At 72.4% G+C, this 95,553-nt stretch carries 51 protein-coding genes and 1 tRNA gene (1 of these 52 only partly in view); 29 read left to right on the top strand and 23 right to left on the bottom strand.

Annotated elements, in window-relative coordinates; translation table 11 throughout:
• Window positions 1-182 precede the first annotated feature (182 nt).
• The 3 genes from ACFUNE_RS25170 to ACFUNE_RS25160 are packed head-to-tail and all read left to right on the top strand — an operon-like array spanning window position 183 to window position 3,126.
• On the top strand, window positions 183-950 hold the full coding sequence (locus ACFUNE_RS25170; RefSeq protein ID WP_383572284.1) for a (Fe-S)-binding protein: 768 nt from the start codon (window positions 183-185) through the stop codon (window positions 948-950).
• Window positions 947-2,491 carry a lactate utilization protein B gene (locus ACFUNE_RS25165; RefSeq protein ID WP_383572281.1) on the top strand — a complete coding sequence of 515 codons (1,545 nt, stop codon included), beginning with the start codon at window positions 947-949 and terminating at the stop codon, window positions 2,489-2,491. Before ACFUNE_RS25170 ends, ACFUNE_RS25165 begins: the two co-directional genes overlap by 4 nt.
• The gene (locus tag ACFUNE_RS25160; RefSeq protein ID WP_383572278.1) at window positions 2,488-3,126 is read left to right on the top strand and encodes a lactate utilization protein C; all 639 of its coding nucleotides are present in this window, start codon (window positions 2,488-2,490) and stop codon (window positions 3,124-3,126) included. Before ACFUNE_RS25165 ends, ACFUNE_RS25160 begins: the two co-directional genes overlap by 4 nt.
• Window positions 3,127-3,147: 21 nt before the next feature.
• Here ACFUNE_RS25160 and ACFUNE_RS25155 read toward each other — a convergent pair whose 3' ends face one another.
• Entirely contained in the window at window positions 3,148-4,065 is a 918-nt protein-coding gene (locus ACFUNE_RS25155; protein ID WP_383572275.1) for a LysR family transcriptional regulator, read from the bottom strand.
• A gap of 118 nt (window positions 4,066-4,183) precedes the next feature.
• On the opposite strand from ACFUNE_RS25155, the gene ACFUNE_RS25150 reads away from it, so the two are divergent.
• Window positions 4,184-4,534, top strand: a complete 351-nt coding sequence (locus ACFUNE_RS25150; RefSeq protein ID WP_383572272.1) for a DoxX family protein — start codon at window positions 4,184-4,186, stop codon at window positions 4,532-4,534.
• Between the two features lie 141 nt (window positions 4,535-4,675).
• Here the strand turns inward: ACFUNE_RS25150 and ACFUNE_RS25145 are convergent, their stop codons facing one another.
• The 7 genes from ACFUNE_RS25145 to ACFUNE_RS25115 all read right to left on the bottom strand — a co-directional run bounded on the left by ACFUNE_RS25145 (window position 4,676) and on the right by ACFUNE_RS25115 (window position 13,231).
• The gene (locus tag ACFUNE_RS25145) at window positions 4,676-5,341 is read right to left on the bottom strand and encodes a hypothetical protein (protein ID WP_383572302.1); all 666 of its coding nucleotides are present in this window, start codon (window positions 5,339-5,341) and stop codon (window positions 4,676-4,678) included.
• A 425-nt stretch (window positions 5,342-5,766) separates the two neighbouring features.
• Window positions 5,767-7,659: a DUF2264 domain-containing protein gene (locus ACFUNE_RS25140; RefSeq protein ID WP_383572269.1), complete on the bottom strand. Its 1,893-nt coding sequence runs from the start codon at window positions 7,657-7,659 to the stop codon at window positions 5,767-5,769.
• Window positions 7,656-8,684, bottom strand: coding sequence for a hydroxyacid dehydrogenase (locus ACFUNE_RS25135; RefSeq protein WP_383572266.1), 1,029 nt, complete (start codon window positions 8,682-8,684; stop codon window positions 7,656-7,658). Before ACFUNE_RS25135 ends, ACFUNE_RS25140 begins: the two co-directional genes overlap by 4 nt.
• Window positions 8,685-8,721: 37 nt before the next feature.
• Window positions 8,722-9,597, bottom strand: a complete 876-nt coding sequence (locus ACFUNE_RS25130) for a carbohydrate ABC transporter permease (RefSeq protein WP_383572263.1) — start codon at window positions 9,595-9,597, stop codon at window positions 8,722-8,724.
• Complete coding sequence (locus ACFUNE_RS25125; RefSeq protein ID WP_383572260.1) at window positions 9,594-10,595, bottom strand: carbohydrate ABC transporter permease; 1,002 nt, start codon at window positions 10,593-10,595, stop codon at window positions 9,594-9,596. Before ACFUNE_RS25125 ends, ACFUNE_RS25130 begins: the two co-directional genes overlap by 4 nt.
• A gap of 48 nt (window positions 10,596-10,643) precedes the next feature.
• The gene (locus ACFUNE_RS25120) at window positions 10,644-12,011 is read right to left on the bottom strand and encodes an ABC transporter substrate-binding protein (protein ID WP_383572257.1); all 1,368 of its coding nucleotides are present in this window, start codon (window positions 12,009-12,011) and stop codon (window positions 10,644-10,646) included.
• A gap of 101 nt (window positions 12,012-12,112) precedes the next feature.
• Window positions 12,113-13,231, bottom strand: a complete 1,119-nt coding sequence (locus ACFUNE_RS25115) for a substrate-binding domain-containing protein (RefSeq protein WP_383572254.1) — start codon at window positions 13,229-13,231, stop codon at window positions 12,113-12,115.
• Between the two features lie 146 nt (window positions 13,232-13,377).
• On the opposite strand from ACFUNE_RS25115, the gene ACFUNE_RS25110 reads away from it, so the two are divergent.
• Window positions 13,378-14,145 (top strand): sulfite exporter TauE/SafE family protein, encoded by a 768-nt coding sequence (locus tag ACFUNE_RS25110; protein WP_383572251.1) that lies wholly within the window; start codon window positions 13,378-13,380, stop codon window positions 14,143-14,145.
• 21 nt (window positions 14,146-14,166) lie between these two features.
• On the opposite strand, the gene ACFUNE_RS25105 is transcribed toward ACFUNE_RS25110, so the two are convergent.
• Window positions 14,167-15,696: an amino acid permease gene (locus ACFUNE_RS25105; RefSeq protein WP_383572248.1), complete on the bottom strand. Its 1,530-nt coding sequence runs from the start codon at window positions 15,694-15,696 to the stop codon at window positions 14,167-14,169.
• A gap of 100 nt (window positions 15,697-15,796) precedes the next feature.
• Window positions 15,797-16,804, bottom strand: coding sequence for a hypothetical protein (locus ACFUNE_RS25100; protein ID WP_383572245.1), 1,008 nt, complete (start codon window positions 16,802-16,804; stop codon window positions 15,797-15,799).
• 373 nt (window positions 16,805-17,177) lie between these two features.
• On the opposite strand from ACFUNE_RS25100, the gene ACFUNE_RS25095 reads away from it, so the two are divergent.
• From ACFUNE_RS25095 to ACFUNE_RS25085, 3 genes are read left to right on the top strand one after another with little or no spacing between them, the layout of a single operon-like run.
• Window positions 17,178-18,611: an FGGY family carbohydrate kinase gene (locus ACFUNE_RS25095; RefSeq protein WP_383572242.1), complete on the top strand. Its 1,434-nt coding sequence runs from the start codon at window positions 17,178-17,180 to the stop codon at window positions 18,609-18,611.
• Window positions 18,608-20,035 carry an FAD-dependent oxidoreductase gene (locus ACFUNE_RS25090; RefSeq protein ID WP_383572239.1) on the top strand — a complete coding sequence of 476 codons (1,428 nt, stop codon included), beginning with the start codon at window positions 18,608-18,610 and terminating at the stop codon, window positions 20,033-20,035. The genes ACFUNE_RS25095 and ACFUNE_RS25090 overlap by 4 nt, the downstream gene beginning before the upstream one ends.
• The gene (locus ACFUNE_RS25085; RefSeq protein WP_383572236.1) at window positions 20,032-21,333 is read left to right on the top strand and encodes an NAD(P)/FAD-dependent oxidoreductase; all 1,302 of its coding nucleotides are present in this window, start codon (window positions 20,032-20,034) and stop codon (window positions 21,331-21,333) included. Before ACFUNE_RS25090 ends, ACFUNE_RS25085 begins: the two co-directional genes overlap by 4 nt.
• A gap of 18 nt (window positions 21,334-21,351) precedes the next feature.
• On the opposite strand, the gene ACFUNE_RS25080 is transcribed toward ACFUNE_RS25085, so the two are convergent.
• From ACFUNE_RS25080 to ACFUNE_RS25070, 3 genes are all read right to left on the bottom strand, one after another.
• Complete coding sequence (locus ACFUNE_RS25080; protein ID WP_383572233.1) at window positions 21,352-21,765, bottom strand: hypothetical protein; 414 nt, start codon at window positions 21,763-21,765, stop codon at window positions 21,352-21,354.
• Between the two features lie 62 nt (window positions 21,766-21,827).
• Window positions 21,828-22,250, bottom strand: a complete 423-nt coding sequence (locus ACFUNE_RS25075) for a DUF350 domain-containing protein (protein ID WP_307123754.1) — start codon at window positions 22,248-22,250, stop codon at window positions 21,828-21,830.
• A gap of 106 nt (window positions 22,251-22,356) precedes the next feature.
• Entirely contained in the window at window positions 22,357-22,911 is a 555-nt protein-coding gene (locus ACFUNE_RS25070; RefSeq protein WP_383572228.1) for a DUF309 domain-containing protein, read from the bottom strand.
• A gap of 107 nt (window positions 22,912-23,018) precedes the next feature.
• On the opposite strand from ACFUNE_RS25070, the gene ACFUNE_RS25065 reads away from it, so the two are divergent.
• The 6 genes from ACFUNE_RS25065 to ACFUNE_RS25040 all read left to right on the top strand — a co-directional run bounded on the left by ACFUNE_RS25065 (window position 23,019) and on the right by ACFUNE_RS25040 (window position 33,078).
• Window positions 23,019-25,676 carry an ATP-binding protein gene (locus ACFUNE_RS25065; RefSeq protein ID WP_383572225.1) on the top strand — a complete coding sequence of 886 codons (2,658 nt, stop codon included), beginning with the start codon at window positions 23,019-23,021 and terminating at the stop codon, window positions 25,674-25,676.
• A gap of 50 nt (window positions 25,677-25,726) precedes the next feature.
• Window positions 25,727-25,800 (top strand) — tRNA-Pro (locus ACFUNE_RS25060).
• A 489-nt stretch (window positions 25,801-26,289) separates the two neighbouring features.
• The gene (locus tag ACFUNE_RS25055; protein ID WP_383572222.1) at window positions 26,290-27,108 is read left to right on the top strand and encodes a type VII secretion system-associated protein; all 819 of its coding nucleotides are present in this window, start codon (window positions 26,290-26,292) and stop codon (window positions 27,106-27,108) included.
• On the top strand, window positions 27,105-28,364 hold the full coding sequence (locus ACFUNE_RS25050; RefSeq protein WP_383572219.1) for a ricin-type beta-trefoil lectin domain protein: 1,260 nt from the start codon (window positions 27,105-27,107) through the stop codon (window positions 28,362-28,364). Before ACFUNE_RS25055 ends, ACFUNE_RS25050 begins: the two co-directional genes overlap by 4 nt.
• A 146-nt stretch (window positions 28,365-28,510) precedes the next feature.
• On the top strand, window positions 28,511-31,828 hold the full coding sequence (locus tag ACFUNE_RS25045; protein ID WP_383572216.1) for a right-handed parallel beta-helix repeat-containing protein: 3,318 nt from the start codon (window positions 28,511-28,513) through the stop codon (window positions 31,826-31,828).
• Window positions 31,825-33,078, top strand: coding sequence for a S8 family serine peptidase (locus tag ACFUNE_RS25040; RefSeq protein ID WP_383572213.1), 1,254 nt, complete (start codon window positions 31,825-31,827; stop codon window positions 33,076-33,078). The genes ACFUNE_RS25045 and ACFUNE_RS25040 overlap by 4 nt, the downstream gene beginning before the upstream one ends.
• 71 nt (window positions 33,079-33,149) lie before the next feature.
• On the opposite strand, the gene eccCa is transcribed toward ACFUNE_RS25040, so the two are convergent.
• Window positions 33,150-37,190, bottom strand: coding sequence for a type VII secretion protein EccCa (eccCa, locus tag ACFUNE_RS25035; RefSeq protein ID WP_383572210.1), 4,041 nt, complete (start codon window positions 37,188-37,190; stop codon window positions 33,150-33,152).
• Window positions 37,191-37,597: 407 nt separating this feature from the next.
• Here eccCa and eccD point away from each other — a divergent pair, with 407 nt between their 5' ends.
• The 10 genes from eccD to ACFUNE_RS24985 all read left to right on the top strand — a co-directional run bounded on the left by eccD (window position 37,598) and on the right by ACFUNE_RS24985 (window position 74,180).
• Complete coding sequence (eccD, locus tag ACFUNE_RS25030) at window positions 37,598-39,004, top strand: type VII secretion integral membrane protein EccD (protein WP_383572207.1); 1,407 nt, start codon at window positions 37,598-37,600, stop codon at window positions 39,002-39,004.
• A gap of 48 nt (window positions 39,005-39,052) precedes the next feature.
• The gene (gene eccB / locus ACFUNE_RS25025) at window positions 39,053-40,654 is read left to right on the top strand and encodes a type VII secretion protein EccB (RefSeq protein ID WP_383572204.1); all 1,602 of its coding nucleotides are present in this window, start codon (window positions 39,053-39,055) and stop codon (window positions 40,652-40,654) included.
• Window positions 40,655-41,079: 425 nt separating this feature from the next.
• The gene (locus ACFUNE_RS25020; protein WP_382495878.1) at window positions 41,080-41,415 is read left to right on the top strand and encodes a hypothetical protein; all 336 of its coding nucleotides are present in this window, start codon (window positions 41,080-41,082) and stop codon (window positions 41,413-41,415) included.
• An 88-nt stretch (window positions 41,416-41,503) separates the two neighbouring features.
• Window positions 41,504-41,812 (top strand): WXG100 family type VII secretion target, encoded by a 309-nt coding sequence (locus ACFUNE_RS25015; protein WP_329236071.1) that lies wholly within the window; start codon window positions 41,504-41,506, stop codon window positions 41,810-41,812.
• 158 nt (window positions 41,813-41,970) lie between these two features.
• Window positions 41,971-42,435 carry a type VII secretion system-associated protein gene (locus tag ACFUNE_RS25010; RefSeq protein ID WP_329236073.1) on the top strand — a complete coding sequence of 155 codons (465 nt, stop codon included), beginning with the start codon at window positions 41,971-41,973 and terminating at the stop codon, window positions 42,433-42,435.
• Window positions 42,436-42,565: 130 nt separating this feature from the next.
• On the top strand, window positions 42,566-45,997 hold the full coding sequence (locus ACFUNE_RS25005; protein WP_383572199.1) for an AAWKG family protein: 3,432 nt from the start codon (window positions 42,566-42,568) through the stop codon (window positions 45,995-45,997).
• A gap of 184 nt (window positions 45,998-46,181) precedes the next feature.
• The gene (locus ACFUNE_RS25000; protein ID WP_383572196.1) at window positions 46,182-46,634 is read left to right on the top strand and encodes a YbaB/EbfC family nucleoid-associated protein; all 453 of its coding nucleotides are present in this window, start codon (window positions 46,182-46,184) and stop codon (window positions 46,632-46,634) included.
• Window positions 46,635-46,636: 2 nt separating this feature from the next.
• The gene (locus ACFUNE_RS24995) at window positions 46,637-47,008 is read left to right on the top strand and encodes a hypothetical protein (protein ID WP_383572193.1); all 372 of its coding nucleotides are present in this window, start codon (window positions 46,637-46,639) and stop codon (window positions 47,006-47,008) included.
• A gap of 81 nt (window positions 47,009-47,089) precedes the next feature.
• Complete coding sequence (locus ACFUNE_RS24990; protein ID WP_383572190.1) at window positions 47,090-73,594, top strand: lonely Cys domain-containing protein; 26,505 nt, start codon at window positions 47,090-47,092, stop codon at window positions 73,592-73,594.
• Window positions 73,587-74,180 carry a type VII secretion system-associated protein gene (locus ACFUNE_RS24985; RefSeq protein ID WP_383572187.1) on the top strand — a complete coding sequence of 198 codons (594 nt, stop codon included), beginning with the start codon at window positions 73,587-73,589 and terminating at the stop codon, window positions 74,178-74,180. The genes ACFUNE_RS24990 and ACFUNE_RS24985 overlap by 8 nt, the downstream gene beginning before the upstream one ends.
• Before the next feature lie 93 nt (window positions 74,181-74,273).
• On the opposite strand, the gene ACFUNE_RS24980 is transcribed toward ACFUNE_RS24985, so the two are convergent.
• The 5 genes from ACFUNE_RS24980 to ACFUNE_RS24960 form a co-directional block, all read right to left on the bottom strand.
• On the bottom strand, window positions 74,274-75,944 hold the full coding sequence (locus ACFUNE_RS24980; protein WP_383572184.1) for a penicillin-binding transpeptidase domain-containing protein: 1,671 nt from the start codon (window positions 75,942-75,944) through the stop codon (window positions 74,274-74,276).
• Between the two features lie 223 nt (window positions 75,945-76,167).
• A complete protein-coding gene (gene cs1, locus ACFUNE_RS24975) occupies window positions 76,168-77,142 on the bottom strand; it encodes a clavaminate synthase Cs1 (protein ID WP_383572181.1) in 975 nt (324 codons plus the stop codon).
• Window positions 77,139-78,089 carry an agmatinase gene (gene speB, locus ACFUNE_RS24970; RefSeq protein WP_383572178.1) on the bottom strand — a complete coding sequence of 317 codons (951 nt, stop codon included), beginning with the start codon at window positions 78,087-78,089 and terminating at the stop codon, window positions 77,139-77,141. The genes cs1 and speB overlap by 4 nt, the downstream gene beginning before the upstream one ends.
• Before the next feature lie 57 nt (window positions 78,090-78,146).
• Complete coding sequence (locus tag ACFUNE_RS24965; protein WP_383572299.1) at window positions 78,147-79,679, bottom strand: asparagine synthase-related protein; 1,533 nt, start codon at window positions 79,677-79,679, stop codon at window positions 78,147-78,149.
• Complete coding sequence (locus tag ACFUNE_RS24960; RefSeq protein ID WP_383572175.1) at window positions 79,679-81,394, bottom strand: thiamine pyrophosphate-binding protein; 1,716 nt, start codon at window positions 81,392-81,394, stop codon at window positions 79,679-79,681. Before ACFUNE_RS24960 ends, ACFUNE_RS24965 begins: the two co-directional genes overlap by 1 nt.
• Before the next feature lie 213 nt (window positions 81,395-81,607).
• Here ACFUNE_RS24960 and argJ point away from each other — a divergent pair, with 213 nt between their 5' ends.
• From argJ to ACFUNE_RS24945, 3 genes are all read left to right on the top strand, one after another.
• Window positions 81,608-82,786, top strand: a complete 1,179-nt coding sequence (argJ, locus tag ACFUNE_RS24955) for a bifunctional glutamate N-acetyltransferase/amino-acid acetyltransferase ArgJ (RefSeq protein WP_383572172.1) — start codon at window positions 81,608-81,610, stop codon at window positions 82,784-82,786.
• A 99-nt stretch (window positions 82,787-82,885) separates the two neighbouring features.
• A complete protein-coding gene (locus ACFUNE_RS24950) occupies window positions 82,886-83,896 on the top strand; it encodes an MBL fold metallo-hydrolase (RefSeq protein ID WP_383572169.1) in 1,011 nt (336 codons plus the stop codon).
• A gap of 911 nt (window positions 83,897-84,807) precedes the next feature.
• Window positions 84,808-85,386, top strand: a complete 579-nt coding sequence (locus ACFUNE_RS24945; protein ID WP_383572166.1) for a BTAD domain-containing putative transcriptional regulator — start codon at window positions 84,808-84,810, stop codon at window positions 85,384-85,386.
• Window positions 85,387-85,450: 64 nt separating this feature from the next.
• Here ACFUNE_RS24945 and ACFUNE_RS24940 read toward each other — a convergent pair whose 3' ends face one another.
• Together ACFUNE_RS24940 and ACFUNE_RS24935 are read right to left on the bottom strand one after the other, a co-directional pair.
• Entirely contained in the window at window positions 85,451-85,744 is a 294-nt protein-coding gene (locus ACFUNE_RS24940) for a transporter (RefSeq protein WP_383572163.1), read from the bottom strand.
• Window positions 85,745-85,807: 63 nt separating this feature from the next.
• The gene (locus ACFUNE_RS24935) at window positions 85,808-89,794 is read right to left on the bottom strand and encodes a NocE (RefSeq protein ID WP_383572160.1); all 3,987 of its coding nucleotides are present in this window, start codon (window positions 89,792-89,794) and stop codon (window positions 85,808-85,810) included.
• 311 nt (window positions 89,795-90,105) lie between these two features.
• Here ACFUNE_RS24935 and ACFUNE_RS24930 point away from each other — a divergent pair, with 311 nt between their 5' ends.
• Window positions 90,106-91,767 carry an ABC transporter substrate-binding protein gene (locus tag ACFUNE_RS24930; RefSeq protein ID WP_383572157.1) on the top strand — a complete coding sequence of 554 codons (1,662 nt, stop codon included), beginning with the start codon at window positions 90,106-90,108 and terminating at the stop codon, window positions 91,765-91,767.
• A 66-nt stretch (window positions 91,768-91,833) separates the two neighbouring features.
• Here ACFUNE_RS24930 and ACFUNE_RS24925 read toward each other — a convergent pair whose 3' ends face one another.
• The gene (locus ACFUNE_RS24925) at window positions 91,834-93,306 is read right to left on the bottom strand and encodes a LysR family transcriptional regulator (protein WP_383572154.1); all 1,473 of its coding nucleotides are present in this window, start codon (window positions 93,304-93,306) and stop codon (window positions 91,834-91,836) included.
• A gap of 179 nt (window positions 93,307-93,485) precedes the next feature.
• Window positions 93,486-94,229, bottom strand: a complete 744-nt coding sequence (locus tag ACFUNE_RS24920; RefSeq protein WP_383572151.1) for an SDR family oxidoreductase — start codon at window positions 94,227-94,229, stop codon at window positions 93,486-93,488.
• Between the two features lie 244 nt (window positions 94,230-94,473).
• On the opposite strand from ACFUNE_RS24920, the gene ACFUNE_RS24915 reads away from it, so the two are divergent.
• Window positions 94,474-95,553, top strand: the 5' portion of a protein-coding gene (locus ACFUNE_RS24915) for a cytochrome P450 (RefSeq protein WP_383572147.1). Its footprint extends 153 nt past the window's final position; only the first 1,080 of its 1,233 coding nucleotides appear in the window; it begins with the start codon at window positions 94,474-94,476; the stop codon falls past the right edge of the window.

Genomic DNA, 95,553 nt, shown 5'->3' with positions numbered 1-95,553 from the left:
TGTTGTGGCCTCTTCTGGGGCGGGCGTATGGGGGGGCGGGCCGGTGCGCCGGGGGGGGGGTCGGGCGGCGCCCCACCCGCCCCCGCTCCCGTTCCGTTCTCCCTCCCCGGGGCGTGCCCACACGCTTCCCCATACGGACCGAGGCTAGTATGGTCAGACCATAAATCGACCGAGGAGGCCCCATGCGCATCGGACTCTTCGCCACCTGCCTGGGAGACACACTCTTCCCGGAGGCGGTGAAATCCACCGCGGTGCTGCTCGCCCGCCTGGGTCATGACGTGGTCTTCCCGCCGGGCCAGACCTGCTGCGGCCAGATGCACGTCAACACCGGCTACCAGCGCGAGCCCGTCCCGCTGGTGCGCAACTTCGCCGACCAGTTCGGGGACTCCTCGATCGACGCCGTCGTCATGCCCTCCGGATCGTGCGCCGGCTCGGTCCGCCACCAGCACGAGATCGTCGCCGAGCGGTACGGGGACGCCGCGCTGCGCGCCGGGGTCGCCACCGTCAAGGCCAAGACGTACGAGCTCTCCGAGCTCCTCGTCGACGTACTCGGTGTCACCGACGTCGGCGCCCACTTCCCGCACCGTGTCACCTATCACCCCACCTGCCACTCCCTGCGCATGCTCCGGGTGGGCGACAAGCCGCTGAAGCTCCTGCGCGCGGTCGGGGAGATCGACCTGGTCGAGCTCCCCGAAGCCGACTCCTGCTGCGGCTTCGGCGGAACCTTCGCCGTCAAGAACTCCGATACCTCCACCGCCATGCTCCAGGACAAGATGCGCAACATCGCCGAGACGAAGGCCGACGTGTGCTCCGCCGGGGACTCCTCCTGTCTGATGCACATCGGCGGCGGGCTCTCCCGCATCAGGTCCGGAACGCGCACCCTGCACCTGGCCCAGATCCTCGGATCCACCCGCACCGCGCCGTACGCCCCGATGGAGGCCGCCCGATGAGCACGTTCCTCGGCATGCCCGCCGCCCCGCCCCGCTCCCCGTACGGAACGGGAAACCTGCGCGGCGACCGGAAGTTCCCCGAGGCGGCCCACGACGAACTCCGCAACGAGCAGCTGCGCCGCAACCTCGGCAGGGCCACCCGCACCATCCGGGCCAAACGCCTGCACGTCACCGGTGAACTCCCCGACTGGGAGCAGCTGCGCGACGCCGGATCGGCGATCAAGACCGACACCATGAACCGGCTTCCCGAACTCCTGGAACAGCTGGAGCGGAAGGTCACCGAGCGCGGAGGAACGGTCCACTGGGCGCGTGACGGCGTCGAGGCCAACGAGATCGTCACCCGGCTGGTCCGGGCGACCGGCAGCCGCGACGTCATCAAGGTCAAGTCGATGGCCACCCAGGAGATCGGGCTCAACGAGCACCTGGAAGCGGCCGGCATCACCCCGTACGAGACCGACCTGGCCGAGCTCATCGTGCAGCTCGCCGACGACAAGCCCTCACACATCCTGGTGCCCGCGATCCACCGCAACCGCGACGAGATCCGGCAGATCTTCCTCGACGAGATCCCCGGCGTCGACCCGGACCTCGACAACGTGCCCGCGCACCTCGCCGCAGCGGCCCGTGCCTATCTGCGCGAGAAGTTCATGACGACCAGGGTGGCCGTCTCCGGCGCCAACTTCGGCATCGCCGAGACCGGCACCCTCGCCGTGGTCGAGTCGGAGGGCAACGGCCGGATGTGCCTGACCCTGCCCGACACCCTCATCACCGTGATGGGCATCGAGAAGGTCCTGCCGCGCTACCAGGACCTGGAGGTCTTCCTCCAGCTCCTGCCCCGCTCCTCGACCGGCGAACGGATGAACCCGTACACCTCGATGTGGACGGGGGTGACCCCGGGCGACGGGCCGCAGGACTTCCACCTCGTCCTCCTCGACAACGGACGCACCGCCGCACTCGCCGACACGATCGGCCGCGAGGCCCTCAACTGCATCCGCTGCTCGGCCTGTCTCAACGTCTGTCCCGTGTACGAGCGGGCCGGCGGCCATGCCTACGGATCGACGTACCCCGGTCCGATCGGCGCGGTGCTCACTCCGCAGCTCGCCGGGATGCACGCGGCGAAGGACGACCCCAACAGCTCGCTGCCGTACGCCTCCAGCCTCTGCGGCGCCTGTTTCGACGCCTGCCCCGTGAAGATCGACATCCCCTCGATGCTCGTGGAGCTGCGGCACCAGCACACCGAACAGTCCGGCACCACGGCGGAGAAGCTCGCGATGAAGGCGGCGGCCGGAGTGATGAAGAGGCCCAAGCTCTTCACCGCGGCGCAGAAGGCCGCCGCTCTCGGCCGGGTCGCCGGCGGCCGGGACGGGACGATCTCGCACCTGCCGGCCCCGCTCAGCGGCTGGAGCGACAGCCGCGACACCGCCGCACCGCCCAAGCAGTCCTTCCGCGCCTGGCTCGCGTCGGCCGAGGGCGCTGCGACGATGAGGGCCGCCGCCGACGAGGGCGCCCGGCGCACGGCCGAAGCCCCTGAGGAGGACCGGTGACCACCCCCACCGCACGCGAAACGGTCCTCGGGCGGATCAGGGACGCCCTGGCCCTCGCGCCCACCCCCGACACCGTGGTCCCCCGCGCCTACCGCACTGACCGCTCGCTGCCGGACGGCGACCGCCTCGCGCTCCTGACCGGCCGGCTCGTCGACTACAAGGCGCAGGTCCGTCCCTGCACCGGCGACCGGACGGCCGAGGTGATCGGCGAGATCCTGCGCGAACGCGGCGCCCGGCGGATCGGCGTCCCCGACGGCCTGGACGAGCAGTGGCTCAGCGCCTACGCCGGCGAGGTCCAGCGGGACTCGGCGGACATCCCCGCGCCGAGCCTGGACGCCCTGGACGGCGTGGTGACCGCGTCGGCCGTCAGCTGCGCGGAGACCGGCACGATCTTCCTGGACGGCTCGCCGGGCCAGGGCCGGCGAGCCCTGTCCCTCGTGCCCGACCTGCACGTCTGCGTCGTCGACCTGTCCTCGGTGGTGGCCGGCGTCCCGGAGGCGGTGGCGCGGCTGGTGCCGGAGAGGCCGACGACCCTGATCAGCGGCCCGTCGGCCACATCGGACATCGAACTGGAGCGGGTGGAGGGCGTCCACGGCCCGCGCGATCTCGTGGTGGTGATCCGTACCGACGCCTGACGTGAGGGCCTGGGGCCCGGATCAGGTGGCGGCTGCCTCCTCCGGCCGGGGCCTGCCGCTGTCCAGGCAGCAGCGGACGAAGTCCTGGACGACGGGATCGAGGTCACCGGAGGAGGCCCAGGCGACGCAGACCTGACTGGGGCTCACGCCTTCGACCGGGCGGTAGACGATGCCGGGGCGGGCGTAGAAGCGGGCGGCGGATGCGGGGGCGAGGGCCACGCCGTAGCCGTTGGCGATGGCACTGAGCCAGTCGTCGGGGCGGGTGGTGACGGCGCCGATGCGGACCGGGTGGCCGTCACGCTCGTCGGTGGCCAGCCAGTACTCCCGCCACCGGCCCGATTCGCTGGGAGCGGCCACGAAGGGCTCGTCCCACACAGCCCGGAAGGGGATCACCTCGTACGCAGCGAGGGGGTGCCCCGCGGGAAGAGCGATCCAGCGGGGCTCGGTGAAGAGCACCGCCGTCCGCAGGGCGTCCTGGCCCGGAAAGGGCAGTCGCAGGAGAGCGACGTCGACGTCGCCGTCGGCGAGCCCGCCGCTCGGGTTCGACCAGGCGGCCTGCTTCATGTCCACCTGCCGGCCCGGTCGGCGCCGGGTGAACTCCGCGACGATGCGCGGGGTCGCCTCGTTCGCCGCACTCGCCATGAAGCCGACTCGCAGCACGCGGGCCGCGCGGCGGGCCGTGCTCCTGGTCTCGCGCAGGACGCGGTCCCAGTCGGCGAGCAGGGCGGGGGCGCGTTCTCCCAGGGCCCGGCCCGCTTCGGTGAGGTCCATGCCGGAGCGCGACCGTGTGAACAGCCGTACTCCCAGCTGGGTCTCCAGTTGTCTGATCTGTTTGGTGAGTGCCGGTTGGGACACGAACAACCGCTCCGCGGCGCGGGTCAGGGTCCCCTCCTCGGCCACAGCGACGAAGTAGCGCAGCAGCCGGGTGTCCACATCCATGCCCGCAGGTTATAGGCACAGGTATTGGAGATCGCCCCGGCACGGCGGGAGGCTTGTCGCGGTGAGCACACGTGACTCGCCGGCCTCACGGCACCGACCCGACCCAAGGGAGCGGCACATGTTCACCGCGTACGTGACCGTCACCGGTATCACGATCCTGGCCAACGGCGCGATCGCGGTCGCGGACTTCCTGCGGGCCGGATTCGTCGTCACCAACTCCACCGAGGTGGGACTTCCGCAGACGTGGCTCCCGTGGCTCGCCGTCCTGAAGGCAGCAGGAGCAGCCGGTCTGCTCCTCGGCCTCCTGGGCTTCCCGGGCGTGGGCATCGCCGCCGCGACAGGGCTGTTGATGTTCTTCGCCGGTGCGGTCGCCGCACACGTCCGGGCCCGCGTGTACCACAACATCGCGTTTCCATGCGGCTACCTGGGTCTGGCCGCGGCCTCTCTGATTCTGGCCGTCGCGCGGTAGACGTGGGGGTGCGGACGTGAGCCCGGGGCGGGGCCGGCCGGGGTCATGGGTACGGGCAGATGCCGGCAACGGGGTTCCGGATGTGGGGACGACCGCGCACCCCGGCGCCCGCTCCTGCGGGCACCGGGGACCGAAAGGACGTCAGGCGTCCAGACCGTAGAGGGTGAACTCCTCCCAGGAGCCGGTGATCTCGGCCGAGCGGGCACGCAGCACGTACTGCAGGGACCCGGTGTAGCCGTTCTCCATGGCGACGAAGAGCCCGTTCAGCGTGGACTGGAGCGCGAAACGGTCCAGACTCTCGTTGTAGTACAGGAAGAACCGCTCCCAGCCGCCCACGCTCGTCGAGCGGGCGCGCAGGATGTTCTGTGCGTTGCCGGTGTAGTTCTTCTCGACCGCCACATAGCGGTCGTTCGCCAGGGACTTCAGCGAGACCGTCTCGGAGGCCTCGTCGAATTCGAAGGAGAATCCCTCCCAGCCGCCGCCCACCTGGGCGGAGCGGGCCCGCAGGGCGCCGGTGTTCGGGGCCGCGTAATTGGCCTCCGTGGCGACGAACTTCTCGTTACGGGCCGACTGCAGGGCCAGGAGTTCCGGCTCGGCAGCCGCGACGGAGGCGCTGCGGCCGACGGCGGGCGGTGCCTGGAGGGTGTCCGCCGAATCGGCGATGTGCTGCAGTCCGGCGCCGTCCACGGCGACCCAGCCGCTGGGTACCGAGGCCGCAGCATCGGCCTGCGGCGCGGCTCCGGCCGTCGGTGAGGCCAGTGCGGAGGCCGCCAGGAGGGCGCTCAGGGACAGGAATACGGACGTGATTCGTCGCACGGGTCTTCCTCACTTGTCGTCAAGAGAATTCCGGGCTGCGAGAAGGACTCGTGAAGGAGTTCCCGGTCGCCGCGCCGGGCGATCCGTCGAATGAACGGCATGGCCGGGACGGGTGTTCACCCGTCGACCTGTTCCACCGCACGGCGAAGCCGCCCCCCCCCGAACCCCCCACACCCCCGAAAGCCGCGTTCGACGCCTCCCCAGGCGTTTCGGCAGCTGCCGCGCCACTCGGCGAAGCGGCCTCAGCGTAACTGTGCGACGTGTTGTTCGGAAATGAATTCGGGAGGCTTCTGTGAAGTTCCTGGAAGGCTCTTTCTGAATTACCTGTTCCGTGGTCGGTCATTAAGGTGGAAGAAACTCCTGGTTTCCCTGACGTACGCACGGCGACGTGTGCGAAGTGCGCCCTCGCCCCCGGATCACAGGCTGTGCGCGACCTCCAGCGGTGCGAAGGCGACGCGGGTCGTCGAGCCGTCGTCGGCCCAGCGCACCGACACGGTCTCCCCGTCGACGTCCACCCCGCTCACCGCCGCGGCGAGAGGAGCGGCGTCCGGCTCGGCGGTGAGCGAGGCCAGGGCCACCAGCACGTCGGTGCCCTCCACGTCCGCGGCCAGCCGTGGCAGCACCGCCCAACGGGTGAACGCCGTGCCCTGCGGGGCCCTCACGTCCTCCGGGCCCTCCCAGCCGTGCACCCCGTGCAGGGCGGATCGCACCGCACCCCCGGGGTCCGTGGCCCAGCCCGTCTGCTCGGCCGTCGTCCCCGCCGGGGCCCCCAGGATCCGGTGCACCCGCAGTTCGTACCTTCCCCGGACGACCGTCACGCTCTCCACTCGCAGGCCCGGCCAGGTGGGCGGCCCGTCGGGGAAGACCGGGACGTGCCAGGACGCCGCCCAGCCCCAGCCCTCGCCGTGGCCCGCACCCATAGGGTGGATACGGACCCGGCTGCTGCGGGAGCCCCCGACCCGGAGCGCCAGATGGTTGTCCGCCGTGTTCGCGGACGCCGTGGGGCCGGTGGCCGTCGAGTACGCGAGGCGTGCGTAGAGCGGGTCCGACACGCTCGCCGTCTCGCCCTCGTGCGGCCTGACGTGGTCGCTGCCGTGGTTGTGCAGCCGCACGATGCCGTCCGCCCGTGTCGACTGCACCAGCAGTCCCGGCGACGGCAGTGACAGCACCCGGTCCGGGCCCTCGCTGGGGGCGGGTTCCTCTTCCGCCGTCCACAGCGGGTGCTCCGCCGGGGCCAGCAGGGCGACGAAGGCCTTCGACGCCCAGTAAGGCGACGAGGGGCCGGAGTACACCTGGAGCGTCGCGTCGTGCGGACCGTGCCACCCCAGGCTCAGCAGACCGTCGTCCGCCACCGCGCCCCTGTCCAGGAAGTACCGCAGCGACCCGCTGATCAGCCGACGTGACACGCCCGGCGCCAGGGGGGTGTGACCGGACACCGCGCCCATGCCGACCGCCGCGCCCGCCGCGAAGCGGTACGTGAGGGAGCGCCCGAAGTGCAGCGGAGCGCCGTCCGCGCCGAACATCAGCGAGAAGCCCTCCAGATGCTCGCTCAGCCGCGCCCCGTAGTGCGCGGACGGCTCCGCGTCGCCGGACAGGTACGCGTCCAGGACGGGATACAGGTGCAGCGCCCAGCCGTTGTAGTGGTCGAAGGCCCGCCCGTCCCCGTCGGCGTACCAGCCCTCGCCCCGGTACCAGGCCTCCAGCAGGTCGAGCGCCCGCTGCCGAGCCCGCGCCGTCTCCACGTCGCCCCGGCCCACCGACTCCAGGAATCCGGCGACGGAGAAGGGGAAGAGGTACCAGTTGTTGGGCGCGGGGGTGTGCCGCAGCGCCCCGCGCAGCCATTCCTCGGCCCGGTCCTGAGCGGCCGCGTCCAGCCGGTCCCACAGCCAGGGGCGGGTCAGCCGCAGTCCGATCGCCACCGACGCCGACTCCACCATCGGCTGGCCGAACACGGTGTGGTCCAGGATGAGCGGCCAGGACTCGGCATCGTCACGTCCGGCCGTCCGTGTCCCGGCGGTGAGTCCGTCGGCGTACCGCTCCAGCCAGTTGTGCGGGTCCTTGCCCTCCGCGCCGGCGACCCGGAACGCCGCGGTGAGGAACGTACGGGCATAGCCCTCCAGCCCGTCGGAACGGACACCGGAGCGGGAGGGACGGCCGGGCAGGTCGAGGAGGGCCCGGCCGGGCGTCGCCCACTTCCAGGCGGCGTCCAGCAGGCCGTCCGCCGCGGCTTCCCAGTGCGCCCGGGTGTAGCCGGTGTACGGGCTCGTCGCGCGGTCTTCGGAGGGGAGCCGGAAGGGAGTGGAGCTCATGCGAGGAATGCCAGCCTTTCGCGTCGTACGGGATGGGCGAAGCCTTCGCCCGCGGCCCAGCGGGCGACCTCACCGACCGCCAGGTCGGCCAGCCGCCGGAGTTCGTTGCCCTGGGAACCCGCGAGATGGGGGGTGATGGTCGCGTTCTCGCAGTCCCACAGCGGATGGCCGGCCGGCAGCGGGTCGGGGTCGGTGACGTCGAGGACCGCTCGGATCCGGTCCCTCCGCAGGACATCGGTGAGGGCGTCCTGGTCGACGACCGCACCCCGGGAGGTGTTGATCAGGACGGCGTCGGGCCTCATCGCTTCGAGGAGTCCTCGGCTGACCAGCCCGGTGGTCGCGGGAAGCAGCGGTGTGTGGACGCTGACCACGTCGCTCTCCGCGAAGAGCACGGCCGGCGTGACGAGGTGGACGCCGAGCCCGGCGGCCTCCTCCTCCGTGACGTACGGGTCGTGGAGCAGCACCCGCAGGTCGTAGGGGCGGAGCAGCTCGATCACCCGCCGGCCGATCAGCGAGGCGGACAGGACGCCCACCGTGCGGCGGTAGTTGCCCAGGCCGGGCGGTGTGGCGAGCCAGGCGTCGCGCATGCGGGTGGCCCGGAAGTCCCTGGCCCGCTCCAGGACCCGTTTGCCGGACAGCAGGATCATCGCGAGGGTGTACTCCGCGACCGGGAGGGCGTTGGCCGCCGCTGCCGACGACACCTCGATGCCCCTGTCCCAGCAGGCGTCGGTGACGTGACCGCGCACGGTTCCCGCGGTGTGCACGACGGCCCGCAGCGCGGGCGCGGCGGCCAGCACGCCCGCGTGGATCGGGGGGCAGCCCCAGCCGGTGACCAGGATCTCGGTGTCCGCGAGTGCGGTACGGGCGGCCCCGGTCGAGAAGTCGTCGATCGCGGGCAGCGGTGCGAGGGTGCACACCTCGGCCAGCGCCGCCAGGGAGTCCGGGGAGAGCACCGCGGCTGCGGCGTCCGCTCCCATGGCGAGTGCGGCACGGGGCCGGCGGTGGGCGGGGGGAGTGCTGAGCATGGTTCTCCTGTGCGGTGGTCCGGGCGGGACGGCAGGGCTACTTGACGGCGCCCGCCGTCAGCCCGGACCGCCAGAAACGCTGGAGCAGGGCGAAGGCGAGGATCAGGGGCACCACCGCGAGCAGCGAGCCCATGATCACGGCGGGGTAGTACTCGGGCGACACGGACGCGGAGCTGTTCCACGTGTAGAGGCCGAGGCTGACCGGATACAGGTCCTGGTCGGACAGCATCACCATGGGCAGGAAGAAGTTGTTCCAGATGGCGGTGAGCTGGAAGAGGAAGACGGTGACCAGCCCCGGGCCCAGCATCCGCAGTGCCACCCGGAAGTAGGCGGCCAGCTCGCCGGCGCCGTCCATCCGTGCGGCCTCCAGCACCTCGTCGGGTACGTATCCCTGGCTGAAGATCCTGCCGAGATAGACCCCGAACGGGTTGAACAGGACGGGGATGAAGACGGCCCAGAAGGTGTTCACGAGACCGGCGCCGGAGGCCATCAGGTAGAGCGGCAGGGCGAGCACCGTCTGCGGCACCATGACGGCGGCCAGCACCAGTCCGAACAGCTTCTCCTTGTGCGCGAAGCGGTACTTGTCGAAGGCGTAGCCGCAGGCGATGCTGATCAGGGCACCGAGGGCCGCGCCCAGCACCGCGTACAAGAGGCTGTTGCCGTACCAGCGGCCGAACAGTCCGCCGTCCATCGCGAACAGGTCCTTCATGTTCTGGACGAAGGAGAAGTCGCTCAGCGAAAGGATGTTGCTGCTGAACAGGGCGTCCCTGTTCTTGGTGGAGGCGAGCACCAGCCACAGCACCGGCAGCAGGGTGTACATCACCGACACGAGCACCACGAGATTGACGACGGAGCGCCCGAGGAGCCGGGGCCGCAGGGGTGCGGCGGTGCGGGATGCGGTCGACGCGCTCATCGGGCGCCCTCCTCGGCGGCGGCGGTGCGGTTGGTCCAGCGGGTGACGCCGTAGGAGAGGGCGATCGTGCACAGCAGCAGGACGACCGAGGCCGCCGCCGCGAGGCCGTAGTTGTTGCGGGTGAACGCGGCGTCGTAGATGTACATGCTGGGCGAGAAACGCGAGTTGATCATCGGCGTCGACTGGCTGAGCAGCATCGGCTCGGTGAAGAGCTGGAGCGCGAAGATGAGGGTGAACATCGCGACCATCACGATCGACGACCGCACCAGGGGGGTCTTGACCTGGAGGGCCGTGCGGACGGGGCCCGCGCCGTCGACGACCGACGCCTCGATCACCTCGCGGGGGACCGCCTGGAGGGCGGCGTAGAACACGATCATGTTGTAGCCGAGGTTGCTCCACAGCGCGATGTTCACGATGGACGGGAGCACCGTGTGCACCCCGAGGAAGTCGACGGTGATGTCGGCCCGGCCCAGCAGGTCGATCACCGGACTGATGCCGGGGGTGTACAGGTACAGCCAGATCAGGGCCGCGATGATGCCCGGCACGGCGTGCGGCAGGAACAGGGCCAGCTGGACGGTGCCCCGCAGCCGGACCACTCCGGAGTCCAGCAGCAGCGCCAGCACGAGGGCGCCGATCACCATCAGCGGGATGTAGACCAGGCAGTACAGGGCGACGACGCCTAGGCCGGCGAGGAAGGTCGGGTCCGCCAGCACGGCGGTGTAGTTGCGGATCCCGGCGAAGACCGTGCGCTCCGGGCCGAAGCCGAGTCCGGGCTGGTCGTCGCTGAAGAAGCTCAGGTAGACGGCGGTGGCGACCGGGATCAGGAAGACGGTCACCAGAAGGACGAAGAACGGTGTCATCAGGACGCCGCAGGAACCGAGTTCACGCCGGCGGGCGGACCTGCGGCCCGTGGGCGCGGTCGGGTTGGCGGCCGGGACCGTCGGTGACGGCCGAGCCGGGGCGTCCGCGGCCACGGACACGGGGGTGGCGCTGGTCATGGGTGTCACCTGCCTCTCTGCTGCTGGGAAGGGGATGCGGATCGCCGGTCAGGTGGAGCGCTGGGTGGTGGAGAGGCCCAGCGCCTCCAGGTCCGGCATGGTGCCCTCCTGCGCCGCGCGGACCGCTCCGAGGACGGAGCCCTGGCCCCCGCTCGCCCGCGCCAGCCCGTCCTTCATGATCCGTCCCGTGGCCGTCATCCGGGGGCCCCAGACCCAGCCGGGCCGGATCTTCCGGGCCTCCTGCTCGAAGAGCGTGTAGATGTCCTGGCTGCTGTAGTAGGCGCGGTCGAAGGCCTTGCGGCCCACCTCGACCAGCCCGGGCGCGGCCGGGTACTGGCTGCTCGCGCCGCTGGAGAGCCGGGCGCGCAGGGCGTCCGGGTGCGAGACCTGCCACTCGATGAACTCCATGGCGGCCTCGGGGTCCGCGCAGTCCTTGGTGATCGCGAAGGTCGATCCGCCATGGGTCCCGACACCGGGGTCGGCCGGGTCCCACTGGGGCATGGGGGCGACCTTCCACAGGCCCTTCTGGGCGGGACGGGCCTTCATCTGGGCTCCGGCGTCCCATGCGCCGCTGAGCCGGCTGAGCACCAGGCCCTCGGCGATCTGGACATCGCTCTGCCTGCTCTCCACGGCGTTCATGAACACCTGTTCCCGGTCGATGAGCCGCTGCCAGTAGGCGGTCACCCGCCGGGTGGGCGCGTCGGCCAGCGAGAGGTTCCAGGCGCCGCCCGAGGTGTCGAACCACCGGGCCCCCGCCTGCCACGCGAACGCGGCGAGCTGGGTGTCACCGTCCGTCGGGAAGAGCGCCAACCGGCGCTCACCGCCCTCGCGGCGCACGGTCCTCGCCGCCTCCTCGAACTCCTCCCAGGTGCGCGGGACGCTCAGCCCGTACTTCTCGAAGAGGTCGACGCGGTAGTGCAGCACCATCGGCTCTATGTCGAGCGGGACGCTGAACACCCGCTTCTCGAAGGTGGTCAGCCCCAGGGCCTGCGGCAGCAGCTCGGCGCGGAGCCCCTCGCCGACCAGGTCCGTGATGTCACGGCACACCCCGTCGATGGCGAAGCCCGGGACCTGGGGGTACTCGATGGTGGCGATGTCCGGGGCGTTGCCCGCCCGGGCGGCGTTGCTGAGCTTGGCGTAGCCGCCCTGGGCCCCTCCGGGGACCTGCTGGAAATCGACCTCGATGGTGTCGTGACCGCGGTTGAACGCGTCCACGACCTCCTGGCTGCCCCGCAGGGCCGACCAGAAGGTGATACGTGTCTTCCTGCCGGTCCTGCTGCTGACGGTCCTGCCGGTACTGCTCGTGCTGCCCGATCGTGTGTCTCCGCCCCCGCCCCCGCAGGCGCTGAGCGCGCCTGTCAGAGGCAGTGCGGCGATCGTGGCGAGCACGGATCGACGGCTCTGTCGACCAGGCATGTGCGCCTCCCGCGGCTCCTGATTCGAGACACGGGAATACTGATCGGCTGGTCGATCGTGGTCAATAGATCGATCAAAAGAAGCGTGAAGTGTTCAATCGATCAGTCGGCCGGACGGAGCAACGCCCGCGTCGACCCGCGCACTTCGAGACGGGGCAGCAGCTCCGTCCTGCGCACCGGACCGGTGGTGCCCGTCGGCCGGCCCAGCCGGTACAGGAGGAGCTCGGCCGCCGCCCGTCCGATCTCGGCCCGCGGCGGGGCGACCGCGGTGAGGGAGGTGCTGGCCAGGGCCGCGACGACATCGTCGTACGCCACCACCGAGCAGTCCCGCGGTACTCCGATCCCGTTCTCCGTCAGCCGCTGGACCAGCATCAGGGCGTCCTCGTCGCCATGCAGGACGGCGCCGGTGACGCCTCGCTCCCGCAGGTGCGCCGTGAGATCCGGCGCCTCCTCCAGCGTGCCGGGCTCCCCGGGGCCCGCGTTCGGGGAGCTGAGCACCACCGACCACTCCTCCACCTCGGGCCGGGCGGCGGCGATCTCTGCGAACGCCGCCCGTATGGAGCGTGCCGTGGGGCTGTCGTTCCTGGCCGCCAGGACGAGCCGGCGGTGGCCCAGCGAGATCAGGTGGTCCACCGCCAGGTGGATCCCGTACCAGTGGTCGGAGCACACCGTGTCCATGGCGTGCAGCACGCTGCCGGGCCTTGGCCGCCGCTCCATCATGACCGTCGGCACCCCCACCTCGGCCAGCCAGCCGTAGTCCGCCTCCTCACCGGCCGCGCTGCGCCACCGCGGGGCGATCAGCAGACCGTGCACACCGGCGGCCAGGGCCCGTTCCACCTGCGGCCGTTCCGCCCCGGCCATCTGCGGAGCGATGTGCAGGGTGATCCGGGCCCCCGCCTCCTCCAGGGCGGTCCTGGCGCCGTGCAGGGTCTCGTAGAGGTACGAGTGGCGCTCCGGGACGACGAGGCCGACGGCGGCGCCCTCCCCGACGGGCTCGTCGCCGCGCGCGGCGGGCACCGTCGTCGGCCCGGTGTCACCCATCGGCCGGACCACGCCGTGCCCGCGCCGCAGCATCCCCGTCCTGGCGAGCTCCTCCACGTCCCGCCTGAGCGTGACCATCGAGACCTCGAGCTCGGAGGCGAGCGCACTCACCTTGACGGCGCCCCGCGCGTGCACCACCGCGAGAATGCGCGTGCGCCTCGCGTCAACCGGCTCCCGCATGCTGGCCCCCTTGCCTACCGCTGTGCGATGTTCGTTTGAACGCTTACGTGAGCGATCGCAGCATAGCGAGGGACCCGCACCCGGGAAGGTCACAGGATGGAACGATGATCCGCCGAGAGGAAGATGTGTCTACCATCTGAGCCGGAATGGATACCCTCACGCTCTGGCAACTGGCCGCGCTCGCGGCGGCGTCCACCCTCGTCGGCTTCTCCAAGACGGCGGTCAGTGGTGCCAATACGATCAGCCTCGCGGTCTTCGCTGCCGTCCTCCCGGCCCGCGAATCCACCGGGGTGCTGCTCCCGATCCTGATCGCGGGCGACATCCTCGCCGTGCTGGTCTACCGCCGTCACGCCCACTGGCCGACCCTGCTGCGGCTGTTCCCCGCCGTGGCCGTCGGGGTGGTGGCGGGCACCGTCTTCATGCTGTGGGCGGACGACGGCGCCGTGCGCACCTCGATCGGCGCGATCCTGCTCCTCATGGCGGGAGTCACCCTCTGGCGCCGGCGTGCGCGGCCCGAGCCGGACCCCGAGGCGGAGGACGAGGACGGCCCCTCGCGCGGCGGGCGGTTCAAGGCCCGCTCGTACGGGGTGCTCGGCGGGTTCACCACCATGGTCGCCAACGCGGGCGGCCCCGTGATGTCGCTCTATCTGCTGTCGGCGGGCTTCCGCAAGCTGGGCTTCCTCGGGACGTCGGCGTGGTTCTTCCTGATCGTCAACACCTCCAAGGTCCCGTTCAGCGTGGGGCTCGGCCTGATCGACGCGCGGTCGCTGCTGCTGGACGCGGCCCTGGTGCTCTTCGTCATCCCGGGCGCCTACCTCGGCCGTGCCTGCGTCGGCCGGATCAACCAGAAGCTCTTCGACCGGATCGTGATCGGAGCCACCGTCCTGGGCGGCCTCCAGCTGCTGCTGCGCTGAAGACCGCCCGGGAAGGAACGGTCAGACGATGCCCTCGGCGATCTCCGCCTGCTCACGGGCGTTCCCGTACGCGGCCGGAGTGCTGTACGAACGGCGCGCGACGAACCACCACACCGTGGCCAGGACCAGGACGACGACCAGGGCGATCGACGCGTAGTTCATCGAGTCGATGGTCACCGGCGAGGACTGGGGGAGCAGGAAGATCACGGTCACGATCGCGACCCACACCACGGCGATCCAGCCGATCGGCTTCGACCAGCGGCCCAGGTGCCAGGGTCCGCGCTCGAAGCGGTCCCCGGCACGCAGCTTGAGGTAGATCGGGATGGCGTAGGCGGGCGTGATCCCGATGACGTTGATTGCCGTGACCGCCCCGTACGCCGTGGCCGAGTACAGCGACGGCACCGCCAGCAGGGCGGCGACCACGACCGACAGCCACACGGCGGGCACCGGCGTCTGGGTGCGCGCGCTCACCCTGCGCCACAGGGCGGAGCCCGGCAGCGCGTTGTCACGGCTGAAGGCGAAGACCATCCGGCTCGCGGCCGCGACCTCGGCGTTGCCGCAGAAGAGCTGGGCCGCGATGACGATCAGCAGCATGGCGGTGGCGCCCCCCGTGCCCAGCGCGTCGATCAGGATCTGCGCCGGCGGCACCCCGGTGGCGCTGTTCTGGGTGCCCGCGTAGTCCTGGATGGCGAACGTCAGCCCGGCCAGCAGGACGAATCCGGCGACCCAGGAGACCCAGATCGCCCGGACGATGCCCTTGGCCGCCGTCACCGACGCGTTGGACGTCTCCTCGGACAGGTGGGCGGAGGCGTCGTAGCCGCAGAAGGTGTACTGCGCCAGCAGCAGACCGATCGCCGCCACGTAGATCGGATTCTCCCAGCCCGTGTCGTTGACGAACTCGGTGAAGACGAACGACGGCGACTGGTGGTTGGAGGGCACGATCGCCAGCACCGTCACGATCACGGCGACACCGGCCAGATGCCACCAGACGCTGATCGAGTTGAGCACGCTGACCAGGCGCACGCCGAAGAGGTTCAGCACGGCGTGCAGGAGCAGGATGCAGAGGAAGATCAGCATCGTGGAGCCGGGAGTGGGATCGAACCCCCACTGCAGGTTGAGCAGGGCGCCGGTGAACAGCGCGGCGCCGTAGTCGATGCCGGCGATGGCGCCGAGCAGGCCGAGCAGGTTCAGCCAGCCGGTGTACCAGCCCCACTTGCGGCCGCCGAGCCGGTCGGCCATGTAGTAGAGCGCACCCGACGTCGGATACGCGCTGGTGACCTCGGCCAGGGCCATGCCCACGCAGAGCACGAACAGGCCGACACCGGCCCAGCCCCAGAGCATCACGGCCGGTCCGCCGGTCGACATGCCGAAGCCGTACAGGGTCATGCAGCCGGAGAGGATCGAGATGACGGAGAAGCTGATCGCGAAGTTGCCGAAGCCGCCCATACGGCGGGCCAGCACCGGCTGGTAGCCGAGTTCGCGCAGCCGCTGCTCCTCGTCCTTCCGGGGTGTGGGCTCCGTGCCCGACTGGGCCGAGGTGGATATGGACATGTGGATGACCTCCGGGTGGGGGGATGGGGACGGGAACGTACGGGGGGAACCGGCCGGCCGGGCGCGTGCCTCCCTCCAGGGAGGCGGGCGCGCCGGTCGGTCAGCCGTGCGGTTCCCTGCCGGGCTCGTGCTCGGAGGCAAGGCAGCGGCTCCGGGCCCGCAGGAACACGTCCTCGGCCCCGGCCGGATCCTGCGGGGTCCGCGTGCGGTGGGCCCACGGGACCGAGGTGTAGTACGGGCCCATGGCGCGGAACACCGGTGCGGCGTCGGTGAACCGGAGCGAGCCCCACAGCGCGTGGGCCAGATGGTTGAGATCGAGCAGGGACCGGTCGGCCGGGTCGGCGGCGGCGAACCAGACGGACAGGGCCCGCCGTGCGTCGCGTTCGCCGTCCTCGGTGACCCAGTGCAGGTCCAGCGCGTGCTCGTTGCCGCGCTCCCGGCGGTAGCGCTCCACACGCACGTACAGCGGCAGCACATGGAGGGCGGAGCCCTGCGGGGCGGAGGAGGCCGCCCACTGGACGAAGTTGACCGCCTCGGAGAGCGTGCCGCTCGCCTGCCTCGCGTACACGAACTGCAGCATCCGGTGGTAGGCCTCGCGATTGAACGGATCGCGCTTGTCCGCCTCCGCGAGCAGCCCCCACGGACCGGGGAACAGCATCGGGCCCGGCGGCAGCAGCCGGTGCTCCTCCAGGCGCTGTCCTTCGTCGAGCTGAGACAGCGCGAGCAGACACACCCACGGCACCGGGTCCTGGGGCGAGGCGTGCGCTGCCGAACGGCACCCCTCCCACGCCTCCTGCCACAGCTCCTGGGCGCCCGGCCGCTTCTCCCGGTGCGCACGGACGGCCCGTTCCACGGTCACCCTCGCGTGCATCACCGCCGCCGCGACACTCCGCGGCTCCTCCGCGAGCCAGGCGTGCACCGTGTCCGAGCCCGCGGCCACGGCCGCGAGGACCTGGGTCCGCTGGGTCCAGGACGCCCAGTCCGGTGTGCTCTCCAGCAGGCTCCGCATGGCGAGCCAACGGCCGGTGCGCAGGTCCTGTAACGCCACGCGCAGTGCGTGGTCGTGTCCCGCGGGGTGGTAGACCGGTCGGAAGTCACCGGCGGCCATGGATACGCCCCGCCCCTGAGAACGCGGTGGGGGAGGGGCGGTGAGCCGGGCGCGGCGGCACGGCGCGGGTTCGTCTCGTCATGAATCCTCAAGGAACGTGGGGGGTTGGGCAGTGCGGTCGTGAACGTCCGGTGGTCATCGTCCGGTTGCCCACTGGGCGGAGAGTGTAGAGCGCCCCGCGCCGTCCGTCGGGGGACTCCGTGGATCTTACTCAAGTGACGCCGCCCGGCCGGACGTTGATTGCCGTGCATGACTCCGGACGGGATGATCTGGAGAGGCTTGACGCACGACGTGGTCTGCACGACTGTGGGCGGAGGGACCAGATGATCACGATTCCGCCCGACCCGGGCGGCCCGTACGGCTGGAGCGTCGATTGACAGGACCGGTACTCGCCATCGACCAGGGGACGTCCGGAACGAAGGCGCTGGTGATCTGCCCCGAGAGGGGGGTGATCGGTTCCGGTTCGGCGCCCGTGCGCCCGCGCCACGGCGCCGGGGGCCTCGTGGAGGCCGATCCCGCCGAGCTGATCGGGTCGGTCCTCGACGCCGGCCGTCGAGCGGTGGCCGACGCCGCCGAACCCGTGGCGGCCGTGGGCCTGGCCAACCAGGGCGAGACGGTGCTGGCCTGGGATCCCGCGACCGGCCGGCCCCTGACGGACGCCGTCGTCTGGCAGGACCGGCGTGCGGCCGGACTCTGCGGTGAACTCGCCCCGCACGGCGAGGAGCTGAAGCGTCTGACCGGGCTGCCGCTCGACCCGTACTTCGCCGCGCCCAAGATGGCGTGGATACGCCGCGAGCTGACCCGGGAAGGGGTCGTGACCACCAGCGACTCCTGGCTGGTCCACCAGCTGACCGGGGCGTTCGTCACCGACGCCGCCACCGCCGGCCGCACCCAGCTGCTCAGCCTCCACGACGTCGCCTGGTCGCCCGCGGCCCTGGAGATCTTCGGCCTGTCGGACGAGCGGCTGCCCGCCGTCGTCGACTGCGCCGGGCCCGTCGGCACCACCACGGCGTTCGGCGGGGAGATCCCCCTGACCGGCCTCCTCGTCGACCAGCAGGCCGCCCTGCTGGCACAGAACGCCCTGGAGCCCGGCCAGGCCAAGTGCACGTACGGCACCGGGGCGTTCCTCCTCGCCCAGACCGGCAGTCTGCCCAGCACCGGCTCCTCCGGGCTGGTCAGCTGTATCGCCTGGCGCCTCGGCGGGCGGACGGACTACTGCCTCGACGGCCAGGTCTACACGGCGGCCTCGGCCGTGCGCTGGCTCACCGACCTCGGGGTGATCACCGGGGCCGCGGACCTCGACCCCGTGGGCGCCTCGGTCCCGGACACGGGCGGGGTCACCTTCGTCCCCGCGCTCGCCGGGCTCGCCGCCCCCTGGTGGCGCAGCGACCTGCGGGGCTCCGTGACCGGCCTCGGTCTCGACACCACCGCGGGACACCTGGTCCGGGCCCTCTGCGAGGGCATCGCCGCGCAGGTCGTTGCCCTGGCCGACGCGGTCGCGGCCGACCTGGGCGCACCGCTGACCACACTGCGGGTGGACGGCGGCCTCACCCGCTCCTCCCTGCTCATGCAGACCCAGGCCGACCTGCTGCAACGGCCGGTCGAGGTCTCGGCGCTGCCCGACGCGACGGCGCTCGGCGCCGGTGTGGTGGCCCGGCTCGGCCTCGACCCGCACCTCCCACCGGGCCGCGCGGTACCCGACTGGCGGCCGTCCGCCGTGTACGAGCCCCGGATCGGCCCGGAGGCGGCGTCCGAGCGCCTCGCGGGCTTCCGGGCGGCGGTCGGCAGCCTGCTGGAGCGCTCGTGACCGTCACCCTCACCACCGCAGGTCCCCTGTCCCCGGACGTGGAAGAGGACGAGGGGAACACGTACGACGTCGCGGTCATCGGCGCGGGGGTCGTGGGCGCGGCCATCGCCCGGGAACTGGCCCGGCACCGGCTGCGCACCGCTCTGATCGACGCCGCCGACGACATCGGCAACGGCACATCGAAGGCCAACACCGCGATCCTGCACACCGGCTTCGACGCCGTGCCCGGTTCACTGGAGGCCCGCCTCGTACGCGAGGGGCAGGAGCTCCTCGCGGCCTACGCGGCTGAGACCGGCATCCCGCTGGAACGGGTCGGAGCGCTGCTCGTGGCGTGGGACGAGGACCAGCTCGCCGCGCTGCCCGGGCTGCGGGCCAAGGCCGAGCGCAACGGCTACCACGCGTCCCGGATCATCGGCGCCGACGAGCTGCGGCGCCGCGAACCGCATCTGGGACCCGGTGCGCTCGGCGCGCTCGAAATCCCCGACGAGAGCGTCATCTGCCCCTGGACCACCCCGCTCGCCTTCGCCACCCAGGCCGTCAGGGCGGGTGTCCACCTGCACCTGAACTGCCGGGTGCGGCACGTCCGGAGCGATGCCGAGGGCCACGAACTGTCCACCACGCGCGGCCCGCTGCGCACCCGCTACCTGGTGAACGCCGCCGGGCTGTACGCCGACGAGATCGACCGGCTCCTCGGCCACGACGTGTTCACGGTGACGCCTCGCCGCGGGCAGCTCATCGTCTTCGACAAGCTGGCCCGCGACCTCGTCGGCCACATCCTCCTGCCGGTCCCCGGCCCGGCCGGCAAGGGCGTCCTCGTCGCCCCGACCGTGTTCGGCAACGTCCTCCTCGGCCCCACCGCCGAGGAGGTCGACGACAGGACCGCCACCGGCTCCACCGCCAAGGGCCTCGACCTCCTGCGCGAGAAGGGCCGCCGGATCGTACCCGCGCTGCTCGACGAGGAGGTCACCGCCGTCTACGCGGGCCTGCGCGCCGCCACCGGGCAGGAGGACTACCGCATCCAGGAGTACCCGGGCCTGCGCTACGTCGCCGTGGGCGGGATCCGCTCCACCGGCCTGACCGCGTCCATGGCGATCGCCCGGCACGTCATGGAACTCCTCGAGGAGACCGGCCTGGAGCCCGGCGAGCCGCGCGCGCTGCCGCCCCTGACGATGCCGAACCTCGGTGAGGCCCACCCCCGTCCGTACCGCAATGCCGATCTGATCGCCGGAGATCCGGCGTACGGCACGCTGGTCTGCCACTGCGAACAGGTCACCCTCGGAGAGATCCGGGACGCGCTGTCCGCGACGATCCCGCCGCACTCCCTGGACGGCCTGCGGCGCCGCACCCGGGCCCGGGGAGGCCGGTGCCAGGGCTTCTACTGCGGCGCCGCCGTCCGCGCCCTGTTCGAGGAGGCACGACCGTGAGCGGGAGCGAACGCGAGGTCGACGTCCTGATCGTCGGCGCGGGCCCGGCGGGTCTCGCGGCCGGAGCGGAGCTCGCGGCGGCCGGCGCGGGCCGCGTGGAGATCCTGGAACGAGAGCAGGAGGCGGGCGGCGTCCCGCGCCACTGCCACCACGGCGGCTTCGGCGGCCGCCTCGACCGGTCGGCGTACGCCTGGGCCGTGGCGACCGGATACGCGTCCACCGGGGTCGGGGCGAGCGGATACGCGTCCACCGGGGTCGGGACGAGCGGACCCGGCTACGCCCGGCGGAGCGTGGCCGCTGCCGTGGACGCGGGCGCGGACCTGCGCACCGGGGTCACCGTCACGGGCTGGGCGGGGCCCCGTTCCGTCGAAACCACCGGCCCCCACGGGCTGGAACGGATCACTGCCCGTGCCGTCGTCCTCGCCACCGGTGCCCGGGAACGGCCGCGCAGCGCCCGGCTGATCCCCGGCACCCGGCCGCCCGGCGTCTACACCACAGGAGAGCTCCAGCAGGCCGTCCACCTGTACGGGCAGCGGATCGGCACCACGGCCGTCGTCGTCGGCGGCGAGCCCGTCACCGACGCCGCCGTCGCCACCCTGCGCGCGGCCGGGGTCCACGTCGCCGCCGTGGTCACCGACCGGCCGTCCCTCCCGCTCCGGCTGTGGAGCCGACGGGTCCCGCTGCTCACCGGCGCGACCGTCACCGGGCTCACCGGCAGGGCCCGGCTGACGGGGGTGGGACTGCGCCACGACGACGGGCGTACCACCACGCTGCGCTGCGACACCGTCGTCCTGACCGGCGACTTCGTCCCCGACCACGAACTGGCCAGGCGCGGCGGTCTCCGCCTCGACCCCGGCACCCTGGGTCCCGCGTACGACTCCGCGTTCCGTACGTCGCGACCGGGCGTCTTCGCGGCCGGGAACCTGCTGCACGCCGTCGAACGGGCGGGGTTCGCGGCGCAGGAGGGCCGAGCCGTGGCGGTGCCCGTGCTGCACCACCTGGCCGGCACCGAGGACCCCGCCGGAGGCGGACGACCCCTGGTCGTCGACGCACCCCTGCGGTGGATCGCCCCCAACGTGACGGGGCCGGACGGCGCGCGCCCGCAGGGGGACCGGTTCGTGCTGCGCACCGCGCGGCGGCTGCCCCACCCCCTGCTGGTCGTCTCGCAGAACGGGCGCGAGCTCCACCGGCAGCGGCTCCTGTCGACCGCCGTCCCCGGCAGGCCGTTCGGTCTCGCCGCCGACTGGCTCGTCCGGGTCGACCCGGACGGCGCACCCGTAAGGATCACCGCCCGGTGATCCGCGGCGCGGCACCGTTCAGGGGATGAGCAGCCAGTCCGCGCCGACGGCGGCCACCAGCCCCGCACCCAGCAGCCAGCTGCCGAGCCGGGTCCGGCCGTTCCTGCTGAGCTCGATCACCACACCGCAGAGGATGAGCGCGAGCCCGTACACCCCGACGACCAGCACCGATGAGCGGCTCGCTATCCGCAGAGCCAGGACGACGGCCATCGCCGCCATGCCCACCGAGGAGAGGACGATCCGCAGCCGCCGCGCCTGACGAGGCGTGAGTCTCCGCTGCTGCGCGGCGGGCCCGGGTATCGCGGCGGTCTGCTCGCCCTGCTCCGCGTCCCGCTCGCGGGCCAGCTCCTGTTCGTGGTGCTGGTCCTCGTGCCGGTCCTGTTCCTCGTGCCGGTCCTGGTGCTGGTCCTGGTCCTGGTCAGAAGTGCTCATGACGCCGGATCGTAATGGCTGCGCACCGCGCTGTTCGCCGGACCTCCGGATCGTCCGGGGGATCAGGCGATCGACGCGGAGACGATGGCGGCCACCGCTAGGTTGCAGGACGCCGTCACCCACACGGCCGGGTGCGGCTCGCGCTCCACCAGCGTGGCCCCCAGCTTGCCGGGCGTGACCAGGTCCACCACGAGGAACGCCACCGCCATCATGACGAGGCCGAGCAGCCCGAACGCGGCCGTCGAGGCGAGTCCCTTGCCGAAGTCCTCGTACGTCGTCCAGATCGACGTGAACACGATGCCGCCGATGCCCAGCAGCGCGGAGCTCAGGAGCAGCGCGGCGTTGCGGTTGCGCTCCTCCCATATCTGACGGCCGAGCTTGCCCGGTGTCAGGGCGTCGATCAGAAATATGCCGAGAACGAGCAGTACGACGCCGAGGGCCCCGTACGCGGTGGCACGGCCGAGGCCGTTGATGATGTCGGTCATCGGGGGCGTCCGTCTCCTGAGCGAGTGATCGAGGAATGAAGCAGGAACGTGACAGGCGCGATCGACACGCCGTCAGGAAGGAGCAAAACCTATCGCATGCAGGGGTTCACGCTCCGTCCTGGTCCGCTCGCCGCAGCTTCGGAGCCTCCGTGGCCGCGTCCACGTCCGGAGCGCCCCCGGTTGCTCCGGACGTGTCCCCCGCACCGTCCTCCCCGTCCTTGGGCCCGGCAGGGTCCACCCGGTCCGCCAGCTCCCGGGCCCAGCCGATGAGCCCGTCCACGCCGATTCCGTGGGGCCCGGACGCCCCGTACCCCTCGACAGCGGTGGCGCCCCGCCTCAACAGCCGTGCTCCGCCCGCCGCGTTGCCCCGGGCGGCATGGGTCAGCCCCACCGCTATCTGCGCGAGGCCCCTCCACAACTCGCGTTCCACGTCGGGCCCCGACTTCCAGGCGTCCTCGAACACCTCGTGGGCGTGGAACGGCATGCCCGCGTCCAGCAGCCGCTGGGCCTCCCGCACCGTCTCGCCGGGGGAGCGGACCACTCCCTCGGGCTGCCTCTCCACCCCCGGAGTCCCGTACGGCAGGGGGCGCCCCAGCCCGTCCCGGGGGCGCGCGTTGCGCGCCCGCCCTTCCTCGTCGCGGTCCCTGCGAGATGCGTCCACCCCACGATTGTGCCTCGCACCTGCGGAGAACCACGTGAACCCTGTCCTTGAGCACCCGCGCGCGGCTAGGCTCGGAGCCCTCCGCAACCACCCTGGGAAGGGGAGGCATGAAGCCGTCCCGGCCGTTGTACGAGCGCGAACCGGAACTCGCCGCCGCCGCAGAGGCGGTGGACGCCCTGTGCGGCGGGCAGGCAGCCGGAGGGCTGCTGGTCTTCAGCGGGGAAGCCGGCATCGGGAAGACCGCGCTGCTCGGTGAGATCCAGGCGATGGCCGCCGACCGTTGCACCGTGTGGTCCGCACGCGGCGGGGAGACGGTCACCTCGGTGCCGTTCCACGTCGTACGCCAGCTGCTCCAGCCCGCGTTGGACCGGTTCCCCGCCGACGAGATCCGCGCCCTGTTCGGCGACTGGTTCGAGATCGCCGCACCGGCTCTGGGCCTCGCCGATCCCAGCGGTCCGCAGCCCGATCCGCAAGGTGTCAGGGACGGTCTCGACCACGTCGTGTCCCGGCTCGCCTCGCGGCTCAGCCACCGGCCCCTCCTCCTCATAGTGGACGACGCGCACTGGGCGGACGGCGAGTCCCTCGCCTGGCTCTCCGGCTTCACCGCGCGACTGTCCGAACTACGCGTGCTGGTCGTCCAGGCTCACCGCCCCCAGGAGCTCGCCGACCGTGACGCGGACTGGGCCGTCGCCCGTACCGGGGAGACCAGTTCCGCCGCGGCCCACCCGGCGCTGATCCGGGTGGCGTTGCGCGCGCTCACCCCCGAGGCCACGGCCGACCTGGTGCGCGCCGGGCTGGGCGACCACGCGGACGACCCGTTCTGCCGCGAGGTCTGGGCGGTGACGGGAGGCAACCCGTACGAGGCGGTAGAGCTCGTCGCCAAGGCACAGGACCGCGAACTGGCACCCGTCGAGGAATCCGCCGGGCTCCTCCGCGAGCTCGGCGCCTCGGCCCGGGGCAGCGGACTCGTCGCCCGCCTCGAACGGCTGGGAACCAACGCCAACCGCTTCGCCTGGGCGGCCGCCGTGCTCGGCACGGAGATCTCCCAGGAGCTCGCCGCGACACTCGCCGGAATGAGCTCGGCGGAGGCCGCCGACTGCACGGCACGCCTGCGGGACGCCCGTATCGTCAGCGGCTTCGACCCGCTGGAATTCGTCCACCCGCTCATCGCCACCGCCGTCTACCGCTCCATCCCGCCGGCCACCCGCACCGCCATGCACGGGCGGGCGGCCTGGGCCATCACCCAGGCGGGGCTCGGGGCCGCCGCCGCCTCCCGCCACCTGCTCGAAGTCCACCCGGACGACGACCAGGAGCTGGTCACCCAGCTCCGCGAGGCGGCACGGCAGCACCTCGCGGTCGGCGCCCCGGAAGCGGCCCGGCGCTGTCTCGAACGCGCCCTGGACGAACCGCCGCGCCCCGACGACCGCGCGGCCCTGCTGTACGAACTGGGCTGCGCCACGCTGCTCTTCTCGCCGGCCACGACGGTGCAGCACCTGCGCGCCGCGCTCGATACACCCGGCCTCGACGAGACGCTCCGGATCGACGCCACCTTCCGCCTCGCCTCCGCCCTGTCCCACAACAACCAGCTCAAGGACGCGGCGCTCTCACTGGCCGCGGAGGCCTCCCGGACCGCTCCCGGCCCCGGCCTGATGCGGCTCCAGGCCGCGCACTTCCTGTGGGAGGGCATGCAGGCCGCCGAGGACGACGGCCCCGGACGGTCGGCCCGGCTCGCCCGTAACGCCGACCACCTCAAGGGCCGCGACAACGCCGAGCGCGCCCTGCTCACCCTTCGGGCCTTCGACGCCATGCTCCGTGGGGAGAACGCCCAAGTCGTCGTGGACTTCTGCGAACGCGCACTCGTCGACGGCCGGCCGGCCCGCGGGCTCGGCTGGACCGACACCGAATGGGGCTTCGAACTCCCCACGATGGTCGGCATCACCTACGCCTTCACCGACCGGACGGACCGCGCCGAGGAACTCTTCAGCGAGGCCGTGCGCGCCTTCGAGATCTCCGGGTGGAGCGGCGCGCACCTCGCGTTCGCACACACCCTCCTCGGCCTCGTGCACCGCAGGCGCGGCCGTCTCGCCGAGGCCGAGGGCTTCCTGCGCGAAGGCCTCCGCCTCGCCGACCGGGCCGGACGCGGACTGCCCGTCCACTGGGACGCCGCCTGCCTTCTCGTCGACACGCTGCTCGCCCGAGGCCGGACGGCCGAGGCCCGGCTGGTCGCCGACCGGTACGACTTCGGCCCGCCGTACCCCACCGCGATGGTCCTGCCGGACGCCCCGTGCGTACGCGGACGCCTGCTGCTGGCCGAAGGCCGTACGGAGGAGGCCGTGGCCGAGCTGGAAGCGGCGGGCGCGGCGCTGGAGCCACGGGGCCGGTTCAACGGAGTCTGGGCTCCCTGGGCGGGCGACCTGGCCCGCGCCCTGGCGGACACCGACCCGGTCCGGGCCGCCCAGCTCGCCACCCGTGCCCGCGTCCACGCGGAACGCTTCGGCACGGACACGGCGATCGGTGAGGCGCTGCGCTGTGTGGCCCTCTTCGCGCCCGAAGAGGAGGCGAAGCAGCTGCTCGCCGAGTCCGTACGTCACCTCGAGGCGTCCTCGTCCGCCTACGAGCACGCGCTGGCCCGCTTCGAGTACGGCATCGCGATCCACTCCGAGCGGGAGGTCGCCCGGGCCCAGAAGATCGCCACGGCCTGCGGCGCGGAAGGACTCGCGGCCCGCGCCCAGCAGGTACGCGCGTCGATCCGGCCCTCGGAGTGAGGTAATGTTTGTCCTGCGCGGCCACCCGGGAACACCGGGGGGAATCGCATCGGGACGTGGCGCAGCTTGGTAGCGCACTTGACTGGGGGTCAAGGGGTCGCAGGTTCAAATCCTGTCGTCCCGACTGGAGACAGTCGCAGCTCATGGCCGGTTTCGGAGAAATCCGAAGCCGGCTTTCGGGCGTTCCCCGATCCCCGGGACCCGTTGGGATCAGCTTCTCGCCCGATGTCACCGGGAGCACGAGGAGCAACCGCGGCGGAGTGCTGAGCCCGCCGCCGTGACGCCGCGCGCGTCAGGGCGGGGCGGCACCGGGCGGCGGTCGGTGACCCGTGACCGGCGGGGTCCCGCGCAGGTGGCATCCGGGTCGCGGAGGCGCTCGCGGTGGAGGGGGTCACGCCCTGAATGTCCCTCGTCGCTTTGTCCGGCCGCGTCTCACTGCTCCCGGATGGTTCCCCGTCCAGGCAGCAAACGGGCACGTGCGCACCCGATACGGGCCTTTGGCGGACGCACACGGGTGGGGCTTGTGTGACATCCTGTTGACTCAGTTCGATCAGTGTCGGCGCGTGTTCGAACCGTTCGGCACCCAAGATTTCGTACGGACCCAAGAGTTCAGGTGGAGATGCGGCCCGGAGAGCGGCGAGAAGGCGGGCAGGGAGCTCTGCCCGCCGTACCGGACGCCGTCGATTCTGGTGCTGACCAGCAGTCAGTCGCCGTCGAGGCGAACGAGGTTGCCGACCCGCCCGAGATACCCGAGGCCGTGAGGGCAGCGGCCCGTCAGGCGCCGGGCCACTGGGTCGGGGTGGTGGATCCGGAGTGGGCCGAGGAGCGGACACCGCCGGAGTGGGCGGTGCTGGGCGAGTGGCAGTCGGACGACGAGGGGGGCGTGGGGGAGTACCGCGCCAACCCCGGCTACCGCCCTTCGGCGCGGATGCTCGGCTGGCCGGAGCCCACCGACCCGGTGGACGCCGCCGCCCAGCGAGCCGCCACCGGCTACGGCTCGGTGGACGCGGCGCTCGACGCGCTCGCGGTGGCGGACGTCACCGTGGTGCGCGGGCCCGACGGCGGGCCGCTCATGGCCGCCGGGCGGAACGGGGCACCTGTGGTGCTGGTGTTCACCTCGCCGGCACACGAGTTCATGTCCGCGGCACTTCACCATGACACGCTGCAGGCCGCGGAACTGGCCCGTTCACTCAGCGGTCCCGGCACCCTGCTGATGGTCAACGCCGCTGCCGCGGCACCCTTGCTCGTCCCGGCGGACAGCCTGTTCGGCCCCGGCCGTGGGACGGACGACGAGAAGACCGCTGCCGAGGACATGCCCGCAACCCTTTCCGGCGCCGTGCTCCGCACCGGTGCTCCGGCCCCGGACCCCTCCGCGGACCGGGCCGACAGCCCATCCGAACCCTGGCCCCACACCACAGGGAGAACCCCGTGACGCGTTCGGCTCAGCAACCCCCCGTTTCCCCGCGGGCTCGCGCGGAGTCCGGTTCCGAGAGCGAGGAGGCGGCCGCGGCCGCCCTCGCCGAGTCCGCACCGGAGGCGAAGCCCGCCCCGTCCGAGCCCGGGGCCACGTCCGAGCCCGGGGCCGGGACCAAGCACGAGCCCGAGCCCGGGACCAAGCCCGGGGCGGCACGGGCGGAGACCGCGGCAGCGGCCGGTACGGCGGTGGGGAAGCCGCAGTCCGGTGCACCCGCCGGCGAGGCCGCTGAGGAGCCGGGGACGGGCGCGACCACCGAGCCGGAGACCGGGTCCGAGACCGGCTCCTCCTCCGGCGCGCGGTCCGAGACCGACCCCGACCACGACTCCGGTGCCACCGCCGTCGCCGAGAGCCGGCTGCCCGCGCTCGTGCGCACCATGACCGCGACCGCGATCGGCCGCCCGCAGGAGACCGGGCCGGTCGGACGGCCGGGCAAGGCCGTGCTGGCAGGTGCCGCGATAGCGGGCGTGCTGCTCGTGTCGGTGCCCTTCCTGGTCCTCGCGACGGACGACGACAAGGACCCCGACAAGCCCGCGGCGGCGGCCGGAACGGTACTCACCGGCAGCGGACAGGAGACACCGGGCGAGTTCGCCGTGACCCCGACCGAGTCCGATGCCCCGGGTGATGCCACGAAGGGGCCCGCGACGTCCGAGAAGCCCCCGAAGGCGGCGCGGCATGCACCCGAGCCGGCTCGGGCGCCGGAGAAGGCCGGGGAAGCACAGAAGAAGGACGAGGCCGAGAAGCCGGCCGCCCCGAAGAAGCAGAGCACCGGGAGCAAGTCCGGCAGCGCCAGGAGCAAGCCGGCTGCCGCAGCTCCGGCCGTCACCCTGAGTGCCCCCGTCTCCTTCCGCAGCCATCTCTCGGGGCGCTGCATCGACGTACCGGGCCACGACTTCAGCGACGGCAAGGCGCTGCACATGTGGGACTGCAACAACGCCGCGGCCCAGAAATGGCAGTTCGCGTCCGACGGCACCATCCGCATCCAGGGCCTGTGCCTGGACGTGGCCAACGCCAACTTCAGTGACGGCACCGTCATCCAGATCGCCCGGTGCAGCGGCAACATCGCCCAGAAGTTCGCTCTGAACGGCGCCCACGACCTGGTCAACACCGCCGTCGGCATGTGTGTCGACATCGCGGGCGCCAACCGGGAGAACCGGGCAGCCCTGCAACTGCTGAAATGCTCGGGCAACCCCGCCCAGAAGTGGAGTACCTGACCACTGCCCTCGACACCGGGAGCACCGCTCCCGGAACCCGCGTGTCCCGGGGCGAGGCATGATGGCACCGTCGGCTCCCCGACACGCGTCCCCGGCGAACAGGGGGACGCCAGCTGAAGACGTCGCCGTAGCAAGGAGGTTGGTGCGTGTCGCGCCAGGTACTGTCGGTCGGCCCCGATAGCCGGGACCGCTACCGGACGATCGGTGAGGCACTTGCTGCTGCCCGTACCGGTGCGCTCATCAGCGTCCGGCCCGGGACGTACGCGGAGAACCTCGTGATCCACACCAGGGTCACCCTCACCGCGGCCGAGGGACGGGGCACCGTCGAGATCCGGCCCCGGTCGGGCAGCGTGGTCACGCTGCGCGCCGACGCCGTGATGCTCTCCGAGCTGACCCTGCGCGGCGGCGACGCCGAGCTGCCCGCCGTGGACGTACGGCGAGGTCAGGCCGCACTCGACGGCTGCGAGGTCGTCGGCGCCGCCTGGACGGCGATGCTGGCCGGCGGGACGGGCTCCCTCGCGCTGCGCGACTGCCGGGTGAGCAACCCGCAGGGCGCCGGCATCGTGGTGACGTCGAACGCGCCCACCACCGTGGAGTCCTGCACGTTCGAGCACCTGGGCACCAGTGGTCTCGTACTCGCCGAGCAGGGCGAGGCACGCGTCCGTGACTGCACGGTGCGCGGCGCCCGCGGAAACGGACTGCTCGCCAACGGCGAGTCCCGCGGGAGCGTCGAGGACTGCGACATCTCCTCCACCGACAAGCCCTCCATCGCGCTGGAGGAGAACTGCGCCGTCACGGTGGCCCGCACCGTGGTGCACGACACCAGCACCGGTGTGTACCTGAGCAGCTCCGGCCGTACGACGCTGGAGGACGTCCGTGTCACCGGCGCCTCCGGGAACGGGATCACGCTGGCCGCAGGCACCGACCCGGTGCTCCGCCGCTGCCGTGTCTCGCGCACCCGAGGCCACGGCGTGGTGGTCACCGACCGGGCGCGCGGCACGTTCGAGGACTGCTGGGTGGACGGTGCGCAGGGCGCGGCGGTGCGGGTCGCGGGCGCCGCGTCCCCGGCGCTGACCGGTCTGACGGTCCGCGACTGCGACGGGGCGGGGCTGCTCCTCGAGGAGGACTCCGCGCCGGAGCTGGACCGGCTCGAGGTGATCGGCGGTTCCCCCGCGGTCGCGGTGCTCAGCGGCGCCAACCCGCTGCTGCGCCGGGCCCGGCTGGTGGAGCCCTCGGGCGACGGCATCGCGGCCGGCAGGGAGGCCCGGGGCCGTGCCGAGGACTGCGAGATCGTCCGGCCGAAGGGCGCGGGTGTCCGCGTGGCCTCCGGCAGTACCTTCTACCTGGCGGGCGGCGGAGTCTCGGACACTGCGACCAGCGGCCTCGTCGTGGAGGACGGGGGCAACGTCACCGTCCGCGACTTCCGTGTCGAGATGTCCGGCGAGGAGGGCGTGGTGGTCGCCGCGGGCGGCGAGCTGACCGCCAACCGCACCGCTGTGCACGCCTCCAAGGGGCACGGCTTCCTGCTCCGTGAGGGCGCGCTCGCCTCGCTGAGCGGCTGCGAGGCCACCGGATGCGCCCAGGACGGATTCCGGGTGGAGTCCACCGCACCGGTCTCGCTCGTCAACTGCCTCGCCCGGGAGAACGAGGGCGGCGGCCTGGTGCAGACCGCGCCCGGCGAGCGGCTGGCAGTGGACGCCCTGAACAGCGTGGGCAACGGCAAGCGGGACGCCTGGGGCACCGGCAGCGCCGAGAACACCGACCCGGCGGGCTCCGGTGCCGCGGACGCACCTCCGCCGGACCGCGCGGACGGCCCGCTCGGCGCCCTCAACGCGCTGATCGGCCTGGAGAACGTCAAGCAGCAGGTGGGCACCCTGGTCAACCTGACCCAGCTCGCCCAGCGCCGCGAACAACTCGGCATGTCCGCACCGCCGATGAGCAGACACCTGATCTTCGCCGGGCCGCCCGGCACCGGCAAGACCACCGTCGCCCGCCTCTACGGGGCGATCCTGGCCGAGCTGGGTTCGCTGCGCAGCGGGCACCTGGTGGAGGTGTCACGGGCCGACCTGGTCGCACAGATCGTCGGAGGCACCGCGATCAAGACCACCGAGACCTTCCAACGGGCACTCGGAGGCGTGCTGTTCATCGACGAGGCGTACACGCTCACCGCGGACAGCGGCAGCGGCGGCGCCGACTTCGGCCGCGAGGCGGTGGACACCCTGCTGAAGCTGATGGAGGACCACCGCGACGACGTGGTGGTGGTCGCGGCCGGCTACTCCCGTCAGATGGACTCCTTCCTCGGCTCCAACCCGGGCCTGGCCTCCCGTTTCTCACGGACCGTCGAGTTCGAGAACTACTCGGTGCCCGACCTGGTCGCGATCATGGAGAGCATGTGCGCCCAGCACCAGTACGAGCTGGGTGAGGGCACCGCGGCCGCGCTCGCCACGCACTTCGCCGCGATGCCGAGGGACGAGGGCTTCGGCAACGGCCGTGCCGCACGTGGGGTGTTCGAGGAGATGGTCGACCGGCAGGCGGTCCGGCTGTCGACACAGGCCCAGGTCGGCGAGCGCGATCTGCGCCTGCTGCTGCCGGAGGACGTCTCCGTCACCGCCGCCGCGAAGGCCGGTGAGTCCGCCGCACCGGACGACGACCCCCTGACCCGCCTCGGCGACATGATCGGCCTGGCCGAGGTGAAGCGCGAGGTCGCGGACCTCGTCAACCTCATCACCACGGCCCGCCACCGGGCCGCGGCCGGACTGCCGGTCCCCTCGCTCAGCAACCACCTCGTCTTCACGGGCCCGCCCGGTACCGGCAAGACCACCGTCGCGCGCCTCTACGGAGAGGTCCTGACCCAGCTGGGGATACTCGACCGGGGCCAGCTGGTCGAGGCTGCCCGCGCCGACCTGGTCGGCCGCTACATCGGCCACACCGCCCAGCTCACCCGCGAGGTCTTCGAACGGGCCCGTGGCGGTGTGCTGTTCATCGACGAGGCCTACACCCTGACCCCGCGCGGCGGCGGCGCCGACTTCGGCCAGGAGGCGGTGGACACCCTGCTGAAGCTGATGGAGGACCACCGTGACGAGGTGGTCGTCATCGTCGCCGGCTACACCGACGAGATGGAACGCTTCCTCTCCTCCAACCCGGGGCTGGCGTCCCGCTTCCCGCGCCGGATCGCCTTCGCCGACTACTCCTCCGAGGAGCTGGTCACCATCGTGCGCGCCCAGGCTTCGGCGATGGGGTACGAGTGCGGCCCCGGCACCGGACCGCTGCTCAAGGAGTACTTCGACTCGCTGCCCAGGGACCGTTCCTTCGGCAACGCCCGGCTGGCCCGCCAGGTGGTCGAGTCCATGGTCACCCGCCAGGCGGGACGGCTCAGTTCGCTGGCCGCGCCGACTCTGGACGACCTGCGCATCCTCCGGCCGGAGGACGTCCCGGCCGCCGCGCCGAAGGTGGCTCCCCGGTGAGGACACCCGCCCGCGGGACCGCCCGCCTGCTGTCGGGCGCCGGCCTCGCCGCCGCCCTGCTGCTGCCCGCCGCCGTACCGGCCCTGGCGGCGCCCCCCGCACGCGTACCCACGGCGGACGGGGAGAAGGGCCAGGAACTGCCCGCCATGCCCTCCGCGCTCGATCCGAAGGCCGACCTGGCAGCCTGCACGCCGGCCTCCCAGGAGGAGGCGGAGAAGCAGGACTGGTCGCGCCAGCGCCTCGACCTGGACCGGCTGCACGGGCACAGCACCGGTGAGGGGACGACCGTCGCGCTGATCGACACCGGTGTGTCCCCCGACGCCGCCGGGCTCAAGGGCCGCGTCACGGCCGAGGGCACCGCAGGTGACGACTGCGTCGGGCACGGCACGTTCCTGGCCGGGCTGATCGCCGGGAACGGCGGCGGCAACCCGCGTCTGGCCGGCGTCGCCCCGAACGCGAGGATCCTCGCCCTGCGCGGCACCGACGAGCGCGGTCAGGCGAGCCCTCCGCTGGTGGCGGAGGCGGTGAGGGAGGCGACCGAGGCCCGGGCCGACGTGATCGCCGTCGCTGTGGCACTGCCCCGCCGCGACGCGGCACTCACCCGCGCGGTGGCCGAGGCCCGCCGGGCGGGGGTGGTGGTCGTGGCGGCGGCGACCCCGGACCCGCCCCGGAGCGGTAGCGACGAGGTCCCGTCCCGCACCTACTGGCCGGCGGGTGAACCCGGCGTCCTCTCGGTCGCCGACATGCTCCCCGCCGGTGTCCGCCCCGACGGCTCCCCGCCCACCGACGGCGTCGACCTGGTCGCCCCCGGCGCAGGGGTGGTCTCCGGCGGTCCGCGCGGAGACGGCCACTACCTCGGCGCCGGCGCCTCGGTGGCCACCGCCTACGCCGCCGGAGCAGTCGCCGTGGTCCGTGCCGCCTATCCCGGCGAGGCGCCCGACGACGTCGTCCGACGGCTGACCGCCACCGCCTACCCCGCCGACATCCCCCAGCTGGACCCTTATGCCGCCGTCACCACGGTGCTCGGTGCTCCCGGTCCGCCTCCCGGTGCCGAGCAGGCCGCGAAGCCCGTGACCGTCCGCGACACGGCCACCGCCGACCGCGCCACCAGCCGTGCCACCCTTCTCGTCCTCCTCGGCTCCTCCGCCGTCCTCGCCGTCCTGTGGGCAGGATTCGCCGTCACCCGGGCCCGTGCCCGGGGCTGGCGCCCGGCGGCAGCGGGCGGCACGCGAACGGAACGGGCCGGCTGACCCGCCGGGTACCGAACGACACGACGCCCTCCCGGGCTCTTCCGGGAGGGCGTCGTCGGCTTCCGTCGGTCCTACTGCCCCTGGTTCTCCTCGACCAGCGCCGTCTGCATCAGGCGCGGCTTGCGGCGGGCGATGTGCAGGGCCCGGCCGGGGGGAAGGTTGAGCGGCTTCGCGTTGCCGAAGAGACGGCCTTCCGTGGGCGGGCAGGAGAGCAGGACAGCGGGGTTGTTCGCCTCGTCGAGGCGGCGGAGGAGCCCGTCGCTGAGCCCCCGGCCGGCTCCCATCGCGCTACGGGCGACGACCAGGTGCAGACCCATCTCGAAGCCGAGGGTAAGACTCTCGAAGAGCGGCTCGAGGGGGCTCTGGAAGGAGTTCCCGGAGACCATGTCGTAGTCGTCGATCAGGATGAACAGACGGGGCCCGGTCCACCAGTCGCACCGGCGCATGCGGGCGGGAGCGATGTCCGCACCGGGCACCCGGGTCTTCAGTGCGCGCGCCGCACCGTCGATGGTGTCCTTGAGGTTGTCCAGGGAGATCACGTGCCCGATGCGGTACTCCTCCGGGATGGCGTCCACCAGGGTCCGGCGGTAGTCCACCGCGATGATCTTCGCCTCGTTCGGGGCGTAGCGGGCGGTGATGCCCTTGGTGACGAGGCGCAGCAGGTTGGTCTTGCCGCTCTCCGTGTCGCCGACCGCGATCAGGTGCGGCGTACGGCTGAAGTCGTGCCAGACCGGCTCCAGGGACTCCTGGTCGATGCCGAGCGGGAGACGCATGCCGCCGCCCTCGGTGGCCTCGGGCGCGGGCAGTTCGGCGACCGGGAGGCGGTGCGGCAGCATCCGTACCTGCGGGGCGGGAGCGCCGGACCAGTGCCGGGAGACCTCGGCCACCAGGTGGGCGACGCCCTCACCGAGGTCGTCGAGGGAGCCACTGCCGTCCAGACGGGGCAGACCGGCGAGGAAGTGCATCTTGGTGTCGGCGGTGATGCCCCGGCCGCCGGTGCGCGGGACGGAGCGGGCTTTGCGGGTGTCGATCTCGGAGTCCATCGGGTCGCCCATCCGCAGTTCGAGGCGGGTGGCGGCCTGGTCGCGGACCTGGGCGGAGAGCTCCACCCAGCGGGTGGTGGTGATGAGGAGGTGGATGCCGTAGTTGAGGCCGCGTGCGGCGAGCTCGTTGAACTTCGGGATCAGGTCGTCGTAGTCCTGGCGGACCGTCGACCAGCCGTCGACCACCATGAACACGTCGCCGAAGGGTTCGTCGGGGAACTCCCCGGCGGCCCGCCGACGGCGGTAGGACTGCATGGAGTCGAGGGTGTGGTCCACGAAGAACTGCTCGCGCCGGGCGAGCAGCGTCATCACCTCGGCGACGGCCCGGTGTACCCGCTCCGGGTTGAGCCGCGCGGCGACGCCGCCGACGTGCGGGAGCGCGGCGAGCTGGGAGAGGCCGCCTCCGCCGAAGTCCAGGCAGTAGAACTGGATCTCGGCGGGGGTGTGGGTGAGGGCGAGGGCGGTGATCAGGGTGCGGGTGAGGGTGGACTTCCCGCTCTGCGAACCACCCGCGACGGCGATGTGTCCGCCGGCACCGGAGAGGTCCACGACCAGCGGGTCGCGACGCTGCTCGAACGGCTTGTCCACGAGGCCGACCGGGACCCGGAGCCTGCCGGTGCCGGACCAGCCGGCGGCGCTGAGGCCGCGCTCGGGGTCGGGGGCGATGCCGGGCAGCAGGGCGTCCAGCGGGGAGGGCTCGTCGAGCGGCGGCAGCCACACCTGGTGCGCGGCGAGACCGGAGTCGCGCAGCCGGTCGAGAGCCACGTCGAGGAGGGCCTCCTCGTCACCGCTCTCCTCGGTCTCCGGCTCCGGTTCGGCCGCTGGTTCCACGACCCGCGGCACCACCCAGCCGCTCGTCCACGGCACCACCTGACTGGCCACCCGGGCCTGCACCACCGCGCCCGTACGGCGCCGGTACGTCCCTGAGGAGTAGGCGGCACGGAACCGGGTCAGGGCCTCCACCCCGGACTTCAGGTAGCCGCTGCCGGGCTGGGCCGGCAGCTCGTAGGCGTCCGGTACGCCCAGTACGCCGCGGCTCTCCATGGCGGAGAAGGTGCGCAGGCCGATGCGGTACGAGAGATGACTCTCCAGCTGGTGCATGCGGCCCTCGTCCAGGCGCTGCGAGGCGAGCAGCAGGTGCACCCCGAGGGAACGGCCCAGGCGGCCGATCATCACGAACAGATCCATGAACTCCCGGTGTGCCGAAAGCAGTTCACTGAACTCGTCGACCACCACGAACAGGCTGGGCAGCGGGGCGAGGTCCGCCCCGGCGGCACGGGCCCGCTCGTACTCCAGCGCGGAGGTGTAGTTGCCGGCGGAGCGCAGCAGCTCCTGGCGGCGGATCAGCTCGCCGTGCAGGGCGTCCTGCATGCGCTCCACCAGGGCGACCTCGTTCGCCAGGTTGGTGATGACGGCGGAGGTGTGCGGGAGTTCCTCCAGACCGAGGAAGGTGGCACCGCCCTTGAAGTCGACCAGGATGAAGTTGAGGGTCTCGGAGGAGTTCGTCAGGGCGAGACCGAGGACGAGGGTGCGCAGCAGTTCGCTCTTGCCGGAGCCGGTGGCGCCGATGAGCATGCCGTGCGGGCCCATGCCGCCCTGCGCGGACTCCTTGATGTCGAGTTCGACCGGGCGGCCGTCCACACCGACCGCGATCGGCACCCGCAGGCGTGCGGAGCCGGTGTTCCGGGCGAAGAGGGTCTTCGGGTCGTGACGGTGCAGGTCGGGGATACCGAGCAGCGTGGTCAGCTCGACGTCCGAGTCCAGCGGCTGGGCGATGTCGGTGCCCAGACTCATCCGCCGGGACGTCAGCAGCCTGGCCAGGGACTCCGCGCCGAGCGGTCCCAGCCGGTCCGGCCGGCCGAGCGGCACGGAGCGCTCCTTGCGGCTGCGGTCCGTGCGCACCAGGCTCACCTGGTCGGCGCCTGCGGTCAGCCGCAGGGTGTTGCGGCCGGGGCGCCAGCGCAGCGCCCCGGAGACGTCGAGGGCCAGGGCGTTGCGGTAGCCGTGTCCCTCCCAGCGGTGCCCTTCGGGAACGGTGACGCCGTCCAGGACCACGACCGTGTAGGGCTCGTCCCGGCCTGGCCGGGCGTCCGGGTCGAAGTCCGGGCGCTCGGCGAACTCGGCGCCGAGCAGGTCGTCCAGCTCGGTGATGTCGGCGGTGATCCGGCGCACCTGGCCGGCGCCGTCCTCCTCGTGCGGGTCCAGCACGTGCGGAAGCCACTTGGCCCACTCCCAGTCGGGCCGGCGCTCGTCGCTGACGCAGATGGCGAGCCACAGCTCCTCCGGTGCGTGGAACACCGCGAGTTGCCCGAGCACGGCGCGGACCAGGGCCCGTACCGCGTCGGGGCCTTCGTTCCCCTCGGGGGACGGGGCGCCCGGCCCGGCCGATCCGCCGTCCGGAGCCTCCTCGGGCCGCAGCAGGATCCGGGCCGAGGAACGCAGATAGAGTCCGAGAGGCTGCTCGGGGATGGTCGAGTAGGCGCGGATGAAGCGGCGCAGGGCGTGCGCGCAGAGGGGTTCGAGGTCCTCCACCGGGCGGGTGGACACCGGCTCCAGGGTGAGGGCGAGCTGCTGTTCACCGACCGCGAGACGGACCTCACCGAAGTCCTCGTCGGCCGGGCGGCGTTCCCAGAGGCGGGACGTGCGTGCCAGCGAGCGGAGCGAGCGGGGCTCGGGGTGGCGCCAGGCGAGTGCCCGCTGCTGCTCCGCGATGGTGGTCCTGACCCGCTTGCGGGTCTGTGCCAGATAGCGGAGGTAGTCGCGGCGTTCGCCCTTCAGGCGTTGCTTGCGCTCGCTGGAGCGGCGCATCAGCTGCCCCAGCAGCATCGCACCGGCGGAGAGCGCCATCACTCCCATCGCCAGATACATGAAGACGCCGTTGCCGCCACCGGGCCGCAGGAACATCAGCATCATGGACACCGACATCAGCGCCATCGGCAAATAGGTCCATATCGCCGAGGTGTCCGGCACGGTCTCGGCGAGGACCGGGGGCTCCTGGAGCGTCAATTGCCCTTCGGGCATCTCCGGTCCGCGACGGCGGGCCGGACGGCGGAACAGCACCACACTCAAGGAACAGAACCTCCGGTTTCACGGCTTTCCGGCCCGTACCGAATACCGGTGCGCCCGGTAGTGGGAAAGACCGCACCGCGCTGATTCTCCGGGCACCGCGTGCAGCGGTGAACGCCGGGTGAATGTTTCGGGCGGACAGCAGGGGAGGAGCAACTCCCTCGATGGCCAATTGCATACCGGATAGTGAGTCCGGTCCGCAATACGACCCGGTGGTCGTAGGCAGTAGTCTGCATTCACGGAACACGAACTGTCCACGCGGGGACGGTCGTCGCGATGCGCGCCGCCGCAATTCCCCCGCCGGGCAGGCGTTCCCGGCCGTGCGGGCCTTCCGTACTGTTCGCACGTCCCCCTCTCCCGGAGAGGGGTGCCTCCTGTCAAAGTCCCCACCGAAGCAGAGAGTTCAGCTGATGACCGACAGTGCGGTGGCCGAGTCGTGCCGCCTGACCGTACGTGCGCCGAGCGTCACCGTTGATCTGGCCGTGCCCGCCGACGTCCCGGTCGCCGACCTGCTGCCCACACTGCTGCGTTACGTCGGGGAGGAGGCCGAGGAGGCCGGACTGGACCACGCCGGCTGGGTGCTCCAGCGGCTCGGCGACGCCCCGCTCGACGAGGAGACGACCCTGGCCGGAGCCGGGCTGTCCGACGGGGCCGTGCTCCATCTGCGCCCGCACACCGAGGCGCTGCCCGAGGCGCGGCTCGACGACCTGGTGGACGGGATAGCCGACACCGCGGGCCGGCGGCTGCACACCTGGCACGCCGGAGCGGCCCGCGGCCTCCTGGTGGGCACCGCCGTGGCGACCGTGGCGGCCGCCCTGGTCCTGGTGTTCTGGCCGGGAGCGACCGGCTCCGCCTCCACCGAGGCGGCCTGCACGGCAGTCGCGGGGCTGCTCCTGCTCGCGGGAGCGGGCTCCGCCAGCCGGGCGGTCGGCGACCGCCTCTCCGCGACCGCGCTCGGCCTGCTGGTCGCCCCGTGCCTGGCGCTCGCCGGATGGGTGCTGCCCGGCGGCGACGTGACAGGACCGGACGCGACGCAGGTCGTCGGCGCGCGGCTGCTCGCCGCGGGCGCCGCGGGCGCGGGCGGCGCGGTCATCGCGCTCGCCGCGACCGCCGTAGGCGCCCCGGCCCTGCTGGCCACCGCGGTCGTCTCGGTGGCCACCGCCGTGGCGGGCGCCCTGATGGGATACTCCGGGCTGGGCGCACCGGCCGCGGTCGCGCTGGTGTCGGCGGTCGTCGCGCTGGCCGCCGGGACGGTCGCACCGTTCGCCTTCAAGCTGGCCGGGATGCGGATGCCCGCACTGCCGTCCTCGGCCGGTCAGCTCCAGGAGGGCATCGACCCCTACGCCGGTGACGAGGTCGCCGAACGCACCGAACTGGCCGGACGCTGGGTCGCCGCGCTCTTCGCCGCCACCGGCGTCATCGTCGCGGCCGCCCTGACCGTCCTCGCCGAACACCCGAACCTGCCCGAGGTGCTGACCGCGCTCACACTGAGCCTGCTCCTCCTCCTGCACGCCCGGGGCCTGGTGCACATCGGGCAGCGGCTGACCCTGGCGGTGCCCGGGATCTGGGGGCTGCTGCTCCTCGCCCGCGCCTGGGCGGTGGACAGCGGCAGCGACGGCCGCCTCGTGGTCTTCGCGGTACTGCTCGCCGCGGCCGCCGGGCTCGTGACCGCCTCCTGGACCGTGCCCGGCCGCCGGGTACTGCCGTACTGGGGCCGGGCGGCCGAACTGGCCCACACCCTCTTCGCCGTCGCACTGCTGCCGCTCAGCCTGTGGGTCGTGGGCCTGTTCGGCTGGTTGCGCGGACTGTTCGGCTGATGACGCCCGCACACCGGGGCACGGGAAACGAGTTGGTGAGGAGAGGCAGTGCAGTCCAAGCGCGACCAGGTACAGGCCCACACGTTCATGATGGGCAGGCTCAGCTCGGGCCTGCTGACAGCTGACCCGGATGCCGCGGAGAGCCCTCTCGGGCGCACCACCCGCGGTGTCGTCTTCGGCGTACTGGTGACCGTGCTGATCGGCGCGGGCGCCACGGTCTTCGGGCTGCTGCGTCCGGGAGGCAACGACGGCTGGCAGGACGGTGAGCACCTGGTCGTCAACCGTGACACCGGCGCCCGCTACCTGTGGACCGGCACCGACGGCGTTCTGCACCCGGTGCGCAACTACGCCTCGGCCAGGCTGATCGGCGGCTCCGACCTGGAGACCGCGGACGTCGCCACCGCCTCACTGCGGGACGTACCCGTGGGAGCACCGGCCGGCATACCCGGCGCACCGGACGCCGTGCCCGGGCCCGGTGAGCTCGACGGCGGCGCCTGGCACATGTGCGTCACCGGCCCGGACGGGGCACTTCCCAGCACCTCCGGAGCGGTGGCGGACACCGGGGTCGACAAGCCGGGCGTCACCACCGTGGTCGCAGGGGCACCCCTGGACTCCCAGGACATCGGCGGTGACCGCGGGGTGCTCGTCCGCGGACCCGGTGACACCGAGTACCTGGTGTGGCGGGGCAGCAGGCTGCCGCTGGACCGGGCCTCGGATGCCCGTAACGCCCTCGGCTACGGCTCGGAGCAGCCGATGCCGGTCTCGGCGGCCTTCCTGGACGCACTGGCCCCCGGACCCGCCCTCAAGCCCCCGGCCGTCCCCGGGCGCGGTGAGGAAGGCCCGGTCCTCGGCGGCGAGCCCAGCCGGATCGGCCAGGTGTTCATCGTCCGGGTGCCCGGCGGCGGCAGCACCTACCACCTGCTGCAGAAGGACGGGCTGGTGCCGCTGACCCGCCTCGGGGCCGCCCTGGTGCTGGGTGACCCGGCCACCCAGAAGGACGCGTACCAGGGGCGGTCGCCCGAGGCGCGCGACGTCGGCGCCGACGCGCTGCGCACACACCGGGCGAAGGACACGGCCACCGCGGGAACAGCGGAACTGCCGGACACGCCACCTGCTCCGCAGCCCGCGCCGCGCGGCACCGCCCTCTGCGCGCAGGTGGACGGCGACCACGGCGGAACCCGGATCAGGTCCGTGCTGGTCCCGCTGGCCCGGCTCGCACCGGTCGTGGTGTCGGAGGGCACCACCCAGCCGATGAGCCCGGCCTGCGTCCGGACCGACGCCACAGTGGTGCGCCCGGGACGCGGCGCCCTGGTCCGGGCCCTCAACGCGAGCGGAGCCGCGCACGCGGGAACGACCTACCTGGTGGCGGAGAACGGTGTGAAGTACCGGGTCCCGGCCAAGGACGCGCTGGCCGCCCTCGGTTACGCCGAGGGGGACATCGGATCGGTCCCGGCGCCCCTGCTCGCCGCTCTTCCGACCGGTGCGGACCTCGACCCGGCCGCGGCCTCGGGCGCAGCCGTGCCCCGGGTCACGGCTCCACGGTGCGGTACCGAGGCTCCGCAGGGGACCACCGAGGAGGACAGGACGGACACGGGGAACGCTTCCGGCACAGCCGACTCCACGCCCGGATCCATGCAAAAACGCGTATAGGCCGCCGAAGACGGAAAACCGCCGTACGTAATTCTCCGCACGGACGGAGCTCATTTCCCGGCAGTCGAACGCCAGGGGAAACCTCAAATAAAGCTCAGATATCCGGTGTTCGCGCCCGTGGAATCCCGCGGGCGCGCGCACTTCACCGGAAACGGGCTGCCCGGATGACCGTTCGCAGGCTTTGGCTGCCCGTTTCCCGGCCGTTTCGCGTTGCCGGGTGCTGTGCTGCCGCCGAGTGGTCCTCCCTTCCCGGCGGATGGTTCATCCCACGGAAACATTGGGGCAACTCTGGTGCCGTGCAGGGATTCTGGTGAGCTGACCTATGCTCAAATCTTCCCCACACGCGTTGCGCGGAACGCCGGGTTCTCTTTAGCCTCTGCGTGGCAACGGTGCAACAAGACTGGCCTGTAGGAAGGGAGCGCGACATGGCGGACACTGGCGCAAGGAAAGCGGACTATGCCAAGGGCTTGGGAGGTGTCTCCTCCCTGGAATCGGCCCGGAGCGCAGTCGAGAAGATCCAGAACAACGTCGCCGAGATCGCCGCGCGTTCGGGTGTCGGCGGCGACGAGGGCCAGGCCCTGCTGAAGCTCTTCCGCAGCTGGAACGGCGAGGCGCAGAAGGTCGTCGTCCAGATCAGCAAGATGGTCGACGCGCTCCAGGAGAACGTGACGTCGGCCGACCGTCTCGCGAAGGAGAACCAGGACCTGACCGAGGTGCTCAACAGCAAGACCAGCCAGGGCGTCTTCGAAGCGCTGCGCTGACCCACCCCCGCGGAACCGGCCCCTGCGGGAAGGCCGGAACCGGTGAGCGGCCCGGGCCCCGGCGCCCGGCCATCCGAGAGGAGATGTCATGGCTGACGGCATCATCGACGTGCAGTACTCCACGGTCCGCAACGCGATCGAGGAGCTGAAGGGCCAGACCCAGCAGATCATCACGACCCTCAACAACCTGGAGGACGAGCTGAGGCCGCTCGTGACCTCCTGGGAGGGTGACGACCAGCAGATGTACCGCGGGGTACAGGCGGAGTGGGACCAGGCCACCAAGAACATGGCGCTGCTCCTCGGCGACAGCGGCGAGCTGGTGCAGAGCATCCACGACAACCACTCCCGTGACGAGCGCAAGAGCGCCGACAACTGGGGCAGTGTGCGGGCCCGTTAGGCCCCGGCCGGGGCCCGCCCTCCGCATGGACGGGGAGGGCGGGCCCCGGCGCCCCTGCGGCCTCCCGGCATGCCCGCCGGCCGCGCCGCCGTCCGCACCGGGAGCCGGCCCGGTCGCCCTGTGATCCCGTCCGGCACCGAACCCCAGGAGGACGTCCCATGGCCGGTGAGAAGGCCGACGTCAAGCATTTCGACCTCAAGCAGATGGAGAGCTTCCGCGACAACGAGGTGCAGCCGGTGTACACCGCCGCGAAGAAGCACCGGGAGGACGGGGACGGTGAACACATCCGGCCGCTCGGACATCTCGTCGACGGGCACACCACGCCGGACAACCTCGCCCAGGACAAACAGCTTCTGCGCATCGGCAAGATGGTCACCGAGCCCTTGGTGTCGGGACCGAAGCTGATCGCCGGTGTCCGCACGGCGGCCGAGGCGATCGACAAGCTGCTGGGTGACCAGATGGACCTCTTCAAGGAGCTCAAGGAAGCGCTCACCGACACGATCGAAGAGGCCAACAAGACCAAGGACAAGAACCTCGACGCGATCGACGCGCAGACACTGCTGCAGACGTTCGAGGAGGTCGACACGCTCACCAGCGGTTCGTCGGGTGAGGAAACCACCTAGGCCGACGCGTCCCCACCCGTGAGCGCCCCTGCGGCCCGGGGTTCCACCCGCGTGACGGACGCCCGTCCCCGCAGCCGCACGAAGAGGCTGTGCGCCGACCTGTAGGACACCTGACCAGAAAGAGTTCCCGGTGGCTGATCGGTACGATCCCAACTCTCAGGAGAACGTCGACAAGTTCGACGGCGCCGCTGATCCATCGAGCGACACCTGGGCCACTCTGGTCTCCCACATCACCGGCTACCCGGTGCCCGACCGCAGCACCGTCTTCGACACGCTCCGGTCCGACCACGGCGGCAAGCTCTTCCGCATGGACATCAAGGAGCGCAGCCTCGGCCTGCTCGTCAAGGATTCCGGCTTCCTGACGAACAAGGGCGAGGACTACGACATCTGGTTCTTCGACAGCGGCAAGAAGCGGTCGATCATGCAGGCGCGCATCGTCTTCGAGGGGCGCGTGAAAGCCGGGGAGGAGATCATCTTCGCCGGGCCCGGCTCCGACAACGTCCATGACGCCCAGGTCCGTGAAGGCAACGAGTTCACGGACTACAACAAGGACAAGATGAGCACCGTCGCGCTCGCCCGGTACATGAACGGGCCACGGGCGGCGCTCCTCGAACTGCTGCGGGGCAGCACCCAGGACGCCCGGTTCAGCAACCTGGGCGTACCCGGCGCCGACGTGGTCGACCTCAAGTCCTTCGGCACCACGGGGGAGTCCTTCGACTTCGCGGCGAAGTTCTTCAGGGACCACGCGGTCGTGCTGAAGGACTGGGAGGACCGTTTCAGCCGCGAGGACGCGAGCTGGAAGGGCGAAGCCGCGGAGGTCTTCCGCAGCCTGCTGAAGAAGATCCGTGAGAACTACGACAGTTACGTCGAGACCTTCGACTCCAAGGTCGGCACAGGTGACGAGACCGGTACCGGTGGCACCGTGTACTCGCGTGCGCTCTCGCTCGGGCGCACCTACCTCGAGAACGCGGCGAACAAGCTGTTGGAGGCATGGCTGGACTGGGCCAACTCCTCCTACTACGACCCGCACCAGGTGCTGCGCTACGTCCTGGACGAACTGGCCCAGTGGGTGGACGCGAACAACGTCGCCAAGACGGACATCACGTCGTACACCAACCGCTACACCACGACCGTCAGCCACAGCCCGCAGGGCGGCTTCTCGCAGGTGCACCCCGAGTACGGCGACCTGACCGACATCGCCAACTGGGCCAAGGTCGGTGACAAGGCGGTCAAGCTCTGGAGCCAGGGGGTCGACGAGTACCTGGGCAAGCCGGCCGCCACGGTCCAGTCGGCCCTGAACAACCACTTCCTCGAACTGGGCGAGGACTTCTCCGACAACGTGCCCGAACCGAAGTCGACCGGCACGGCCTCGGACGAGTACGAGAAGAAGAAGCTGGAGGAGGAGAAGGAGGAGGTCAAGAAGCAGAACGAGGAGAACAAGAAGTACCAGGACGATCTGCGTGAGGAGCAGGAGCGGCAGCGGGAGGAGGACAAGAAGTACGCGGACGATCTGCGTGAGGAGCAGGAGCGGCAGCGGGAGGAGGACAAGAAGTACGCGGACGAGCTGCGTGAGGAACAGAACCGGCAGCGCGACGAGGACAAGAAGTACCAGGACGATCTGCGCGAGGAACAGCGCCAGGAGCAGGAGGAGGCCAAACACCTTCAGGACGACCTGCGGAACGAGCAGAACCAGCAGCGCGACGAGGACAAGAAGTACGCGGAGGAACTGCGCGAGGAGCAGCGGCGCGAGCAGGAAGAGGCCAAGCGTGAGGCCGAGGAACAGCAGAAGGCCGTCACGGAGAGCCTCGGCGGGCTCAACGACCCCGACGCGGTCACCACACAGGATCTCGGGGACCTGGACAGCCTGCTGAACACGAACATCCCGTCCACCGAGAGCCCCGGGAACCTGGACATCGGGGGCGGCGGGGACAACCAGCAGGGCCCAGCCCCTGCCACGGTCGCGCAGAGCCTGGGGAACCTCGGTCCGCTCAACAACGGTGGCCCCGGCGGGACCAACAAGGCCGTCAACGACGCAAACCAGGCCGTCACCCAGGACCTCGGCAGTCTCGGCGGCCTCAACGGCGGCTCCGGCGGCTCCCTGGACACCCCCACCGGCGGCAGCACCCAGCTGGACGGGGGCAAGCTGACCTCGGACTTCCCGGACGGCAGCACCAGCACCTTCGACCCGGACAGCGGTCTGGTCACCACCACGCACCCCGACGGCAGCATCACCACCCGGGACCTGAGCGACGGCATGAAGGTGACCAACCCCGACGGGTCCGTCACCTCCCTCGGCGACGACGGCAAGCTGACCACCACCTTCCCCGACGGCACCACCCAGGTCGTCGACCCCACCACGGGCCAGGCCGTCACCACCGACCCCGACGGCGCCACCACGACCCAGAACCTCGGCAGCCTCGGCGATCTCAACGGGCAGAACAGCCTCGGCGGTCCGGGGGACCTCGGCGACATCAACGCGGACCTTCCCACCCAGTCGATCGGCGACCTCGGTGACCTCGGAAATCTCAACGGCGGTCTGTCCGGACTGGAGACGCCGACCGGCGGGCACACCGCACTGACGAACGGCGACTTCGCCACGACGTTCGCGGACGGAAGCAAGGGCGTCTTCGACCCGGACACCGGGTCGTTCTCCATGACCGGCCCGGACGGCTCCGCCGTGACCACCGACCTCACCCACGGGGCGTCGGTGACCAACCCGGACGGCTCCATCACCGCACTGGACAACGGCCAGCTGACCACCACCTTCCCTGACGGCAGCAAGCAGGTCATCGACCCGGACACCGGCATCGCCACCACCACCGACCCGCAGGGCAGGACCGAGACGGTCGATCTGCACGACCTCAACCAGTCCGGCCGTAACGGAGGTTCGGGCGTTCTCGACGGCCTCGGTGATCTCGGCAGCCTGAACGGATCGGGTGGACTCGGCGACCTGGGGAGCCTGAACGGATCGGGCGGGGCGGGCGGCCTCGGAGGCCTCGACACGGTCGGCGGCGGTGACGGCGCGACCAGCGAGGTGCCGTTCTCCGACCTGGGCGTCGGTGGGGGACAGGCGAGTGCCGGAGCCCTCGGCGGCGGCCTCTCCGGATCGGGCTCCCTCTTCCCGGACGGCCTCGGCGCGGTGGCCCCTCTCTCGGACGGTTCCGCGACCGGCGCGGGCAGCCCACTCGCAGGCGCCGCCCAGGCCGGCACACCGGGAGCACCGGGCACGCCCGGCAGCCCCGGCATGCCGATGGGCGGCGGTATGGGCGGTATGGGCGGGGGCGGTGAGAAGGGCAACGGCGAGCGCGTGCGCGCCGTCCTCGTCGACGCGGCGGAAGAGAGCGAGCGCCGGAACCGCCGTCGGCGCAGCCCGTGGAACCGCCAGGAGGACAGCGACACCTTCCTGGCACCGGCCCGCCGGGTGACGACCACCGGCGGCGACACACCCGAGGAGGAGGGGGAGCCCCGCCAGCGGTCGACGAGCTCCGCCGACTACCTGGAGGAGGACGAGGACGTGTGGGGCACCGAGGAGGGCGGCACGCCGGCCGTCATCGGCCGGTGACCGGCGCCGGTGTCCGGCGTCCCGCGGCGGGCGGCGCATCCCGGTGGGACGCGTCCCACCCACCCCCGGCTTCCCGCGCCCGACATCCACCAGGCAAGATCAACACAGCAGTTGACGCACCGTACAGGGCCCTACGCGCCGACCGGGCGTACGGAGAGACCTACAGAGAAGGAGGGGAGCGGGCGTGACGGAACCGCTGGAGAAGCGCCTGGAGAAGGCGATGGCCGAACTGCAGTCGGCCCAGGAGGCAGTGGCGCGCACCGAGCGCGAACTGCGCACGGCGTCGTTCTCGTCGCTCTCCTCCGACCGTGCGGTCCGCGCCACCGCCGGCCCCCAGGGTGAGCTGACGGGGATCGAGTTCCTGGAGAACAAGTACCGCGACATGTCCCCGCAGGAGCTGGCCGCCAGCGTCCTGGAGGCGGCGAGCGCGGCGCGCCTGAAGATGAACCGGCATGTCATGAAGGCGATGGCCCCGTTCGCCGAACCCAGCAGCAACGTGCCGGAGCTGAAGGGCTTCGAGCTGGACTGGGAGCGCATCTTCGGCCCCGAGGTGCTGCGCGAGGACGAGGACACGGCGCGCGGAGGCCGGGCCGCCCCCGCCTGGCGGGACGCACTCGGCGAAGAGGGAGGGGACTGACGATGGGCGAACGGTACTACGTCGATCCGCAGCGCATCGAGGCGCTGGCCGGGCAGCTGGAGGAGATCGGCGCCCTCACCAGGAGCATGACCGAGGAATTCCTGGACGACCTGGCGCCCACGGTGAACTGGCCCGGGTCGGAAGGCGAGTTCGCGGAGAAGGCCAAGCCGCAGGAGCAGAAGGAGCGGCAGACCACCAAGGACACCATGCTGTCCATCCGCGACGCGCTGGTGGGCATCACCGACGCCACGGTGAGCCAGGTCCGGATGATGAAGGACACCCGCGACCACAACATCGAGCAGGTCGAGAAGGGCGCAAGCCGCATCGACGCCGACGGACTCGGCAGCGGCTCGGGCGGGCATGGCCGCCGCTGAACCCCGCACCGAAGGCCGCTCCCGCACCACGCCGGGAGCGGCCGCTCCGTCCTGCCCGAGCGGTCTCAGGGGCGGACCTCGATGAGCATCCACGTATCACCTGAGATCAACACGATGATCTTCATCCTCACCGGGGAGAAGCTCATCGACGCCGACGAGGACCTGGCCTTCGACAGCCGTGTGCCCTACTCCGGTCTGGGCCGCAAGCTGGAGCGGCTGTCCTCGCTGATCGACAAGTCGATCCACGACATCGGCGAGTCGATGCCGGACGACCTCTCCAAGTCGTACGCGAACGCGATGGGCATGCTCGTCGACGACGGCGGGAAGAACTACCTGAAGGACTTCGCCGACCAGCTCGACAAGATCGCCGAAGGCCGGCGCAAGACCTCCATGGACATCATGGAGTCGAAGTGGCAGGTCATCGCCGAGATCATCCGGCTGCTCATCGAGATCGCCATCTACCTGGCGATGTCCTTCTTCACCGGTGGCGCGTCGGCCAGCCAGATCATGATGGCCAAGCTGCGCAGCCGTTTCTTCATCCTCACCACGATGAGCCACCTGCTCCAGCGGCTGCACCTGGCGCCCTCGTTGACCGAGGCGTTCGCCGAGGCGTTCACCACCTTCGCGGTGCGGCTGGCGATGATGAACTTCGCCCCGGACGGCCGTCGTCCCGACGGCTTCGACTGGAACGACATCCTCAAGGCCGCGGCGTTCGGCGCGGCGGCGGGCGGCCTCACCAGCATCTTCGACAGCTTCGCGAAGAACATCGTCAACAGCTACGACAAGAACTTCCTGAAGAACGGTCCGGACCTCGACTTCAAGAGCCCGCCCAACCCGAAGAACAACCCGGACGTCGACTTCAAGGGCAACGGCCCGAACCCCAAACCGGACCCCACGCCCGGCCCCACACCGACCCCCAAGCCGGACCCCGCACCGAACCCGAGCCCCGGTCGCCCCGATCCGACCCCGTACGGGAACGGCCCGGGACCCTCGGGCAAGCCGCCGGTCACCTTCCGGAACGATCCGCTCTCCTTCCGGAACAACCTCGGCCTGTGGCGGAACAACCAGATCCAGCGCAACAACGCGGACCGGCCGGGTGCGCTGGCAGGGCACTACGGGCTGAAGGGGACGGCCGACTTCCTCGCCGCCGGCGCGGGTGAGGCGCTCGCGGAGATCCTGATCAAGGGCGCCTTCGACGGCGACTGGTCGACAAGCTGGTCCACGTTCGTCGGCGCGGGCGTCAGCAGTCAGGTGGAGAGCACGCTCAGCGACACCGCCGTGAACAGCGGTGCCGAACTGCGCCACGCCATCGACAAACTCGGCAACCGACCGCCCACCGTCTCCGGTGGAGCCACTGGTACCGGTACCGACGGTTCCTCGCGTTCCGGGGCGGACTCCGACCGTACCGACAGTTCCTCGGACAGCGACACCATGGGCGGCGGGCCGACGCCCACCTCGCCCCCGCCCGCCGTCCAGCAGACGACCGGACAGGGAGAGGTCGCCGGTAGTCAGCCGCAGTCGCCCCCGCCCTACGTCCCCGAGAACCCGCCGCCGTACACGACCCCGGACCCGCCGTCGTACACCCCCGGCCCGCTGCCCGTGACCGCCGCCGAGAACGCGCTGTGGCAGCAGGTCCACAGTGGCTCCGCCGAGGTCCGTCAGCAGGCGTTGAACGACCTCGCTGCTCTGCGCGGCACCCCGGTGCCGGGCGGTACCGAGATCGGCGTCCGTGACGGCCTGCACGGCAGCTTGTCGCAGCTGCCCGAGGTGCGGGTGGTGCCCGGCGGGAACAGCTCCGCCGTGCAGATCGACGCCGACGGAGTCCGCCGTGCCCTCGGTGGCTTCGACGCCCCGGTCACGGTGGATCCCCCGCTCGCCGCCGTCCCCGGGACCCAGGGGAACGGCCCCGCCCCGGTCACGGTGGATGCTGCCGGAGGCCGCGTTGCGGCCGACCCGCAGGGTGCCGCCGCCGGTACGTCCCCGGAGGACGGCGGTGTGGACGTGCCGGGCAACCCGGCCGCGACGGGCGAGGGAAACCCGGGAGTCACCTCGCCCGACAGTGCGGCCGTGACGTCCCCCGAGAACCCGGCTGCGACGCCGGAGAACCCGGCTGCGACGCCGGAGAACCCGGCTGCGACGACGGAGAACCCGGCGGCGACGCCAGGGGACTCCAATGCGACGCCGGGGGACTCCGCTGCGACGCCGGGGGGCTCGGCTGCGCCGTCCCCGGAGCACGTGGAGGGCATCCTCCCGAGCGCTTCCCACGAGTCGGCCGTGCAGAACGACCCCACGTCCGCGCCGGCGGGCCAAGAGGCCGGCACTCCCGTTCCCACGGGCGGCCCCGCAGTTTCCACCCCGGCCGGGACGGGCAGTGGGGCCCGGCCGGGCGGCGTCCCCACCGGGTCGGCGACCCCCTCCGCCACGCCGCCGCAGGGCACCCGCACTCCGGACGGGGCCGTCCCGGCAGACGGCTCCGGACCATCCCCGGACGGTTCCGCGCCAGCCGAGCCCTCCCCGGGGGCCGCGGCCTCTCCGGATGCCGTGGGCGCTTCGGATGCTGCCGACCCGACGGCGAGCCTGGGCACATCGGATGCCGTACCCGGCGTCACCCCTCCGGCTGGCGGTGCCACCGCTCCCCCTGCCGCCGCCGACACCGCGCCCCCGCAGGTCAGCACCATCGGTTCGTCCCCCGGAACCGGCGAGGCGCGCGACGTCAGCGGCACAGCCGATGTGAAGGCCGGGCCCGCCCCCGCCCCCGCCCCCGCCGGAGGCCCCGAGTCCTCCCAGGCCGCTCCGCTGACGATCGTGGTGTCGGAGGTGCCGCCGCCGGGGGAGGGATCGCCCGAGGCGGTCGCGCTGCTGGACGGTGCCGGCACCGACCGGGCCGTCGTGCTCGGACCCGTCGCGCCGGACGGCGCGGGGCGCCCGGTGCGGGCGGCGGCCGAGCTGACTCGTGAGGGCCCCGGCGCACCTGTCCGGGTCCGCCCCCTCTCCGGCCCGGTTCCCGCAGCGAACGCCGACGGCGCCACGGACACCGAGTTTCCTGGCGCGGACGTGCTGATGCCACTCGCCGACGCCCTCGGACCGATGACCCGTCCCACCACCGAGAGCGGCGTGACGACCCGGAGCGCACCGGGAGTCAGCAGGCCGGTGGTGTCGTCGGCGACCCTGTCGGAGAAGCCGAGCCCCGTGCGGAGCACGGCGACGGGCCCGGACCTCCTGACGCCCACCGCACCCGCCCCGGCCAAACTCGCCACTCTCTCCCGTCCCTGGGCCGAGACGGCCACGGACGTGCACCTGGAGTCGGGTAGGAGCGACGGCGACCGGGGCCGGGGGCAGGGCGGACCAAGTACAGGCGTCGGACGCGGACCCGGCGGCGACGTCACCCCTCCGCCACCTCCGCCCACCACGCCGGACACGCGCCCCGCAGCGCCTCCGGTGGTGCCTCCGCCAGGTCTGATCGTCGTACGCCCCGCCGACGGCGGTAACGGTTCGTCACGTCCCACGGAAACCGCCGCCACCACGCTGGACGGCCACACGGTGCCCCTCGCTCAGCTGCGGCGCCTGGTCCCGGAGGGCGCAGTGAAGCCCCGACCCGGCGTCGCCGTACAGACGCTGACGATCTCCCAGAGCCCGGCGGAAGACGGCACGGCCCGCGCCGAGGGGCGCCGGGCGATCCTCGGCGCGGACACCTTCCGAGGCGTACGCACCACGTCGCAGGCCCCGGCCGGCGGCGCGGACACCGGAGACGTCCCGGCAGCCCCCCGTACGGTGTTCACCGGTCCGCCTGCCCCGCTCCCGGGCTCGGGCACCGAGCTCGGCGCCGACTACTTCGTTCAACACGCCACGCCACGGACCGTCACGCTCGGGACCGAGGACGCGGCACGGCCCACCGTGAAGATCAGCGGTGTGCAGTTCGGCGAGGTGCTCAATTCCTGGTCGCAGGACGGCCCCCGGGACCGGCCGCTGGTCCTGTTCTCCTGCGAGACCGGACAGCAGCCGGAGGTGGCCGGGCTGCCGGTGGCCCAGCACGTGGCGAACCGGACCGGGCGCCGGGTCTACGCCCCGACCACCGAGGTCGGCACGGCCAAGGACAGCGAGGGCAACGTCCGCGCGGTGCTCACCGAGGGCGCGGACGGTCCGGGGCGCTGGCGGGTCTTCACCCCGGAGCCCAGCGGTACCGATCTGGACGCCCTGGCACGCGACATCGGCCTTCACTCGGGCCCGGGACCGGCCGACGCCTTCGCCCTGACCCGTACCCTCCAGCAGGTCCGCACCCTGCGTGAAGCCCTCGGCCCGGACGCCGAGCAGCGCCCGGAGAACCGGGAGCTGCTCGCAGGGCTCGCCTTCGTGGACGGCCTGCGCTGGCGCAGCCCGGACACCGCGGCCCGCTACGGCGACGGCCGCATGACCCCGGACCTGCTGCGCCGGATGGTGACCGACCACCAGGGCTCCACCGGCCCCGGCCCCGGCGGCCCCACCACGGGCGATCCGGCGGCGGGCCCGACTGCCGAGCAGTACGGCGAATTCCTGCGTGCCGCGGCCGATCTGCGTACCACCGCCGGACCCGACACCACGCTCGACGCCCTGCTGCCCCCGCCGCCCCCCACGCTGCCGCCGACCACCCTGGTCTCGCCGGAGGACGTACGCGGTCTGGCCTACGCGCCCACCGCACGGGTCACCTGGTCCCTCTCCGACAGCCCGCTGCCGCTGTCCGAGCTGGCCATGAGCCCCGAGGACACCGCCGAACTCGCGCGCCGCAGACCCGATCTGACGTCGGCGCAGAGCCGTCCGGGAAGCCGGGCGGAGAGTGCCGCCGAGGACGTGACCCTCCTCAGCAGGGCCGCACCCGGCACCGCGGACACCGTGCACGCGGACGGATCGGCCTTCCGGCGGCTGGACACCCCCGGCGGCGGGGACTGCCTCTTCCGGTCACTGCTCGACAGCGCGCGCGCCCAGGACATACCGCCGGCGTGGGCCGCGCGGAACGTGGCCGGCCTGCGCCGCCTGCTGAGCGACCGGATCACCGGGTCCGAACTGGGCGACGCCGTGGCCCTGGCGATCCCGGACCCGGTGTTCGCCGTCGTGGACGACCTGCGGATGCGTGCCGTCGCCGGGGTCCAGGACCCGGCCGAGCTGGAACGGATCACCCGGCACTGGAACCGGACGGCCCACGACATCCTCACCGACGGGGATCCCACCGCGTGGCAGCGCGTCCTCCGGGACAGCGACTACCCGCACCTCGCCGACGTGGCGCCCACTCCGGCCGACGCGTGGCGACTCGGCACCAAGGGGCTCGTAGCCTCGGCGGCCGGGCTTCCCGGGCTGTGGGCCTCGCCCTTCGCCGACCTGCTCCCGGAATCGCTGGCGCACACCCTCGACCTCGACCTGCGGCTCGTCCAGCCCGATCCGCAGGCGCCGGGGAGCACCTTCGTCAACACTCTCAACCCGGGAGGCCAGGGCGGTTCCCTGCACCTCTCCTACAACGGCCGGGACCACTTCGACGCGCTGGTGCCGGCCTCGGCCCCGCTCACACCCGTACCCGAACCGGACATCACCCCGGACCCGAAGCCCACCCCGGACCCGGGCAGCTCGACCGACACCCCGGACCCGAAGCCCATCCCGGACCCGGGCAGCTCGACCGACGCCGAGGCTCCCGACAGGGGCGACCGGGTACCGCTGGAGACGCAGCTCGAACGGCACCGCCCGGCACGCCTGCTGACCGGCGAGGACGCCCGGCCGCCCGGCCCGGTGCCGGCCACCGTCACCTTCGAGGACGGCAGTCGGCTGCCCACGGTCCTGATCAGCCCCGACTCCGACCCCGGCGACAGCACTCCGGGGGGCAGGACGGACAGCACCACGCCGAGCCGCCCGACCGGACTGTTCACCGGCCTGGGCAGGACCACCCTGCGCTCGCCCGAGCAGGTGGCGGAGGAGATCCTGGGCAAGCTGCCGGCGAAACTGCGCGCCCAGTTCGACGAGGCGGAGCTGCTGCGGCTGCTGACCGATCAGCCCGGTGCCTTCACAGCCCCGCGCGGCGCGCGCTTCGTGGGCCGGGAGAAGTCCGGGGTCGGCCACGAGATGACGGTCGAGGCCATTCCGTACCACCGCTGGGAACGCTTCTCCAACGTGGACGGCGCCACCGTCCGGCTGGACACCATGCGACGCGGTCAGGCAGGTACGGGCGGCGGGCGGAGCGTCGGCTTCGGGCGGCGGATCGCGGGCGGGATCAGCATGGGGCCGCCCCTCAACTGGCTGCTCAAGCTGGGCTTCTCGCTGGGCTGGACCCGCAGGACCGACTACGCGCAGGGCACCCAGGCGTACAACCAGTCCGAGTGGCGCAACTGGGAGGGCTCTCACCTGCACCTGGACGACGTCCACTACCGGGTACGGGTGGACCGCGTCACCGAGGCACCCGCGGCCCCCGGGCCGGACACCCGGTCCGACGGCCCCACGGGACGGAGCGGCCCGCCTCCGCAGAAACCGAACTGGCGGCGCACCCAGGTGCACACCGCCGGGTTCGCGATGCGTGACGGGCTCAGCTGGCGGATCCCGGACGACCTCACCGTGCCCTCCAAGGGGCCTCGGCGGGCACCGGAGACGCTCACCTTCCCGGACGGGGCCGAGCCGCGGATGGCCGACACCACCGGGCTGCACCTGGTGGACCCGCCGGAGGACGTGGCCCTCGCCATCTCCGGCGCCCGTCCGGGGAGTTCGGCACACCGCACCCTGGTCTCGTACGTCCGGCCGGGGCGCCTCCTCGCGTTGTTCGGGCGGTTCTCGGGGCCGGTCACCGGCCCCGAGCTGACCAGGGGCAGCGGACAGCGCCCGCTGGGTCACCTGATCGTGGAGCGGTCGGTGCCGCACCGGGCCACCCTCGTCGCCGAGTCGGTCAAGACGGAGCTGCGCGATCTCACCCAGACCACGTACCAGAACGAGCGCGGCCACGTCCGTGACACCCGGCTGGGCTTCCAGGTCACCGCCGGGCCCAACTACACGCTCACCGGCGCGGACACCGACGTACGACTCCAAGGCGGCCCGCTGGTCCGTGTGGACCTCTCCACCGGGCGCGGCCACTATCTCGGTGCCGACGCCGCACGGAAGACCACCGGCCGTGTCCGCAACCACCCGGTCGCGCTCTACCGGGTGGAGCGCACGCTGATGGTGCGCAAGCCGGGCGAGCTCCCGTCGGCGGCCCGCCCGGTCCGGGTGGTCAGCCTGGACTGGATCTCCACCCAGGACGCACGCCGCCTGGCGGGCTGGGACAGCCGCACTCCCGGACGTACGGGCCCCGACCCGGACGTCGAGCCGCCGGTGCCCTGGTACCTCACCCGGGAGGACCCGGTCCACCTGAGCGGCCAGGTACGCGCCGAGGGTTTCCGCCCCGGCCGGCCCCAGCCGCAGGTGCAGCCCCTCGAGCAGGCTCCGCCCCGGGTCCAGCCGCAGCAGTCGCAGACCGTGCAGCCCGCTTCCCGGGCCCAGCCCGCTCCCCAGGACCCCATGCGGGCCTTCGCCGACACCGTCCTCGACACGCTGCACCGTTCCTACCCGTCGCTGTTCGTCCCGCCGCTCGTGCTGCGGCATCCGCGGCTGGCCAGGCTCTGGTACGGCGACGGGCGCATGCGGACCGCACTGCACAACGACCGTCAAGTCCGGGAGGCGCTCAGCCGGCCCAGCCTGGCGCAGAGCCTCGACGACCTGACCACCACCGGAGTGCCGGTCACCCTCACCGAGGACGGCAAGGTGCGCCGCGGCCACCACACGCTCATCCTCAGGGCGCGCCTCACCGACCGGCGGTTCGAGACCACCATGAGTGAGCGTTCCCTGCGGAACGCGGTGATCGGTACCGAGGTCTCCGGCCAGGGCCAGCAGGCCGCCATCACCCTCTCCGGCGGTGTGGAGCTGGGCATCTCACCCCGCGACCACGACAAGGTGCCCGAGGTCGGACTGCCCCGCCAGGCCGGCAGTGTGGCGGTCGGGGCCCGGCACGCCCGGACGGACACGAAAGCCACCAGGAACACGGTCGCGGTCACCCACGACCACCTGACGTTCCAGACCGGCGCCGACCTCTACAGCTACCAGGTGGAGCTGGGGGCCACCTTCGAGGGCCACCGCCGCCCGCGCGGCTGGGCACGGCTCGCGTCGGTGGGCCTGCTGGGCGCCGGTGTCTTCGTCAGCAAGGTCGAGGAACGGCCGCTGTTCACCCGGGGGAACGAGACGGTGGGCCGCGTGGAGCTGGCCGTGCCGGCCGCGCACGGCTCCGAGCACCACGCCCCCGCGGACCCGCCACCGGCCGGGCCTCCGCCGGCGCCCACGGTCGCACCCCAGCAGCTCTCCTCCACCGAGGCCGATCAACTCCTGGACGGCACCCGACCGTTGCCGAGGGCGGACTCGGCCGACCGGCGGCTCACCGAGAAGCTGCTGAGCGCCCCGCACGTGGTGCTCAGCACCGAGGGCGGCCCGCAGCGGCAGCAGCTCACGCAGGACACCGCCGACCGCGCGACGGGCGCCTCCTGGCATGTCGGCGCGCCCGGCGCCCCGGTGCGCTCCGCGCTGCGCCGGACGATGGCGAACCTCAGCATCGCCGGACAACTCGGCCAGTACCTCGGCCCGTTCGGTTCACGGATCGCCGGTCTCAACGGTGCGGGTCCCTTCCGTACGCACTATCTCAAGGCGGCGATCCGCGGCGAACTGAGCAACTTCCGGGTCAGGAGCGACCCCAAGCCGGCCAGCCTCGAAGCCACCGTCGGCAACGAACACCGCGTCAACGGCAGCGCGAGCACCGTCTCGCGCACCACCCTCGGCCTCCAGGGCGCCGACACTCCGTTGCAGCAGGCCCCCGGGCAGCCGGCGGTCGTCGGCTCCTACTCGACCGCCCTGCAGTACGCCTGGGGCAAGGGCCGCAGTGCGGCGCAGACCCTCACCCGGGGGCGCAACACCACGCTCACCTACGCCGGGCGGATGTACCTGGTGGTCGCCGACACCGCCGAGACCATCGCGGTACGGGACCGCTGGACGGCCGCGACGGGCGCGGTGGGAACCCGCTCCGGGGCCCGCATCAGCTCCCTGGCCGGACGGCTCTCCGAGAACCTCGGCAACAGCCTCGCCCCGCGCCGCGCCGCCGCCGCGCTCCAGCGCATACGCGACGCGGTGATGTTCCACCTCCCGATGCAGGACGTCATCGAGGCCGGGCTCGCCCCCGACGGCCTGGCCACCACCACCCCGCACAACCTGGGCGGCGGATACCGGGTACCGCCCTACCTGCGCGGCCGCCGCTTCCCCACCCACCCCAGCGGTCAGCTCGACGCCGGCGCCGCCGCGCAGCAGCTGATGGGCCGGCTGGAGAAGGCCGGGGTGCCCTCCCACGACCGGGAGCAGGTCCTCCAGCGGCTCTCCCCGGACTTCCTCGCCGCCCATCTGCACGAGCTGACGACGGACGGGATGACTCTCCCGGTCCGCTACCGGGCCTGGACCAGCCCGTTCCACCTGCCGGTCGGCGGCAGCCCCGGGCAGATGACGTTCAAGCTGACGCCGGTCACCACCACCGTGGACAGGCTGCGCACCGGCTACGAGCTGGAGGACTACCGAACCACCGCCCGCGACACCGTCGGCGGCACCTCCCAGGACCGCGGCGCCGACGTGACGCTCAGCGCGGGCGAGCGTGCGGCGGACAACGGCATCCTCGTGGCCAACCCGTCGCTCCAGGGCACCGCCGCCAAGCAGCGGTCGAGCGCTCTGACCCGGACCTCCGGCACGACCGCGATGCCGAACATCGCCACCACCCAGGCCCACGCCGAGATCGTCACCAGCTACACCCTGACGGTCACCATGACGGACGCGGTCGGTGATCCGCTCGCCCCCGGCGTCTCCGCCGTACCCGTCGGCAGCCTCCACGAGGTGCTCCCGGCGAGTCTGCTCACCCCGGACGGCGAAGGCGCCGACGGTGCGCTCACCGAGCAGGACGTACCGGAACCCGCACGCGCGGTGCGGATACTGACCGCCGACCAGGCGCGCCCGGAAGGCATCGCCGCCTGGCGCACCTCCGGCGGCGACCCCACCGGCAGCGCCGATCCGGACGTGCTGCCCTTCGACGACGTCGTCGGCTCCGGCATCCTCGCCGTGGACATCCGGGGCGCCGTCAACGTGCAGAACGCGCTGACCCTGGCCACCGCACGCGCCGACGGCCTCGGCGACACCGACCTCGGGACACGGCACACGGGCACGGTCCTCGACGGACGGGTGCGCATGGCCCACCACACCCCGCTCACCGGCCTCGGCACGGCCCCCGGGCAGGCGCAGCAGGAGGCCACCGCGCAGGTCGGCCTGACCTCGGGCTTCCGGGAGGCGCTCGGCGCGACCGGCACACCGCTGCCCACCCAGGCCTCCACCCACCTGTTCGGCCAGTCCCACACCGCCGACTCGCGCCTCTACGCGAGGATGCACCGGAGCGGGGCCCGGCTGCTCGCCGTGGAGAACAAGCCGCGCATGGAGGCCATGCAGCGGGCGAAGACCTCCGACGCGCTGGACGCCGGCATCACCGACAACGTCGAGGGCGCGGTGGGCACCGCACCCCTGGCCGGCAACAGCAACGCGGGCGTCACCAACCCCGGTGCCACGGTCCCGATCGGCGGTACGAACGACGGCACCACGCTCAAGGGCACCGCGGACACCACCCTCGGCACCCACATCAAGGTCGTCACCGACCGGAGCATGCTCTTCGCGATTCCGGTGAGCTGGCTGGCGGTGTCCGACGTGCACCACCGGGTCACGGACAGCCGCCCCATGTTCGCGCTGGGCAAGGCCGAGCGGGGGCCGCGCGCCGCCGAGGCGGAGACCACCGCGCTGGTCTGGCTGCGCGAGGACATCGCCCGCGACCACGGCCTCCTGGACGACTCCTCGTTCACCGACGAGGTCCTCACGGCCTGGGACGACCAGGCCAGGGCGGCGGGCGACCTCGCCACCGCCGAGAAGGGCTACTACGACGCCAGGGCACGGACCCGCGAGACGTGGCTCGGCCTGACCGATGACGAGCGCACCGCCCTGGGCGCGGACGGTTCCGGCGCTGCGGTGAAGCCGTCCCCGGCTGTCGCCGCCTGGCAGGCCGCCCGCGACGAGGTGCGCCGCTGGGAGCAGCGCACCGACACCGCCGCGGCGGACCACCACCGGCTGCACCTCGCCGCCTCCCGCCTCACCGCCCATCACCAGGGCTCGGTCTCGGTCCCGGTGAAGGACGACCCCCGGACGTACACCGAGCCCGCCTGGCGTTCCGAGACGCCCGAGCCGTACCGGATCACCGCCGCCACCGACACCGCGCCGCGCACCCTCACCTCACCGGACGGCGCCACGGTGCGCGAGGTGCACGAGATGCCCCACGACGGGGCCTCGTTCTTCCACGCGCTGCTCGCCGCAGCTCAGGACCGTGGCCGCCTGCCCCACCTGCTCGGGACCGATCTCGCAGAACGGTTCGCGGGCGATCCCACCGACCCGGCGGTCACGGCCGAGGCCATCGGCACCGCGCGCGACCGCCTGGCCTGGGCGCTGGGCCAGGACGGCAACGAGGACCTGCTCGACGCCCTCGCCCTGGACGTCGCCGACACCTTCACCCAGGCCGAACTCGACGCCTCGGGAATCAAGCTGAGCGCCGCTCAGCAAGCCGAGTTCGACGCCTTCGGGCGCCTCCCGGTGACGGTCTGGCCGACCCCCGCACAGCGGGTGGCCCTCGTCGGCGCGGCGCTCTCCCGCCCGTTCGCGAGCGAACCGCGTCAGGACGTCGCGGACGGCGAACCCGCCCCGCCCGAGCGCCGGGCGGGTGACCACGGCGGCGCCGACCTGCTGCCCGCGCTGGCCGCCCGGGTCCTGGGCACCCCGCTCACGGTGGTCACCGGCGAGGGCCGCGAACAACTCTTCCTCCCGCACGGCACCGACCCGGCCGCGGTGGACCCGGCCGCCGACCCCGTCCTCCTCGTCGCGGACGGCTTCTTCCACGCCGCGCTGCCCCAGGGGACCGCGACCCCCGTCGTCACACCGCTTCCCGCCCCCGCGGCCGGGACGACGGACACCACGCCACCCGATACCGGGAAGCCGCCCGCGCACCGCAGTCACGACACCCCGCCCTGGATGCCGCCGAAGGAGGCCGGCGGCCCCCGCTTCCGGCTCGGCCGGGACGGCGTCCTCACCGCTCCCGACGGTGCCACCTACACGCAGGGCGCCCCCTCCGGCCGTGGCAACGGCTTCTTCGGCGCGCTCTCCACGGCCCTGCTCCTCGCGGCGGCGCAGTCCGGGACGGACCGCGACGAGGCGGCGCGGCTGCGCATGCGCGCCGAGGCTCCACCCGCCAAGCTGATGCGTCTGAACGGGCTGCCCGGCGAGCGCGGTGAGCGTGACTCCCTCTTCACGCCGCCGCCGATGAATACCCGCCCGGGCGCGCCGGATCCGAGCCAGGAGGCCCGGGACGGGCACCTGCGCCGCCATCTCGCCCTCGCCCCCTGGGGGCCGGGGGCCGACCGGGCCGTCGCCGCGTGGGCCGCCACCGCCACCGGCACCACCGTCATCCTGGTCGAGGAGAACGGCACCGCCCACACCTACTCCGGGCCGTCCGCCGACAGTCCCACGGTCCTTCTCCGCCGCCGTGGGGGAGACTTCGTCCCCCTGCTCACCCGTACCCCGGCACCGGAGCCGAAGGCGCGGGCCACCACGCCGGTCGGGACCGTCCCGCCGCCCCCGCCCGCGCGACCGCAGGACCCGGCCGCTGTTCCGCTGCCCCCCTCGCCCGGCTCCCCGGCCGCCGACGGCGACCTCCCCGGGCTCACAGGCGAGGAGGCGTACGAGCTGAGCACGCTGTCGGGCGCCGTACCCGAGACCGAGGCGCTCGCGCGGTTCCGTTTCACCGACGACTCCGACTCCGGCTCGCTCGCGCGGTTCCGCTTCACCGACGTCACCAGCGACACCGAGGAATTCGACGACTCCGAGGACGCCGGCAGTGCGGTCGGCTCCCCGCAGACCACGCACCAGGTCTGGCTCGACGCCCTCTTCGGTCCCGCGGCCCGGGACGAGTACTCGGCGGAGATGCTGGTCGGCACGGCCCTGTCCCTGCGGGAACTCGCCCAGCGGCACCCGCAGCCCTCGTCCGTGACCGCCGGCGATCCCCTGCACGGTCTGGCCGGACGGGTGCTGGGTCTTGCCCCGGACGCAGAGGTGAGCGAGCAGCACCTCCTGGTGCTCGGCTCGCTGGCTCTCAGCGCGAACCCGTCCCAACTGGCCGACGAGGACAGCCTCTCCGCGTATCTGACGAGCCATGACACGGCCTTCGGCCGGGGCACCGGGTTCGTGTCCGAGCACGGCACCGGGCGGAACTGGACCGGCACCGGCGCCGTGGTGCCGCCCCTGGACTCGTACGCGGTGGAGGGTGAGGACGGTCTGCTGAGCACCTGGCCCGCGCCGTGGAAGGCTGCCCACACGGTCCTCGCCCAGGGGGACGCCGACTCGGTCCAGCTGAACACGCCACGCGGCACGCTCACGCTCGACGACCCGGGGGAGTTCGCCCGGATCGTCGCGCGCGACCCCGCGCGGCGCCCCGGCGCCGACATCGTGCTGGTCGTGCCCCACGGTGACATCGCGTCCCTGGCGCAGCACGTCGCCGACCTGACCGGCAGCCGGGTGTGGTACTCGGAGCACAGCCCCCGCCCGTCCACGGACTGGCGCACCGGCACCGACCACATCACGCTGGGCCCCCTCGGCGAAGGCGACGACGTCGGCACGGTGTGGACCTCCGCCCAGCCGGGCGAGGACTCCGACAGCGACGTGGACGTCTCGGACATCGTCGGCATGTACGGGGACTCCGACCACCGGGAGGGAGTCGACGCACGCCGGGCCGAGCCGCTGACCACGACGGACTACGGCGTTGTCAACGGGCGCGACACAGACGTGATCTTCCGCAGGCCCGGCGGGATCCAGGGGAGCTGGCAGACCCCGCAGGCCCTGACGGGCACGGAGGACGCGCCCGAACTCGCCATGTCCGTGCAGGAGTACCACGAGACGCTCGTCACGGAGCGGCCCGTCCTGCGGATCGCCTCGGACCGCACGCTCGCGGTCGAGAACGGGATGTACGGGCAGCAGGTCTTCGCGACGGAGGAGGCCGTCGCCCGCGCGTCGGTCAAGCTGGCACGCGCGGGCGCCGTGGTGCGTCTGCGGACCGAACGGGACCTGAGCGTCATCCTGCCCGTCCCCGGCGGCGGCAGCAGGCAGCTCTTCCTCGTCACCCCCGTCTTCCTGACCCGGTCCGGCCAGTCCACGGAGGAGATCTGCCGCGACTTCGCAGACATGGTCGCCGACACCTCCCGCACCACCCACATGGTCTTCCGCGCCCCCGGGACCGGCCCGGTGGTCATCGCACCGGTCAACGCCTCCGACGGCGCCGAGGTCACCGGCACCCACCACCTCGCCGAAGCCCTGGGCCGTCTCGCGGACGGCGACACACGTCCGGACACGGCTGATCCGGACTGGGCGGCGTCCCTCGTCCGCCAGGACGACCGTCCCACGGGCGGCGACGGCGGTCCGCTGCCCGGCCGGGCGTACGGCAGCGCGCTGAGCCTCGCCGAGGAGGACGACCCGCGGCGCGACGCCCTGTCCGACGCCGCGCGCCGGATCGGGATCAACGAGCACGCATGGGCCGACATCGGCGAGGGCTACGTCGTGCAGTCCGTCGCGGCCTCCGGCGAACAGGGCCAGCCGAGCCTGGAGCACAACTACGCCAAACCGCAGGCGGGTCCCGGCGGCGGCCACTTCGGATACCACTTCGTCACCGTGGTCCTGGCCAGCGAGGACGGCGGAGACCAGATCTCCCTGGAGAACCACGCACGAGCCTCCCAGCGCAACCACCGGCACCGCAGGGCGGCCCAGGCGAACCTGCGCAACCACGACCTGGCAGATCTGCGGGGGATCGCGTCGCGACTGCGCCAGGAGATCGAGGGACAGCCGGACGAGGGCACGGACAAGCAGCTCGCGGAGCTGCGCGGCTACCTCGACCTGACCCTCGCACTGATCCGGGCGAAGCAGGCCCAGGCGGACATGCACGCGGCGCCCGCGGGTTCGGCGGAGCGGGCAGCGGCCGAGAAGACGCTGGAGGGTGCCACCCGCGCCGCCGCGCTGCGCATCGGACAGCTCGAACCGGTCATCGCGGGCAAGCACCAGTGGTACATGCGGATGTACTCGCAGCGTCCCGGCGAGTCCGCACACGACACCAACGCGGAGCTGCTGGGGGACAGGCCCGCAGCCGAGGCCAATCCGCTCACCGCCGTCGTGCTCCGGGGCCAGCAGGCACTTCCGGTGCCCGTCGTCTTCGAGAAGGGCGCCCAGCAGACGCCCGAGGGTGCCATGCACTCCCTCCGGTACCTGGCAAAGGTGGTGGCCAGAGCAGCGCTCTGGAACGAGAGCAACGGCCTGCCCCTGCCGGACGTCCAGGTCACCGGCCGACGCGGCGGCCGCCTCATCGGCCGCGACATCGCGAAGGTGCGCGCCGACGCGGTCGCGGACTCGTTCCGGCAGGAGCTCGCCACGGCGCTGGCGGCACTCCAGGACGGCACACCGCAGCCGCACGTCACCGCCGACCGGTTCACCGTCGAGCCGGTCTCGGTGCGCGACCGCCGGACCTCCGCCGGTGACTCGGCGTCCTCCACCGTGAACATCACGGTCGACGACCACCGCGGCGGACCGCGACACGTCGCCACCCGTGGCCCGGGCGGCCTGCCGGGAGGCTCGCGCGAGGACGGCCTCGACCCGGTCGCGGAGCAGTGGCCGATCGGCCGCCCGATCACCGTCATGCGGCCCCGGTACGGCGTCGACCCGGGCTCAGCCGTGCCCGTGGCCGAGGTGCGCGCCGCCACCGGCGTGCCCGCGCCCGGCCCGTCACCGGACACCGGCACCGCGAAGGGCAAGACCCCGGTCCGCACCGCCGAGGACGGCGCGCCGGCCACCGGGGGCCCGCGGCCGAACCGGTGGTTCACCTACACGCGTTCCGCCGAATCCCGCGTGGAGCCCTTCTCCTACGAGGTCGCCGACACCGGGCACATCCGGCTCCCCGACGGGCAGGAGATCCCGCCGGACGGATGGACCCGCTTCGGCCACGACTTCGTCCACGCGGCGACGGGCACGATCCTGCGCGGCGACAGCGGCTGGATCGGCCGTGTCGCCAACGTGGACACCCTCGCGCCCGTGTTGGAGGAGCTCGACGAGGAGGCCGCTCCCCACCGGGTCGTGGCCGACTCCTCGGCGCTGTACCTGGTGCCAACCAGCGACGGCGACACGGCCCTGCGCATACCGCTGAGGGAAGCGGGCCCCGGCGCGCCCCGCGCCCGCCTCGACGACCGGCCGCGCATCGTCGTGCGATCCGCCTTCGACGTGCGGCGGTTCACCCACGACGGCGAGACCGTCACCGACCTCACCGTGCGGCTCGCCCTCCGCGGCGGGGACGGACAGGCCGACACGGACGGTGTCATGGCACGGGTGCGCCAGGGCGTCGAGGAGTTCTACAACGAGCCGGGGCACAAGCTGCCCGACGGCGACCGGCTGCACGTCACCGTCGAGCTGGTGCCGTCCGACGGCGAGCCCCATCTGACGGTCGACCTCGTGGGCCGGGACCAGCGGATGAACCAGCGGGCGTGGTGGGCCGACGCCGACCCGGCCGAGTTCGCGCACGAACTGGCACACCAACTGTTCCTGCGGGACGAGTCGCGCGACGCGAGCAACCCCGACCGGCTCGACGCGCCCGGCAGCCTGCTCGGTGCGTTCCGTGAGCCTGCCCCCGACGGCCTCGCGCAGAGCGGTCTGCGACCGCGCCATCTCCAGCTGTGGGCCGCGGTGGCCGGGGAGATCACGCCGCACACCCCGCCGGAGGGGACGAGCTGGGCCGACGCCAGGGCAGGCGCCACGGCGGAGCTCCGGGAGCCGGTGTGGGTCGACCCGGTGTCGCTGCCCTCCGCCTCCCCGCAGACCGGCCCCGACGGCGCCGTACCGCCCCCGCTCCCCGCCGGGGACGGCCTGCCCACCCTGGCGGAGGCCTCCGACGAGTCGGACACGGACTCCGACGACGAGGCCGAACCTCCGGCCTGGGCCGGCCAGGGCTGGCTGAACTCCGTGTTCGGCCCCGTGCTGGGCAGCGTTCCGCGCGACCGGCTCTCGGAGACCTCCGAGGCGCTGTACGGCCTCGTCCTGGCCGAGGCGGGCCCGAACCCGTCGCCGCAGGCGCTGCGCAACGGCCTGATCCGGGTCACCCGGCAGGTCCTGCACATGGGCGACGGGGTCCGGCCGGGTGCCGCGGACGTCCACCTGCTCGGTTCGCTGGCGCTCGACGCCTCCTCGGACGACCTCGCGAGCACCGACGACCTCGCCGTGTACTTCATCGACCGGCAGATCGAGACCGGACGTGGCGCGTTCGACGAGAGCACACTGCTGCGCGACGCCGAAGGGAACGCCGTCGGCCGGGACTTCACCGGACCGGGGCATGCCCCTCCCGAGACGGATTCCTACGCCGTGCGGGCCCGGAGCCGGGTCATCCAGCGGCACGCCCCGTGGCAGAACCCGTACCTCGTGGTGGCCGAGGGAACCGCTGACGGCGTCGAGGTCTCCGTACCGGGACGGACCTTCCTCGTGGACAGTCCCGAAGAGCTGGCCAGGCTCATCGCGTACGACTCCACGCGCCCCCGCGGCGCGGACATCGTCCTGGTGCTCCCCCCGGAATACGCCGCGACCGTCGCGTCCCTCGTCGCCGGGACGACCGGCCGCCGCGTCTGGCACCCCGAGGCACCGGTCGAGGTGGCCACACACCCGACCGCCGGGACCCGCCACCTCATGCTGGACCTGAACGACGGCGACACCGCTGCGAGCTGGGCCTCGACCGACCCGCCCGAGGACGGCGGACTGCCCGGAGCCCGCGACCTCAGCAGCGGGAGCGACACCGACAGCGTGTCCTACCCGGACAGCGAGGACGACCGGTCGAGCAGCGACGGAGACGCGGAGTTCGACCGCCTGGCCGACCGGGCGGTCCTGGACCGCCGGATCGAGGCGCTCCGGGCCCGCCCGCTGACGACGCGCGACTACGGCGTCATCGACCGGCGCGGCACCGGCGTCCTGTTCACCCCGCCGCTCCCGCGCTCGGTCGGGGAGGTACGGGCCGGCGACGGCACCGACGCCCTGGTGATGCCCCGCCAGGACCACGGCGACGTCCTCATGGCCGACCGGCCTCCCCTGCGCATCTCCGAGGACCGGACGCTGGCGACCCTCGCGACGGGGGATGTCCAGCAGGCGTACGCGACCCGCGCGGCGATCGAGCGCTCGTCGGCGCGGCTGGCCGCTGCCGGGGCCGGGGTGCGGCTGCGGGCCGACGAGTCGGTGGGCGTGCTGTTGCCGGGGGAGGACGGTTCGTACGGTGAGCCGCTCTTCCGGGTGGAGCCCGAGTTCCTGACGGACTCCGGCGGTTCCGAGCACGCCTTCACACGGGACTTCGCCCGGATGGTGGCCGGTGCGACGTCCGCACCCCTGTCCCACGTCGCCTTCCGGGGCCCCACCGGCGTCGTCGCCACGGCCCCGGTGAACGGCATGCACAGCCGGGAGGTCACCGGCACCCACCATCTCGCCGAAGCGCTGGCGGAGGTCGCCGAGGGCAATGGCTCCGCCACCGACGTGTCCCCCCGCTGGGCCGCGCGCCGTACGGGCCAGGACAGGCGCTTCACCGGAGGTGTGGTGGGCGCGCCCACGCCGGGGGAGCGCTACGGAAGCGGCCTGAGCCACGAGCCCCGCAACGACGCGGCGCGCACCCGGCTGGCCGGCGCCGCACGGCGTATCGGCGTCAACGAGTACGCCTGGGCGGGGGTCGGCGAGGGCTACCTGATCCAGTCGGTCAGCACCACGAACCAGGGCGGCGCCCAGCTGTTCACGCACAACCACGCCAAGCCCGGCGACCGGGTGGGCCCGCACGCCCCGTACCACTTCGCCCAGGTTGTGCTGGCGGCCGAGGACGGCACCCACCAGATCACCCTGGAGAACGAGACCCACTCCCGGAGCGAGATCCCGGACGGACTCCTCGACGACGTCATCGACGAGAACCTCGACCGCTACGGCGAGGACGGACTCACCGCGCTGGCCGCCGCGACCGCGCAGCGCCTCGCCGGACTGCGGCGCGGCGGCGCGGACGAGGCGGAGATCGCCCGCACGGCGAGTTTCGCCTCGGTGGCCAGGGCCCTCGCCGACGTCCACCAGGCAGAGCAACTTCCCTGGTACTTCGACGAGGACCGGCCCGAGCACGCCCTTGCACTGCGCGAGGTGGCCGCTGCGCGCTCCCGCGCCAAGGAGGCGGTCCGGGCCGCCGCGCCGGTGATCGAGAGCAAGGACCTGTGGTTCCTCCGGGCGTACAGCAAGCGTCCCGGTGAGTCGGCGCACGAGGCCAACGCGGGCCTGCTGTCCGAGGATTCGCCGGCCGTGGCGAATCCGCTGACGACGGTGGTGCTGCACGGCCACACGCCACGCCTGCACCAGCGGACGATCCACTTCGAGGAGAAGCGGCACGACACACCCGCCGACGCGGACGACACCATCGGCGCTCTCGCCCTCGCGCTCGCCCGCGCGGGACTGTGGAACCGGGCCCACGGCCTGCCGATGCCGTCGGTCACCGTCACCGGGCACGGCAACCGCTCCCAGGCCAGCGCCCGGGCGCGGGCCGACGCCGTCGCCACGGCGCTCGCGTCCGAACTGGCCCAGGTCCTCGGGGCCTTCCAGGCCGGAGAGAGCGGACCCCGCGTCGGAGTGCGGGACTTCGGCCTCACGAAGACCGCGAAGCGGGTGCGCAGCGCCACCGCTCCCGCCCAGGGGCGCGTGGTGACGATCGACATCGACGACCACCGCCTGGTGACGCCGGCACCGTCCGGCCGCACCACACCGGTCGGGGAACCCGCTCCGGGAGAGGCCGTGGACACGCGGCCGACGTCGGAGCCCGCGACGCCTGCCGAACCGGAGGTCACCCGGCCCACGACCCCGGAGTCCGTGACCGGCGGCGAGCGCGCCGGGTCCCGGCCGCCCGGCCGTTCCGCGCGGCCGAGCCCCGAACGCAGGAACAGCGACGCGCCCCCGTGGGTGCTGGCACGCATCCGCTACGCCGAGGAGTCGGTGGCCTTCGACAAGCGGCTCGGGGAGTACCTGGCCGAGCACGCGGCCGTGACCGCCGAGTTCCGGAAGATGGCGAGTGCCGCGTGGGCGACGGCGCGCCGGCAGCATCCGCGTGCGCTGGCGACGTTCGGCGACGTCAACAAGGCCAAGGCGGGTGTCGTCGGGAAGTCCCGCGAGGCGCTCCAGCGCGTGGTGCGGAGCGGAAACCTCCGGGAGCTCGTGGCGTTCCTGTACGAGGGCATCTCCAGCGACCTCGTACCGGAGATGCTCGGCGGCGCCGAGGAGATGCACGCGGAGATCACCGCTGAGCGGCCGAGCCGGCGGCAACGGCAGGTCTACGCCGAGTACATGCGGAAGGCCCTGGAGATCCAGGCCTCGGCCATGTCCCTCGCGGAGAAGGAGGCCGCGGTCGCGGAGCTGCAGCAGTCGGTGGTGACCCCGGCCGACCCGGACACCGTCCGGCCGCCGCTGAGCGAGCCGGAACGCCGGATCGCGGTCAACGAGTTCGGGCTGACGTGGATGCCTGCGACCGCGGTGTACGACATCCCGATGGGCGCGGACTTCCAGGGCGCTTCCCAGGAGTCGGGCGGCCTGGTCGCCACGGGCACCGCCGGGTCCACGTACCGCTTCCTGGTGCAGGCGGCCCGGATGCGGGAGCAGTGGGGCGTCGACCTGGACCTCGGTCTGATCAGGGCCGGAATGCTGGCGATCTCGCTGACGGTGGGCCACCACACCGCCCACGAGGTGATGCGCGGCGCCCAGCTGGCTCTGGACGACGTGCCCGGTCACGACCCGGCGCTGGACTACGCGGACAACTGGGGCCGGTACTGGAACATCCACCCCCTCACCGAGCAGGAACTGCGGGAGAACGTCGCCCGGGACGGGCTCTTCCCCGACGAGCACGCCCAGGCCCTGCTCGACGAGCTGACGCCCCTGCCCGCCACGGGCACCGGCACCCGCGAAGGCGAGGCGGATACCCACGGGGCGCTCCCGCACCGTCCCGGCCCGGCCCGGCCGATCCGCACCCGGCCCGTCACCGCCGGGCCCGACCGCCCGCAGCCGCAGGCGGCGAACCCGCCCGGAGCACCCTCCGCCGCCCGTGCCGCCGCAGCGGATCTCGCCGCCGCGTGGGACGCGCACGGGCGAAGGCTGACCGCGCTGGGCGAGGCCGCCGCCGAAGCCGCGACGACGGAGCGGACCGGCGGCGACCGGACGGTGGCTGCCGAGGCGTGGGCCGGGGTCGACAGGGCGCGCGCGGCTCTGGAGCGCGCCGAGGCGCGGCTGCTGGCCCTGGGCATCGCCCCGGAGGCACTCGGTGCGGCGAGGAGCAGCGACACCGTCCGGGATGACAGGTCCCCGGTCGTCCCGAGGGACAGCGCGCAACGGGGCTGGATCGCGCTGCAGCTGACCGATAGCGACCTGCCGCCTGTGCTGCCGGAACCCGCCGGGGGCGAGACCGTCGCCCCGGAGGACCTCGACGCCGTCGGCATCACGCTCTCCCAGGGGCAGCGGACCGAGATGATGCTGCGCGGGGACGGCCGGCTGCCCATGGGCGGACTGCCGCCGCTGGAACGGCTCCGGGTGCGGATGGCCCACTCCGACGCGTGGTCGGACGCGATGGAAACGGCCGCCGCCCAGGCGTCGGGGCGGCTGTGGGAGCAGGCGTACGCCGACTTCGCGGGCGCTGCACCCGACGGCACGGACGAGGCCGGCACCACCCGCGCCTGGGCCGCGGCGGTCTCGCTGGTGCTGCCTGCGGAACCCCACTCGGTGCTCGCCGACTCCCGCTACGCGGGCGACGCCTTCCGCGACGCGGTGCGCCGTGTCGCCGGCCACCTGCTGACCGACGGGACCGGCACCGCGGCACACCTGGCCGATACCCTCCGCTCCAGGCTGGGTCTGCCGCAGCGGTGGACCCCGCCCACCACGACCTCGCCCGCCACGACGCCGGCCACCACGACGCCGGCCACCACGACGCCGGCCACCACGACGCCGGCCACCACGGAGCCCGCCGGGACGGGCGCGCGGCGGGCGGCCCCCGCGGCTCAGTCGGGGACGGGCACGGACCTGCCCGAGTTCGATTTTTCGGTGCTGGACCGGATGGACCTGGACAGCTTCGATCCGGGCGACTTCGACTTCGACTTCGACATGACCGGCCCGGACTTCCCCGACCTGGACATGACCGACCTCGACATGACCGCTCTGACCACGGGCGGCGGACAGCCGGTGTTCGTCGCGCCTGCGGCCGCCTCGTCGGCCGGACCCCTCGCCGCCCTGCCCCGACAGAGTCTCGTGACGTTCGACCAGCGAGAGACGAGCCCCTCGGCCGGCGCGCGTGCGGACGTCGAACGGCTCGCCTTCCGGGTGGCGGAGGCCGGTCTGCGCAACCGGCGCACACGGGTGCCGCTGCCGAAGGCCGACATCGCGGGGTACGGCGCCGACGCGCGCGGGACGGGGACCGCCCAGGACCGGGAACAAGCTGCCCGAGGGAGGGGCGACCAGCGCGCGGCGGCCGCGCGCGAACTGTTCGTCGAGCTCCTGGACCAGTCGCTGCACACCCTTCAGCGGAACCAGCCCGCGGGACAGCCGAGGCTGACCGCGAAGGACTTCACGATCACCTCGCGCGGCCGCGCACGCGTGCCCGGACAGGGTGTCACCGTGGGCGCGTCCGAGCAGGTGAGCAGTGCAGACCTGGGCCGCCAGGCCACGATCTCCGTCACGTCACCGGGACACGCGGCGGCGGTGGAGACCCTCGACGCTCTGCGCCGCAAGGACCCGGCCCTGCGCGCCGGGGCGTTCGACGTCGACGCGTCCGCCCGGCGGATCCTCCACATGGCTCCGCACGTGCTGGTCGACCCGGAGATGCGCAGGGACTTCTACACCATGGTCGAGCGGGCGATCGCGGCCGGGAGGGCGTCGAGCACCGCCGCGCTGACGGCGTTCCACCTCGACGAGGAGGGCGTACTCGCGGAGGACCGGGACCGGTTCGTCGCCGTGGGCGGAAACCGTGTCCCCGGCCTCAACTGGGCCGGTACCGACACCGTCGAACTGGACGGCCTCCTCATCGACGACCTCGCCCCCGACCCCGCCGGCGGCTTCCTGCCCACGGGTGCCGCGGCCTTCTCCCCGTGGCCCTGGGACGTGGCCCCGTACGCCGTTCTGGCCGACGGGCGGCACGACACGGTCACGGCACGGCTGCCCGACGGGACGACGACGGACCTCGACGCCGACGAACTGGCCGAACTGGTCGCGGCCGACCTGGCACGGCAGGGCCTGCCGGCGACGACCCCGATCGTGCTCGCCGTCCCCTTCGCCGGCGACCGGTACCTGGAACTCCCGAGGAAGCTGGCGGAGCGCACCGGCCACACCGTGTGGGTGCACAGCGGCCTGGCGCGACGTCATCCCGACCCGGCCGGACCGGGCACCATCGCCGTGATCCGGCGCGACGGGCTGCCCCACGGTTCCTGGGTCCCGGTCCGCCCAGGCCTGGCGCCCGACGCCGACGAGGGCACCCCCGACTGGCACCGCGACGTACTGACCCAGCCCGTCGTCAGCGCGCTGACCGGGCAGCAGATCGGCCGCAGCCTGCACGATCCCGGTGAGCTGGCCGGTGCGCGCGAGGAGAACTACAGCCGTCTCGACCAGATGACGAAGTACATCCACTACAACCCCGCCACGGGCTCGTACTCCGCCGGACTCCCCCTGGACGATCCCGGCCCCAAGGACAAGGCGTACCACCTGGCGGGCCACGGCCAGCCGGGTCGCATGACGCTGCCGCTGGCCGACGGCACGTCGAGGACGGCCGGCCGGCGCGAGGCGGGGGAGTGGCTGCGACGGCGCAAGAGCCTGTCGAGCCTGCCCCAGGACCACTGGATCGACCTGGTGATCTGCAGTTCGTCGGCCATGCGGGACAGGGCCACGCAGGACCAGTCGCAGATCGGCGCCTCCTTCCCCGTCCCGTTCGCCGCCGATCCGCTCGCGGACGACGCGATCTCCATGGGGCAGCACCTGGCGAACGTCACGCGGCGGACGGTACGGCTGTCCTACTCCCTCCAGGCCGCGTACACGCACCAGGGCGAGCCCGTGCGCGTACTGTTCACCGACGCCCGGGGAGACCGGACATGGTGGGACACCAGCCGTCCCGAGCCCCGCGGCGCCGAACTGGACCGGCTGGCGCGGGAGGCCGGATTCGAGGGCGAGCCGTCACCGACGAGCCGGGCCGGGGCGCTGCGGCTGGTGCGGGCCCTGCGGATGGTCTTCGGGCACGACATCGAGGACGCCCCCGACCACGCGGCCCTGATCCGCGGAGTCGGCGCGATCGACAGCATGTGGCACGCCGATCCGGACCTCGGCCCGACCGGCCCGTTCTCGACGGACCTGCTGCGGCGGGTCGTCGCCGCGCACCCCGAGGCCGCCTCCGGGGTGGACCAGCAGGTCACCCGCAGGGTGCTGGCCGCGGCGGCGCAGGCCTGGCAGCCGGGATCAGCCCTGCCCGTGAGCGGCTTCGTGGACCTGCCGGTGCTGCACTCGGCCGCCCGGTGGCTCCAGGACACGACGGCGGTGGACGAGGCAGCGGTCGTCGCGCTGCAGCTGTCCGGTCCCGACGAGGTGGGCGCAGCGGAGCGGGCTCGGATGTTCTGGGCACGGGTCAAGGCCGAGGAGGCGATGGCCGCGGCCGGCCAGGACGCGGACACGTTCATCACGCGGGTGCAGCACCTCGATCCCGCCGTCGAGGCGAACGACGCACTGCGCGACGACGTGATGGCCCTGCTCACCCGGGGGTTCGCGGTGGGCCGGGCCATGGCCGACCCCGACGTGGCGGCGGCGTACGACCTGGAGGAGAGCGGTGCCTTCGAGAACCCGATGCTGCCGTCGGGTCCGGGGTCCGGCACGAGCGGTGGACGCGACTGGCAGGACGGGTCCGCCCCCCTGCCCGCGACGAGCCGGTTCCGGGCGCCGGGCGGGATCGTCGACGCGCCGTGGGCCGGGCAGGACGCGTCCGGCAAGGACAAGCCCGCCCCCTACGTGGTGCGGGCTTCCGTGGACCTCCAGGACGACGACCACCTCGACGTGAGCGTCGACGGGACGCCGTACCGGGTCTCCGCCGGGGAGTTCGCCGAACTGCTCGCCGCCGACGAGGCGTTGCGCGGCCTGCCCCTGTCGACCCCCGTCCTCCTGGTGCTCGACGGGCTCGGCGGTCCCGCGCCGGGGCTGGCGGACCTGGTCGCCCAGCGGCTGGGCCGCAGCGTGTGGTGGAGCCCGTTCCCGGTGGACCTGTCCGGGACGGACGATGCCGGAACCCCGGTGCCGACGCTGACCGACTCGCTGGCCACGATGACCAGCCCGACGGCAGCCGACTGGCGCGAGGCCAGGCCCGTCGACCCGGCCGGGCCCCAGGAGGGACCGCGCCCTGTCGCGCCGCCCCTGCCCGCGAGCCCGCAGCCCGGCACGGCGGGCCCGGCCGCGAACGGTGTGCAGTCCGGCGACGGTGCGGCCCCGGCGGGGCAGGACCAGCTCTGGTCGGCGGACGGCAGGTTCGACTCCCGGTTCGCGGAGACGCTGGAGGAGTTCCCTGTCGCCGTCTCCACCGACCGGCACACCGTATGGGGCTACGGCCAGGACGACCCGGACTTCCACGTGTTCGCCGCCGAGATCCCGTCACTCGGACTGCGCGGCGAGTACAACCCGGCAGGCCCGTCCGCCGGAGGCGTCACCGACATGGCCGGGCGGGTGTACTCCGAGGGACCGGCCTGGGACTGGTACCTGCCCGGCCGCGGACTCGTGGCCTCCTCGCGCCTGTCGACCGTGGAGAGCACCCCGGACGAGGCGGACCCCTCGCCCGTACCGGCCGGCTGGCCCGCCACCGGACCGGTGAGCCCGACCCCGCCCGTCGCCCCGGCCACCGTCGCCGCCGACCCGGCACCGCTCACGGGCGTCACGTTCCCCGAGGCGCTGTGGCGTGACCACGACGGCCCGCTGTACCGCTTCAGCCCCGACGGACCCGAGCAGGTCTTCGGCGAGGGGCTCAGGGCGTACGGGCCGGACGTCGTGCACATCATCGACCACGTCTACGGCGGCAGCGCCCAGGTCCCGCACACGGTCTTCGCGAGCACGACCGCCAACCGCGACTACGTGCGGGACAGTGCCCGTGCGAACCCGATGGGCGCCGCCGCCCTGCACCGCCGCTACCGCTGGCGCTACGACATCCAGGCCCCCGGAGGCATCGACGTGAACGCCACCCTGGGCCTGGCCTCGCCCTTCCCCGACCAGGAGGAGGTGCTCTTCCCCGGAGGCGTCGACCGCCGGTACATCCGAGGCGCGCAGCCGATGGAGTACGGCATCCCGGTCGGAGGGTACGTCGCCAACCCGCACTTCGCGCCGCCCGGCGCGGGCGACCCAGGCACCCCCAGCGAGCGAGGAACCGATGAGTGAGCCCGAGGCCGAACCCTCCGCCGCCCCCGTGGACCCTCCGCCTCCGGAGGAGTTCGTCGAGGCCGCCAGGCTGGCACCCGACCACTGGCTCTACCTGAGCGATCCGGCATGGCGGGGGGAGGGCCCGCCGCCGGAGTGGGCCATGGTCGGTCAGTGGCGCTCCGACTCCCGGGGCGTGATCGTCGAGTGGGAGGACAACGAGGACTACCGGCCGTCACCCGAGGCGATGGGATGGCCCGAGCCCGTCGACGACGTGGACCGAGCCGTCCAGCTCGCCACCACCGGGTACGGTCCTGCGGCAGACGTCACCTCGGCCCTGGCCACGGCCGAGGTCGCGGTACTGATCACGGCGGACGGTGAGCCCGTAAGCGCGTCGGCGCCCGACGGCACGGCGGTGGTCCCGGTCTACACCTCGCCCCAGTACCTCCGGACAGCCATGGGACTGGGGTTCGCGCGGCTGCCGGTCGTGGACCTGCTCGGCCGGATCCCTGCGGGCCACAGCCTCTGCCTCAACAGTTCGGCCCCCGTCAGCATGGTGCTGGCCACGGAAGGGCTCGCGGAGGCACTGGGCGAGCCGCCGTCATAGGGGTCCCGATGTCAGCGTGGCGGGGGCGCCCCGGGTGTCAGAGCACGCGGGGGCGCCCCCGGGTGTCAGAGCACGCGGGGACGCCCCCGGGTGTCAGCCCGCGTCCGTCAGGCCCTTCAGGAACTTCGCCGCCACCGGCCCCGCGTCGGCGCCGCCGGACCCGCCGTCCTCCAGCATCACGCACCACGCCAGGTCGCTGTCGCCCTGATAGCCGATCATCCAGGCGTGGGTGCGCGGCGGCTTCTCCTCGCCGAACTCAGCGGTCCCGGTCTTGGCATGCGGCTCCCCGGGGATACCCGCCAGCGCGCTGCCCGCTCCGTACGTCACCGTCGCCCGCATCATGTCGCGCAGGTCGCCGGTCACCGAAGGGTCGAGCCGCGCCGTCGCCTCGTGCTTCTTCTTGACCGCGTCGGGGACCAGCACCGGCTGCTTGAAGGCACCCTCCTTCACCGTCGCCGCGATCGACGCCATCACCAGGGGAGAGGCCTGCACCCGGGCCTGGCCGATCGTGGACGCCGCGAGGTCGTTGTCCGACGTGCTCACCGGGACCGATCCGTCGTACGTCGAGTCGCCCACGTCCCAGACGCCGCCGATCCCGAACGCCTCCGCCGCGTCGTGCAGGGCGGAGCCACCCACCTTCGCGCGGTTTTCCACGAACATCGTGTTGCAGGACTTCGCGAAGGAGTCCTTGAAGGTCGATCCCGCCGGGAGTGTGAACTGGTTCTGGTTCTCGAAACGCTGCCCGTCGACATGCGCGAACTTGGGGCACTCCACGACGTCGGACGGCTTCACGCCCGCCTTCAGCATCGCCGCGGCCGTCACCACCTTGAACGTCGACCCCGGCGGGTACTGCCCGGCCAGCGCCCGGTTCAGGCCGCCTGCGGGACGGCTGGAGACGGCCAGGACGTTACCGGTGGACGGCTCCACGGCGATCAGTGCCGCGTTCACCTTCAGACCCTCCATGGCCGCCGCCGCGGCGCCCTGCACCTCGGGGTCGATGGTGGTCCTGACCGGTGTGCCCGGCTTCGCGGAGCTCTTGGTGAGGGACGCCTCGGCATGGCCGGACTGCCGGTCGGCGATGACCACCTCACTGGTCGCCGCGCCCGCGCCGCCCCGTAACTGCTTGTCGTAGCGCGCTTCGAGGCCGAAGGTGCCCTTGCCCTTTTCGTCGACCGAGCCGCGCAGCGAGGCGGCCTGGAGGTCGTCGCCGTTCTTGTCGAGCACGGCGGCCCGCTCGGCCACCGTCTTCAGTGCGAGCGTCTGCCCGGGCTTCAGCCGGGGGTGGATCATCGGGGAGTTGAACTCCACGGTCCACTGCTCCGCCTTCTCGGTCAGGGTCGCCTCGGACTCGTAGCTGAACAGCCCGACCGCGGGGACGGTGAACCGCGCGGTGTAGGGGACGGTCACCTCGCCCCTGTCGTTCTTCCTGCCGTCGCCCGCCGACAGCTCCGCCTTGGTGGGCTTCAGGTTCGTCATCACCGAGGTCAGCAGGGACTCGGCGTTCTCCGGCGAGTCGGAGAGGGCCGCGGCCTTCGTGGCCTCGCCCGCCGCCCACCCGTCGAGGAACGACTGGAGCCGCTCGGTGGCGGCGACCACCTCGGGGTCCGTCTCCGTCCCGTCCCCGGACCAGGCCCGGTACCCCCACCAGCCCGCGCCCGCAGCCAGTACGACGGCCACCGCCACGCCGAGCACCGGTCCTCTGCGTGGTCCGCGACTCCTCGCGCGGTCATGACGTGCCATCTGCTGCAAGGTGGGGTCAGACACTTGGCGCTGTCTCCTCGTCCGCTGCGGATATCTCTTCCGTGACCGGACCGTCTCCGGCCATCCCTCCGACACGCTAACCGCTGCTCCCCGTCGCCGGGGCACCACGGAGAGCGGCGGGAGAGTGAGCCGAGAGCGGCAGGTGGCGGGCAGCACGACGGGCGGACCGGTGGCGCCCCGCATCGTCGGGGAGCACCACCGGCCCGCCGGGCCGTGGAGGATGCCGTCAGGCGCGCGGGGTGAAGGTGACCACGTCACCCGCGTGTTCGCCGCCGGAGAGCTGTCCGAAGCGGTCGGTGCGGATGTAGACGCGGTGCAGCCACCGGTCAGCACCGTCCCACCTCGGTGTGAACGGCGTACGGGCATGCGTCGTACGGAAGTTGTCGATGATCAGGACGTCGCCGGGGACCAGGTGCACGGCCTCGGTGACCTCGTCCAGCGCCTTGGACAGCGACTCCACGGCCTCGACGTCCCGCGGGTCCTCGGGGGCCAGCAGCTCCCGGTCGTAACCGAGCAGCGGATCGGCCGAGTCGCCGTAGAGCGGCTTCACCTCGGCGATGGCGCCCGGGTCCTCGATGCCGCCGCGGAAGGCGACGTCGACGCAGCAGGGCACCTTGCGGTCGAAGAGGTGGCTGCGGAAGCCCTCCGGCACCAGCGGCAGCGCCTTGCGGATCGAACCGACCAGGGTCGCGGCCCTGCGCTCGTGGTCGGCGCGGGAGCAGGCGAGCATCACGTAGTTGGGCTGGAGCTGGTGGTACGCCATCTCCGTGTGGAATTCGAGCAGGGTCTCGGAGGTCTCCGAGGACAGGTGGTGCGCTCCCGGGGAGGGGTACACGTCGTGGTAGACGGTGCCGCTGCGCAGCTCCCCGTACCCGGTGTGCAGGCCGAGCCGCCGGCCGACGATGCCGAGCATCGCCTCCATGGTGAGCAGGGGGCGCTCCGCCGGCGCCGGGGTGGACTCGGGGGTGCGCGGCAGCCGGTCCTCCGACTCGACGGGCAGGCCGCGCAGCAGGAGGTAACCGTCCACGTTGCCGGACGTGTTGAAGGCGTCGAGCGCCTCGGCGATCGAGGCCGGGAGGTCGCCCGACGCCGCCTTGGCGGCCTCCAGGAAGGCCGGGAGGTCCGCGCGCGGCACCGCGGGCAGACGCGAGGCGAGTTCCAGGAGTTCGTCGCGGAGTTCGGAGCAGTCGATGACGGTCACGCGTCGTTCCTTCCTTTGATGTGAGCGCGGGCGTACTGGTAGAGCAGCTCCGCGCCTATCTCGGTCGCCAGGACGGACGTGATCCCGGCGTGGTCGTAGAGGGGTGAGACCTCCATGACGTCGAAGCCGACCGGCCGCAGCTCGCCCACGCAGCGCAGCAGGGCCAGGACCTCGCGGGAGGACAGCCCGCCGGGCGCGGGGGTGCCGGTGCCCGGGGCGAAGGCCGGGTCGGCGACGTCGACGTCGACCGACACGTAGACGGGGCGGTCGCCGATGAGTTCCTGGATGAGGGCGTGCGTCCCGGCGACACCGGTCTCGACGAACTCGTCGGTGGTGACGACCCGCACCCCCTTGCCGCGGGCGTAGTCCAGCGAGTCCGGCTGGGGGTTGTGCCCCCGGATCCCGATCTGCACCGTCCGACGGGGGTCGATGAGCCCTTCGTCGATGCCGTGCCGGAAGGGGGTCCCGTGATGGAACTCGCCCCCGTAGAACGCGGGGTTGGTGTCGGAGTGGGCGTCGAGATGGACCACGGCGACGGGGCCGTGCTGCTCGGCCACAGCGCGCAGGGCCGCCAGGGTGATGGAGTGGTCGCCGCCGAGCATCAGGAACGCGGCGTTGTCCTGGAGGATCCCGCGCAGATGGCGGTGGGCCGTCTCCATCGCGATGTGCATGTTGAACGGGGTGAGGTCGATGTCCCCGCCGTCCACGCAGTCGATGAGCTCGAACGTGCCCGGTCCCCGGTCGATGCCCACCCCGTGGATCAGGCCGGACTCGTTGCGGATGGCGCGCGGGCCGAAGCGGGCCCCCGGCCGGTAGCTGGTGCCCCCGTCGTACGGGGCGCCGATGACGACGACGTCGCGGCCGCTGGGCTGCGGGTCGTGCGGCAGGCGCATGAAGGTGGGGATCTGTGCGTAACGGGGCGAGATCGCGGTGTCGACACGCTCCACGACGTCATCCCTCCTGTCGGTAGGGCCGCGAGCGGCCGGGACGGGGGCTGAGGCGGTTCACTCGCTCTCCTTCAGCCGTGCGGACACCCGGTGCACGGCGTCGGCGGTGCTCACCTCGGCGGGCGGCAGCCCCTCGACGACCACCCGGTCGAAGATCTCCCGCACCACCAGGGACTTGGCCCGGTGGATGTCGGCCTCCGGCACCCCGGCGTCCATGAGGAGGAGGCTGAAGGACGACGTCGTCCCCGACCCCTCGTGCACGCCGAGCTTCGGCCGGGTGACCGTCTCGTGCGGCAGCAGGGCGCTCATCGCCTCGCGCAGGACCCACTTGTCGCGGCCGTGGCGGCGTTTCAGCCCGGCCTCCAGCGGCACCAGCAGGTCCAGTACGTCGCGGTCCCAGTACGGATGGGTGGACCAGTGTCCCTGGATGCCGGAGAGCACCGGGGTCATCTCGTTGAGCCCGTCGAAGGTGGCCATGTCGAACGCCACGGCCGTGTCGAGCTGGGGCAGCCGGTCCTCGCGGTGCATGCCGGCGAGCGGGATGTCGGCCCCGTAGCCGGTGAGGATGCGGCGGGCGGGCCCGTCGAGCGCCCGGTACAGGGCGGTGAGCGGCAGCAGGTACTCGATGATGTCCGGGTCGACGGACTCGGACGCCCATATCGCGTACGGGAGCTGGCCGAGCAGGTCCGCCGTGGGGACGGTGATCTCCCGGTGGGCGGAGCCGAGGTGGGTGGCGACCACGCGGGCCTCGGCGAACTCGTCCGAGGTGTCGGTCCCCATGGACAGCGTGTCCAGCGGGCCGTCGGTGTGCGCGGCGGCGAGTGCGGCGACGCCGGAAGAATCGATTCCTCCGGAGAGCACCACCAGCGGTGTGGTGCCGCCCGTGCGGGCCCGGACGGCCCGTTCGAGCGTCTCGCGCACGGCGCCGGCGGCCTCCGCCTCGGGCAGGATCCGCCGGGACACCGGCGGGGTCCAGGTCCTGGTGGGCACGGCCGTACCGGTGCGTACGTCGAGGTCGAGGACCGTGCCGGCGGGCACCTGGTGGACGCCGGGCACCCGGCGGACCCGGCGCGCGTCGGCGACGGGCCGCCCGGACGGCGGCGCCTGGGCCGTCGCCGGGACGAGGGCCTTGATCTCGGTGGCGGCGAGCACCCGGCCGGGCGCCGGAAGGGTGTAGAGCGGCACGGAGCCCGCGTGGTCGGTGGCCAGGAGCACCCGGTCGCCGAGGGCCACGGCCGCCGCGAACCGGCCGTTGAGCAGCCGGAACGCGTGCAGGTCGTAGACGCCCAGCAGGGCGAGCAGCACCTGCGCGTCCGTGCGGGCGTCCGTGCCGGCCGGGAGGAGGGTGAGCAGTTCCTCCCGGTTGTAGAGCTCGCCGGCCAGGACGAGCGCCGTGTCCCCGGAGCGGGCCACGGCGTCCCCGGCCGAACCCGAGTGCACGAGTACGGCGTTCAGGGTCTGGGTGCGGAGGGCTTCTGCCACGGTTTCGTGGGAGCCCCGGGTGGCGAAGACGGGCCGGGGGCCCCGGTCCCCGCCCTGATGGGCGGAGACCAGGAACCCCGTGGCCGCGGGGAGTGTGTGCGCCATGATCAGATGCTCAGGGCACCGAAGCCGCCGGAGGTGAAGTCGTAGTTCACCGGGACCTCGATCAGGAACGGGTGGCCGAGCTCGGCTCCCTTGCGCAGGGCGGCGAGCAGCTCCTCGCGGGAGCCGGCCTTGACGGCCTCGACGCCGTTGGCGCGGGCGAGTTCGGTGAAGTCGACCCCGGTGAACTTGACGGCCGGGTCGTGGGAGCGCTGGTGGCCGAGGTTCTGGTACAGCTCGATCAGCCCGTTGGTGTCGTTGTTGACGACGACCGTCACGATGGGCAGGTCGAGCCGGGCGATGGTCTCCAGGTCGGCGCTGTTGGAGTGGAAGCCGCCGTCGCCCGCGATGAGGAAGGTGGGCTGGCCGGGGCGGGCCATCTGGGCGCCGATCGCCGCGGGGATGCCGTAGCCGAAGCTGGAGCAGCCGGCCGAGGTGAGGAAGCCGAAGGGCTGGTCGGCGCGGGCGAAGAGCACTCCGTAGTGACGGAAGAAGCCGATGTCGGAGACGATCGTGCCTTCGCCGGCGGCGGCGGTCTCCTCCATCACCGTGTTCATGGAGTCCATCACCTGGTGGACCCGCATGCCGTCCTCGTACTCGGTGGGGTCGGCCAGGAACTCGGCGACGCGCTCACGCAGCGGGGTGATGTCGTGCGGGGTCTTCTTGGCGACCTCCGCGGTGGCGGCGTCCAGGTGCTCGACGAAGGCCAGCACATCGGTGACGACGTCGACGTCCGGGCGGTAGACCCGGGGGACCGGGTTCACCGTCGGGGAGACGCGGACGGTCTTCTTCTCGCCGCCGCGGTCCCACATCGAGGGGCGCAGGTCCTCGGCGTAGTCGTACCCGAGGGTCACGATGACGTCGGCGGGGCCGAAGAGGGTCTCCAGGGCCGGGAAGGAGAGGATGCCGTCCATGTATCCGGTGACGGCGCCGTAGTTCAGGTCGTGGCCGTGCGGCAGGACGCCCTTGGCGATGTACGTGGTGATGACGGGGACGTCCAGGCGCTCGGCCAGGGCCCGGATGGCGGGGACGGCGCCGGAGCGGATGGCCGCCGCTCCCACGACGAACACCGGGTGCTCCGCACCGGCGACCAGGGCGGCGGCCTCGTCGGCGGTGGCCTCCCAGCCGGCCTGGACGACGCCGACCGGCTTGGCGGGGGTCCGCGCCGCCGGGTGGGTGACCGAGGCGTCGACGTCGGCGCCGAGCAGGTCGACGGGGACGGAGATGAAGCTGGGTCCGACGGGCTCGGTCATCGCGGCGGCGACGGCGGAGTCCACCAGGTCGGTGATCTCGTCGGGGCGCTGGAGCTCGACGGCGTACTTCGTCATGGGGCGCATGATGGACACGGAGTCCAGGCACTGGTGCGTGTCGTTGGGGAAGATGTCGTGCGACTCGGACTGCGCGGCCAGTGCGATGACGGGCGAGCGGTCCAGGATGGAGGTCGCCACACCCGTGGCGAGGTTCGTCATGCCGGGGCCGAGCGTCGCCCAGCAGGCCTGCGGCCGGCCGGTGATGCGGGCCAGGACGTCGGCGGCGACACCGGCGGTGAACTCGTGCCGGGTCAGAACGAAGTCGATCCCCGGCGCCTCGTCGAAGAGGATGGAGGCGGCTTCGCGGCCCACGACGCCGAACACGGTCTCCACTCCGTGCTCGTGGAGACGCTTGAGCAGTGCGTGTGCGGCCGTCGGGTTGCCACTGGGCTTGGTCGAAACACGGGACATACGGCGTCGTCTCCAGGATGTCGACGGGAAGCGGATTGCCGTCACCGTGCCGGTGGGCTCTCTCCACCGCCTCTCCAGCTCCTATCCGACCGCTCTGTAGTGCACTTCGAGGCAGTCCGGGGCCGGTTCGGGCCTTGCGACCGCGCCACCTGTGATAGATGAATAGGCATACGGGTAAGCGCATAATGACATCACAGAAGGAAGAAGGCGATCATGACCGGAACGACCGATCGGGAGCCCGCGGGGTTCGTCGTGCACACCGCTCCGGTGGGGCTCTCGGACGACGGACGGGACGACTTCACGGTGCTGGTCTCGACCGTGCCCACCCAGGTCAGCGCGGTGTTCACCAAGTCCCGCTTCTCCGGACCGAGCGTGGTGCTCAGCCGGGCGGCGGCGGCCGACGGAAAGGCGCGAGGCGTCGTCGTGGTCGCCCGGAACGCCAATGTCGCCACCGGCCCGGAGGGTGAGCGCAACGCCCGCGAGCTGCGCGACTCGGTGGCCGCCGCCACCGGGCTCTCCGCCGACGAACTGCTGATCGCCTCCACCGGCGTGATCGGCCTCCAGTACCCGATGGAGCAGATCCGGACGCACATCAAGACGCTCTCCTGGCCCTTCCCCGAGGGAGGGTTCGACCGGGCGGCGCGGGCCATCATGACGACCGACACCCGGCCCAAGGAGGTCAGGGTGCGGTGCGGCGGCGCGACGCTCGTCGGCATCGCCAAGGGTGTGGGGATGCTGGAGCCCGACATGGCGACCCTGCTGACCTTCTTCGCCACCGATGCCCGACTGCCCCAGGACGTGCAGGACCGGATCTTCCGCAGCGTCATGGACCGGACGTTCAACGCGGTGTCCATCGACACCGACACCTCGACGAGCGACACGGCGGTCCTGTTCGCCAACGGGCTGGCCGGCGACGTGGACCCGGCGGAGTTCGAGGAGGCGCTGCACGAGGTGGCGCTGGCCCTGGTGAAGAACATCGCCTCCGACGGCGAGGGCGCCAGCAAGCTCATCGAGGTGCGGGTCACCGGTGCCCGGGACGCGGCGCAGGCCAAGCGCGTCGGCAAGACCGTGGTCAACTCGCCCCTGGTCAAGACCGCCGTGCACGGCAGCGACCCCAACTGGGGCCGGGTGAACATGGCGATCGGCAAGTGCACCGACGACACCGACATCCTCCCGGAGAACGTCACCGTCCGGTTCGGCGGGACCCTGGTCTATCCGCAGAGCTCCGACGGCCCCGGTGACGCCGAGCTGCGGGCGACGGTCGCCGAGCACATGCGCGGCAGCGAGGTGCTGATCGGTATCGGACTGGGAATCGGGGAGGGGGAGTTCACCGTCTACGGCTGCGATCTGACGGAGGGGTATGTCCGGCTGAACTCCGAGTACACCACCTGAGCCGCCACGCAACGGCCCGCCGCTGACTCAAATGTGCCGCTCCGCCGCCTCCACTCCGTAGGGTGACGGGTGGTCAGCACAATGTGAACGAGGTGGCGCATGGGTCAGTCGCGTAGGTCGGTCCTCCAGGGCGCGTTGGGCGCCGGGGCGGCGGGGCTGCTGGTCGGCGGCGCCGCCCCGCTTCCCGCCGCGCACCCCCGGCGGCAGCGGAAGGGCACCTCGCTCGGCCTGCGCTGGCTGGGTGTGGCCGGCTGGGAGCTGTCCTTCGCGGGCCGCAGCGTGCTCTTCGACCCGTATCTGAGCCGGATGCCGTACGCCGACGAGGCCGGCGCCCTCGACGCGGCGCTTCCGCTGCGCCTGGATCCGGAGGCGGTGGAACACGTCGCGGAGACGGCCCTGGCCGGGGTGCCCGAGCTGATCCTGATCAGTCACGGACACTTCGACCACCTCGCCGACGTGCCGCACCTCCTGTCCAGGCCGGCCTGGGAGGGGCGACGCGTCCGGACGCTCTGCGACACCACGTCACGTCACCTGCTGGCCGCGATGGGCACCCCCGGGCACCGCATGGCGGACGTGGTGGCGGTGAGCGGGGGCGACCACCTGCAGTTCGACGGTTACAGCGTGGAGGTGTTCCGCAGTCTGCACAGCAGGCAGCAGGACTACTCGTCCTTCGCCGCCGGGACGCGGGGCGAGGTCCCGCCGCGGCCCCGGACCCTGGGCGACCTGGTGGAGGGGTGCACGCTGGCTTTCCAGGTGTCGGTCGAGGGCGGTCCGTCCGTCCTGCTGACCGGCACCAGCAACGTCGCGGAGCGGGAACTGGCGGGTGCGCGGCCCGATGTGGCGGTGATCGGGATGAGTGGTCACTCCGCCGTCCACGGGTACCCGGACCGGCTGCTGGCCGCGCTGGGGGCGCCGCCCGTGCTTCTGCCCTGCCATCACGACGACATGGTGACCCCGTTGGGCGACTCGGGGATCGCTCGTACCGCCTCTCCCGACGCGGTGACGGCGCTGGCGCGGGCTGCCGAGCGCGCGGCACCCGAAGGTGGGACGCGCGTGCTGGCGCCCCGGCACCTGGAGCTTTTCGACGTCACGGGTCTCCCGCCTGCCTGAGTCCCAGAGGTCCGAAGCCGCTCGGGCCCGAAGGGTTCGTGGCGCCCGGCTCTCCAGGCGGTCGCGCCCGCGGGGAGCCTCAAGTGGTCTTTCTCTGTGGCGCGTTCAGGGCGCGTGGACCCGTCCGGCGGTGGTGAACCGGACTCCGGGGGTGGCCGGCCTTCCATGTCCAACCGGCACGCGGTCTCCTTGGCGTAAGGTTTGCGCCATCACTGGACTAGACCAGTGAAGCGGCGGTTCCGCGTCCGGAACAGTGCGCTGAGTAACCCCACTCGTCACACGCGGCCCTCATGCTCTTCACGGCGGACGCACATCTTCCGCCGTGGCTTGACGTGTCGGGGGTCGTGCCGCGCCTCGCCCCCGGGTGCCCGGCGCCCGGTGATTACTCCGTGCAATTCGTGATCATGCAGGCCAGGCCGCTGTGTGCCCGCCGACGTTATCCCCGATTTTTCGCAGGGCGCCTTTCGCTCTCCCGGGCACGACAGTTTTCAGCCGCACCCGTCCAGGCGTCGTTGACGAAGCCTGGATGGCTGATTACTGTCCCGAATCGATAGGACAGGGCCCCGCTACGCGCGTAGTGGCCGAAACCATGACCGCCGCTTTCGCTTCACGGACCAGTGCATTCAAAACATTGCGTGCGAAAACTCAGCAGTTCATGGTGGGGGAAGTCAGCCATGAACAGGCAGAACGGGAGAATCCCTGTGGTCGGCGTGCAGATTCGTATATTGGGTCCGGTCTCCATGTTTCACCGGAACGTGGCAGTTCCACTGGCCGGACAACGACAGCTCCGGGTCATCGCCGCCCTTGCACTTGTGTCGGGCAGAGCAGTCAGCACGCCCGAACTCATCGGCCACCTTTGGGGTGAGAACCCCCCAAGGACCGCCCCGGGCCAGCTGCAGACCAGTGTATGGATGATCCGCCGCTCGCTGGCCACGGCCGGGGTGCCGCAGGAAACCGTCCTGTCGACGGCCTCCGGTTACCAGCTGGACCCCGCTCACTGCGAGATCGACAGCGATATCTTCCGGCGTAACGTCGCGACGGCGAAGAAGCTGGTCCGTGCCGGTCTCAAGGAGGAGGCGCTGGAGTTGGTCAGGGACGCGCTCGCCCTCTGGCGTGGCCCGGCTCTGGCCACGATATCGAGCAGCGCGTTGCAGACCCGCGCCGCCCGGCTGGAAGAGGAGCGCGTCACCGCCCTCCAGCAACGCATTTGCCTGGAGATAACGCTGGGCGAATACGAGGAGGCCATTGGGGAACTCACCGACCTCATAGTGCTTCACCCGCTCCGGGAAGAGCTGTACGCGCATTTGATGCAGGCGCTGTATCTCTCCGGACGTCAGGCCGACGCGCTCGCCGTCTTCCGCAGGGCCAGGAACACGCTGACCGACGAGCTCGGCATCTACCCGGGACCGAGGCTGACCACACTGGAGGGTGCGATCCTCCGGCAGGACGCCGACATGCTCTCGGCAGTCCCGGGCATGGCCCGGCGCTGATCCGTCCGGCCCACGCCCGAGAACCGCGCTCCCCGGCAGCCGTGCCGGGGAGCGCGCTGGCGTGTCAGGAGACGAATCCCGCCCAGGCGACGGCTGCGCCGCCGCCCAGCACGATCACCTGAACCGCCGCGGTGGTCCAGGCCCGCACGGCGGCGGCGATGCCGCCGGAAAGCAGGAGGACGGCCAGGCAGACCAGTGCGGCCCGCGAGGCCTCACGGCCGGCCGCGGCCCGGTCCGGACTGCCCGTCAGGCCCCCTGAGACGAGGACCCCGAAGAGCAGAACGACGAGCAGGACGGCGTCCAGCAGGAGGAGCAGCAGCGCAGCCCCGACATCACCGCGGCGGGAGACGCGTCTCATCGCTCACCTCTTCCGTTGGCCCTCCCCTCCCTGGGGAGGGGAGGGCCTGTCGGGTGCCTCGGGTCAGAGACCCATGCCCTGCATCGTCCGTTCCAGGGAGTCCGCGTACAGCCGGGCTCCTCCGACCTTCGGGTGGAAGGACTGCGCCGAGGCCCCGAGTTGCAGGATCGGCCAGTCGATCTGGGGCTCGTCGCTCTCGACGAGGTCCAGGACGATGCCGTTGACCTGCTCGGGGTCACCGCAGACTGCCTTGCCCGCGAAGTTCTGGGCGGGGTTGGAGTACCAGGCCTTGGTTCCGGCGGCCTTGGCGTCGTTCACCGCGCCCTGCATCTCGGTGGCGAGAGTGCTGGCCATGCTGTTCAGCCAGGGCGCCTCCTCGGTGCCGACGCCGGGGATGCACTGGCCCGACCTCTCCAGCAGCGGGGGGTAGCCCATCAGGACGATCTTGGCGTTGGGAGCCTTGGCCTGGATCTTCTTCAGCGCTGTGACGATGGCGGGCCGCACCCGCTCCTTCGCCAGGCGCTCTGCCGCGACTCCGACGGTGAGCCCCTGGTAGGCGGCGTCGTCCGTGTGGGCGTCGTCGTCGTCGAACGTCTGGTTCTGGCACAGCGTCGGCCAGCCGATGCCGCCGAAGATGCACTTCTGGATGATGTAGGCGAACCGGGCGTCGTTGCCGCCGATGGACACGGTCACCAGCGTGGTGTTCTGGTCGAGGTATCCCTTGGAGAGCTGCGGCAGCTCCCCGTTCTCGCCGACGTCGGCGATGTTGTACGTACGAGCGCCGGAGCAGGCGATCAGGTGGTAGTCCATGGCAGCGGACCGGCTGTCGTCCATCGAGCCCACGGATGCCGAGCGTCCCGGGATCGTGGCCTGGCGGGACCACGCCTTGGTCGAGCGGTGGCAGGCGTTGCGGGTCGACGGGTTGCTGGTGTCGCGGTAGTTGGTCTCCTTGTAGTAGTCGACGCCGCCGGCGGCCGAGGCACCCTCACCCGAGGAGTAGGAGTCGCCCAAGGCGACCACCATGTCCTTGGGCTTGGCCGACAGCGGCTGGAAGCCCGCCGCGTCCCAGGCGACGTCCTCGGACCCGCTGCCGTCTGCCGCGTGCGTGGAGAGCGCGATCTTCGGGGTGGAGGTGAACTGGAACACTCCGAGGGAGACCCACTTGTTCTCCCCGACGCGCTGCGGCGTCACGCGCACCGGGCTGGTGCTGTTGGTCCCCGAGATGGTGTACGAGGCCTGCCGGGTGTGAGCTCCGTGGTCGGGGAGGTGCACCCAGACCCGGGCCCAGCCGGTCATGCCGTTGGTGAGGGTCCAGGTGCCGGTGGTCTTCATCCGGGCGCCCTCGGCGGTCGACTGGTTCCTGGTGTGCCCGAACCAGAAGTGATTGCCGTATCCGGCCCCGATCTGATGGGTGTCGATCTTGCCCGGGTAGTTCGCTCCGTCCGCGGTGAAGGTGAAGCCGAAGGTGCCGGGCGAGGTCGTCGCGCCGCAACTTCGAGCCGAGGAACCGGTCGGTGTGACGCCGGAGGCCACGTCGTCGATGACGTACGTCCCGGAGGGCAGGCCGCTGGAGCACCGGGGCGGGTAGGCGTTGCCGTCCGGCTGTTCCGGATAGGTGGCGTCGAAGCGGTGCAGGGCGTATCCGCAGGCGCCGCCCGCACAGCTCTTCCAGCTGGACTTCTTGTTCCACCAGCAGTGCAGGTAGTACTCGTCGGCCGGGTTGTTGAGCTGGCACGCCCCGTTGGTGTCGGTGTCACCCTCCTTGATCTTGCTCGGGTCGCAGTTGTTGGAGCTGTCGCAGAACTGCCCGACGGGGGGCTTGGCCCGCGTCCGCTGGTCGGTGGCGGTCCACCAGGCGGCGCGGTACCCGGGCTGGTAGTCGCCGGGGGCGAACATCGCGGAGATGGGGCGAGCGGCCCAGCCGATCACCTTCTCCTGGTAGGGCCAGTCCTGCGGGTGCGCGGCGTGCGAGTAGTCGTCGGAGCCGGCGGCGCTCTCCAGGAACGGCGTGCGGTTGGCCTTCCAGATCGCGTTCGCCGGGTTGTTGGTGTAGCCGACACCCCAGTGGCCGCCGTGCGATCCGGCGGTGGACTGCGGGTAGAAGCCGGTGTTGTACGCCCAGAGCGCGAAGAACCAGTTCTCGATGTACCCCGGTCCGCCGTCGTTGACGGTCATTCCGGCGCTGTACGTCTGGTTCCACTTGTCCACGAGGATGTTGACGCCCGCCGCGATGTTGGCGGTGTAGTCGAGGGCCACGGCCTCCTGCTTCTGCACGGAGAGCGCGGTCTCACCGGGCTTCTCGCGCCCGGCCTTGCGCATGCCGTCGGTCACCTGCACGATGCCGTAACCGCAGTCGGCGGAGGCCCAGTTGATGGCCCACGGGTCCGGGGTCTGGCCGTCCGAGCCGTGGCTGATGCCGTAGTAGTTGCCGATGAGCGTGTTGGCGGTGACACCCGGCACGGCGAAGCGTGTGGCCTGCCACATGTTGGATTCCTGGGCCGTGACGCCCAGCATCACCTGCGCGGGGATGTGGTACTCGTCGGCGGCGTCAGGGGATCCGTTGGGGTCGCCCGCCATGGTCTTGAGGGGGAAGAGGGACTGCGGCTGGTAGGCCGACATCCCGGTGTTCTTCCAGTTGGCGGCGCGGGAGACGTGCGCGTTCAGCTTCCCGACCACGGCCTGGTCCACGGCCCACTCGACCTGGCGCGGGGTGGGCTGGAAGGCCTGCTTCTTGACGTCACCGCGCGGGACCGAGCAGTAGCGCTCGTCCTCGACCGGGTTGGTCGGGGAGGCGGCGGCGAGCTTCGGGGCCGCCGCACCGGTGCCGGACGTGAGCGCGGGGGAGGTGGCGAGTCCGGCCGCGGTCTTCGCGGTCGAGCCGACCGTCGTGCCGGGCAGGGAGTCCAGGGTGACGGTGCGCCCGGTGTCCAGGACCTTCATCTCGGTCCGGGCGGTCCGTGCCGAGGCGGCCTCCTGCGGGGAGATCCGCGAGTCCTTGCCGTCGGCCCACGCGGTGGTGACCGCGGCTTCGCCCTTCGTGGAGAGGACGGCGTCCTTGGCCACTCCCGCGGGCATGCGCACGGACCCGGGCAGGTCGGCGGCGGCCTTGGCCTCACCGGTGACGTACACCGTGCCGGTACGGGCGGAGCGGGCCAGGTCGAAGTCGGTGAGAGCGCCGGTGGCCAGGCGCTGGGTGGTGCCCGAAGCCTTGGCGGCAGCGAGGATCGCGGCCGGTGCGCGCCGGACCTCGGCCCGCTCGTCGGCGGTCTTCGCGGCCCCGGCGGTGGTGCCGGGCCTGTCGATGTAGACGACGGAGCCGTCCGAGGCGGCCGTGAGCTGGAAGGGGACGGCGCTGGTGCGGGCGGCGACACGCACGGTGCCGGAGGAGGCGACCTTGACCAGACGCGCGCCCTGCGCGGCGGCGTAGCCGTCGTCACCGAGGGGGACGGCGGAGGTGACCTGGCCGGGCAGCTTCAGCGGCTTCGCCGCCTTGCCGCTCGCGGTGTCGACGCCGACGAGGCGGGTCTCGTTCCGCTCCGAATCGTCGTCGGAGAACTGCGAGAAGACCGCCTTCTCCGTGGTGCCGCAGCCGGGTGAGAAGTAGCTCAGGCTGGACTGGACGGGAAGCTTGGTGACCGCGCCGGTCGTGAGGTCGACGACGGCGGTGAAGGCCCCGCGGGTCAGCAGCGCGGGCTTGTTGGTGAAGGTCCGGGGCGCGTAGGTGACGGCGGCGCGCTTGCCGGAGGCGGTGAGGCAGGCGTTGCCGATCCAGGTGTCGGTGTCGAAACCGGGCTCGGACAGGGTGGCCGCGGTCCGCCAGCGGTACCCGTCCTCGGCGGCGGCGACCATGACGTGGAAACCTGTGGCGTCGCCGGAGGTGGTCCAGGCCAGGTCGCCGGAGGTGCGGTAGCCGGAGCCGAGCACCTTCGCGCGGTCACCGGCGGGCACGGCCTCGGGGAGCTCGGCGGGGCCGGGCTTCGCGGCGTCCGCCTGGTCCTTCTGGGACCACCCCTGGGCGGCGCCCGGGGGTGGGGTGGGGGTTTTGGCCATCGACACCGACGGGTAGCCCGCCAGTAGGGCGGTGGCGGCGACGGTAATGACAGGTATATGCCATTTCCTTCTTCGGGGCATGGTCTTCTCGCCTCTCGTACGGACACCCGTGTCGCGCGTGGGGGAAAGCGGGCGTCCGCTTCGCGCGTGGGGGGACGCGAGCAAATCAGCCGGGACTCTTCACTCCCTCTCACCCCTCTCTTCCGCTATACCGACCCGCCGTCGGCTATGCGCCCGCCTCCCGTGTCCCGTCCGCGAGCCCCCTCATCCCCGCAGAATGGCGCGGAAATCACCGCGAGAAGGGCTGGGACATGGAGACCGGACAGTCGGGCACCACCGGCTTCGACGCCGCCGTCGGCGGCGTGGTCGCCCCGACCGACACACTGGGCGGGACGCTCCGCCTCGTACGCACCGACGACTTCGACTCGCTCGACCCGGGCAACACGTACTACGCCTACACCTGGAACTTCCTGCGCCTGGTCGGCCGGACCCTCGTCACCTTCGACACCGCTCCCGGCAAGGCCGGCCAGCGGCTGGTGCCGGACCTGGCCGAGTCGCTCGGTGAGGCCTCGGACGGCGGGCGGACCTGGACGTACCGGCTGCGTCCCGGGCTGCTCTACGAGGACGGCACCCCCGTCGTCGCGGCGGACGTCAAGTACGCGATCGCCAGGAGCAACTACGGTACGGACGTGCTGGGCGTCGGCCCCACCTACTTCCGTCACCTGCTGGGCACCGAATACGGCGGACCCTGGCGCGAGCCGGAGGTGGACGGCCCGGTCACCGTGGAGACCCCCGACGACCGCACCCTGGTGCTGAGGCTGACCGAGCCCTTCGCCGGCATGGACCTGCTCGCCACCATGCCGAGCACCACACCGGTCCCGAAGGACCGCGACACCGGCATCGGCTACCGGCTCGGCCCGGTGGCGACCGGCCCGTACCGTGTCGAGTCCTACGAGCGCGGCAAGCTCGTCGTCCTGGAGCGCAACCCGCACTGGGACCCGGCGACCGACCCCGTACGCCGGCAGCGTGCCGAGCGCATCGAGGTCCACCTGGGCAAGGACCCGCACGAGGTGGACCAGATGCTGCTCTCCGGCGAGGCGCACATCGACCTCGCGGGCTTCGGGGTGCAGCCCGCGGCTCAGGAACGCATCCTGGCCGACCCCGAGCTGCGGGCCAACGCCGACAACCCCCTGACCGGATTCACCTGGATCTACTGCCTGTCCAGCCGGATCACCCCGTTCGACAACGTCCACTGCCGCCGCGCGGTGCAGTTCGCCACGGACAAGGCGGCCATGCAGGCGGCGTACGGAGGACCCGTCGGCGGTGACATCGCCACCACCATCCTCCCGCCGACCATCGACGGCTACCAGCCGTTCGACCGCTACCCGGTCGGTGAGGACGGCACCGGGGACCTGGAGGCGGCCCGCGCCGAACTGGCCCTGGCCGGCATGCCGGACGGATTCCGCACGAAGATCGCGGCCCGCAAGGACCGCCTCAAGGAGTACCGGGCGGCCGAGGCGCTGTCGGCCGGACTGGCACGCGTCGGCATCGAGGCCGAGGTGCTGGACTTCCCGTCCGGTGACTACTTCGACCGCTACGGCGGCAGTCCCGAATACCTGCGCGAGCACGGCATCGGGATCATCATGTTCGGGTGGGGGGCCGACTTCCCCGACGGCTACGGCTTCTTCCAGCAGATCGTCGACGGGCGAGCGATCAAGGAGCGCGGCAACCAGAACATGGGCGAGCTGGACGACCCGGAGATCAACGGGCTGCTCGACCGGGGTGCCGTCAGCGGCGACCTCGCGGAGCGCGCGGCCATCTGGCACCGCATCGACCGGCTGACCATGGACCACGCCGTGATCGTGCCCTACCTCTATCCGCGCTCGCTGCTCTACCGCCACCCGGACGCCCGGAACGTGTTCGTCACGGGGTCCTTCGGGATGTACGACTACGTGGCGCTGGGCGCTCGCTGACGCGGGGCGGGCCCGATCCGGGGCCGGGGCAGCCGGCGGGCGCACCCGCCGGCTGCCCCGGCGCCGTCAGCTCCGGCCGGCGACGACCGGCCGCACCGCGCCGCGTTCGGGCGCCCGTCCCGGCCGTGGCGCGCCGCCCCGCGGGGGCCGGCCCGCGCGGCGCGGCGTACCGCCGCCCTGCTCCGCGGGGGGCGCGGCGTCCCCCGAACCCGTGAGGCCCACCGCGTGGAGTTCCGCCTCGAAGGCGGACAGCCGGGCCAGGAACTGCCGGGTCGGCGCGGTGAGATCCGTGCCGCGTGAACTCCGCAGCAACAGACGTGCTCCCAGGCGGAGTTCCAGTCGGTGGATGCGCCGGGTGAGAGCCGACTGACTGATGGAGAGGACGGCCGCGGCCCGGTTGATGCTGCCGTGGTCGGCCACCGCGCGCAGCAGATGGAGGTCCTCCACGTCGACCTGTACCGACTCGTCGGGCAACGCCGGCGGGGCCTGGAGGCTGAGCGCGGCGGCGTTACGGCGCTCCAGCCCCGCCCGCTGCCCGTGCAGCCAGTCGGCCCACCACGGATCGTGGAGCATCTCGCCGTGGTGCTCGGTGAACCTGCTCAGGCAGCGGGCCGTGAGCAGCGCGGCCAGTTGCTGGGCCAGGGCGCCGGGGACGACGGCGGGATCGACCAGGAGCCCCGCGGCACGCCGGGGCCGCTCCACCAGTGAGCGGCGCACCAGCGAGGGGGCGAACACGGCGGGGCAGGCGGGGGAGCCGAGTCCGATGGCGTCACCGCGCCGCAGCATCCCCCGCGCCACCGACGCCCCGGTGACCTGGATCCGGGCGGGCGGGGTGAGACCGGCCGACTGGTAGACCCGGCTCACCAGGACCTCCCCCCGGGGCCCGGCTTCCGAGACCCAGTTCTCCTCGCGCAGATCGGCGAGGGAGACCGCGGCACGGCCCGCCAGCGGATGCCCGACGGGCAGCGTCACCCAGAGCGGGTCGTCCAGGACGTCGTACGTGCGTACGGTGCGGTCGACCGCGTGCGAGAGGGTGTCGAGGCCCCAGGTGTGCGCGGCGTCCACCCTGTACCCGTCGAGCTGCCGGAGCACCTGGAGAGGTGTGTCGTGGCTGACCGACAGGAGGATCCCCAGGGTGTCGGCCGCGTCCTCGACCAGGTCCTCCATCAGCGGTTCGGCGGTGGCGATGTTCAGGATGCGGGGCGCGTTCAGGGCCTCGGCGCCGCGTCCGTAGATCTCGGTCTGCACGGCCTGGTCGACCTGCCGGAAGAACCGCCGCCCGGCGACGAGCACCCGGGCGCCGTCCGGGCTCAGCCGCGCGGCGGGGGAGGCGCCGAGCAGGGTCAGCCGCACCCCCGTGGCCTGGTCCAGCCGGTCGAGCCGGCGCCGGGCGGCCGGGGCTCTCAGTCCCGCCCTGCGGGCTGCTTCGGCGAGGTCACCGCACTGTCCGATCGCGTCCAGCAGCCGTAGATCCGGACGCGAGAAGGGCAGTCGCGTCAACCGGTCGGGAACGGAGGGCACGTGTATCGCAGAGGGCACGGACGGCTTCCTTACGGTTATGGATGACGCCTCTTCTTCACCTGTGACGGCCTGTTGCGGCTCACGTTAGGCAGGCGTTCTCTTCTCCCGCTCCTCTCCCTCCTCTCGCCCCCGTGCGCCCCCGGGCAGCACGACGGCGGGCACCGCGCACTGCGGTGCCCGCCGGGACGGAACGTGGTTCAGGCCTGGTCGGTGGGGCGGATGAAGATCTCGTTGACCGTGGCGTGCGGGGGTGCGGTGACGGCGTACAGGACCGCGTCGGCGATGTCCTCGCTCTGCAACTGACGTATTTTGGCGACGCGTTCGGTGATCGCCGCCTTGGACGGGGCGTGCGTGATGTGGTCGCGCAGCTCGGTCTCCACGGTCCCCGGTTCGATGACCACCACCCGCACCCCGCGCTCGGTGACCTCCTGGCGCAGCCCCTCGCTGAAGCCGTTGACGGCGAACTTGCTGGCGTTGTAGACGGCGCTGCCCCGTCCGACGACCCGGGCGGCGATGGACGAGATCTGGACGATCGTGCCCTGGTTCCTGATCAGTTCCGGCAGGGCCGCGTGGGTCATGTACATCAGGCCCATGACGTTGGTGTCCATCATCCGGGTCCAGTCGGTGGTGTCGGCGTCCTCCACCGGCCCCAGCAGCATCAGCCCGGCGTTGTTCACCAGGATGTCGAGCCGTCCGAGCGTGTCGACGGTGGAGCGCACAGCAGCGGCCACCGCCTGCTCGTCCGTGACGTCCAGGTCGAGCACCTGGACGGTGGCGCCCTTCGATTCCAGCTCGCCGCGCAGCTCTTCGAGGCGGTCCGCGCGGCGGGCGGCGAGGGCGACCGAGGCCCCGGCCGCGGCGAGGGCGTGTGCGGTGGCCCGGCCGATTCCGGAACTCGCACCTGTGACGAGTGCGATTTTTCCCTGCAGGGATGAACTCATGTGGTCCTCGTTCCCGGGGGGTTGGGCCGAAGCGGGGATCCGGCCGGAAAGCGTCCTACGGTACGGCGCGCCGACCGTAGCAGCCGGGCGGACATCCGGTGAACGGCCTCCGGCGGCCGTTGTTATGTGCGTTCACGGCTGGTTATGCGGGTCGGGCCGCGCCGGGGGGAGGCCGTGACGCGGGCGGTGAGGATGGGGCCGCTACTTCACGTCGGCATGCCCGTGCAGCGATAGGTGGGACCCCATGACGCAGGACGCAGCATCTCCGAAGGTGACGGCCGCGCCGTCCTACCCGATGGAGCGCGTCTCCCCGATCGATCCACCGCCTCCGCTCGCCCTGCTGAGGTCCGGCCCTGCCGCGAGCCGCATCACGATGTGGGACGGGAGCCAGGTGTGGCTGGTGACGGCACACGCTCACGTCCGCGCGGTGCTCGGGGACCGCAGGTTCACCGCGGTGACCAGCGCGCCCGGATTCCCGATGATGACGACCACGTCCCCCCTCGTGCGGGACAAGCCCCACACCGCCTCCTTCATCCGCATGGACGACCCCGACCACTCGCGGCTGCGGTCCATGCTCACCCGGGACTTCCTGCACGGCAGGGCCGAAGCGATGCGGCCCGTGCTGCGGCAGCACCTGGACGAGATGCTCGGTGAGCTGACCAGGGGCGAGCGCCCGGTGGACCTGGTGCGCGGGCTGACGATCCCCGTTCCCTCCCGGGTGATCGCCCTGCTCTTCGGGGTGTCCGACGAGCAGCGCGAGCTGATCGAGAACCGTGCCGGAATCCTCATCGACCGCGGCTACCCGCCCGCACAGGTCGCCGCCGCCCGCGACGAGCTGGACGGCCTGCTCCGTGACGTGGTCGAGGAGCGCATGGCGATGCCCGAGCCCGGTGACGACCTGCTGAGCCGCCTCGTCGTCGACCAGGTGCGCACGGGAAACCTGACCGTCGAGGAGATGGTCCCGATGTGCCGGCTGCTGCTGGTCGCCGGACACGGGACGACGACCAGCCAGGCCAGCCTCAGCCTGCTGAGCCTGGTCACCGACCAGGGGCTGGCCGACACACTGGCCAAGGATCCCGAGCTGCTGCCGAAGGCGGTGGAGGAACTGCTGCGCTACCACTCCATCGTGCAGAACGGTCTCGCCCGCGCGGCGACGGAGGACGTGGAGCTCGGCGACGTGACGATCCGGGCGGGTGAGGGTGTCGTCGTGTCGCTCTCGGCCGGCAACCGCGACGAGTCGGTCTTCCCCGCCCCCGATGCCCTGGACCCCGGCCGGGACGCCCGCCGCCACCTGGCCTTCGGCCACGGCATCCACCAGTGCCTC

It is taken from the genome of Streptomyces sp. NPDC057287 (assembly GCF_042667905.1).
Lineage (GTDB): Bacteria > Actinomycetota > Actinomycetes > Streptomycetales > Streptomycetaceae > Streptomyces.
This window is presented reverse-complemented; position numbering and strand designations above follow the sequence as displayed.

Excerpts from the sequence above, each read along its gene's own strand:
- ACFUNE_RS25170 (WP_383572284.1), top strand. The coding sequence starts at position 183 with ATGCGCATCGGACTCTTCGCCACCTGCCTGGGAGACACACTCTTCCCG.
- ACFUNE_RS25165 (WP_383572281.1), top strand. The coding sequence starts at position 947 with ATGAGCACGTTCCTCGGCATGCCCGCCGCCCCGCCCCGCTCCCCGTAC.
- ACFUNE_RS25155 (WP_383572275.1), bottom strand. The coding sequence starts at position 4,065 with ATGGATGTGGACACCCGGCTGCTGCGCTACTTCGTCGCTGTGGCCGAG.
- ACFUNE_RS25150 (WP_383572272.1), top strand. The coding sequence starts at position 4,184 with ATGTTCACCGCGTACGTGACCGTCACCGGTATCACGATCCTGGCCAAC.
- ACFUNE_RS25140 (WP_383572269.1), bottom strand. The coding sequence starts at position 7,659 with ATGAGCTCCACTCCCTTCCGGCTCCCCTCCGAAGACCGCGCGACGAGC.
- ACFUNE_RS25135 (WP_383572266.1), bottom strand. The coding sequence starts at position 8,684 with ATGCTCAGCACTCCCCCCGCCCACCGCCGGCCCCGTGCCGCACTCGCC.
- ACFUNE_RS25130 (WP_383572263.1), bottom strand. The coding sequence starts at position 9,597 with ATGAGCGCGTCGACCGCATCCCGCACCGCCGCACCCCTGCGGCCCCGG.
- ACFUNE_RS25125 (WP_383572260.1), bottom strand. The coding sequence starts at position 10,595 with ATGACCAGCGCCACCCCCGTGTCCGTGGCCGCGGACGCCCCGGCTCGG.
- ACFUNE_RS25120 (WP_383572257.1), bottom strand. The coding sequence starts at position 12,011 with ATGCCTGGTCGACAGAGCCGTCGATCCGTGCTCGCCACGATCGCCGCA.
- ACFUNE_RS25115 (WP_383572254.1), bottom strand. The coding sequence starts at position 13,231 with ATGCGGGAGCCGGTTGACGCGAGGCGCACGCGCATTCTCGCGGTGGTG.
- ACFUNE_RS25110 (WP_383572251.1), top strand. The coding sequence starts at position 13,378 with ATGGATACCCTCACGCTCTGGCAACTGGCCGCGCTCGCGGCGGCGTCC.
- ACFUNE_RS25105 (WP_383572248.1), bottom strand. The coding sequence starts at position 15,696 with ATGTCCATATCCACCTCGGCCCAGTCGGGCACGGAGCCCACACCCCGG.
- ACFUNE_RS25100 (WP_383572245.1), bottom strand. The coding sequence starts at position 16,804 with ATGGCCGCCGGTGACTTCCGACCGGTCTACCACCCCGCGGGACACGAC.
- ACFUNE_RS25080 (WP_383572233.1), bottom strand. The coding sequence starts at position 21,765 with ATGAGCACTTCTGACCAGGACCAGGACCAGCACCAGGACCGGCACGAG.
- ACFUNE_RS25075 (WP_307123754.1), bottom strand. The coding sequence starts at position 22,250 with ATGACCGACATCATCAACGGCCTCGGCCGTGCCACCGCGTACGGGGCC.
- ACFUNE_RS25065 (WP_383572225.1), top strand. The coding sequence starts at position 23,019 with ATGAAGCCGTCCCGGCCGTTGTACGAGCGCGAACCGGAACTCGCCGCC.
- eccD (WP_383572207.1), top strand. The coding sequence starts at position 37,598 with ATGACCGACAGTGCGGTGGCCGAGTCGTGCCGCCTGACCGTACGTGCG.
- ACFUNE_RS25020 (WP_382495878.1), top strand. The coding sequence starts at position 41,080 with ATGGCGGACACTGGCGCAAGGAAAGCGGACTATGCCAAGGGCTTGGGA.
- ACFUNE_RS25015 (WP_329236071.1), top strand. The coding sequence starts at position 41,504 with ATGGCTGACGGCATCATCGACGTGCAGTACTCCACGGTCCGCAACGCG.
- ACFUNE_RS25010 (WP_329236073.1), top strand. The coding sequence starts at position 41,971 with ATGGCCGGTGAGAAGGCCGACGTCAAGCATTTCGACCTCAAGCAGATG.
- ACFUNE_RS24995 (WP_383572193.1), top strand. The coding sequence starts at position 46,637 with ATGGGCGAACGGTACTACGTCGATCCGCAGCGCATCGAGGCGCTGGCC.
- ACFUNE_RS24990 (WP_383572190.1), top strand. The coding sequence starts at position 47,090 with ATGAGCATCCACGTATCACCTGAGATCAACACGATGATCTTCATCCTC.
- ACFUNE_RS24985 (WP_383572187.1), top strand. The coding sequence starts at position 73,587 with ATGAGTGAGCCCGAGGCCGAACCCTCCGCCGCCCCCGTGGACCCTCCG.
- ACFUNE_RS24960 (WP_383572175.1), bottom strand. The coding sequence starts at position 81,394 with ATGTCCCGTGTTTCGACCAAGCCCAGTGGCAACCCGACGGCCGCACAC.
- argJ (WP_383572172.1), top strand. The coding sequence starts at position 81,608 with ATGACCGGAACGACCGATCGGGAGCCCGCGGGGTTCGTCGTGCACACC.
- ACFUNE_RS24950 (WP_383572169.1), top strand. The coding sequence starts at position 82,886 with ATGGGTCAGTCGCGTAGGTCGGTCCTCCAGGGCGCGTTGGGCGCCGGG.
- ACFUNE_RS24945 (WP_383572166.1), top strand. The coding sequence starts at position 84,808 with ATGATCCGCCGCTCGCTGGCCACGGCCGGGGTGCCGCAGGAAACCGTC.
- ACFUNE_RS24940 (WP_383572163.1), bottom strand. The coding sequence starts at position 85,744 with ATGAGACGCGTCTCCCGCCGCGGTGATGTCGGGGCTGCGCTGCTGCTC.
- ACFUNE_RS24935 (WP_383572160.1), bottom strand. The coding sequence starts at position 89,794 with ATGGCCAAAACCCCCACCCCACCCCCGGGCGCCGCCCAGGGGTGGTCC.
- ACFUNE_RS24930 (WP_383572157.1), top strand. The coding sequence starts at position 90,106 with ATGGAGACCGGACAGTCGGGCACCACCGGCTTCGACGCCGCCGTCGGC.
- ACFUNE_RS24920 (WP_383572151.1), bottom strand. The coding sequence starts at position 94,229 with ATGAGTTCATCCCTGCAGGGAAAAATCGCACTCGTCACAGGTGCGAGT.